This is a genomic window from Pseudomonas sp. 01L34, assembly GCF_056400265.1.
Genome location: NZ_JBFTSX010000009.1, coordinates 1 through 115,343 on the forward strand (window position 1 = coordinate 1; position 115,343 = coordinate 115,343).

General features: G+C 60.2%; 95 protein-coding genes, 2 tRNA genes, 8 pseudogenes and 1 riboswitch (1 of these 106 running past the window's edge). Of the genes and pseudogenes, 45 read left to right on the forward strand and 60 right to left on the reverse strand.

What is annotated here, in order from left to right; translation table 11 throughout:
• Positions 1-1,907, forward strand: a pseudogene (locus tag AC1DQM_RS25245) (calcium-binding protein); the annotation flags it as partial.
• A gap of 109 nt (positions 1,908-2,016) precedes the next feature.
• Here AC1DQM_RS25245 and AC1DQM_RS25250 read toward each other — a convergent pair.
• From AC1DQM_RS25250 to AC1DQM_RS25270, 5 genes are all read right to left on the reverse strand, one after another.
• Positions 2,017-4,755 carry a winged helix-turn-helix domain-containing protein gene (locus tag AC1DQM_RS25250; RefSeq protein ID WP_477747015.1) on the reverse strand — a complete coding sequence of 913 codons (2,739 nt, stop codon included), beginning with the start codon at positions 4,753-4,755 and terminating at the stop codon, positions 2,017-2,019.
• A 230-nt stretch (positions 4,756-4,985) separates the two neighbouring features.
• The gene (locus AC1DQM_RS25255; RefSeq protein WP_018929604.1) at positions 4,986-6,350 is read right to left on the reverse strand and encodes a DUF1329 domain-containing protein; all 1,365 of its coding nucleotides are present in this window, start codon (positions 6,348-6,350) and stop codon (positions 4,986-4,988) included.
• Positions 6,351-6,378: 28 nt separating this feature from the next.
• Entirely contained in the window at positions 6,379-8,268 is a 1,890-nt protein-coding gene (locus tag AC1DQM_RS25260) for a DUF1302 domain-containing protein (RefSeq protein WP_064616192.1), read from the reverse strand.
• A gap of 333 nt (positions 8,269-8,601) precedes the next feature.
• Positions 8,602-10,284, reverse strand: coding sequence for a fatty acid--CoA ligase (locus AC1DQM_RS25265; protein WP_018929602.1), 1,683 nt, complete (start codon positions 10,282-10,284; stop codon positions 8,602-8,604).
• A gap of 147 nt (positions 10,285-10,431) precedes the next feature.
• A complete protein-coding gene (locus AC1DQM_RS25270; RefSeq protein ID WP_477745545.1) occupies positions 10,432-11,616 on the reverse strand; it encodes an MFS transporter in 1,185 nt (394 codons plus the stop codon).
• 84 nt (positions 11,617-11,700) lie between these two features.
• On the opposite strand from AC1DQM_RS25270, the gene AC1DQM_RS25275 reads away from it, so the two are divergent.
• A complete protein-coding gene (locus AC1DQM_RS25275) occupies positions 11,701-12,471 on the forward strand; it encodes an AraC family transcriptional regulator (protein ID WP_111454523.1) in 771 nt (256 codons plus the stop codon).
• Between the two features lie 13 nt (positions 12,472-12,484).
• Here AC1DQM_RS25275 and AC1DQM_RS25280 read toward each other — a convergent pair whose 3' ends face one another.
• Positions 12,485-13,114: a LysE family translocator gene (locus AC1DQM_RS25280; protein WP_019582369.1), complete on the reverse strand. Its 630-nt coding sequence runs from the start codon at positions 13,112-13,114 to the stop codon at positions 12,485-12,487.
• 91 nt (positions 13,115-13,205) lie between these two features.
• Between AC1DQM_RS25280 and AC1DQM_RS25285 the strand changes: the two genes are divergently transcribed.
• The 3 genes from AC1DQM_RS25285 (at position 13,206) to AC1DQM_RS25295 (ending at position 16,055) form a co-directional block, all read left to right on the forward strand.
• On the forward strand, positions 13,206-14,171 hold the full coding sequence (locus AC1DQM_RS25285) for a 2-hydroxyacid dehydrogenase (protein ID WP_477747016.1): 966 nt from the start codon (positions 13,206-13,208) through the stop codon (positions 14,169-14,171).
• Positions 14,172-14,204: 33 nt separating this feature from the next.
• Entirely contained in the window at positions 14,205-15,203 is a 999-nt protein-coding gene (locus tag AC1DQM_RS25290) for a class I SAM-dependent methyltransferase (protein WP_111454522.1), read from the forward strand.
• A gap of 51 nt (positions 15,204-15,254) precedes the next feature.
• A riboswitch (yybP-ykoY riboswitch) is annotated at positions 15,255-15,379 on the forward strand.
• Between the two features lie 91 nt (positions 15,380-15,470).
• The gene (locus tag AC1DQM_RS25295) at positions 15,471-16,055 is read left to right on the forward strand and encodes a TMEM165/GDT1 family protein (protein ID WP_026286682.1); all 585 of its coding nucleotides are present in this window, start codon (positions 15,471-15,473) and stop codon (positions 16,053-16,055) included.
• An 80-nt stretch (positions 16,056-16,135) separates the two neighbouring features.
• Here the strand turns inward: AC1DQM_RS25295 and AC1DQM_RS25300 are convergent, their stop codons facing one another.
• A complete protein-coding gene (locus AC1DQM_RS25300) occupies positions 16,136-16,954 on the reverse strand; it encodes a M48 family metallopeptidase (protein ID WP_018929596.1) in 819 nt (272 codons plus the stop codon).
• Positions 16,955-18,317: 1,363 nt separating this feature from the next.
• On the opposite strand from AC1DQM_RS25300, the pseudogene AC1DQM_RS25305 reads away from it, so the two are divergent.
• Positions 18,318-18,515 (forward strand): annotated as a pseudogene (locus AC1DQM_RS25305) (HAMP domain-containing protein); the annotation flags it as partial.
• A 111-nt stretch (positions 18,516-18,626) separates the two neighbouring features.
• A complete protein-coding gene (locus AC1DQM_RS25310; RefSeq protein ID WP_370693218.1) occupies positions 18,627-19,370 on the forward strand; it encodes a methyl-accepting chemotaxis protein in 744 nt (247 codons plus the stop codon).
• A gap of 66 nt (positions 19,371-19,436) precedes the next feature.
• Here AC1DQM_RS25310 and AC1DQM_RS25315 read toward each other — a convergent pair whose 3' ends face one another.
• From AC1DQM_RS25315 to AC1DQM_RS25325, 3 genes are read right to left on the reverse strand one after another with little or no spacing between them, the layout of a single operon-like run.
• A complete protein-coding gene (locus tag AC1DQM_RS25315; RefSeq protein WP_007939796.1) occupies positions 19,437-20,060 on the reverse strand; it encodes an SOS response-associated peptidase in 624 nt (207 codons plus the stop codon).
• 35 nt (positions 20,061-20,095) lie between these two features.
• The gene (locus AC1DQM_RS25320; protein WP_007939795.1) at positions 20,096-20,356 is read right to left on the reverse strand and encodes a putative signal transducing protein; all 261 of its coding nucleotides are present in this window, start codon (positions 20,354-20,356) and stop codon (positions 20,096-20,098) included.
• 12 nt (positions 20,357-20,368) lie between these two features.
• A complete protein-coding gene (locus tag AC1DQM_RS25325; RefSeq protein WP_018929594.1) occupies positions 20,369-20,551 on the reverse strand; it encodes a CPXCG motif-containing cysteine-rich protein in 183 nt (60 codons plus the stop codon).
• Between the two features lie 138 nt (positions 20,552-20,689).
• Here AC1DQM_RS25325 and AC1DQM_RS25330 point away from each other — a divergent pair, with 138 nt between their 5' ends.
• Positions 20,690-21,856, forward strand: a complete 1,167-nt coding sequence (locus AC1DQM_RS25330) for a 1-acyl-sn-glycerol-3-phosphate acyltransferase (RefSeq protein ID WP_477747017.1) — start codon at positions 20,690-20,692, stop codon at positions 21,854-21,856.
• 94 nt (positions 21,857-21,950) lie between these two features.
• Here AC1DQM_RS25330 and AC1DQM_RS25335 read toward each other — a convergent pair whose 3' ends face one another.
• Positions 21,951-22,229 (reverse strand): hypothetical protein, encoded by a 279-nt coding sequence (locus AC1DQM_RS25335; RefSeq protein ID WP_007939791.1) that lies wholly within the window; start codon positions 22,227-22,229, stop codon positions 21,951-21,953.
• 194 nt (positions 22,230-22,423) lie between these two features.
• On the opposite strand from AC1DQM_RS25335, the gene AC1DQM_RS25340 reads away from it, so the two are divergent.
• A complete protein-coding gene (locus AC1DQM_RS25340; protein ID WP_018929592.1) occupies positions 22,424-22,630 on the forward strand; it encodes a hypothetical protein in 207 nt (68 codons plus the stop codon).
• Between the two features lie 79 nt (positions 22,631-22,709).
• On the opposite strand, the gene AC1DQM_RS25345 is transcribed toward AC1DQM_RS25340, so the two are convergent.
• Positions 22,710-23,294, reverse strand: coding sequence for a YajG family lipoprotein (locus AC1DQM_RS25345; protein WP_018929591.1), 585 nt, complete (start codon positions 23,292-23,294; stop codon positions 22,710-22,712).
• 186 nt (positions 23,295-23,480) lie between these two features.
• Here AC1DQM_RS25345 and AC1DQM_RS25350 point away from each other — a divergent pair, with 186 nt between their 5' ends.
• Complete coding sequence (locus tag AC1DQM_RS25350) at positions 23,481-23,714, forward strand: hypothetical protein (RefSeq protein ID WP_064616185.1); 234 nt, start codon at positions 23,481-23,483, stop codon at positions 23,712-23,714.
• A gap of 741 nt (positions 23,715-24,455) precedes the next feature.
• Positions 24,456-25,964, forward strand: coding sequence for a malate dehydrogenase (quinone) (gene mqo / locus AC1DQM_RS25355; protein WP_018929589.1), 1,509 nt, complete (start codon positions 24,456-24,458; stop codon positions 25,962-25,964).
• A 218-nt stretch (positions 25,965-26,182) separates the two neighbouring features.
• Here mqo and AC1DQM_RS25360 read toward each other — a convergent pair whose 3' ends face one another.
• Together AC1DQM_RS25360 and AC1DQM_RS25365 are read right to left on the reverse strand one after the other, a co-directional pair.
• Positions 26,183-26,470, reverse strand: a complete 288-nt coding sequence (locus tag AC1DQM_RS25360) for a PA4642 family protein (protein WP_018929588.1) — start codon at positions 26,468-26,470, stop codon at positions 26,183-26,185.
• 63 nt (positions 26,471-26,533) lie between these two features.
• Positions 26,534-27,019, reverse strand: coding sequence for a hypothetical protein (locus tag AC1DQM_RS25365; protein ID WP_019651163.1), 486 nt, complete (start codon positions 27,017-27,019; stop codon positions 26,534-26,536).
• A gap of 151 nt (positions 27,020-27,170) precedes the next feature.
• Here AC1DQM_RS25365 and dauA point away from each other — a divergent pair, with 151 nt between their 5' ends.
• Entirely contained in the window at positions 27,171-28,892 is a 1,722-nt protein-coding gene (gene dauA, locus AC1DQM_RS25370) for a C4-dicarboxylic acid transporter DauA (protein ID WP_018929586.1), read from the forward strand.
• A 101-nt stretch (positions 28,893-28,993) separates the two neighbouring features.
• Here dauA and AC1DQM_RS25375 read toward each other — a convergent pair whose 3' ends face one another.
• On the reverse strand, positions 28,994-29,551 hold the full coding sequence (locus AC1DQM_RS25375; RefSeq protein ID WP_007939779.1) for a hypoxanthine-guanine phosphoribosyltransferase: 558 nt from the start codon (positions 29,549-29,551) through the stop codon (positions 28,994-28,996).
• Between the two features lie 176 nt (positions 29,552-29,727).
• Here AC1DQM_RS25375 and upp point away from each other — a divergent pair, with 176 nt between their 5' ends.
• Entirely contained in the window at positions 29,728-30,366 is a 639-nt protein-coding gene (gene upp, locus AC1DQM_RS25380) for a uracil phosphoribosyltransferase (RefSeq protein ID WP_007939777.1), read from the forward strand.
• 2 nt (positions 30,367-30,368) lie between these two features.
• The gene (locus AC1DQM_RS25385) at positions 30,369-31,643 is read left to right on the forward strand and encodes a uracil-xanthine permease family protein (protein ID WP_018929585.1); all 1,275 of its coding nucleotides are present in this window, start codon (positions 30,369-30,371) and stop codon (positions 31,641-31,643) included.
• Positions 31,644-31,820: 177 nt separating this feature from the next.
• On the opposite strand, the gene hemH is transcribed toward AC1DQM_RS25385, so the two are convergent.
• The gene (gene hemH / locus AC1DQM_RS25390) at positions 31,821-32,843 is read right to left on the reverse strand and encodes a ferrochelatase (protein ID WP_477747018.1); all 1,023 of its coding nucleotides are present in this window, start codon (positions 32,841-32,843) and stop codon (positions 31,821-31,823) included.
• Between the two features lie 13 nt (positions 32,844-32,856).
• Complete coding sequence (locus tag AC1DQM_RS25395; protein WP_477747019.1) at positions 32,857-33,759, reverse strand: TIGR01777 family oxidoreductase; 903 nt, start codon at positions 33,757-33,759, stop codon at positions 32,857-32,859.
• A gap of 196 nt (positions 33,760-33,955) precedes the next feature.
• Here AC1DQM_RS25395 and AC1DQM_RS25400 point away from each other — a divergent pair, with 196 nt between their 5' ends.
• From AC1DQM_RS25400 to AC1DQM_RS25425, 6 genes are all read left to right on the forward strand, one after another.
• Positions 33,956-34,942: an NAD(P)/FAD-dependent oxidoreductase gene (locus AC1DQM_RS25400; protein ID WP_018929582.1), complete on the forward strand. Its 987-nt coding sequence runs from the start codon at positions 33,956-33,958 to the stop codon at positions 34,940-34,942.
• A 154-nt stretch (positions 34,943-35,096) separates the two neighbouring features.
• Positions 35,097-36,059: a YbgA family protein gene (locus AC1DQM_RS25405; RefSeq protein WP_018929581.1), complete on the forward strand. Its 963-nt coding sequence runs from the start codon at positions 35,097-35,099 to the stop codon at positions 36,057-36,059.
• Positions 36,059-37,000 carry a MerR family transcriptional regulator gene (locus tag AC1DQM_RS25410; RefSeq protein ID WP_258613129.1) on the forward strand — a complete coding sequence of 314 codons (942 nt, stop codon included), beginning with the start codon at positions 36,059-36,061 and terminating at the stop codon, positions 36,998-37,000. The genes AC1DQM_RS25405 and AC1DQM_RS25410 overlap by 1 nt, the downstream gene beginning before the upstream one ends.
• Before the next feature lie 34 nt (positions 37,001-37,034).
• Positions 37,035-38,483 carry a deoxyribodipyrimidine photo-lyase gene (gene phrB, locus AC1DQM_RS25415; protein WP_477747020.1) on the forward strand — a complete coding sequence of 483 codons (1,449 nt, stop codon included), beginning with the start codon at positions 37,035-37,037 and terminating at the stop codon, positions 38,481-38,483.
• 67 nt (positions 38,484-38,550) lie between these two features.
• Positions 38,551-39,324, forward strand: coding sequence for an SDR family NAD(P)-dependent oxidoreductase (locus tag AC1DQM_RS25420; RefSeq protein WP_477747021.1), 774 nt, complete (start codon positions 38,551-38,553; stop codon positions 39,322-39,324).
• Between the two features lie 60 nt (positions 39,325-39,384).
• Positions 39,385-39,690, forward strand: coding sequence for a YkgJ family cysteine cluster protein (locus tag AC1DQM_RS25425; RefSeq protein WP_018929577.1), 306 nt, complete (start codon positions 39,385-39,387; stop codon positions 39,688-39,690).
• Between the two features lie 70 nt (positions 39,691-39,760).
• Here the strand turns inward: AC1DQM_RS25425 and AC1DQM_RS25430 are convergent, their stop codons facing one another.
• The 6 genes from AC1DQM_RS25430 to hemA form a co-directional block, all read right to left on the reverse strand.
• On the reverse strand, positions 39,761-40,279 hold the full coding sequence (locus AC1DQM_RS25430; RefSeq protein ID WP_018929576.1) for an acyloxyacyl hydrolase: 519 nt from the start codon (positions 40,277-40,279) through the stop codon (positions 39,761-39,763).
• 116 nt (positions 40,280-40,395) lie between these two features.
• Positions 40,396-41,187 carry a glutamate racemase gene (gene murI, locus AC1DQM_RS25435; protein WP_018929575.1) on the reverse strand — a complete coding sequence of 264 codons (792 nt, stop codon included), beginning with the start codon at positions 41,185-41,187 and terminating at the stop codon, positions 40,396-40,398.
• Positions 41,180-41,935, reverse strand: a complete 756-nt coding sequence (locus tag AC1DQM_RS25440) for a molybdopterin-synthase adenylyltransferase MoeB (RefSeq protein ID WP_477747022.1) — start codon at positions 41,933-41,935, stop codon at positions 41,180-41,182. The genes murI and AC1DQM_RS25440 overlap by 8 nt, the downstream gene beginning before the upstream one ends.
• Positions 41,929-42,759: a peptide chain release factor N(5)-glutamine methyltransferase gene (prmC, locus tag AC1DQM_RS25445; protein WP_018929573.1), complete on the reverse strand. Its 831-nt coding sequence runs from the start codon at positions 42,757-42,759 to the stop codon at positions 41,929-41,931. The genes AC1DQM_RS25440 and prmC overlap by 7 nt, the downstream gene beginning before the upstream one ends.
• The gene (prfA, locus tag AC1DQM_RS25450) at positions 42,760-43,842 is read right to left on the reverse strand and encodes a peptide chain release factor 1 (protein WP_007939759.1); all 1,083 of its coding nucleotides are present in this window, start codon (positions 43,840-43,842) and stop codon (positions 42,760-42,762) included.
• A complete protein-coding gene (gene hemA / locus AC1DQM_RS25455) occupies positions 43,839-45,128 on the reverse strand; it encodes a glutamyl-tRNA reductase (RefSeq protein ID WP_007939757.1) in 1,290 nt (429 codons plus the stop codon). Before hemA ends, prfA begins: the two co-directional genes overlap by 4 nt.
• Before the next feature lie 234 nt (positions 45,129-45,362).
• Here hemA and AC1DQM_RS25460 point away from each other — a divergent pair, with 234 nt between their 5' ends.
• The 8 genes from AC1DQM_RS25460 (at position 45,363) to ychF (ending at position 52,282) form a co-directional block, all read left to right on the forward strand.
• Positions 45,363-47,087 carry a tetratricopeptide repeat protein gene (locus tag AC1DQM_RS25460; protein ID WP_086946020.1) on the forward strand — a complete coding sequence of 575 codons (1,725 nt, stop codon included), beginning with the start codon at positions 45,363-45,365 and terminating at the stop codon, positions 47,085-47,087.
• A 4-nt stretch (positions 47,088-47,091) separates the two neighbouring features.
• On the forward strand, positions 47,092-47,709 hold the full coding sequence (gene lolB / locus AC1DQM_RS25465) for a lipoprotein insertase outer membrane protein LolB (protein ID WP_064616181.1): 618 nt from the start codon (positions 47,092-47,094) through the stop codon (positions 47,707-47,709).
• A 2-nt stretch (positions 47,710-47,711) separates the two neighbouring features.
• Positions 47,712-48,563: a 4-(cytidine 5'-diphospho)-2-C-methyl-D-erythritol kinase gene (gene ispE, locus AC1DQM_RS25470; protein WP_064616180.1), complete on the forward strand. Its 852-nt coding sequence runs from the start codon at positions 47,712-47,714 to the stop codon at positions 48,561-48,563.
• A gap of 37 nt (positions 48,564-48,600) precedes the next feature.
• A tRNA-Gln gene (locus AC1DQM_RS25475) sits at positions 48,601-48,675 on the forward strand.
• Between the two features lie 46 nt (positions 48,676-48,721).
• Positions 48,722-49,663 carry a ribose-phosphate pyrophosphokinase gene (locus AC1DQM_RS25480; protein WP_003171603.1) on the forward strand — a complete coding sequence of 314 codons (942 nt, stop codon included), beginning with the start codon at positions 48,722-48,724 and terminating at the stop codon, positions 49,661-49,663.
• Positions 49,664-49,805: 142 nt separating this feature from the next.
• Positions 49,806-50,405, forward strand: coding sequence for a 50S ribosomal protein L25/general stress protein Ctc (locus AC1DQM_RS25485; protein ID WP_018929567.1), 600 nt, complete (start codon positions 49,806-49,808; stop codon positions 50,403-50,405).
• A gap of 169 nt (positions 50,406-50,574) precedes the next feature.
• Complete coding sequence (gene pth / locus AC1DQM_RS25490) at positions 50,575-51,159, forward strand: aminoacyl-tRNA hydrolase (protein WP_008074178.1); 585 nt, start codon at positions 50,575-50,577, stop codon at positions 51,157-51,159.
• Between the two features lie 22 nt (positions 51,160-51,181).
• On the forward strand, positions 51,182-52,282 hold the full coding sequence (gene ychF, locus AC1DQM_RS25495; RefSeq protein WP_018929566.1) for a redox-regulated ATPase YchF: 1,101 nt from the start codon (positions 51,182-51,184) through the stop codon (positions 52,280-52,282).
• 73 nt (positions 52,283-52,355) lie between these two features.
• Here ychF and AC1DQM_RS25500 read toward each other — a convergent pair.
• The 16 genes and pseudogenes from AC1DQM_RS25500 to AC1DQM_RS25575 form a co-directional block, all read right to left on the reverse strand.
• Positions 52,356-52,943 (reverse strand): annotated as a pseudogene (locus AC1DQM_RS25500) (hypothetical protein).
• A 3-nt stretch (positions 52,944-52,946) separates the two neighbouring features.
• Positions 52,947-53,390 (reverse strand): DUF3592 domain-containing protein, encoded by a 444-nt coding sequence (locus AC1DQM_RS25505; protein ID WP_477747023.1) that lies wholly within the window; start codon positions 53,388-53,390, stop codon positions 52,947-52,949.
• Positions 53,391-53,711: 321 nt separating this feature from the next.
• On the reverse strand, positions 53,712-54,335 hold the full coding sequence (locus tag AC1DQM_RS25510) for a glutathione S-transferase family protein (RefSeq protein WP_138866792.1): 624 nt from the start codon (positions 54,333-54,335) through the stop codon (positions 53,712-53,714).
• Positions 54,336-54,486: 151 nt separating this feature from the next.
• Positions 54,487-54,795: pseudogene (locus AC1DQM_RS25515) on the reverse strand (LysE family translocator); the annotation flags it as partial.
• Between the two features lie 258 nt (positions 54,796-55,053).
• Positions 55,054-55,941 carry a helix-turn-helix domain-containing protein gene (locus AC1DQM_RS25520; protein WP_204125527.1) on the reverse strand — a complete coding sequence of 296 codons (888 nt, stop codon included), beginning with the start codon at positions 55,939-55,941 and terminating at the stop codon, positions 55,054-55,056.
• Between the two features lie 48 nt (positions 55,942-55,989).
• Positions 55,990-56,277: a putative quinol monooxygenase gene (locus AC1DQM_RS25525; RefSeq protein ID WP_204125528.1), complete on the reverse strand. Its 288-nt coding sequence runs from the start codon at positions 56,275-56,277 to the stop codon at positions 55,990-55,992.
• A 119-nt stretch (positions 56,278-56,396) separates the two neighbouring features.
• Positions 56,397-59,873 (reverse strand): cellulose synthase complex outer membrane protein BcsC, encoded by a 3,477-nt coding sequence (gene bcsC / locus AC1DQM_RS25530; RefSeq protein WP_477747024.1) that lies wholly within the window; start codon positions 59,871-59,873, stop codon positions 56,397-56,399.
• Positions 59,861-60,976: a cellulose synthase complex periplasmic endoglucanase BcsZ gene (gene bcsZ / locus AC1DQM_RS25535; protein WP_204125530.1), complete on the reverse strand. Its 1,116-nt coding sequence runs from the start codon at positions 60,974-60,976 to the stop codon at positions 59,861-59,863. Before bcsZ ends, bcsC begins: the two co-directional genes overlap by 13 nt.
• 4 nt (positions 60,977-60,980) lie before the next feature.
• Positions 60,981-63,263, reverse strand: coding sequence for a cellulose biosynthesis cyclic di-GMP-binding regulatory protein BcsB (bcsB, locus tag AC1DQM_RS25540; protein ID WP_477747025.1), 2,283 nt, complete (start codon positions 63,261-63,263; stop codon positions 60,981-60,983).
• Positions 63,260-65,854 (reverse strand): UDP-forming cellulose synthase catalytic subunit, encoded by a 2,595-nt coding sequence (gene bcsA, locus AC1DQM_RS25545; RefSeq protein WP_477744025.1) that lies wholly within the window; start codon positions 65,852-65,854, stop codon positions 63,260-63,262. The genes bcsB and bcsA overlap by 4 nt, the downstream gene beginning before the upstream one ends.
• Complete coding sequence (bcsQ, locus tag AC1DQM_RS25550; protein ID WP_204125533.1) at positions 65,851-66,573, reverse strand: cellulose biosynthesis protein BcsQ; 723 nt, start codon at positions 66,571-66,573, stop codon at positions 65,851-65,853. Before bcsQ ends, bcsA begins: the two co-directional genes overlap by 4 nt.
• Entirely contained in the window at positions 66,570-66,812 is a 243-nt protein-coding gene (gene bcsR / locus AC1DQM_RS25555) for a cellulose biosynthesis protein BcsR (protein ID WP_204125534.1), read from the reverse strand. Before bcsR ends, bcsQ begins: the two co-directional genes overlap by 4 nt.
• On the reverse strand, positions 66,782-68,410 hold the full coding sequence (gene bcsG / locus AC1DQM_RS25560; RefSeq protein WP_477744026.1) for a cellulose biosynthesis protein BcsG: 1,629 nt from the start codon (positions 68,408-68,410) through the stop codon (positions 66,782-66,784). Before bcsG ends, bcsR begins: the two co-directional genes overlap by 31 nt.
• On the reverse strand, positions 68,397-68,588 hold the full coding sequence (bcsF, locus tag AC1DQM_RS25565) for a cellulose biosynthesis protein BcsF (RefSeq protein WP_204125536.1): 192 nt from the start codon (positions 68,586-68,588) through the stop codon (positions 68,397-68,399). The genes bcsG and bcsF overlap by 14 nt, the downstream gene beginning before the upstream one ends.
• Positions 68,585-70,126 (reverse strand): cellulose biosynthesis protein BcsE, encoded by a 1,542-nt coding sequence (bcsE, locus tag AC1DQM_RS25570; RefSeq protein ID WP_204125537.1) that lies wholly within the window; start codon positions 70,124-70,126, stop codon positions 68,585-68,587. Before bcsE ends, bcsF begins: the two co-directional genes overlap by 4 nt.
• 441 nt (positions 70,127-70,567) lie before the next feature.
• Positions 70,568-70,888, reverse strand: a pseudogene (locus AC1DQM_RS25575) (methyl-accepting chemotaxis protein); the annotation flags it as partial.
• Here AC1DQM_RS25575 and AC1DQM_RS25580 point away from each other — a divergent pair.
• Positions 70,882-71,067 (forward strand): annotated as a pseudogene (locus tag AC1DQM_RS25580) (DUF933 domain-containing protein); the annotation flags it as partial. The pseudogenes AC1DQM_RS25575 and AC1DQM_RS25580 sit on opposite strands and share 7 nt — an antisense overlap.
• 336 nt (positions 71,068-71,403) lie before the next feature.
• The gene (locus AC1DQM_RS25585) at positions 71,404-72,804 is read left to right on the forward strand and encodes an aminotransferase-like domain-containing protein (RefSeq protein ID WP_018929559.1); all 1,401 of its coding nucleotides are present in this window, start codon (positions 71,404-71,406) and stop codon (positions 72,802-72,804) included.
• A 6-nt stretch (positions 72,805-72,810) separates the two neighbouring features.
• Here the strand turns inward: AC1DQM_RS25585 and panB are convergent, their stop codons facing one another.
• The 9 genes from panB to AC1DQM_RS25630 all read right to left on the reverse strand — a co-directional run bounded on the left by panB (position 72,811) and on the right by AC1DQM_RS25630 (position 82,667).
• Positions 72,811-73,626, reverse strand: coding sequence for a 3-methyl-2-oxobutanoate hydroxymethyltransferase (panB, locus tag AC1DQM_RS25590; RefSeq protein WP_018929558.1), 816 nt, complete (start codon positions 73,624-73,626; stop codon positions 72,811-72,813).
• A gap of 49 nt (positions 73,627-73,675) precedes the next feature.
• The gene (locus tag AC1DQM_RS25595) at positions 73,676-74,929 is read right to left on the reverse strand and encodes an ATP-grasp domain-containing protein (protein WP_018929557.1); all 1,254 of its coding nucleotides are present in this window, start codon (positions 74,927-74,929) and stop codon (positions 73,676-73,678) included.
• Positions 74,910-76,166 carry a methylaspartate mutase gene (locus tag AC1DQM_RS25600; RefSeq protein WP_082920821.1) on the reverse strand — a complete coding sequence of 419 codons (1,257 nt, stop codon included), beginning with the start codon at positions 76,164-76,166 and terminating at the stop codon, positions 74,910-74,912. The genes AC1DQM_RS25595 and AC1DQM_RS25600 overlap by 20 nt, the downstream gene beginning before the upstream one ends.
• A 3-nt stretch (positions 76,167-76,169) precedes the next feature.
• The gene (locus AC1DQM_RS25605; RefSeq protein ID WP_477747026.1) at positions 76,170-77,666 is read right to left on the reverse strand and encodes a hypothetical protein; all 1,497 of its coding nucleotides are present in this window, start codon (positions 77,664-77,666) and stop codon (positions 76,170-76,172) included.
• Positions 77,663-78,901 carry an ATP-grasp domain-containing protein gene (locus AC1DQM_RS25610; RefSeq protein ID WP_064616174.1) on the reverse strand — a complete coding sequence of 413 codons (1,239 nt, stop codon included), beginning with the start codon at positions 78,899-78,901 and terminating at the stop codon, positions 77,663-77,665. Before AC1DQM_RS25610 ends, AC1DQM_RS25605 begins: the two co-directional genes overlap by 4 nt.
• Positions 78,902-78,934: 33 nt before the next feature.
• The gene (locus tag AC1DQM_RS25615) at positions 78,935-79,390 is read right to left on the reverse strand and encodes a cobalamin B12-binding domain-containing protein (RefSeq protein ID WP_477747027.1); all 456 of its coding nucleotides are present in this window, start codon (positions 79,388-79,390) and stop codon (positions 78,935-78,937) included.
• Positions 79,387-80,610, reverse strand: a complete 1,224-nt coding sequence (locus tag AC1DQM_RS25620) for an MFS transporter (protein ID WP_064616173.1) — start codon at positions 80,608-80,610, stop codon at positions 79,387-79,389. Before AC1DQM_RS25620 ends, AC1DQM_RS25615 begins: the two co-directional genes overlap by 4 nt.
• On the reverse strand, positions 80,603-81,673 hold the full coding sequence (locus AC1DQM_RS25625; protein ID WP_018929551.1) for an LLM class flavin-dependent oxidoreductase: 1,071 nt from the start codon (positions 81,671-81,673) through the stop codon (positions 80,603-80,605). The genes AC1DQM_RS25620 and AC1DQM_RS25625 overlap by 8 nt, the downstream gene beginning before the upstream one ends.
• A 64-nt stretch (positions 81,674-81,737) precedes the next feature.
• Positions 81,738-82,667, reverse strand: a complete 930-nt coding sequence (locus AC1DQM_RS25630) for an asparagine synthetase A (RefSeq protein ID WP_018929550.1) — start codon at positions 82,665-82,667, stop codon at positions 81,738-81,740.
• A 246-nt stretch (positions 82,668-82,913) separates the two neighbouring features.
• On the opposite strand from AC1DQM_RS25630, the gene AC1DQM_RS25635 reads away from it, so the two are divergent.
• The 3 genes from AC1DQM_RS25635 (at position 82,914) to AC1DQM_RS25645 (ending at position 87,220) form a co-directional block, all read left to right on the forward strand.
• On the forward strand, positions 82,914-84,227 hold the full coding sequence (locus tag AC1DQM_RS25635) for an MFS transporter (RefSeq protein WP_477747028.1): 1,314 nt from the start codon (positions 82,914-82,916) through the stop codon (positions 84,225-84,227).
• 64 nt (positions 84,228-84,291) lie between these two features.
• Positions 84,292-85,734, forward strand: a complete 1,443-nt coding sequence (locus AC1DQM_RS25640; RefSeq protein ID WP_086946014.1) for an amidase — start codon at positions 84,292-84,294, stop codon at positions 85,732-85,734.
• 148 nt (positions 85,735-85,882) lie between these two features.
• Positions 85,883-87,220: an OprD family outer membrane porin gene (locus tag AC1DQM_RS25645; protein ID WP_477747064.1), complete on the forward strand. Its 1,338-nt coding sequence runs from the start codon at positions 85,883-85,885 to the stop codon at positions 87,218-87,220.
• Between the two features lie 98 nt (positions 87,221-87,318).
• On the opposite strand, the gene AC1DQM_RS25650 is transcribed toward AC1DQM_RS25645, so the two are convergent.
• On the reverse strand, positions 87,319-88,536 hold the full coding sequence (locus AC1DQM_RS25650; protein WP_018929546.1) for an MFS transporter: 1,218 nt from the start codon (positions 88,534-88,536) through the stop codon (positions 87,319-87,321).
• 319 nt (positions 88,537-88,855) lie between these two features.
• Here AC1DQM_RS25650 and AC1DQM_RS25655 point away from each other — a divergent pair, with 319 nt between their 5' ends.
• The 3 genes from AC1DQM_RS25655 to ggt all read left to right on the forward strand — a co-directional run bounded on the left by AC1DQM_RS25655 (position 88,856) and on the right by ggt (position 93,089).
• Positions 88,856-90,913 (forward strand): methyl-accepting chemotaxis protein, encoded by a 2,058-nt coding sequence (locus tag AC1DQM_RS25655; RefSeq protein WP_477747029.1) that lies wholly within the window; start codon positions 88,856-88,858, stop codon positions 90,911-90,913.
• Positions 90,914-91,029: 116 nt separating this feature from the next.
• Positions 91,030-91,106: transfer RNA gene (locus AC1DQM_RS25660), tRNA-Met, on the forward strand.
• Between the two features lie 138 nt (positions 91,107-91,244).
• Positions 91,245-93,089: a gamma-glutamyltransferase gene (gene ggt, locus AC1DQM_RS25665; protein ID WP_477747030.1), complete on the forward strand. Its 1,845-nt coding sequence runs from the start codon at positions 91,245-91,247 to the stop codon at positions 93,087-93,089.
• Positions 93,090-93,164: 75 nt separating this feature from the next.
• Here ggt and AC1DQM_RS25670 read toward each other — a convergent pair whose 3' ends face one another.
• The 3 genes and pseudogenes from AC1DQM_RS25670 to AC1DQM_RS25680 form a co-directional block, all read right to left on the reverse strand.
• Positions 93,165-93,725, reverse strand: a complete 561-nt coding sequence (locus AC1DQM_RS25670; protein WP_371917775.1) for a methyl-accepting chemotaxis protein — start codon at positions 93,723-93,725, stop codon at positions 93,165-93,167.
• Positions 93,705-94,481, reverse strand: a pseudogene (locus AC1DQM_RS25675) (PAS domain-containing protein); the annotation flags it as partial. The gene AC1DQM_RS25670 and the pseudogene AC1DQM_RS25675, both read right to left, overlap by 21 nt.
• A gap of 118 nt (positions 94,482-94,599) precedes the next feature.
• A pseudogene (locus tag AC1DQM_RS25680) lies at positions 94,600-95,336 on the reverse strand (MFS transporter).
• A 196-nt stretch (positions 95,337-95,532) separates the two neighbouring features.
• On the opposite strand from AC1DQM_RS25680, the gene AC1DQM_RS25685 reads away from it, so the two are divergent.
• The 4 genes from AC1DQM_RS25685 (at position 95,533) to AC1DQM_RS25700 (ending at position 100,797) form a co-directional block, all read left to right on the forward strand.
• Positions 95,533-96,951, forward strand: a complete 1,419-nt coding sequence (locus AC1DQM_RS25685; RefSeq protein WP_477747031.1) for a short-chain fatty acid transporter — start codon at positions 95,533-95,535, stop codon at positions 96,949-96,951.
• Between the two features lie 153 nt (positions 96,952-97,104).
• Positions 97,105-98,802 carry an acid phosphatase gene (locus tag AC1DQM_RS25690; protein WP_477747032.1) on the forward strand — a complete coding sequence of 566 codons (1,698 nt, stop codon included), beginning with the start codon at positions 97,105-97,107 and terminating at the stop codon, positions 98,800-98,802.
• Positions 98,803-98,918: 116 nt separating this feature from the next.
• On the forward strand, positions 98,919-100,091 hold the full coding sequence (locus AC1DQM_RS25695; protein ID WP_018929540.1) for a hypothetical protein: 1,173 nt from the start codon (positions 98,919-98,921) through the stop codon (positions 100,089-100,091).
• A 181-nt stretch (positions 100,092-100,272) separates the two neighbouring features.
• Entirely contained in the window at positions 100,273-100,797 is a 525-nt protein-coding gene (locus AC1DQM_RS25700; protein WP_477747033.1) for an SET domain-containing protein-lysine N-methyltransferase, read from the forward strand.
• A gap of 7 nt (positions 100,798-100,804) precedes the next feature.
• Here AC1DQM_RS25700 and can read toward each other — a convergent pair whose 3' ends face one another.
• On the reverse strand, positions 100,805-101,449 hold the full coding sequence (can, locus tag AC1DQM_RS25705; protein ID WP_007939732.1) for a carbonate dehydratase: 645 nt from the start codon (positions 101,447-101,449) through the stop codon (positions 100,805-100,807).
• Positions 101,450-101,632: 183 nt separating this feature from the next.
• Between can and AC1DQM_RS25710 the strand changes: the two genes are divergently transcribed.
• Positions 101,633-102,037 (forward strand): serine kinase/phosphatase, encoded by a 405-nt coding sequence (locus AC1DQM_RS25710; RefSeq protein WP_477747034.1) that lies wholly within the window; start codon positions 101,633-101,635, stop codon positions 102,035-102,037.
• Positions 102,038-102,099: 62 nt separating this feature from the next.
• Here AC1DQM_RS25710 and rimI read toward each other — a convergent pair whose 3' ends face one another.
• Together rimI and AC1DQM_RS25720 are read right to left on the reverse strand one after the other, a co-directional pair.
• Positions 102,100-102,552, reverse strand: a complete 453-nt coding sequence (gene rimI, locus AC1DQM_RS25715; protein WP_018929537.1) for a ribosomal protein S18-alanine N-acetyltransferase — start codon at positions 102,550-102,552, stop codon at positions 102,100-102,102.
• Positions 102,545-103,291, reverse strand: a complete 747-nt coding sequence (locus AC1DQM_RS25720) for an energy transducer TonB (protein WP_138866832.1) — start codon at positions 103,289-103,291, stop codon at positions 102,545-102,547. The genes rimI and AC1DQM_RS25720 overlap by 8 nt, the downstream gene beginning before the upstream one ends.
• A gap of 220 nt (positions 103,292-103,511) precedes the next feature.
• On the opposite strand from AC1DQM_RS25720, the gene mksB reads away from it, so the two are divergent.
• The 3 genes from mksB to mksF are packed head-to-tail and all read left to right on the forward strand — an operon-like array spanning position 103,512 to position 108,317.
• Positions 103,512-104,789 carry an Mks condensin complex protein MksB gene (gene mksB, locus AC1DQM_RS25725; RefSeq protein WP_026286675.1) on the forward strand — a complete coding sequence of 426 codons (1,278 nt, stop codon included), beginning with the start codon at positions 103,512-103,514 and terminating at the stop codon, positions 104,787-104,789.
• Positions 104,779-105,480: an Mks condensin complex protein MksE gene (gene mksE / locus AC1DQM_RS25730; RefSeq protein WP_018929534.1), complete on the forward strand. Its 702-nt coding sequence runs from the start codon at positions 104,779-104,781 to the stop codon at positions 105,478-105,480. The genes mksB and mksE overlap by 11 nt, the downstream gene beginning before the upstream one ends.
• Positions 105,477-108,317, forward strand: a complete 2,841-nt coding sequence (gene mksF / locus AC1DQM_RS25735; protein ID WP_477747035.1) for an Mks condensin complex protein MksF — start codon at positions 105,477-105,479, stop codon at positions 108,315-108,317. The genes mksE and mksF overlap by 4 nt, the downstream gene beginning before the upstream one ends.
• A gap of 137 nt (positions 108,318-108,454) precedes the next feature.
• On the opposite strand, the gene garD is transcribed toward mksF, so the two are convergent.
• The 4 genes from garD to kdgD all read right to left on the reverse strand — a co-directional run bounded on the left by garD (position 108,455) and on the right by kdgD (position 113,904).
• On the reverse strand, positions 108,455-110,008 hold the full coding sequence (gene garD / locus AC1DQM_RS25740) for a galactarate dehydratase (RefSeq protein WP_105340062.1): 1,554 nt from the start codon (positions 110,006-110,008) through the stop codon (positions 108,455-108,457).
• Between the two features lie 11 nt (positions 110,009-110,019).
• Positions 110,020-111,387 carry an MFS transporter gene (locus tag AC1DQM_RS25745; protein ID WP_018929531.1) on the reverse strand — a complete coding sequence of 456 codons (1,368 nt, stop codon included), beginning with the start codon at positions 111,385-111,387 and terminating at the stop codon, positions 110,020-110,022.
• A 100-nt stretch (positions 111,388-111,487) separates the two neighbouring features.
• Entirely contained in the window at positions 111,488-112,933 is a 1,446-nt protein-coding gene (locus AC1DQM_RS25750; RefSeq protein WP_477747036.1) for an aldehyde dehydrogenase family protein, read from the reverse strand.
• Between the two features lie 59 nt (positions 112,934-112,992).
• On the reverse strand, positions 112,993-113,904 hold the full coding sequence (gene kdgD / locus AC1DQM_RS25755) for a 5-dehydro-4-deoxyglucarate dehydratase (RefSeq protein ID WP_007939720.1): 912 nt from the start codon (positions 113,902-113,904) through the stop codon (positions 112,993-112,995).
• A 368-nt stretch (positions 113,905-114,272) separates the two neighbouring features.
• Here kdgD and AC1DQM_RS25760 point away from each other — a divergent pair, with 368 nt between their 5' ends.
• On the forward strand, positions 114,273-114,647 hold the full coding sequence (locus AC1DQM_RS25760; RefSeq protein WP_477747037.1) for a hypothetical protein: 375 nt from the start codon (positions 114,273-114,275) through the stop codon (positions 114,645-114,647).
• 70 nt (positions 114,648-114,717) lie between these two features.
• Here AC1DQM_RS25760 and AC1DQM_RS25765 read toward each other — a convergent pair whose 3' ends face one another.
• Positions 114,718-115,343: the 3' portion of a FadR/GntR family transcriptional regulator gene (locus AC1DQM_RS25765; RefSeq protein WP_018929528.1), read on the reverse strand. It continues 121 nt past the right edge of the window; 626 of the gene's 747 nt are visible here — the last part of the coding sequence; the start codon falls outside the window, past its right edge — the gene reads right to left on this strand; its stop codon occupies positions 114,718-114,720.

A 115,343-nucleotide genomic window follows, 5' to 3' on the forward strand; every position in this document is an offset into this window, starting at 1 on the left:
CCGGCGCCGACACCCTCAGCGGCGGCAGYGGCGACGACACCTACGTCATCGACAACGCCACCGACAMGGTCACTGAGCTCGCCGACGAAGGCCRCGACCTGATCCGCACGRCGGTGAGCTACACCCTCTCGGCCAACGTCGAAGACGGCGTGCTGCTCGGCACCRCCGCGTTGAACCTCACCGGCAACGAACTCGATAACAGCCTCACCGGCAACGCCGCCGCCAACTTCCTCGACGGCAAGGCCGGGGCTGATACCCTGGACGGCGGGGCTGGCAACGACACCTACGTGGTCGACAACCTCGGCGACACGGTAATCGAGCGCGGCACCTCGCTGAGCGAAATCGACACGGTGCTGTCGTCGATCAGCTACACCCTGGGCAGCAACCTCGAGAACCTGACACTCACCGGCAGCGACCAACTCGACGCCACCGGCAACGCCCTGAACAACGTGCTGATCGGCAACAGCGGCAACAACGTGCTGGACGGTGGCCTCGGCGCCGACGTGATGATTGGCGGCTTCGGCAACGACACCTACGTCGTCGACAACCTCAAGGACGTGGTCACCGAAACCAGTACCCTGGCGAGCGAAATCGACACCGTACGCGCCTCGGTGAGCTGGACCCTGGGTGCCAACCTGGAAAACCTTACCCTCACCGGCAGCGACAACCTCACCGGCGTCGGCAATGCCCTGAACAACGTGCTGACCGGCAACAGCGGCAACAACGTGCTCAACGGTGGCGCGGGCCTGGACACCATGAGCGGCGGTGCCGGCAACGACACCTATGTCCTCGACCAGGCCGGCGAACTGGCGCTGCTGCAGGAAACCGCCGACCAGGGCCGCGACCTGTTGAACATCAGCTACACCTCGACCCTGGCCAGCAGCACCGTCGACCTCAGTCAAAGCAACCTGCTGAACGTCGAAGATGTCACCGTCACCGGCCTCGGTGCCTTCACCGTGATCGGCAACGACCTGAACAACACCCTGCTCGGCAATGCCGCCGCCAACTTCCTCGACGGCAAGGCTGGGGCTGATACCCTGGACGGCGGGGCTGGCAACGACACCTACGTGGTCGACAACCTCGGCGACACGGTGATCGAACGCGGCACCTCGCTGGTCGAAATCGACACAGTCATGTCGTCGATCAGCTACACCCTGGGTAGCAACCTCGAGAACCTGACACTCACCGGCAGCGACAACCTCGACGCCACCGGCAACTCCTTGGGCAACCGTCTGACCGGTAACAGCGGCAATAACGTTCTGGATGGCGGAACCGGCGCCGACCTGATGATCGGCGGCACTGGCAACGACACTTATATCGTCGACAACCTCCAGGACGCGGTCACCGAGACCAGTACCCTGGCGAGCGAAATCGACACCGTACGTTCCTCGGTGAGCTGGACCCTGAGTGCCAACCTGGAAAACCTCACCCTCACCGGCAGCGACAACCTCACCGGTGTCGGCAACGCCCTGAATAACGTGCTGACCGGCAACAGTGGCAACAATGTGCTCAATGGTGGAGCAGGCAACGACCTGCTTGATGGTGGTATGGGCAATGACCTGCTGATAGGAGGTCTGGGCACAGACATCCTGACGGGCGGCTCTGGTGCCGACCGGTTTGTTTTCAATTTACTCAGTGAGCTGGGCAAAGGGGCAAACAGTGACGTCATCACCGACTTCAGCAGCCTACAGGGCGACAAGATCGACCTGTCAAAACTCGATGCCAATATGCTCACCACTGCGTTCAACGCCTTTACATTCATTGACTCGAATGCGTTCACAGGAGCAGGACAACTGCGTTTCGAGGATCATGTGTTGTACGGCAACGTCAACGGCAGGCTGGATGCAGATTTCGCAATCCAACTGGTAGGCGTCGATACCTTCAGTGCCAAGGACTTGGTAGTTTGACCAAGGTTTGAACAATACGCCCTGACCAATGTCGGGGTGTTTTGTTTTGTATCACCAAGACTGAACCCAAGCGCCAAGACTTGAACGCGAAAAATGTCGGGGGCCCCGTTCACCCCAACACCCCTAACTCTTTCGCCCGAGCCACGGCCTGCGTGCGCCGCTCAACACCTAATTTGCTGTTGATATGACTGGCATGGGTCTTGACCGTATGCAGCGAAATGAACAACTGATCACTGATTTCCTGATTCGAACATCCCTGCGCGATCAGCCGCAAAACCGCCAGTTCACGCGTACTGAGTTGTTCAGCAACAGGCGATGACTCAACCACTGGACGGGAGGCCATGGCCGGAAGCTTTTCCAGCAGATGCTGCGAAACCGGCGTCGGCGCACAGGGTTGAAGTTGCCCACGCAGCCAGTCCGGATGCTCGGCCAGTAATCGGTCAAACGGTTGCAGGACACCTCCGGCGGCCGCTTCCAAAGCCTGGGCCAGCGCCTTGCGGGCCTCGGGTTCGCGTCCGCCCGCCAACAACAGCGTAACGTTCTGATTCAGCGCCATCACGCTGAGCATCTGCCGACCGCTACGCTGACCGTGTTCATGCAGCGCATTCAGGCGCCCTTCGGCGAGCATGGGCTGGCCCTTCATCATGTCCAGCACCGCCTGTTGCAACTCAATGTGCAGCGGTAGTTGTGGATGGAATTCCGGGGGGGCAGCCGGGTGCTCGCCGTTATAGGTCTGGCCCAGTCGCGCAAGCCAGGCTTCGGCCAGATCGGTGCGACCCTGAGCCAGCCAGAGTTCACATTTGACCAGGGTAATCATCGCCAGATAGTAAATCGGCGGGACGTCCCAGATGTGCATCAGGCGCTCGGCCTCGGCAAGTTCGGCGAAGGCCTTCGCGAATTCGCCGCTGTTGCCCTCCAGCCGGGCAATCACGCAGTGGCCGATCAATACGCTGATATCGCGACAGGCCCGGGCTTCGCCCAACCCCGCTTGCAAACGTGCCCGTGCGGCCTGGGGTTGCAAGCGCAGCGCCAGCAAAAAACCCTCGTACAAGGTCAGGCGTGCGCGCACCGCATAAAGCCGTTGTGGGGATAAACCTTGCAGGCGTTGCAGCCCCTGACGGACTTCATCCAGCGAACGCAGGATCTCCCCTCGCGCCTGCAATACCCGGGCGCGGTCGTAATGAGCCAAGGCCTCGAACAACGGATTGCCAACGCGCTGTGCCAACTCCAGCGAATCACGATTCAACCCCCGGGCACGCCACAAGTCGCCATCGGCAATCGCCAGATTGGACAAGGTCGACAGGCACATCAGTCGCTGTCCATACCGTTTGGCCGGCAGGCTTTCCAGTGCTTCGGCGCAATAGAGCATGGTCAGCTCGCGATTGCCTCGCCCCCGGGCAATGATCCCGCTCAGGGCCAGCCATTGCGCCAGCATGGATTTTTGCGCAGTAGCCGACGGCGCCGGCAGGAAGCGGCTCAGGTGACTGGCCAGCTCTTCGGCGGCGTCCAGTTGACAGGCCAGCCCCAATGCCCAGCTGTAGAGCACGATCAGCCGTGGCGTGCTGATTAACAGGCTATCGGGCAAGTCCATTTTCCAGCGCAGCAACATGCCGACGTTCTGCTCGGCCAGCAGTTGCTCTTCAGAAAGGTTTTGCACCAGATTCGCCGCGACATCCAGATGCCCGGCGCGCAACGCCTGCTCCACCGCCTCATCGAGTAGCCCTTGGGCGTTGAACCAGCGGCAGGCGCGCAGGTGCAAGCTGGCCGTCGGCACCATCGCCTGGGCGGTGGGCCGGCTGCGCAACAGATCGGAAAAAAGGTGGTGATAGCGATACCAGTGACCGTGTTCGTCCAACGGCACCAGGAACACCTGATGCGCCAGCAGGAAACGCAGGATTTCGGCGCTGTCATGGGCTTCGCGCACAGCGTCGCACAGCTCACTGCAAAAGCGCTCCTGGGGCGCGGTGTCGTACAGGAATGACTGCACCTCGGCGGGCAGGCAATCGATGACTTCTTCGAGCAGGTAATCGCGAATCAGTCCTTCCCCGCCGTACAGCGATTGGGGCAATGCACCCTCGCTGCCCGCCTCGGAGGCCGCCAATAGCCAAAAGCGCAGCCCTGCCACCCAGCCTTCGCTACGCTGGATCAAATTCTCCAGCGCCTCGCCACGCAATGAAATGCTGTGTCGATCCAGCAGGCTCAGGGCTTCATCATGGGTCAACCGAAGATCCTGCTCATGCAACTCGAGCAGTTGCCGCGACAGCCGCAGGCGTGCCAGATGCCAGTCCGGACGCTGCCGACTGGTGACCATGACCAACAGGCCATCGGGTAAATGATTGAGGAAAAACTGCAGACAACGATCGAGCACCGGCCCCTGGGCCAGATGATAGTCATCAAGTACCAACAGCAGCGGCGTGTTGGGTGAGAGGTGCACGGCCAGTTCATCGAGCAAACCGTCCAGCCATTCTTCAAAGGCGAACGGTTGATGACGTTGGCGCATTTTCAGCAGCCCCAACGCCTGGCTGCCCAGTTGTGGAAAGTAGTCCTGAAGACCTTCGAGCAGGCGCTCAAGAAAACGGCCGGGATCACTGTCCCGCAGACTCAAGCCCAGCCACAGGCTTTGCCAGTGATCCGGCAACCCCTGACAAAACTCCACCGCCAATGAACTCTTGCCGAACCCTGCCGGCGCGCTGACCAGCAACAGCCTGCCACCGAGACCTGCACTCAGGCGCTCGCACAGACGCGGCCGCAGCACATGGCCGGCGGGCAGCGGAGGCCGGAAAAAACGCCCGTCCAGTGCCGCGACGGCAACGCTTGCAGGGCCCGGAAGTGGGGACAGATCAGTCATGGCCGGCTCTTGTTTGAAATACTGATGGCGGCGTTACAGATGTCCGCAGCCTAGCGGTAAACGAAGAGCTATTGAAGGTTATTGCTACAAATGGCTACAAAAAGACTACGAGCAAAAATGTCGGTAAACCGGACAGCCACACCGGACAACGATCTTTATGAACTGCCAAAAAAAACGCCCCGAACCAGTCGGGGCGTTTTTTCGAGGATGCGGCCTCGGGTTACAACGTTTTAGCGAACGCCTTCCTGACGCAACGCGGCCGGAGTGAAGTCGGCGGTGCTGGCGGTGAAGCCGAAGTTATAGGCCGACTTCTCTTCGTTCTTCATGCCCAGTGCCAGGTAGCGGCCCGATTGCAGGTCGTACAAGGTTTCGAGGGCGTACCACGGCACTTGCTTGTCGTAGTAGTTCTCGGAGTGAGCCTCGGCGACGCGCCACAGTTGCCCGCGACCGTCGTAGTGGTCGACCACTGCCGCCTGCCAGGTGTCTTCGTCAATGTAGAAGTCACGTTTGGCGTAGATGTGACGCTGACCTTCCTTAAGCGTCGCGACCACATGCCAGACCCGGCGCAGTTCATAGCGAGCCAGGTCCTGGTTGATGTGACCAGCCTTGATGATGTCGGCGTACTTCAGCTGTGGCGAATCGAGCTTGTAGCTGTCGGAGGCGATGTACATCTCTTTCTTGCCTTCGAGCTTCCAGTCATAGCGATCCGGCGCACCGTTGTACATGTCCAGGTTGTCGGAGGTACGCAGGCCATCGGCAGCGGTACCCGGCCCGTCATAAGACACTTGTGGCGCACGACGCACTCGGCGCTGCCCGGCGTTGTAGACCCACGCCGAACGCGGCTCTTTCACCTGATCGAGGGTTTCGTGCACCAGCAGCACGCCACCGGCCAGACGAGCCGGCGCGGTCACTTTCTGCTTGAAGTAGAACAGAATGTTGCCCGGGTTCTTCGGGTCGTAATCCTTCATCCTGTCGCGGAACACGAACTGGTCCTCGAAGTACACCAGGCTGAACGAGCCGTTCGCCTGCGGCGTGGCCTGGGTTATCAGACGGGTCACACTGCCGCCGCGATAACGGGTGATATGGTTCCAGATGACTTCAACGCCACTTTTCGGAATCGGAAACGGGATCGCGGTTTCGAAGTTCTCCAGACCATTACCACCGGACACCAGGTTAGTGTTGGTAGCGTTCTTCTTGATGGAGGCAAACACCTCATCCGGCACAGTGGCGCCACGATGGGACGGGTAGACCGGCATCTTGAAGGTTTCCGGGTAGCGCTTGAACATCGCGTACTGGCCCGGCGCGAGTTTGTCCTTGTACTGGTCGACGTTCTGCGCGGTGATGGTGAACAGCGGTTTTTCACTCGCGAACGGATCAGACAGAAAACCCTTGCTGTCCACGCTACCGGCGTTTTTTGGCATCGGTTTCCAGGCCGGGATCGAGCCGTCGGCGTTGCCTGCCATCTCGGCCCCCATCGGGGTCAGGCTCTTGCCCAGCTTGTCCGCTTCGGCCGCAGGGACCGCCGCCATGACAGCGGTCGCCAGCAGCGAAAGCCCCAGAACACCAACATGGAACAGACTCTTTGTTATTTTCATAAATGTGTTCGTCCTGAAAATGCAGTGCTTAGAAGTTCACGCCGAAGCTGAGCGCAACGAAGTCGCGGTCATCTACGGTGGTGTACTTGCCGTCAAAGAAGTTGGTGTACGCCAGGCTCGCGGTGTAGGTGTTCTGGTATTCGGCATCGAGCCCCAGGCTTACCGCTTTACGACCTTCCTCGAAGTTGCCGCCAGGGCCTGGCGAGTAACCGCTCACGTCGTGGGACCAGGCCACGTTCGGCTTGAGGTTCACACCGGCGAATACGTCGGGGTATTCCCAAATGGCCCGGGCGCGATAACCCCACGAAGTAGCCGTAGTGAAGCCGTCGTTGTTGCAATTGCGGCTGCGGTTGTTGGTAGCGGCACCCGCGCCGGCACCATTGATGGTGCTGGTGTTGAGGATCGCCGAGCAGGTATCGAGGCCACCGGTGGACGGCAGTTCGCCAGGCCCGTAGACCGGGTCACGGCCATAACGGACGTCAGAGGTACTTTCCAGGCCTCCGACGTGGGTCACGCCCACTTCGCCCACCAGGGTCAGGCGGCTGGCGCCCATGACCTGATCGAAGAAGTGCGTCAGGGTGGTCTGGAACTGGGTGATTTCCTTGCGGCGATAGCCGTGCAAGTCCTGACCCGGCACACCGTTAAGCAGCGAAGCATTGGTCAGGGTGCCGCCCAATGGACGCACGCCGGCGAACAGAATGTCGGTGGAGTTGAGCTGCACCGGCGCGTTCGGACGATAGCTGAGCTCACCGCTCCACGCCGTGCCGGTAGGCAAGGTGGTGGAGAAACTCAAGCCGTAGAGGCGGATGTCTTCCGGGTACTCGACGAAGTAGTTCGAGTTACCCGCGACCACCAACGGCGCCAGAGCCCGAAGCGCCCCCGGCAAGGCCGCTGCCTGCGCATAGGCCGATGCTGGAGCCCCCGTAGCGCTGAAGATCGGCGCACGGCTGTGGTAGTTCATGAAGTAAGCACCGAACTCGGTGTCCAGCGGCTCGAACATGTATTTGAGGGACGCGCCCCACTGGCCACTGTCCCGTGCATCGCGATCAGGGCCACGACGCACCAGTACACCTTCGTCGTTAACGTCGACGCCCAGCCTGGCCAATGTGGGCAAGGCGGCGCCCGGAATGGTCGAACGCTTGTTCAGCACGCGCAGGTTGTTGTCGCAACCGTCGGCAATGATGTCGGGCTGGGAGAAAAAGGTGCCGCAGTTATCGACGACGGTCTGGTCCCATTCCAGTTGATAAAAGGCTTCGGCCGACAGAGTGTCGGTGAGGCTCTGGGACACGTAGAACATGTTGACCGGGATCAGACCTTCCTTGACCTCGGCGCCGGGACGACGAAACGCGGAGACGTCGATCGGGTTGATCGAGTTGATGCCGCCGCCGATGAAAGTACTTTCACCCCAGCTCACAACCTGCTTGCCCAGACGCACGGAACCCGGCTGATCGGCAATGGAGTAGTTGTGGTAGACGAAGGCGTCGAGGAGCTCGCCGCCGGAGGATTTGGCGCCTTCCTTGCGGTTGCTGTCGCTGATGTCCTTGAATTCGCGGCTTTCATCCTTGAGCTCGAAGTCGTACCAGTATTTGCCTCGGACGAAGACACCGGTGTCGCCGTATTTCAATTCAAGGTCATGAATACCCTTGAAGATCTTCGAGAAGGTTTCGCCACTCTTGAAGTTGGCGTGACCGTCATCGGACGTCTGGGACAGGCCATGGCCCCCGTTATTGACGCCGATCAGGTTTTTGTTGGGACTCTGAGTAGACCAACTGGCTCCGATCGACAGGGATGAGTCGAATTGACCTTCGATTTCACCAACGTTGAAACTGACGCCGAATGCGGGCCCGGCGAGCGAAGAGGCAAGACTGACCGCCAGGGGCAGTTTCGCCCGGCGCCAGAACTGGTTTACTGATGTCATCGACGCTACTCCATGTGCATTATTGTTATGGCTTAGTACTTTTAAAAACGCTGTGGGTAACCGGAAGCCAAGCGGTCCGAAGTCACTCCAAAGTTGCATCGCCCCGTTTATTGCGTGAGCTCCGTTCTTAAAAATCCTTGAGCGGACTATAGCCAGCAGGTAGTAGTGCTTGATCCCTCTAAAGTGTGATTTGCGCTGCCGGCCACCCTGGAACAGTCCTTTCGCCAGTCCGACACATGTCGGCACGGCAAGGATGGCTGAAAAATCGGATTTCACAAGCCAAGCGCTTGCTTGGTGGCTCTGGCGTGCCCTTTCGGGCACGCCAGATGACGCTTAAAGCGTCGAGAGGAAGGTGCTGTTGTTGGCCTGCCATTCGGTGATGTCGACGCGGATACGCTTCTTGTCGAGCTTGCCGACGCTGGTCTTGGGAATTTCAGTAACAACGGCGATCTGACTCGGGATAGCCCACTTGCTCAGGTGCCCCTGTTCAACGTACGGCTTGAGGTGCTCCTTGAGTTCCCTGGCCCCGATCTGATGCCCTTCGCGAACCACCAACAGCGCAAATGGGCGCTCGCCCCACTGCGGATCGGCGATGCCCACTACTGCTACCTCACGTACCGCAGGGTGGCGACTGATCAGGTCTTCCAGGTCCAGGGAAGAGATCCACTCGCCACCGGTCTTGATCACATCCTTGATCCGGTCACGGATGTCGATCACGCCCATGCTGTCCAGGGTTGCCACGTCGCCGGTGTGCAGCCAGCCCCCGGCCCAGAGCTCGGCGCCTTTTTGCGGCTCGTTGAAGTAACCCTCGGTGAGCCACGGCGCACGCAGCACCAGTTCGCCCTGGGTTTCACCATCGGCAGGCAGGAAGTTGCCCTCGGTGTCGACGATTGCCGCCTCGACCAACGGCCCCGGCACACCAGCCTTGATCCGGTAGGTGGTGCGTTCGTCTTCGGTGCCGGCCATCAGCTCATCGTTGAGGTGGGCGCATGATACCAATGGCCCGGTCTCCGACATGCCATAGGCGGCGGTCAATTGGATGCCCTTGGCCTTGGCGGCGTCGTACAGCGCATGGTTGAGCGCACTGCCGCCGATGACGATTTTCCAGCCACCGAAATCGACGTTTTGCGCCGCCTTGGCATTGAGGACCATTTGCAGAATGGTCGGCACGCAGTGGGAAAAGCTCACCTTCTCCTTGCGCCACAGCTCCACCAGATACTCGGGGTCGTAACGGCCCGGATAAACCTGCTTGAGCCCGAGCATGGTCGCCACATACGGCAAGCCCCAGGCATGCACATGGAACATCGGGGTGATCGGCATGTACACGTCGTTGGTGCCCAACAGCCGCACGCTGTCGATGGCGCCCATGATGGTCGCCACGCCCATGGTATGCAGCACCAGTTGCCGATGGGTGAAATACACGCCTTTGGGGTTACCGGTGGTGCCGGTGGTGTAGAACGTGGTGGCCACCGAGTTTTCGTCGAAGTCCTGGAAGTCGTACTGCGGGCTCGCCGCGGCCAGCAGTTGCTCGTACTCGCCGACAAGGTTCGGCAACTCGGCAGTTTTTTCCGGCAAGTCGGTCAGCAGCAGGGTTTTCTCCACCGTGGTCAGGTGCCCGGCAATCGCCTTGTACAAACCGACGAACTCGCTGTTGACCAGCACAAAGCGGTCCTCGGCGTGGTTCATGGTGTAAAGAATCTGTTCTGGCGACAGCCGCACGTTAATGGTGTGGATCACCGCGCCGATCATCGGGATGGCGAACATGCACTCCAGGTAGCGATGGCTGTCCCAGTCCATTACCGCCACGGTATCCCCGGCCTTCACGCCGGCCTCTGTCAGCACATTGGCCAGCCGCGCAACCCGCTCGATCAGGGTCGGATAGCTGTAGCGCAACTGATCGCGGTAGATGATTTCGCGAGTTTTTTCGTAACGGGCGCCGGACATCAGCAGCCGTTTAATCAACAGCGGATACTGGTAAGCGCCCTCGGCTGGAGGAATAACGCGAGTCTGCAACATAAGAGTCCCTTTTTGACTGCACAGTCTTGGCTGCTAAAGCTAAGCACTCTAGAGGCCTTGAACGCCAGCCAAATCAGCCAAAGGTATGATTTGCAGAACCGTACAAATGCTAGCTTTACGCCAGCACTTGCGAGAATTCGTCAGCCGTTACGCCATTTTTCCTACGGCAGCCTCGGCCGGTGTCCGGGGGAAAACCATTGCAGCCACGAAGGTCAACGCCGCAATACTCGCCAATATCAGGTAAAGACCTACAAAACCTTGGCGCGGTTCGACGAACGAAATCAGCGGAATCGCGGTAGCACTGGCACCGAACGATAAACAGTAACGCAGCGCGAAGACTCGGGATTGCCATTGCGGCGCGACAAAGTTGGCGACCATCGCATCATTCACCGTGACCTGGCCAAACACCACGAACATGAACGCCGCACCCAGCACGATCACGGCCCAGCCGTCGACATAGGCCAACCCGAACAACAGTGGCGCCTGGCACAGCGTCAACACTATGAACGGCCATTTCAGACTGAAACGATGCAAGACCCGGCCGATGCTCAACTGCGCCACGGCGCCGAAGGCATACGCCAGGCTGACCACGACGCCAAGGATTTGCGGTGAAGTAAACAAATCGTGCAGGCGTTCCTGAAACAATTTCGGATAGGTCATGGTCGTTGCGTTGAACACCACACCGCCGGTCGCGGTGGCCAAGGCCAGTACGCCGAACACCATGACCATGGAAATCCGCTGACCGGCCGCATCTTTGAGCGGTGTGTGCGCACGCTTGGGGATCGGTTCTTCGCGCACCTGAAACGCGAAACCGATGCCCAGCCCAATCGCCACCATGCCAGGCAAAACGAATGCCGAACGCCAGCCGAGTTGCGCCACCAGCAACCCGGTGATCAGCGCCGAAAACGCCACGCCAAGGTTGCCCCACATGCCGTTGATACCGATTTCGCGGCCCCGGTTGTACGCGTAAGCCACCAGCATCGCGGTGCCCACCGGGTGATAGATCGCGGCGAAAATACCGATCAGCGTCAGGCCGAGTACCAGCATCGGTGTGCTGCTGCTCACGCCGGTAAAGATCGCTGAAGCGCCAATGCCGAAAAAAAACACCAGCATCATTTTCCGTCGGCTCCAGCGATCCCCCAGCCAGCCGGCCGGCAGCGAACAGGCGCCAAAGGCAATAAAGCCGCCGAGAGACAGGCCGATCATCGCGGCGTAGTCCAGTGCGAAGGCCTGGGTCATGCCGAGAACGGCGGCGGGAAAAATCAGCATGAACATGTGATCGATCACATGAGCTGCGTTGATATAGCGAAGGACATTTCTGGACTGGTTCATCGCGGCACGCTTACGTTGTAGTGAGCGGCTTATGCTAAGTTGGCGAAAAAGAGTAATCCTGACAACAAAGTCATTGGATCTGACATGTTAATCAGCCATTTCCTGCACGGGCCGGTCAGCGCCTATCCGCGAGATTACGTGGACGGTGCTCACCAGGAACTGCATCAACACCGCGAAGCTCAGTTGCTGTACGCCGTTTGCGGCACCATGCGAGTGGTCACTGCGCAAGGTGCCTGGGTCATTCCACCAACCCGAGCCGTATGGATTCCACCATTGGTGGCGCATGAAATTTTCATGTCGGGCGAGGTGCGCATGCGTTCGCTGTTCATTGCCCCCGAACTGTCGCCGCCAACGCTGCAACAGTGCTGTGTGCTGGCCGTCACACCGCTGCTGCGCGAGCTGATCCTGCGCGCGGTGCAAGGTCCGCGACACGCGGAAAACTCATTGATTCAGAAGCTGATGCTGGAAGAGATCGCCAGCCTGGAAAACCTTCCGCTACACATTCCAATGCCCGAGGACCGACGCCTGCAGGGCATCTGCATGGCGCTGCTGCGCGCACCGAATCACTCCAACACCCTGGAAGACTGGGCACAACAGGTCGGCGCCAGCTCTCGAACCTTGGCGCGGCTGTTCCAGCAGCAACTGAAGATGAATTTCAATGCCTGGCGCCAGCAACTGCGCCTGATGGAAGCCCTGCCGCGTCTGCTCGCCGGGGAAAGCGTGCAGAGCGTGGCGCGCGACCTGGGCTACGGCAGTGCTCGGGCGTTCAGCGCAATGTTTCGCCGTTTGCTCGGGGAAAACCCTCGGGAATACCTGAACGCGCTGAACAAATTGAGCGAACTCAATCCCCCGTAGACACTCAGCGCGATCAATGCATCTCGGTGAACGCGAGTTTCACGCCGATGGCGATCAGCACCGCGCCCATGGTCCGGTCGAACCAGTGGCCCATGCGGGCGAAACCGGCGCGCACGCGTTGTTGACTGAACAACATCGCCACCAGGCAAAACCAGAGCGCCGTTGCCGCTGCCAGATAGATCCCGTAACCGGCCTGTACCGCCAGCGGCGTGTGCGGGTTGATCACCACGGTGAACAGCGACAGGAAAAACAGCGTGGCTTTCGGGTTCAAGCCATTGGTCACGAACCCCGCAGTGAAGGCGCCCCGCGCGGTGCGCTCACCCGCTTCCTGGTGCAGATCGTCAGCCGCAGGTTTGGCCGGTTGCGCGCGCAGGGCCTTGTAGCCGATGTACAGCAGGTACGCGGCAGCGGCCCATTTCAAGGCGTTGAACAGCACGATCGACTGAGACACGATCAACCCGATCCCCAGCAGCGAATAACCGACGTGCAGGAAAATCGCCGAACCGACGCCCAGCGCCGTCCAGGTCCCGGCGCGGCGACCGTGAGTCACGCTCTCTCGCACCACCACGGCGAAATCCGGGCCGGGGCTTGCAACAGCCAGCAGGTGAATCAGCGCAACGGTCAAGAATTCTGTCCAGTACATGGGGGCTCCCTTTGGCCAAGCGTAACTGCTTGTTTCATCTGGTAGGCTCGGCAGATTACGCCTTCAGTTCAACGCACAAAAGGTACAGTTGATGACGAACTCTCGCCACGCCGTTTTCCTCGACCATCCGTCCCTGGACCTCGGCGATCTCGACCTCAGCCCACTACGCGAGTGCTTCAGCGACTTGCAGCTGTTCGCCCAGACCACGCCTGCGCAGGTGATCGAACGCCTCAAAGGCGCCACTGTCGCCATCACCAATAAAATCCTGATTGATGCGGCGGCCATGGCGGCCAGCCCCGAGTTGAAGTTGATCCTGATCACCGCCACCGGCACCAACAATGTCGACCTTGCTGCAGCCCGCGCCCACGGCATCACTGTTTGCAATTGCCAGGGTTACGGCACGCCGTCGGTGGCTCAGCACACGATCATGTTGTTACTGAACCTGGCGACGCGCCTGGGCGACTATCAAAAAGCCGTCGCCGAAGGTCGCTGGCAACAGGCGAAACAGTTCTGCCTGCTGGATTACCCGATCGTCGAACTCGAAGGCAAAACCCTCGGTTTGCTCGGCCACGGTGAACTGGGCGGTGCCGTCGCGCGGCTGGCCGAAGCGTTCGGCATGCGCGTCTTGTTGGGGCAGATTCCGGGCCGCCCTACCCGCCCGGACCGCTTGCCGCTGGACGAGCTGCTGCCGCAAATCGACGCCCTGACCCTGCATTGCCCGCTCAACGAACACACCCGACACTTCATCGGTGCCCGTGAACTGGCCTCGATGAAGCCCGGTGCTTTCGTGGTCAACACCGCGCGCGGCGGCTTGATCGACGAACACGCATTGGCCGACGCCCTGCGCAACGGCCACTTGGGCGGCGCGGCCACCGACGTGTTGAGTGTCGAACCACCGACTGCGGGCAATCCGCTGCTGGCCCAGGACATTCCACGGCTGATCGTCACCCCGCACAATGCCTGGGGCAGTCGCGAGGCGCGGCAACGGATCGTTGGCCAGTTGACGGAAAACGCTCAGGCTTATTTCAGCGGTAAAGCGCTGCGGGTCGTCAGTTGATAAACTGCGGCACTTTTTTTCAAGGAGCAGAGTATGGATCCGCGCAGTGAAGTACTGCTTCGTCAGGCCGAGTTGTTCCAGGGTTCGGTGCTGCTGGCCGGTTTGCCCGCCGACGACTTGCTGGGTCGCCTGCCCGAGACCCACGGCTGGTGCTGGCACGCCGGCGATCAAGCAGCACTGGACGCCCGTTTCGCCGGGCGCAGCCATTTTGGCGTGAATGCGCCCGAGCGCGAATTCGACAGCGCCGTGGTGTTTCTGCCCAAGTCCAAGGACCTGACCGACTATATCCTCAACGCCCTAGCCTCTCGTCTGGCCGGTCGTGAGTTGTATCTGGTCGGCGAAAAACGCAGCGGCATCGAGGGCGCGGCCAAGCAGTTGAACCCCTTCGGCAAACCACGCAAGCTCGACAGCGCACGGCATTGCCAGCTCTGGCAGGTCACCGTGGCCAATGCGCCAGAAGCCAAATCGCTGGAAAGCCTGGCCCAGACCTATGAACTGCCATTGGCCGAAGGGCCGTTGAAAGTCATCAGCCTGCCGGGCGTGTTCAGCCACGGTCGACTGGATCGCGGCAGCGCCCTGCTGCTGGAACATCTGGACAAACTGCCCAGCGGCCACCTGCTGGACTTCGGTTGCGGTGCAGGCGTGCTGGGGGCCGCGGTCAAGCGGCGTTATCCGCACAACCAGGTCACCTTGCTCGATGTCGACGCATTTGCCGCCGCCAGCAGTCGCCTGACCCTGGCCGCCAACGGTCTGGAAGCGGAAGTGCTGACCGGTGACGGCATCGACGCAGCGCCCATGGGCTTGAGCGCGATTCTGAGTAATCCACCGTTCCATGTCGGCGTACACACCGACTACTTCGCCACAGAGAACTTGCTGCGAAAAGCAGCTAAACATCTGAAAAATGGCGGCGAACTGCGGTTGGTTGCCAACAGTTTCCTGAAGTATCAGCCGCTGATCGAAGAGCACTTGGGCGCGTGTGCGATCAAGGCTGAAGGACAGGGTTTTAGAATCTACCGGGCCAAGCGTGGCTGAAAACGCTTTTGCAAAAGAGGGCTTGCCCAATCGGATTTGCCTAGGCAGAATCCGCTCCGTCCTAGGGGAGTAGTCTCCCACGAGCGCCATGCTCGTCCGGCATACGTCAACATACTTGGTCCTCAGACCATGGCGTATGCGACCCACGCGTCCGCATCAGACGGATCGCAGGGTTTGACAAGACCTATGACACGAACACCTTACCCGGGGCGGGAAGGCTGTACGTGTCATAGCCGTGTCGACCCGCCCCTTAGGAAAACCCTGATGATGCTGGACTCTCTACTCGTTCCCACCGCAATCGTTGCCTTGGCCGAAATCGGCGACAAGACGCAACTGCTCGCGCTCATTCTCGCTGCCCGCTTTCGCAAACCCTGGCCGATCATTGCCGGCATCGTCGCCGCGACCCTGGCCAACCACGCGGCGGCCGGTGCGGTAGGCGCCTGGTTCGGCAGTTTCTTCTCGAATGCGACGCTTCACTGGATCCTCGCCGCCAGCTTCGCCGCCACGGCGCTGTGGACACTGGTGCCGGATAAAATGGACGAAGACGAAGCCAGCACCGCCCGCAAGTTCGGACCGTTCCTGACCACGCTGATTGCGTTCTTCCTCGCGGAGATGGGCGACAAGACTCAGGTCGCGACCGTGATGCTCGCCGCGCAATACCCGGATCTGTGGCTGGTGATCCTCGGCACCACCGCCGGGATGTTGATTGCCAACGTGCCGGTGGTACTGGCGGGCAACTTTGCGGCGGAAAAACTGCCTCTGACTTTGATCCGTCGCCTGGCGGCGTCGGCGTTCTTCATCCTGGCGATTGTCGCGGTGTACAAGGCGATGCAGAGCAGTGGCTGGGTTTGACCCTGGATCTGGTGAGTAACAGATTGTGGCGAGGGGGCGTTCCGACAAGCCCCCTCGCCACAAGCCTCAGCACTTGATGATCAGGATTTCCTGGCTTTCTCGTACAACGGCATGACTTTCGGAATCGCCGCCTGCAACGACGCAATCCGACTGGCCGACGCCGGGTGAGTGCTCAAGAACTCTGGCGGCGCGCCTTCCGAGGCTTTGCTCATTTTGTTCCACAGGGTGATCGCAGAGTTCGGGTTGTAACCAGCGCGGGCGGCCAGTTCGAGGCCGATCAAGTCGGCTTCGTTTTCGTTCTCGCGACTGTTGGGCAAGGTCATGCCGTATTTGGCCACGGTGTCCGCCAGGGCCAGGCTGTCCTGCCCCAGACCGAGCAACGCACCGGCGCCCTGCTTGGCCATTTCGAGACCATAAGCCCTGGACATCGCTTCACGACTGTGCTCGCGCAAGGCGTGAGCGATTTCATGGCCAATGATGGCGGCGATTTCGTCGTCAGTGAGTTGCAGGGTGTCGATCAGCCCGCTGTAGAAAATGATCTTGCCGCCAGGCCCGCAGGAGGCATTCAGCTCGTCGCTCTTGATCAGGTTCACTTCCCATTGCCACTGGGCCGAATCCGGACGAAACACCGGTGCCTGGGCAATCAGGCGATTGGAGATGGCCTGGACGCGCTTCGCATTGTTACTGGATTTATCCAGCACGCCTTTGGTGCTCGCCTCCCCGATGGTCTGTTGATAAGACTGGGCGTACATCTGGTTGACCTCGGAGGTCGACAACATACTGAACATGTATTGCGTGCGCTCAACGCCCACGGCGCCACCGCTGGTGGTGTTGACCGACTGACAACCGGCAAGCAGCAGACTTGCACTCAGTGCACACAAAACCAATGTCTTACTCATCAAGAAGCTCCCTGGAAACATGCCGCGTATCCTAGGTGGGGATTTGTATCGGCGCCAGATACAACGGACGTGTAGCACGTACATTTCAGACAAAGCCCCGATTACCGTAGGAAAAAATTCACACAACAGCGCCCACCGCGGCTGATCACGGCCAGCAATGATTCATTTACGACATCCAGCACTCTAAAACAGCCAATTCGTTACACCTGGCTCATGCCCCACCGCCCCAGTGCCGATACAGCTCTGCAGACGTCCTCTTGCGTGCGGAGCACCCATGAAATTCAAGTCGATCCAGTTTTCCGTTGCCGCCCTGGCCGGCGCCATTGTGCTCAGCGTTGTCGCAGCCCTGGTGCTGTACGCGCTGTTTTCCGGCGCCCGGACCCAAGACATGGTCCAGCAACGGACTCAGGCGCAGTTTGAGCAAGTCATCGAACAGCGCCTGACGTCGCTGGCACAAACCCAGGTCAGCCAGATCCAGCGCGAACTCGAAGCACCGCTGCTGATTGCCGGCGGTCTGGTGCGGGTCAACGCATTGATCGGCACACCGGGCGCCGACGGCCAGCCGCAACTGAGCCTTAGCCGCGAGCAACTGATCAGCCTGATCAAGGAAAACGTCGCCCGGAACCCGAAAATTCTCGGCACCTACATTGGGTGGGAAAAAAACGCCCTCGACCACAACGATGCGGCCTACGTCGACACCAAAGTAGTCGGCATCGACGCCAGTAACGGGCGCTTCCTGCCGTGGTGGTTCCGTAACGAAGACGGCAGCCTGGGCCTGGACAAACTGGTCGACGTCGACGACCAGAAAACCTTGTCCACCGGTGTGCGCGCCAGCGAGTACTACCTGTGCTCCAAGGAAACCAAAAAATCCTGCGTGATCGATCCGGCGCCCTACAAGGTTGGCGACAAGATCGTCATGCTCGCCTCCTTCATTGAACCGATCATGCTCAACGGCGCGTTCCAGGGCATCGTCGGCGCCGACCTGTCGGTGAACTTCATCCAGGAAATGCTCCTGGGGGCGAATCAGAAACTGTACAGCGGCGCCGGAGAAATGGCCTTGATCGGCGGTAACGGCCGGATCGTCGCTTACACCAAAGACCCGAGCAAATTCGGCGAAAAGGTCAGCGACATCCTCGACAGCAAGCAGATTGCCAATATGGCCAATCTCAAGCGTGGCGAAGTGACTTACACCGTCGACAAGGCCCAAGGCCGGATCGAGTTGTACCTGCCCTTCGGCATCGGCCAGACCGACGCCCGCTGGACCTTGATGCTGCAACTGCCGCTGAACGCAGTGATGGCCGACCTGCAAAAACTTCAGAGTGACCTGGACGCACAGCGCAAGTCCGACACCTTTGGCATGGCCATGGTCGGCCTGCTGATCGCCGGCATTGGTTTGTTGGTGATCTGGCTGGTGGGCCACGGCATTGCCCGGCCACTGAAGCAGATGGTGACCATGCTCGATGACATCGCCCAGGGCGAAGGCGACCTGACCCGCCGCCTGACCAGCGACCGCAGCGACGAACTGGGCTCGATCGCGAAGGGCTTCAACACCTTCCTGGCCAAGTTGCAGGCGATGATCACTCAAGTGGTGACTTCGGTGCAGAGCGTCAGCGACTCGTCGGAACACACCGCGGACATCGCCATTCGCACCAACATCGGTGTGCACAAACAAATGGCCGAGATCGATCAGGTCGCCACCGCCGTACACGAAATGACCGCCACCGCCCAGGACGTGGCGCGCAACGCCACCCAGGCCGCGCAAGCTGCCAGTCATGCAGATCAGGCGGCGGCACAAGGCATGCAAATCGTCCGGGATACGTCGAATTCGATTGGTGTTTTGGCCATCGAAATCGGCAAAGCCGTCGGCGTGGTGCAGACCCTGGCCAAGGACAGCGAAAACATCAACGCGATCCTGACGGCCATTCGCGGCATCGCCGAACAGACCAACCTGCTCGCCTTGAACGCGGCCATCGAAGCCGCGCGGGCCGGTGAACAGGGTCGGGGTTTTGCGGTGGTGGCCGATGAAGTACGCAACCTGGCGCAGAAAACCCAGAAGGCCACGGAAGAAATCCAGACCATGATCCAGCAACTGCAACAAGGCACCCGCGATGTGGTGCGGGTCATGGAAGACAGTCAGAACCGCACCGACGAAAGCGTGCAGCACGCGGCGAAAGCGGCCGAAGCGCTGGAAACCATTACCCAAGCGGTGTCGGTGATCAACGACATGAACACCCAGATCGCCAGCGCCGCCGAGGAACAGAGCGCGGTGGCCGACGACATCAACCGCAACGTGATCAACATCGGGCAAGTAGCCAATGAAGTGGCTGGTGGCGCGGATGAATCGAGCGCAGCGAGTGCGGATTTGACCAAGTTGGCGGAACAGCAGCGCCGGTTGATCAATCAGTTCAAGGTGTAGGGTTCAATGACGCGGAGCGTCCATGGCTGCATTCCCACGCGGAGCGTGGGAACGATCATTACGCGCTCAGCCCGGGGTCAAACACTCCGGCCCATTGAGCTTCGGATCATTCACCATGTTCGCCAGCACCCGCTCGCGTAGCGCCGCGGGTTCGCTGGCCAGCAGCGCCTGCAAGGCATGTAGCGGGGTTTCAGGATTGAGCCAGGCTTCCTGCCCCGCCGCATCGAGAATCAACGGCCGACGCTGACTCGAAGCAGGTTGGGTGATCACCGCCGTACTCAGCCATACCTGCTCCTGCACTGGATACGCTTCCCAGATCGCCGCGAAGTAAAGCGTCGAGCCCTCCCCCGGCGTCAGCCAGTATGGACGTTTGCGCGTAGTACCGCGCCACTCGTAAAAACCATTGGCCGGCAGCAGACAACGGCGCAGGCGCAAAGCTTCGCGAAACATCGGCTGTTCGGCAACGGTTTCGGCACGGGCATGGGCCGGCGTGCGGGACAGGTCGGTCAGCCACGGTGGCGTCAGGCCCCAGCGGGCGCGGGCCAACTCACGCTGCCCGTCTGCACCGGCACGCAGCATCAACACCGAATCGTTGGGAGAAATATTCCACTGGGCCTGCTGATCGGCGGGAAATCCGGGCAGGGCTGCGAAGGCGGGGTTCCAGCGAAACAGGGCATAACGTCCACACATGGGGCAATACGACTCTTGATCAAACGAACGTCAGCCTAACAGACCAGCGTGCCGGGAAAGCTGTCCGGTTCATCGCCGGACAGCGGCAGCGCGGCATTGTACGCGGCGATCAGCTCCCGCGCGTATTGCGCCTGGTCGTTATCGACCGATACACCCAGCAGACCGAATATCGGCAATTCCCCGGTACCACCGATCAAATCCCGGCCCACCAGATGCGCCTCGATGCCTTCACTGGCCAGCATGCTTAGCAGCAATTCGCCTTCCATCAGGTTTTCCGGCTCGTAGATACGCTGCATGGGTGAACCCCTTCATTCGTTTTCGCTGTAGACGTCGAGGTGCCACTCCTCGCCGTGAACCTGCAAGACAAAGGTAATGGGACGACAACACACCGGACAATCCTCGATATAGGTCTGATCACCGCCAGACAAATCCAGAACAGCCTCGACTTCTTCACCGCAATACGGACATTCATACTGCGCAGTTTCCAGCATCGCGGTCTCCCAGGTGACTTGTGCGTATAATCGCCGGTCTATTTGCAGGGCTATTTTTGTCTGACTACCTTTCAGACCGTGCCCCGTTGGTTTTCGATCAATACCTTTACTTACCCTAGCCGTTTCTAACAAGAGAGCATGATGGGCGAATTCGATGCCATCCGACCTTACGACGACAGCGAAGTCCCAGCGGTGCTGGCACGGCTGCTCGGCGACAAGGCGTTTCTAGATATCCTCACCCACTTCCGCTTCCCGCGCTTTGCCGGTGCCTTCGGCTGGATGCTCAAACCTCTTATAGCGCATCGGCTGCGCCGTGAGTTCGCCGGCGTCACGTCGGTGGCCACGTTGCAGGACAAAGTCGAGTTTTACGTCGACCACACCATCGAGCGCGCCACGGACGGGGTGACCTACACCGGCGTGGAGCAATTCAAATCCGGCAGCGCCTACCTGTTCATCGCCAACCACCGCGACATCGTGATGGACCCTGCCTTCGTCAACTACGCCGTGTACCACGCCGGCCTGCCGACCCCACGCATCGCCATTGGCGATAACCTGCTGCAGAAGCCTTTTGTCAGCGACCTGATGCGCCTGAACAAGAGCTTCATCGTGCACCGTTCAATCACCGGTCGTCGCGAGAAAATGGCGGCGTATCAATTGTTGTCGGCCTACATCAACCATTCGATCCGCAACGATTGCGCCTCGATCTGGATCGCTCAGGCTGAAGGCCGGGCCAAGGACGGCGACGACCGCACCGAGTCGGCGATCCTCAAGATGTTCCACATGAGCCGCAAGGACGAGCCGTTCGGCGAAGTCATCCGTTCGCTGAACCTCACCCCGGTGTCGATCAGCTACGAGTACGACCCCTGCGACCAGGCCAAGGCCCGCGAGCTGTACATCCGCGCCACCACCGGCACCTACACCAAGGCGCCGGGCGAGGATGACGCGAGCATCGCCAAGGGCATCACCGGTTACAAAGGCCGGGTCCACGTGAACTTCGCCGCGCCGATCACCGAACTGTTCGAAGACACCAAGCAATTGGCGATCGAAATGGACAAGCAGATTCTGGGCGGTTACCGGTTATTCCCGGTGCATTACCTGGCGTATGCGCAGTGGAAAGACGCCGACCCGCAATTGCAGGTGCCGAAAGCGGCCGAGCTGTTTGCGGCAGATGAACTGGCCAAGGCTCAGGAAGAATGGCAGCGTCGACTGGAAGCTTGCCCCGAGGAACATCGTCCGTTCCTGGTGCTGCAATATGCGATGCCGGTGCGTAATCAGTATCGGGTCAAGGCCGGGCTACCGTTGTAGGGTAATGGCTGGATACGACAACGGCGCCTTCGGGCGCCGTTTTTGTTTGTCTTGGTGCAGTAGGTCAGTCAGACACTGTAACTGTGTCAGAACTTCAGACGCGAGTACTGACCCACGACACCAGCAACGCCATCCCAAGGCAGGCAAAACCGAAGCGGTAGAAAAACCGGTTCATGCGCAAGGTCGCCCAATCGAGGGTTGGCTCTTCGCTGGGCCTGCTCTGGCGCTGGGCTTCGATACTGGCCATCGCGCGCTGTTCACGACGACGGGTGGCGTGCAGCAACCAGCCGCCCGGGCAGGCGAACAGCAAGGCCAGCAGGTTGATCAGTTTGGCGGGATGAGCGGTAAAGAGCGAAATCAATTGCAGCGACATCACAAACCTCAGGCAAACCGGTGTAACAGACGCCGGGACCGACGACCACGGCGCGGATTCTACCGAAAGCGCTCCGGCCTGCCCCCCCTTTCCGACAAATAACGAAACCATTTAGCCGATTATTGTCCTGTGTCACGGCGCCGTCATCTGAATCCGCCAGTCTGTCGCCCTTCGAAACCGACACGGACCGCGTCATGCTCCACGCCGAAAACCAGGATCGTCTTTACCTCATTGCCCAAAGCGACGAACAACAAACCTTAGTCGGCAGCCTCGCCTTCAATGTACAGGACCGGCATTGGCTGGTGTATTGCGCGTTGGGCGGGCATCAACATGCGGATTTGCCGGAGACGGATTTGCTGACCGGGGTGAGTGTTCTGGACTTCTATTCGCAAGCGGCTTGATTTCCCTTGCTGGAACGGCAGGCACAAAAAAACCCGGCGCCATCACTGGCGCCGGGTTCTTTAAACAAGCTACAAACCGTTACTCGCCAAGCACCTGACCAATCGTCGGGTCCTTGAACAAGCGGGTCAACGCATCACTCAGCACATCACTGACCAGCTTGGTATTGGTTTCCTGATTCGGCGCCATGCCAAAACGCTGATCCAGCGACGCGCCGTAGCGACCGCTGTAACGACGGTTGGCATTCTGCACATCGGAACGGAACGTCGCGCCAATTGTAGCTTCAGTCACATACAAACCTTCTTTGGGCGACTGATACTTCAGCTCGGCCAGGGTCACCGTCAATTGCGGCGCATTCAGCGCATTGGCCGTTGGCGTGAAGCCCAGCAACCGCACGGCCGCCTCAGCTTGAGCCTGCAGCTTCGGCAGAATCTGCGCGCCCTGCACCGTGATCGCACTGGTCTCCGGGTACAAACCGCCACGGGTCCCCAGGGTTGGCGATGGACGACCGTCCACCACACGCACCACCACCGGCTGACCATGGCCGACCGGCGCCAGCTGAGCCGTCAGCTTGGGTTCCGGGCTCAGTTGTTGCGGGCTGTGGGCGCAGCCGACGAGGGTCAAACTGGTCACAGTGATCAAACCGAACAACAGGCGTTGCAACATGCTCTTCTCTCCAGAATCAGGCAACTAACGATGCCCGCAGTATAGCGGTGCGCCACTGCGGCGAACTAGCTTCGCGCAACGATTACTGAAATCTCTGACAAACCCGGCGCAGCGCGGTTCCTGTCACACCTTTGTCACCGCCCGCTGGCAACCTTTATGGCAGTCACCCCCAAAAGGTACGTTGCCATGCGTTTTCTTGTCTCCCTGTTCGCGCCACGCCCGCTGCACCGCAGTTTCGCCCTGCTCGATCACAATGGCCACTGCCAGGCCTTCAAGCAGTGCAGCCTCCAGCCCATGGGCGATGGTTGGGTCGAAATCGAAGAAATTCGCCTCAACTGGCTGCACCAGCCTCTGCCCGCCAGTGCCCGTGTCAGCCAGCACCAGCCACGTGCACGCGCGCAGCAACTGCTGACCACCTGACCCGACGCCTAATAAAAGTCATTAAACACGACCATTTCCCTGCGTTTCTTAGATACAATCTCCCCCCGATTATAAGGACGTCTCCTGATCGGGCCTCGCAGCATCGTTCAATGCCTCGGTATTGACACCCCGCACCGCCCACAGAGAGCCGCCCACACAGATCGAGTGAAGCTGGCGCGCTTGCTGTTTCTCAAGCAAAACCCCCACTTTTCGCGAATCTGCAGAGCTGTCATTACGCTCGGTCACTGAGCTGTTTGCCCGTTTTTGCTGCCCATGCACCCCATGGCGGCAATCCATCCGGGCACGGTGCCAGGCTGGGACAGCCCTTTTTTGAGGTTCACGTCTTCAAAAGAGCGTGAAAAAAACGGGTTTTCACAACTTCACAAGAGTGTGGCGAGCAAATGAATAGTTTTGCGTCTGAAAATGCACCATTAGCGTCTACAACAGCCCAACGACACAGGACCGAGTACTCCTCGAACACCGGAGCCTGAAGCCTGTCCGCTACGGATTTGGTTGCACAAACGGATGTCTCGACCATAAGTCGAATTGCCAGCCGCGTGCCGAAATGAGTTCATGTGACTCTTGAAGCCAGGCCGCATGCATCCGTCGAAGTTGCGAAAAATTGCGAAGATTCGGACATGGCGATCCTGGCCATGGGTACCTGGGGCATCACTGACACGCCCCGGAACGCCTGGCAGCTATGCCGACAATTTGGTGCTGCAGATTTTGGAGACGCGTTAAATGGCGCATAACGAAGCAGTCGACGTAGTACTGGTTGGGGCCGGCATCATGAGTGCCACCCTCGCTGTACTGCTTAAAGAGCTCGACCCCGCGATCAAGCTGGAAGTCGTCGAGCTGATGGATTCCGGTGCCGCGGAGAGTTCCAATCCGTGGAACAACGCCGGTACCGGTCACGCCGGGCTGTGTGAGCTGAACTACACGCCGCAGGCCGCTGACGGCACCGTCGACATCAAGAAAGCCGTGCACATCAACACCCAGTTCGAGGTGTCGAAGCAGTTCTGGTCCTACCTGACCAAGAAAGGCACCTTCGGTTCGTGCAAATCGTTCATCAGCCCGGTGCCGCACCTGAGCTTCGTGCAGGGTGAGAATGGCGTGTCCTTCCTCAAGGAACGCTTCAAGACCCTGAGCAAGCACCATGCCTTCTCGGACATGGAATACACCGAAGACAAAGCCAAGATGGCCGAGTGGATGCCGCTGATGATGCCGGGCCGTCCGGCTGACGAAGTCCTCGCCGCCACCCGCGTGATGAACGGCACCGACGTCAACTTCGGCGCCCTGACCAACCAACTGCTCAAGCACCTGACCAGCGCGCCCGATGCCCAGGTCAAGTACTGCAAGCGCGTCACCGGCCTGAAGCGTAACAACGGCGGCTGGACCGTCAGCATCAAGGACGTCAACAGCGGCAATACCCGCGAAGTCGACGCCAAATTCGTCTTCCTTGGCGCTGGCGGCGCGGCACTGCCGCTGCTGCAAGCGTCGGGCATCGAAGAAAGCAAAGGCTTCGGCGGCTTCCCGATCAGCGGCCAGTGGCTGCGTTGCGACAACCCGGAAGTGGTCAAGCACCATCAGGCCAAGGTCTACAGCCAGGCCGCGGTCGGTTCGCCACCAATGTCCGTGCCGCACCTGGACACCCGTGTGGTCGATGGCAAAAAGTCCCTGCTGTTCGGACCTTATGCCGGCTTCACCACCAAGTTCCTCAAGCACGGTTCGTTCATGGACCTGCCGATGTCGGTTCGCGCCGGCAACATCGGTCCAATGCTGGCCGTGGCCAAAAACAACATGGACCTGACCAAGTATCTGGTCAGCGAAGTGATGCAGTCGATGGAGCAGCGCCTGGAATCCCTGCGTCGCTTCTACCCTGAAGCGAAAGCCGAAGACTGGCGCCTGGAAGTGGCCGGCCAACGGGTGCAGATTATCAAGAAAGACCCGAAGAAAGGCGGCGTTCTGCAGTTCGGTACCGAACTGGTCGCGGCCAAGGACGGTTCCCTTGCCGCTCTGCTCGGCGCCTCGCCAGGCGCCTCGGTGACCGTGTCGATCATGCTGGAATTGATCGAGAAATGCTTCCCGAACAAGGCCAAGGGCGAGTGGGCTGCCAAACTGGCGGAAATCTTCCCGGCTCGGGAGAAAGTCCTGGAAACCGACGCTGCGCTGTATCGCAAGATCAATGCGCAGAACAACGTCGCACTGGAACTGGTTGAAGCAAGCAGCGAAACCCAAAGCTACGCTTGATTCAGCCGCATAAAAAACGCCCCGTCCTCATTGAGGGCGGGGCGTTTTTTTGTGTGCGGTGAAACAATCTTGTGGCGAGGGTGCTTGCTCCCGCTTGACCGGGCTGGCGCACCAGTGCGCAGCGCTCACAAAATTTCCGCCATTCGCAGCATTTTGGGGCCGCTTCGCAGCCCAACGGGAGCAAGCTCCCTCGCCACAAAATTCCAGTGTGCCTGACGTTAACCGCGAGCCTTGTCGATCAACTCGATGTACTCGGCCGCGTTACGTTGATCCTGAATCAGGGCCACGAAGTCATTGCCGTGCTCATCCTTGCCGTCCAGATCGTAGCCGGCTTCGACAAAGAACGTCAGAAAACGCTCGAAGTCATCGATGCGCAGACCGCGGTAGGCCTTGATCAGTTTGTGCAGCGACGGTGAAGTGGCGTCGACCGGCTCGAAATCGAGGAACAGTTTGATCTGCGCATCGCCGATCTCGTCACCAATCACTTGCTTCTTATCTTTACGCATTGCCGACTCCAGCTCGCAGACATTTCACAGGGCGGGCAGTTTACCCCTGCCTTGATGCCGGGCTCAACGCGGACGAACGCTGCCGGTGTGCAGATCGGCCCAGATATGGCCGTTGGCGTAACTCAGAAACTGGCAATACACCGTGTCGTTGCGCAGCAAGTCGATCACCACCCGGTACTGGGCCAACGGGTAATAGAGCGTTAGCGTTTTGCTTTTGTTGTCGTAGATCGGCTTTTTCAGGCTTTTGCTTTCGCCATCGAAGTTGACCAGCACCTGGCTGATGGTCGCACCCTTGTTCAAGGGTTTGCCCTTGAGGCGGATCAGCAAGGGTGAGGTGACCGGGATCGGTTGTTGGTTGGACTGACGCTGGCTGCCGAGGACCACCGAATACTCGGTGACCTGCAACAGTTGTTGCTGCTCGGGTTCCGCTTCACGCAGAGTCAAGTCGTCCGGGGGCAAAAACTGCACATGCATCGGTGCCGGAGCGGCGGCCAGGGGTAGGCTGAAGACCAACATCAGGGCGGCGCAGCTGCGGATCAAAAGACTCATGACAGGCTCCTGGGACGAGGCCGAGCACTCTAGCATGATGATCAATCGGGCGAATAACCGATCCAGATCAATACTCTCGAAGACAAGGCTGGGCATACTGAAAGAGCCTTCAGCCCTATTTTGACGGCGTGCCGTCTACTGTGGAGTTCCTATGCCATTCTCCATCCCCCCGTTATTCGCCGCCTGGCGTCAAACTCTGCGTGCAGGTTATAGCCTCAGACGCTTGCGTGGCGACATCAGTGCCGGGGTGACGGTAGGGATTATCGCCATTCCCCTGGCCATGGCCCTGGCGATTGCGGTGGGAGTAGCGCCCCAACAAGGTTTATATACGGTGCTGATCGCGGCCCCGCTGATCGCCCTGACGGGAGGCTCGCGCTTCAATGTCAGCGGGCCGACAGCCGCGTTCGTGGTAATACTGCTGCCGATCACCCAACAATATGGCCTGGGTGGCCTGCTGCTTTGCACCATGCTTGCCGGGGCCATCCTGATTGCCTTGGGGCTGATTCGGGCCGGGCGGCTGATTCAGTACATTCCTTATCCGGTGACCCTGGGCTTTACCGCCGGGATCGGCATAGTCATCGCCACACTCCAACTAAAGGATTTGCTGGGCCTGAGTACCACCGGGCATGCCGAACATTACATCGAGCAATTAGGTGCGCTGCTCCAGGCATTGCCCAGCGCCCGCCTGGGGGACGGAATCATCGGTGTCATGTGCCTGGCGGTTCTGATCGTCTGGCCGCGGTTTGTGCCAAGGGTTCCGGGGCATCTGGTGGCGCTGGCCGTCGGCGCAATGTTGGGGCTGGCGCTGGAAAGCGGCGGGTTACCGATTGCGACGCTGGGCGAGCGCTTCAGCTATATCGTCGATGGTGTCAGCCACCCCGGCATTCCGCCGTTTCTGCCGAGCTTCGACTGGCCGTGGAATCTGCCAGGGCCCAATGGTCAGCCGCTGCATCTGTCTTACGACCTGATCCGCCAATTAATGGCACCAGCGTTCGCCATTGCCATGCTCGGCGCCATCGAATCGTTGTTGTGTGCGGTGGTGGCCGATGGCATGACGGGCAGCAAACATGACCCCAACGCCGAACTCCTGGGTCAAGGCATTGGTAACCTGGTCGCACCGTTGTTCGGCGGCATTACCGCCACCGCGGCGATCGCCCGCAGCGCCACCAACGTGCGCAGCGGGGCGTTTTCGCCATTGGCGGCAATTATCCACAGCGCGGTGGTGCTGCTGGCGATACTCGTCCTCGCCCCGCTGTTCAGCTACTTGCCGATGGCCGCGCTGGCGGCGCTGCTCGTGATGGTGGCGTGGAACATGAGCGAGGCCCGGCATGTCGTGCACACCCTGCGCATTGCACCACGCAGCGATGTATTGGTCTTGCTGACCTGCCTGAGCCTGACAGTGCTGTTCGACATGGTACTGGCCGTTGCCGTTGGGCTATTGCTGGCCGCCGGGTTGTTCGTCAAGCGCATGAGCGACCTCACGGACACCGCCGAACTGCCTCGAGAGTTCCATCAAGCCTTACAGGATTTGCCGGAGCATGTTCGTTGCTATGCGATACGCGGACCGTTGTTTTTCGGTGCGGCGGAAAAGGCCCTGGGCGTGCTGCGCAAATTCAGCCCGGAGGTCAAAGTGGTGATTGTCGAGATGAGTGCCGTGTCCATGCTGGACATGACGGCGTTGGCAGCCTTCGACAATATCCTCAGGGATTATCGCACCGACGGCATCGGCCTGATTCTGGTCGGGACGGCTGCGCGCGTGCGCCTGAAACTCAGGCGCGCGGGCATCCATCGGGAACAGCGTCAATTGGCTTACGTGAACAACCTGGAACAGGCTCGACGCAAAAGCGAACGCTGGCTCGTCGGGCAGGACTGAGCGCGCGGTTCAAGCGAACTGCGCACGCATTCGGATGGGAGATCTGCCTTCAAGCATCAACGTGTCTGGCGGCTAAAACCACCCCCAGACAGTCAACCTGCTTACAGGCCTTTAACGGCAAAAATTCCGTTCGCGTTACGCCAGTAGCCTTTGTAGTCCATGCCATAACCGAAGATGTAACGGTCAATGCACGGCAGGCCGACGAAATCGGCTTTCAGGTCCGGGCGAGCCTTGCGGTCGTGGTCCTTGTCGATCAGCACGGCGGTGTGCACTTTGCGGGCGCCGGCGTGTTTGCAGAAGTCGATGATCGCGCCCAGGGTGTGACCTTCATCGAGGATGTCGTCGATGATCAGCACGTCACGGTCGATGAACGAAACTTCCGGCTTGGCTTTCCAGAACAGCTCGCCGCCGCTGGTTTCGTTGCGATAGCGGGTAGCGTGCAGGTAGGACGCTTCCAGCGGGAATTGCAGATGGGTGAGCAGCTTGCCGGCGAAAATCAGGCCGCCGTTCATCACACAGAACACCACCGGATTGCTTTCAGCCAGTTGTTCGTTGATATGTGCACCGACGCGGGCGATGGCCGCCTCGACTTCAGCTTCGGTGTACAGGCAGTCAGCCTCTCGCATGATTTGACGGATATGCTCGAGATCAGCGGACATGGCGCTCTCCAAGGGGTTTGAAGGGGAGGGACGGATTCGGAAAAGCGGGCAAAGGTACGCATCCCGCACGGCCAGATCAAGCGTTTGTGGACTAACGTACTGTATGTCTATAGGACAACACCCTCGGATAGATTAATCTAGGCCGGTTTTTTTGCCCGCCGCCGGAGCCTTCCCCCATGCCCATCCGTGAGATCCGCCATCCGCTGATCCGTCATAAACTTGGCCTTATGCGCCGCGCCGACATCAGCACGAAGAATTTCCGTGAGCTCGCTCAAGAAGTCGGCGCCCTGCTGACCTATGAAGCCACCAAAGACCTGCCGCTGGAAAGCTACGACATCGAAGGCTGGTGCGGCACGGTGTCGGTGGAGAAAATCGCCGGCAAGAAAATTACCGTGGTGCCGATCCTGCGTGCCGGTATCGGCATGCTCGAAGGCGTGCTGAGCCTGATCCCGGGCGCCAAAGTCAGCGCCGTGGGCGTGGCCCGTAACGAGGAAACCCTCGAAGCCCACACCTACCTGGAAAAACTGGTACCGGAAATCGACGAACGCCTGGCGATGATCATCGACCCGATGCTGGCCACTGGCGGCTCGATGGTCGCCACCATCGATTTGCTGAAGAAGGCCGGCTGCAAGGACATCCGCGCGATGGTCCTGGTGGCCGCTCCCGAAGGTATCGCCGCTGTGGAGAAGGCTCACCCGGACGTGACCATCTACACCGCTTCCATTGACCAGAAACTGAACGAACACGGTTACATCATCCCAGGCTTGGGCGATGCCGGTGACAAGATCTTCGGCACCAAGCAGAAGGACGCGTGACCATGCAGCAAGAGTTCAACGATCCGCTCTGGCGCACGGTATTGTCCGGCGCGCAGATGCTGTTCGTGGCCTTCGGCGCCCTGGTGTTGATGCCGCTGATTACCGGCCTCGACCCGAACGTGGCGCTGTTCACCGCAGGTTTAGGGACGATCCTGTTCCAGATCGTCACCGGGCGTCAGGTGCCGGTATTCCTGGCGTCGAGCTTCGCCTTCATCACCCCGATCATTCTCGCCAAGGGTCAGTTCGGCCTGGCGGCGACCATGGGCGGTGTGATGGCGGCCGGGTTCGTCTACACCTTCCTCGGCCTTGCGGTGAAGATCAAAGGCACCGGGTTTATCGACCGTTTGCTGCCTCCGGTGGTGATTGGCCCGGTGATCATCTCCATCGGCCTGGCCATGGCGCCGATTGCCGCCAACATGGCGATGGGCAAGGCGGGCGACGGTACTGAGCTGATTCATTACCAGACGGCGATGATGATTTCGATGCCCGCGCTGTTGACCACCCTGATCGTCGCGGTGTTCGGCAGAGGTATTTTCCGCCTGGTGCCGATTATCTCCGGTGTGCTGGTGGGTTTTGCCATGGCGTTTTATTTCGGCGTGGTCGATACCGCGAAGATTGCCGTGGCACCGTGGTTCGCGATTCCACATTTCACCGCGCCGGAATTCAACTGGCAGGCGATTCTGTTCATCGTTCCTGTGGCCCTGGCCCCGGCCATCGAGCACATCGGTGGCGTGATTGCCGTGGGTAGCGTGACCGGTCGCGACTACCTGAAAAAGCCCGGCCTGCACCGCACCCTGCTCGGTGACGGCATCGCCACCACCGCGGCCGGTCTGTTCGGCGGCCCACCCAATACCACTTACGCCGAAGTGACTGGCGCGGTGATGCTGACCAAGAACTACAACCCGAAAATCATGACCTGGGCGGCGATCTTCGCAATCAGCCTGGCGTTCATCGGCAAATTCGGCGCGCTGCTGCAAAGCATCCCGGTGCCAGTGATGGGCGGGATTCTCTGCCTGTTGTTCGGTTCGATTGCCGCGGTGGGCATGAACACCATGATCCGCCACAAGATCGACCTGGGCGAAGCACGCAACCTGGTAATTGTCTCGGTGACGCTGGTGTTCGGGATTGGCGGCATGCTGGTCGGCACCGGTACCGGCCAGAACGATTTCGGCCTCAAAGGCATCGCGCTGTGCGCGGTGGTGGCGATTGCACTGAACCTGTTGCTGCCGGGCAATGACAGCTGGAAGCACAAGAAGGCGGATGAGCCGCTGTTGTAAGCAGGCGACTCAATCCCCTGTGGCGAGGGAGCTTGCTCCCGCTTGACCGGGCTGGCGCACCAGTGCGCAGCACTCACAAAATCTTCATTGACTGCAAAGATTTTGGGGCCGCTTCGCGACCCGGCGGGAGCAGGCTCCCTCGCCACAACCAGCCAGCCGTCACTTCAATGTACGTTCCTATAAAGCCAATGGCGCCCTTTCGCACATGGCACTCAACGCCTTGACCCACAGCGGCTCATCGTTGAGGCAAGGCACCAGCACCAACTCCTCCCCTCCCGCCTCGCGGAATTGCTCCTTCCCACGATCACCGATTTCCTCCAGCGTCTCGATGCAATCGGCAACGAACGCCGGGCACATCACCAGGACTTTCTTCACGCCGCTTTTGGCCAACTCGTCGAGGCGAGCTTCAGTGTAGGGTTCTATCCACTTGGCCCGGCCCAGACGCGACTGAAACGATACGGACCACTTGCCGTCCGGTATGCCCACACGTTTGGCAAACTCTGCGGCCGTGCGCAGGCACTGACCGCGGTAACAGGTCGCGACCACTTCCGGTGGCGCACCGGCGCAGCAATCGCCGCCACCCTCGAAGCTGTGCCCCGGATTAAGCTTTTTCAGGTGACGTTCCGGCAAACCGTGGAAGCTCAGCAGCAGATGATCGAAATCCTGTTGCAGATAAGGCCTGACACTCGCCACCAACGCATCGAGGTATTCCGGCTGATCGTAAAACGGCTGCAGAACCGAGAACTGCATGTCGAGCTTTTTATCGCGCACCACGCGCTTGGCTTCTTCGATCACCGTGGTCACAGTGCTGTCGGCGAATTGCGGATAGAGCGGTGCCAGGGTCACTTTCTTATGCCCCTGGGCAGCCAGCCGCAGCAGCGCGGACTCAATGGACGGCTCGCCGTACCGCATCGCCAGCTCAACAGGCCCGTGAGTCCACTGCCGGGTCATGGCCTGTTGCAGGCGACGGCTGAGCACCACCAGCGGCGAGCCCTCCTCCCACCAGATCGACGCGTAAGCGTGAGCCGATTGTTCCGGGCGCTTGATCAGAATCAGCGACACCAGCAAACGCCGCACCGGCCAAGGCAGGTCGATCACATACGGGTCCATCAGAAATTGATTGAGGTAACTGCGCACATCCGCCACCGAGGTGGAGGCAGGTGAACCCAGGTTGACCAGAAGCAATGCGTGATCGGTCATGCAACGTCCTATTTCAGAGGCGGCCGGACAGATCGTCCAATGCCGCGCGCAAATCAGTGAACCGGAAAGTGAAACCCGCTTCCAGCAAGCGAGCCGGCATCGCCTTCTGCCCCCCCAGCAACAACAATGACAACTCGCCCAGTCCGACCTTCAAGACGAGAGTCGGCATCGGCATGAACGCGGGACGATGCAACACGTCACCCAACGTTTTAGCGAATTCGCGATTGCGCACCGGCTTGGGCGCGCAGGCATTATAGGGACCGCTGGCCCCATTGCGATGCAGAAGAAAATCAATCAGGGCGATTTGATCTTCGATATGAATCCACGACATCCACTGCCGACCGCTGCCGATCGGCCCACCCAGCCCCAGTTTGAACGGCAACAACAGCCGCGACAAAAAGCCGCCCTCGGCGGACAACACCAACCCGGTGCGGATGAGAATCACGCGGATGCCCAAGGCGTCGGCACGTTGCGCGGTTTCTTCCCAGGCGATGCACAACTGGCTGGCGAAATCATCGATGACCGGTGGCGATTGCTCGGTCAACTCCCGCTCGCCGCCGTCGCCGTACCAACCGATCGCTGAGCCGGAGATCAGCACCTGTGGTTTCTGCTCACGACTTTCGAGCCAGGCCAACAGGGTTTCGGTCAGGGTGATCCGGCTGCTCCACAACAGCGCTTTGCGTTTGTGGGTCCAGAGCCGATCGGCGATCGGCGCCCCCGCAAGGTTGATGATTGCATCCACCGGTTCTGGCCCAAAATCTTCAAGCCGTGCGATTCCCCGTACCTGAGTGCCGCAGATTTTGGCGACTTTTGCGGGCGTGCGACTCCAGACCGTGAGGTGATGTCCCTGACTCAACCAGTGTCGGCAGAGCTGACGTCCTATCAAACCAGTACCGCCGGTCAGCAATATGTGCATGACATCTTCCTCGCGTGGCGTTTTACCCAGATCACTAGTCTATTTTTATATGCAGGGATCTTTGGTATCGGGCAGGTTCTGTGTTTAACAATAGGCCAAGCTCTCAGAACGAGAACGCTAAAAGTTATACCAAAAAACAATATTGTACAGGTTTGAACCACGGCGTAGTCTGTACAGAAAGGCAAACGAGGCCCCTATGACTGTACCTATCGCAATCATTGGCACCGGCATCGCCGGACTCTCAGCAGCCCAGGCCCTTACGGAGGCCGGGCATGTCGTTCATCTGTTCGATAAAAGCCGCGGCAGTGGCGGACGCATGTCAAGCAAGCGCAGCGATGCGGGTGCTCTGGACATGGGCGCGCAATATTTCACTGCCCGCGACCGTCGCTTCGTTACCGAAGTCCAGCGCTGGCAAGCCAACGGTTGGGTCGCCGTGTGGACACCGCAGCTCTATACCTACCACGGCGGCCAACTCAGCCCCTCGCCGGACGAACAGACACGCTGGGTCGGCACGCCGCGCATGAGCGCCATCACCCGTGCCCTGCTCGGTGACCTGGAAGTGCAGTTCAGCTGCCGGATCACCGAGGTCTATCGCGGTGAAGAGCACTGGCATCTGCAAGACGCCGAAGGCTTCACCCACGGGCCGTTCAGTCATGTGGTGATTGCCACGCCAGCCCCTCAGGCGACCGCGCTGCTGCCCTCCGCGCCGAAACTCGCCGGGGCCGCCGCCGGGGTAAAAATGGAGCCGACCTGGGCGGTCGCCCTGGCTTTCGACACACCATTGGATACCCCGATCGAAGGCTGCTTCGTGCAGGACAGCCCCCTCGACTGGCTGGCGCGCAACCGTAGCAAACCGGGACGCGACAACACCCTCGACACGTGGGTGCTGCACGCCACCAGCGCCTGGAGCCGGCAACATATCGATCTGTCCAAGGAAGCGGTGATCGAGCAATTGCATGGTGCCTTTGCCGAACTGCTGCACGACGCCATGCCTGCACCGACTTTCAGCCTCGCTCACCGCTGGCTTTACGCCCGTCCGGCCAGCAGCCATGAGTGGGGTGCCCTGGCTGATGCTGATCTGGGCTTGTATGTATGCGGTGACTGGTGCCTGTCCGGCCGTGTCGAAGGCGCCTGGCTCAGTGGCCAGGAAGCGGCCCGCCGTCTGCACGAACACCTGCAGTGAACCGCCTCGATTCGAGCACATTGCTGCTGTCGACACGGACAGCAGCCCTGAAAAAACCTATACAAAAAAATTGACTTGTACACCTTTGAATCTATGCTGAACGAATGTTGTACAGATTTAACAATCCGTACAGGTCTGGATTCGAGGTGCCCCGATGCCTGCACAATCAACGACCCCACCCAAAATCGCCATCAGCGCCTGCCTGATGGGGGCCGAGGTGCGCTACAACGGCGGGCACAAGACGTCACGGCTGTGCAGCCACATCCTTTCCGATTATTTCGATTTCGTCCCGGTGTGCCCGGAAGTTGCCATCGGCCTGGGTATCCCTCGCGAACCGATCCGCCTGGTCGGCAACCCTGAACATCCGCAGGCGGTCGGCACGGTCAACCCTGAAAACAACGTCACCCGGCCGCTGGCCGAATATGCTCGGAAAATGGCTTTGGAGCTGGGCGACATCTGCGGCTATATCTTTATGCAGAAATCCCCTTCGTGCGGTCTGGAGCGGGTCAAGGTCTACCACGCCAACGGCGCGCCGGTGGACGGCGGTAGCCGTGGCATTTACGCCCGGACCTTCTGCGCGCTGCATCCCGATTTGCCGGTGGAGGAAGAAGGCCGGCTCAACGATCCGGTGCTGCGGGAAAACTTCCTTACCCGCGTATTCGCCTACAGCGCCTGGCAGCAGTTGCTGCAAACCGGCCTGACCCGGCGCGGCCTCACGGATTTTCACTCGCGCTACAAATACCTGTTAATGGCCCACAACCCGGTGCAATACAAAACCCTGGGAAACCTGCTCGGCAACATGGGCCGGACCGCCCCTGAAGTCATCGGCCCGCGCTATTTCAGCGAGCTGATGGCGGCCTTGAAAAAATGCGCCACGCGCCGCACCCACACCAACGTCCTGCAACACCTCAGCGGCTATCTCAAACAGGCCATCAGCACTGAAGACAAACAGGAAGTGCAGCATGTGATCAGCCAGTATCGTCACGGCATCGTGCCGCTGGTGGTACCGCTGACGTTGCTCAAACACTACTTTCGCCAGCACCCGGATCCATACATTGCGCAACAGGTTTACCTGCAACCGCACCCGGAAAACCTCAGCCTGCGAAACGCAATCTAATGAAAACCCCACCGGACACCAGCGCCAGCGAAGACCTCGGCACCGACTTCAAAAAGGCCCTGGACGCAGGCTGGCTGCCCATCCGTGAAGTGGCCCGGCAGACCGGGGTCAACGCCGTCACCTTGCGCGCCTGGGAACGGCGCTATGGGCTGATCGTGCCTCAGCGCACTCCCAAGGGGCATCGGCTGTTCTGTGCCGAACACGTTCAACGCATCCTGACGATCCTCACCTGGCTCAATCGCGGCGTGGCGGTCGGTCAGGTCAAGCAACTGCTCGACACGCCTCAGGTACTTGCCGAGCCCGTCGGAAACGATTGGCTGGTGTTGCGCCAGACACTGCTACAAGCCGTTACCCAACTGGCCGAACGCACCCTCGATGACACCGTAAACCAGGCGATGGCGCTGTATCCGCCACGCACCTTGTGTGAACACCTGTTGATGCCGTGGCTGGCGGAACTGGAACAACGCTGGCAAGGCCAGTTCGGCGCGCAGATGGAGCGGGTGTTTGTCTATTCCTGGTTGCGCAGCAAATTCGGCGCGAGGATTTACCACAACAACCGCCAGTTACGTACTGCGCCGCTGTTGCTGATCAATCAATCGGACCTGCCTCTGGAACCTCATCTATGGCTCACCGCCTGGCTGATCAGCAGCACCGATTGCCCGGTGGAAGTTTTCGACTGGCCACTCCCGGCCGGCGAACTGACGCTGGCGGTCGATCACCTGCAAGCCCGCGGCGTCCTGCTGTATTCCAGCAAAGCCATGAATCTTGCAAAATTGTCGAAACTTTTGAATGGCGTCAGTTGCCCAAAAATGATCGCCGGACCAACGGTGTGCATCCACCACGCCGATTTGTCCGCAAAAAACACCGCCATTGCTGATTTGATCCTGGCCGATAACCCGTTATCGGCCCATCTGGACCTGATACAGCGCGGGCTCATTTAATGGCGCTTTTTTGATGAATCGTACGGATACGACCATGCAATTGATCTGGCTGCGCAGCGACCTGCGTCTACACGACAACACCGCCCTCTCGGCCGCCGCAGCCCGTGGCCCGTGTGTGGCGGTGTATTTGCCGAGCCCGCAGCAGTGGCTTGCGCACGACGACGCGCCGTGCAAAGTGGACTTCTGGTTGCGCAACCTCGCCGAATTACGACGCGCGCTGGACGCCCTGAACATCCCGCTACTGATTCGCCAGGCGTCCCGCTGGGATGAAGCGCCCAAGGTTCTGCTCGAACTGTGCCAGCAGCTGAAGATCGACGCGGTGCACGTCAACGAGGAATACGGCATTCATGAGACCCGCCGTGATGCGGCGGTGGCCCAAGCGCTGAAAGCCCGGGGCATCGACTTTTACAGCCACCTCGATCAGCTGCTGTTCAAGCCAGGCACCGTGCTCACCAGAACCGGAACCTACTTCCAGGTCTTCAGCCAGTTTCGCAAGGTCTGCTACGAACGCCTGCACGCTTCATTGCCCGGATTGGTCGCTGCACCCGCCCTTCAGGATCCATTGGATATCAGCAGCGACGAACCGCCCTCCCGTGTCGAGGGTTTCGATTCTCCCAACGACAGCTTGCGTGCCCTCTGGCCAGCCGGTGAAACCGAAGCCCGACGCCGCCTCGACACCTTTGTCGACGCCCAGATCGACTATTACCACAGCGAACGCGACTTCCCGGCAAAGCCCGGCACCAGCCAGCTCTCGGCCTATCTCACCGCCGGGGTGATTTCCCCTCGTCAGTGCCTGCACGCCGCGTTGCGAAGCAATCAGGGCGAGTTCGAAAGCGGCAAGGTCGGCGCCATCACCTGGATCAACGAGCTGCTGTGGCGCGAGTTCTACAAACACATATTGGTGGGCTACCCCCGTGTATCCCGGCACCGCGCCTTCCGGCCGGAAACCGAAGCCCTGGTCTGGCGTGACGCCCCGCAAGAACTCAAGGCCTGGCAGCAAGGCCGCACTGGCCTGCCGATCATCGATGCCGCCATGCGCCAATTGCTGGAAACCGGCTGGATGCACAACCGTCTGCGCATGGTGGTGGCGATGTTCCTGACCAAGAACCTGTTGATCGACTGGCGTGAGGGCGAGCGCTTCTTCATGCGGCACCTGATTGATGGCGACCTGGCGGCGAACAATGGTGGCTGGCAGTGGAGTTCGTCCACCGGCACCGATTCGGCGCCCTACTTCCGGATTTTCAACCCGCTGAGCCAGTCGGAAAAATTCGATGCACAAGGGGTGTTCATCAAGCATTGGTTGCCGGAGCTCAACGAAATGAACAATAAAGACCTGCACAATCTGGCCAATCTCGGCGGATTGTTCGGCGTGAGGGGCTATCCGTCACCTATCGTCAATCTGAGCACTTCCCGTGAACGGGCCCTGGCCGCGTTCAAGAACCTGCCATCACGACAGGGTTTATCGCCACCGTCATTAAATTGATGCTGCAGCGTTGCGTCATGAACACGGAATTGAGCCAGGGAAATATTGGGTAAATAAGGGGATTGGGATGAGTCGTACACCTCCAAGGCGATACTGGTTGACCGGCGCCAGCAACGGTATTGGTGCTGTGCTGGCTGAAGAAATACTGAAAACCGGGGCTCATCTGGCGGCCAGCTCCCGCTCGGTGGCATCACTGATATCCCTGTCTGAGCGCTATCCCGGTCAAGTGCTGGTGGTCGCGGGCGATTTGACCAACAGCCAAAGGGTGCGCGAAATCGGTGAGCAGATTGCGCAGGAATGGGGCTCTCTGGACACCATGATCCTTAACGCAGGCACCTGCGAATACGTCGACGCCAATCAGCTCGATTCGTCAATCATCGAGCACATCATGCGTACCAACTTGCTTGCCAGCAGTTATTGCATCGCAGCCGCCCGGCCTTTGCTGCAGGCGGGCACTGCGCCGCATCTGGTGGGCATTGCCAGTTCGGTGACCTGGTTACCCCTGCCGTGGGCCGAATCCTATGGCGATTCAAAGGCCGGGTTGCGTCATCTATTCGAATCATTGCGCATCGACATGACGCCGGAAAACATCGAAATGACCGTGGTCAGCCCAGGGCTTATCGATACGCCTCTGAACGACGGCGCCCCGATACATCTCGACTGGTCGGCAGGCCAAGCCGCGCGATACCTCCTCGACATGATCAAGAATCGTCCACTGGAATGCTCCTTGCCGGAGCTGCTCATGCCTGTTCTTTGGCCCCTGCCGCAACAACCCGACCGGGTGGGACTGGCAATCGACGAACAAGCGCGAAACAAGCCGCCGATCGAGGATCTGCCGTGAAGCCTGAGCGTCTGTCAGGCCTTTTACACAGCATGGGCCCACTGCCTTACACTGCGCGCCATGAAAACCATTCCCCACACGCAAGTCGCCGAGCCTGCGGTCACCTGCTCGACCTGCGCAGCCTGCTGCTGCCAGCTTGAAGTGATGCTGATCACTGACACCGGCGTGCCCGAACGTTTTATCGATACCGATGATTGGGGTGGTGAAGTCATGCTGCGACTGGATGACGGCTGGTGCGCCGCACTGGATCGCAACAGCATGATGTGCACCATCTATGAAAAGCGTCCGCTGATCTGCCGGGAGTTCGAAATGGGCGCACCGGAATGCATCACCGAACGCCAGGGGATTGCGACGGCGTATCGGTGAGATCGCAGTCACCCGATGCCATGTGAGAGCCCCCGCCACAGGTAGCTCCCACATCTAAAACACTGCAGGCTTACAACGGCATCGTGTAATGCAATGCGTAGCTTTCTACACCGTCGTTCGGGTTACTGATCCCGGCATTGGAGTAGTGGGTGGCGCGAATCCCGACTTCATGTCCGCCGGCAAAGCGCAGACCAAACCCGAAACGGTCTTCGAACTGAAAGGCACTGCCGAGCTTGTTATCTTCGTATTCGGTGTTGGCAAACACCGCGATACCGATACCCGCTTCGACGTAGGGCTTGATGGTCTGACCGGCAAACTCGTACACCAGTACCGGCGAGAACGACAAACTGTGATTGCTCGCCGTTTTGTCGCCTTCCCAGTAGGTGTAAGCGCCGCTCCAGTAGCCGGTCAAGCGGCCAACATCACTCTGCAACCAGCTCTTGTCCCAATCGAACTGCATGCCCAGTCGGTAGGTCATGGTCGAATCGCTGGTCTGGCCGACCCCGAACTCCACCCCTGCCGCCTGCGCGGTAAAACTGTGCCCCATCAATGCGGTCGCAATCGCGGCCAAACAGAATAGTCGCTTCATTAGAAACATCCTTTTCCGAACAATTTAGTATGATTTTTATGCTGCAAAACAAACAAAGCTATAGAAGTCACCGTTTAATCAGAAGCTCACCCCAATTATTCGTTTGCTACGCGTCTCTACTTTTCGAAGCTTCGCACAACCCCAGACATATTCCACAGGATCGGCAAGATATTTCTGAAATGTTCTGGGTCCGCACTCGACCAGAACTGTGCGGGGCGAGCCGGCCCCTCGGCCAGCAATTCACGCTCGGCCAGCAGACGCTGGAGCTGCCGCGCCACAGCGGCACCCGTATCGATCAAGCTGATGCTTTGCGGGAGCATCTGCCTTAGCAGTGGCTTTAAAAAGGGATAATGGGTACAGCCCAGAATGATCGTATCTGCACCTGCGGCCAGCAGCGGCTCGACATACCCTTGCAGCAACTGACGCAATGTCTCGCTGTGCAGATCGCCATTTTCAATCAGCTCCACCAGCCCGGGGCACGGCTGAGTAATCACCCGTACATCGGTGGCGAAACGATCGAGCAAGGCAGCAAACTTGGCACTCTGCAAAGTACCGGTGGTGGCGAGCACGCCGACCACACCGCTGCGCGTCGCCGCAGCGGCCGGTTTGACCGCAGGCTCCATGCCGACGATAGGCCACTCGGGGTAATCGCGCCGCAAGTCCGCAACGCCGGCCACCGTCGCGGTGTTGCAAGCCAGCACCAGCGCCTTGGCGCCTTGCTGCTGAAAGAACTGCGCCATGACACTGCAACGCTGGCGGATGAATGCCGGGGTTTTCTCGCCGTAGGGAATATTCCCGCAATCGCCGAAGTACAACAGAGACTCGTTGGGCAGCAACTGCTGGATCTCGGCCAGCACGGAGAGTCCACCGACGCCAGAATCGAACACAGCAATCGGCGCTTCACGCATGGCGCGACCCGCAGACGCTGCAGCCCGGATCACGCTTGACCCGCAATTCACGGAAGCGTGAGCCCAAGGCATCGATCAATAACAGGCGCCCCACCAGCGGCTCGCCGAACCCCACCAGCAGTTTCAGCGCTTCCAGTGCCTGGAGGCTGCCGACCAACCCGACCAAAGGACCGACGACGCCCGCCTCGCTGCAGGTCAACTCGGCCTCGCTGCCGTGCCCGTATAAACAGTGGTAGCACGGGCTCTCTGGACGACGCGGGTCGAACACCGACAATTGCCCTTCCAGACGAATCGCCGCACCGCTGACCAGCGGCTTGCGCGCGGCCACACACGCAGCGTTGACCGCCTCGCGGGTGGAAAAATTGTCGGAACAGTCCAGCACCAGATCCACCGCGGCAACAGCGGCGGCCAGCGAATCCTCGTCCAATGCAGTGCGATGGGCGATCAGCTGAATCTCTGGATTGATCGCGGTCAGGCGACGGATCGCCGAATCGACCTTGCTCAGGCCGACGCTGTCGGTGTCATGAACGATCTGGCGTTGCAGATTGGTCAGGTCGACCGTGTCGAAGTCTGCCAGATGCAACTCACCGACACCGGCCGCGGCCAGGTACAGCGCAACCGGCGAACCTAGGCCACCGAGACCGATAATCAGCACACGGCTTTCCTTGAGCCGTAACTGGCCGGCGATGTCGACGTGTTGCAGCAGAATCTGCCGGCTGTATCGCAGCAACTCCTGATCATTCAGCACGGCAAGCGCCCCAGACTGATGCGTTGGTGACCGCCCAGATCGGTGCGGCTATGGACTTCTTCAAAGCCGCGGGTCAGCAGCAAATCGCACACTGCGCAAGCTTGATCGTAACCGTGTTCGAGCATCAACCAGCCACCCGCTTCAAGATAATCCGGTGCCTGGGCGACGATCAGACGCAAATCGTCGAGCCCATCGACACCCGCCACCAAGGCACTGGCCGGCTCAAAGCGTACGTCGCCCTCTACCAGATGCGGATCGGTCGAAGCTATGTAGGGCGGATTGCTGATGATCAGTTGAAAACGCTGGCCTTCCAGGGCACTGAACCAATGACTGCTCAACACCGTGGCATTGCTCAGGTTCAAGCGCTGACGATTGCGCTCGGCCAGGGCCACGGCTTCCAGCACGCGATCCACGGCGGTGACCTTCCAGGCCGGACGCTCGCTGGCCAGCGCCAAGGCGATGGCACCACTGCCGGTGCCCAGATCGAGCACCTTGGCTGGGGTGGCCGGCAACAGTTCCAACGCCGCTTCCACCAGCAATTCAGTGTCGGGACGCGGAATCAGCGTGTGGGGCGCGACTTCCAGGTCGAGCTTCCAGAAGCCTTGCTGACCCAGAATATAGGCCACTGGCTCACCGCTGCGGCGGCGCTGCAAATACTCGGCAAACTTCAGTGCCGCTTCGCTCGGGACGATACGCTCAGGCCAGGTGTGCAGAAAGCTGCGGGACTTGCCCAAGGCCGCCGCCAACAGCAATTCGGCATCCAGACGCGCGGTGGGCGAATCAGGCAAATCGGCGGCGCGCAGCAAGCTGGCAATGATCGTCATTTACTCACCTATCGCTGCCAATTGATCGGCCTGGTACTCGGCCAGCAACGGTTCGATCACCGCATCCACGCCGCCCGCAAGAATTTCGTCGAGCGAATACAGCGTCAGGTTGACCCGATGGTCGGTGACCCGGCCCTGGGCGAAGTTGTAGGTACGGATCCGCTCGGAGCGGTCACCGGAACCGACCAGCAATTTACGCTCGCTGGCGATGGCATTGGCCGCGGCACTGGTCTGCTGGTCGTTGAGCTTGGCCGACAGCCAGGACATCGCCCGGGCGCGGTTCTTGTGCTGGGAACGTTCTTCCTGGCACTCGACGACAATACCGGACGGCAAGTGCGTGATACGAATCGCCGAGTCGGTCTTGTTGACGTGCTGACCACCGGCACCGGAGGAGCGATAGGTGTCGACCCGCAGATCCGCCGGGTTGATCTCAATGGCTTCCTGCTCATCCGGCTCGGGCAATACCGCCACGGTGCAGGCCGAGGTGTGGATGCGACCTTGGGATTCAGTGGCCGGAACCCGCTGCACACGGTGCGCACCGGATTCGAACTTCAGTTTGCCGTAGACGTTCTCGCCTTCGACACGGGCGATAACTTCTTTATAGCCACCGTGTTCGCCTTCGTTCTCCGAGAGAATCTCTACCCGCCAGCCACGCCGCTCGGCGTAACGCGAATACATGCGGAACAGGTCGCCGGAGAAAATCGCCGCTTCGTCACCGCCGGTGCCCGCGCGGATTTCCAGGAACACGTTACGACCGTCGTTCGGATCCTTGGGCAGCAGCATGCGTTGCAGGCTGGCTTCGAGCTCGATCAATCGTTCCTTGGCTTCGCGGACTTCTTCCACGGCCATTTCACGCATGTCCGGGTCGCTGTCCTTGAGCAGTGCCTGTGCGCCTTCGAGGTCGCCCTGCACTTTAAGCAGCTGTTTATAGGTGTCGACGATCGGCTCGACCTCCGCGTATTCCTTGGAATAGGTGCGGAATTTGTTCTGATCGGAAATGACTTCGCCATCGCCAAGCAGGGCGGTCAATTCCTCGAAACGGTCCTGGAGGATGTCCAGCTTATTGAGCAGTGACGCTTTCATTGCGGTTTCTTATCCGAAAAGCTATCCGATGAGCCCTCACCGAGGGCAAAGAGTTCCTGGGCCATGGCCAGCGCATCGAGGCGGCCTTCGGCAGAGAGCTTTTTCAATTGCACGCTAGGGGCATGCAAGAGTTTGTTGGTCAGCCCACGGGCCAGTTGCACCAGCACGTCCTCGGCACTGCTGCCGTTGGCGAGCATACGCTGGGCCTTCTGCAATTCTTCGTCGCGCAGGCGCTCGCTTTGTTGACGATAAGCCTTGAGCACATCCACCGCCGCCAGTTCGCGCAGGCGAACCATGAAATCTTCGGCACCGACCGACACCATCTCTTCGGCCGCCTGAGCGGCGCCCTGACGGCTCTTGAGGTTTTCGGCGACCACTTCGTGGAGATCGTCGACGCTATACAGATAAACGTCATCCAACTCGCCGACTTCCGGCTCGATATCCCGAGGGACTGCGATATCCACCATGAAAATCGGCTTGTGCTTACGCAATTTCAAGGCGCTTTCCACCGCGCCTTTACCGAGAATAGGCAACTGGCTGGCGGTGGAACTGATGACGATGTCGCTGCGCACCAGTTCTGTCGGGATGTCCGAGAGCAACACCGCATGGGCGCCAAACTGCTCGGCCAGGGTGCTTGCGCGCTCCAGGGTGCGGTTGGCGACCACGATTCGCTTCACGCCCAGCTCATGCAGATGGCGGGCGACCAGGGTGATGGTCTCGCCGGCGCCGATCAACAAGGCCTGGCTGCGTTGCAAATCACTGAAAATCTGTTTCGCCAGGCTGACCGCGGCAAACGCCACGGACACCGGGTTTTCACCGATGGCGGTGTCGGTTCGCACCTGTTTGGCCGCATTGAACGTGGCCTGGAACAAACGCCCGAGTAGCGGACCAATGGTGCCCGCCTCGCGAGCCACGGCGTAGGCCGATTTCATCTGGCCGAGAATCTGTGGTTCACCCAACACCAGCGAATCGAGCCCGGAGGCGACCCGCATCATGTGGCGAACTGCCGCATCATCTTCATGCACATAAGCGCTCGCACGCAGCTCATCGAGGCTCAAATGATGATAATCGGCCAGCCAGCGCAGCACGATGTCAGCCGAAAGGTGATCCTGTTCTATATACAGTTCACTGCGATTGCAGGTGGAGAGGATCGCAGCTTCGCGGCTGTCGGTGAGTCGGCAGAGCTGCTGCAAGGCCTCAACCAGCTGCTCAGGGGTAAAGGCCACGCGCTCGCGGACGTCTACTGAAGCAGTCTTGTGGTTAATACCGAGTGCAAGGAAGGCCATTCAAGGTCGCTGATGGTGACGTGAAGCCGACAATTGTCCTACTTCGACAGAGCCAGAACAACCACTCGATATCTATCGTCCCGGTTGACGCTGCCGAAGCTGCGATCCGTTCTCGTTTACACCGGCACCGGGCCTGCCGGGATTGCGTATGCGGGTAAATTGGCCGGGCGGTTATGTTTGGCCGAAGGCTTGTGTCATGATGATCCGACCGCAGGTTAGTCGTCCTCTTCCTATATGAATAGATCTTCCGCGTTGCTCCTCGCTTTTGTCTTCCTCAGCGGCTGCCAGGCCTTGGCACCCGTTTCGTCGGACGGTACGCCGCCGGTCGAAGACAGCACTCCGGCGCCTGAAAAGCCCAAGGTTTACAGCTCGTTCAGCGAAGAAACTGTCTTCAGCCTGTTGAGCGCCGAACTGGCTGGCCAGCGCAATCGTTACGACATTGCCCTGGACAACTACGTGACCCAGGCTATCAATACCCAGGATCCGGGCATCTCCGAGCGGGCATTTCGCATTGCCGAATACCTGGGCGCCGATCAAGCGGCCCTCGACACTTCGCTGATCTGGGCAAAAAACGCCCCGAACGATCTCGAGGCGCAACGGGCGGCGGCCGTGCAACTCGCCCGTGCCGGGCGTTACGACGACTCCATGGCTTATATGGAAAAAGTCCTGCAAGGCAAAGGCGACACTCATTTCGACTTCCTCGCCCTGTCTGCGGCCGATACCGACCAGGAAACCCGCAACGGCCTGATGAAAGGTTTTGACCGTTTGTTGCAGCGCCACCCGCACAACAACCAGCTGATTTTCGGCAAGGCCTTGCTGTTGCAACAGGATGGCGACGCCAAAGGCGCGCTGACCCTGCTCGAAGACAACCCGCCGGAAGAAGGCGAAATAGCGCCGATTCTGTTGCGCGCGCGCCTGCTGCAAGGGCTCAACCGTGGCGGTGAAGCCTTGCCGTTACTGCAAAAAAGCATCAAGAAATACCCGGACGACAAACGCCTGCGCCTGACCTACGCGCGCACGCTGGTCGAACAGGACCGCATGGACGACGCCAAGGTCGAGTTCTCGAGCCTGGTGCAGCAATACCCGGAAGACGACGAACTGCGTTATTCGTTGGCTCTGGTCTGCCTGGAAGCCAAGGCCTGGAACGAGGCAAAAGGTTATCTGGAAGACTTGATCGCCAGGGAAAGCCACGTCGACTCGGCGCATCTGAACCTTGGGCGTATCGCGGAAGAGCGTAACGACCCCCAGGGCGCGCTGATCGAGTACGCCCAGGTCAGGCCGGGCAACGATTACCTGCCAGCGCAATTGCGTCAGGCCGATATTCTGATGAACAACGGCAGGACCGCCGAAGCCCAAAGCCGTCTGGCGGCCCAACGCGACGAGCAACCCGATTACGCGATCCAGTTGTACCTGATCGAAGTCGAAACCTTGTCGGCCAACAAACAGGGCGACAAGGCCTGGAACGTCTTGCAGCAAGCCCTGCAGAAATTCCCGGATGATTTGAATCTGCTGTATACCCGAGCCATGCAGGCGGAAAAACGTAATGACCTGGCGCAGATGGAAAAAGACCTGCGACTGATCATCAAACGCGACCCGGACAATGCGATGGCGTTGAATGCCCTCGGCTACACCCTGTCCGACCGCACCACGCGTTACGCCGAAGCCAAGGCCCTGATCGAACAGGCGCACCAGTTGAACCCGGAAGACCCGGCCGTTCTCGACAGCCTCGGCTGGGTGAATTTCCGCCTGGGCAACCTCGATGAGGCCGAGCGCTATTTGCGCCAGGCACTGGAGCGCTTCCCTGATCAGGAAGTTGCCGCTCATCTGGGCGAAGTCCTGTGGGCCAATGGCAAACAACGCGAAGCCAAACAAGTCTGGAGCAAGTTCCTCAAGGAGCAGCCCGACAGCCCTACCCTGCGCAGTACCATCAAGCGCCTGACCGGATCAGAGACTCTTTAAGATTATGTTTTTGCGCCACATTATCGTTTTCAGCTTCATCGCCCTGCTCGCCGGTTGCGCGGGCTTCAGCGCCCGTGAATCGGTCGGGGGACACGGTAACCCGGCCCAATGGCGCGAGCACAAACAACAACTGAGCAGCCTCGACGGCTGGCAGATCAACGGCAAGATCGGTATCCGCGCGCCAAAAGATTCGGGCAGCGGCACCCTGTTCTGGCTGCAACGCCAGGATTACTACGATATCCGCCTCTCCGGCCCGCTGGGTCGCGGCGCGGCCCGCTTGACCGGGCGCCCCGGCAAAGTCTCGCTGGAAGTGGCCAATCAGGGCCGTTATGACGCGTCGACTCCGGAAGCCCTGGTCGAAGAGCAACTGGGCTGGAAATTACCGGTGTCCCATCTGGCGTGGTGGGTTCGCGGTCTCCCGGCCCCGGACAGCAAAAGTCATCTGACCCTGGACGTCGACAGCCGCCTGGCCAATCTCGAACAGGATGGCTGGCAGGTCGAGTACCTCAGTTATGCCGAGCAAAACGGCTATTGGCTGCCCGAGCGGATCAAACTGCACGGCACCGACCTTGATGTCACACTAGTGATCAAGGACTGGCAACCGCGCAAACTGGGGCAGTGAAGATGACTGCCCCACGCCTGACTCTGCCCTCGCCCGCCAAACTCAACTTGATGCTGCATATCCTCGGCCGCCGTGAAGACGGTTACCACGAGTTGCAGACGATTTTTCAGTTTCTCGATTACGGCGATGAAATCACCTTCGCCGTTCGCGACGATGGCGTGATTCGGTTGCACACCGAATTCGCCGACGTCCCTCACGACAGTAACCTGATTGTCAAAGCCGCGAAAAAACTCCAGGAGCAATCCGGTTGTTCGCTGGGCATCGACATCTGGATCGAAAAAATCCTGCCCATGGGCGGTGGAATCGGTGGCGGCAGTTCGAATGCGGCGACCACGTTGCTGGGCCTCAATCATCTTTGGCAACTGGGCTGGGATGACGACAGGCTGGCCGCGCTGGGTCTGACACTTGGCGCCGACGTCCCGGTTTTCGTGCGTGGCCACGCGGCTTTCGCCGAGGGCGTGGGGGAGAAACTCACGCCTGTAGAACCCGAGGAACCGTGGTATCTGGTGCTTGTGCCGCAAGTATCTGTAAGTACAGCAGAAATTTTTTCAGATCCGCTGTTGACACGTAACACTCCTCCCATTAAAGTGCGCCCCGTTCCCAAGGGAAACAGTCGAAATGACTGCTTACCGGTGGTAGCAAGACGTTATCCAGAGGTACGTAACGCCTTGAATTTGCTAGGTAAATTTACCGAAGCAAAACTCACCGGAACTGGAAGTTGTGTGTTTGGGGGCTTCCCAAGCAAAGCTGAAGCTGATAAAGTCTCGGCCCTTCTTACAGAGACCCTTACAGGGTTTGTAGCAAAAGGAAGCAACGTTTCGATGTTGCATCGCAAGCTGCAAAGTCTGCTCTAAAAGGAATCGGGTACTGGGTACTCGTAGCAACAGATACAGGGGCGTCGCCAAGCGGTAAGGCAGCAGGTTTTGATCCTGCCATGCGTTGGTTCGAATCCAGCCGCCCCTGCCATTTTCCTATACTCATCCAGGTTACCCTCAGCCTTCAGGTACTGCGCGTGTCCAAGATGATGGTCTTTACGGGGAACGCTAACCCCGATCTGGCTCGGCGTGTCGTACGTCAGCTGCATATCCCTCTCGGTGACATCTCTGTCGGTAAGTTTTCCGACGGCGAAATTACAGCCGAGATCAATGAAAACGTCCGCGGTAAGGATGTCTTCATTATTCAGCCGACTTGCGCTCCGACCAACGATAACCTGATGGAACTGGTAGTGATGGCTGATGCCTTCCGCCGCTCCTCGGCTACTCGTATCACTGCTGTTATTCCTTACTTTGGTTATGCCCGTCAGGATCGCCGTCCGCGTTCCGCACGTGTGGCTATCAGCGCGAAAGTCGTTGCTGACATGCTTACCGTAGTCGGCATCGACCGTGTTCTCACGGTTGATCTGCATGCTGACCAAATCCAGGGTTTCTTCGATATTCCGGTAGATAACATCTACGGCTCCCCGGTACTGGTGGATGACATTGAAGATCAGCGCTTCGAAAACCTGATGATCGTGTCCCCGGACATTGGCGGCGTCGTGCGTGCACGGGCTGTTGCCAAATCCCTGGGCGTGGATCTCGGGATCATCGACAAACGCCGTGAGAAAGCCAATCACTCTGAAGTGATGCATATCATCGGTGATGTCGAAGGGCGTACCTGTATTCTGGTCGATGACATGGTCGATACCGCCGGCACTCTGTGTCACGCGGCCAAGGCCTTGAAAGAGCATGGCGCTGCCAAGGTTTTCGCCTACTGCACGCACCCTGTGCTGTCGGGTCGGGCGATCGAAAACATTGAAAATTCCGTGCTGGACGAGCTGGTGGTGACGAACACCATCCCGCTGTCCGCTGCAGCACAAGCCTGTGCGCGTATCCGCCAACTGGATATCGCACCGGTAGTTGCCGAGGCGGTCCGCCGCATCAGCAATGAAGAATCGATCAGCGCGATGTTCCGTTAAGGGCCCTGCCCTTTTCATTACATCCTGTTGACGAAAAGCGCCCCGCCCCGGCATTCATGTCGGGGCGGGGCTTTTTTGCCCATATCGCCTTTAGCGCTGGTCGCAAACGCTGGGGCGAATGTGGTTATTTTGGAGATACAACATGAACGATTTTACTCTGAATGCTGAAGTGCGTTCCGACCTGGGGAAAGGTGCGAGCCGCCGCCTGCGTCGTCTCGCAAGCCTGGTTCCAGCTGTAGTTTACGGTGGCGAAAAAGCCCCTGAATCCATCAGCATGCTGGCTAAAGAAGTTGCCAAACTGCTCGAAAACGAAGCGGCTTACAGCCACATCATCGAGCTGAACGTTGGCGGCACCAAGCAAAACGTAATCATCAAGGCTCTGCAGCGTCACCCGGCCAAAGGCCACGTGATGCACGCTGACTTCGTACGCGTAGTTGCTGGCCAAAAGCTGACCGCTATCGTTCCAGTGCACTTCATCAACGAAGCTGCTCCGGTGAAGAAAGGCGGCGAGATTTCGCACGTTGTTGCTGAAATCGAAGTGTCCTGCCTGCCGAAAGACCTGCCTGAATTCATCGAAGTTGACCTGGCTAACGCCGAAGTCGGCTCGATCATTCACCTGTCCGACATCAGCGCTCCTAAAGGCGTTGAATTTGTTGCTCTGGCTCACGGTAACGACCTGGCTGTTGCCAACGTTCACGCTCCACGTGTTGCTCCAGAAGCTGCAGAAGGCGCTGCAGAGTAATTTCACTCTGTACGCCGGAGTGACCGGAAACATCGCGGACTAGAGCGTAGCGAGAAAGCGGGCGAGAACGCGGAGTTTACATAATGGTAAATGAGCACTTGTCGTCCACTTTCGCCGCACTCCCTGATGGCGGCGATGTTATCCACCACTTCAAGGAAGGGCCCCTATCGTGACTGCCATCAAACTGATCGTTGGCCTGGGAAATCCAGGCGCTGAATACGAACAGACCCGGCATAACGCAGGGGCCCTTTTTGTTGAGCGCATCGCGCAGGCACAGGGTGTCAACCTTGTGGCCGATCGCAAATATTTCGGCCTGACCGGGCGCTATTCGCACCAGGGTCAGGATGTTCGTCTACTGATTCCCACCACCTACATGAACCGCAGCGGCCAGGCCGTAGCGGCACTTGCCGGCTTCTTTCGCATAAAGCCGGAAGAAATTCTGGTGGCGCATGACGAACTCGACCTGCCTCCGGGCGTTGCCAAGCTCAAACAGGGCGGCGGCCATGGCGGTCATAACGGGTTGCGCGACATCATTGCGCAACTGGGCAATCAGAATACCTTTCACCGCCTGCGGCTTGGCATTGGCCACCCGGGCGTTGCCAGTATGGTTTCAAACTTCGTCCTGGGTCGTGCGCCACGCGCCGAACAGGAAAAACTCGATGCCAGCATCGACTTTGCCCTCGGCGTGCTGCCGGATATCCTCGCCGGGGAATGGAACCGCGCGATGAAAAACCTGCACAGCCAGAAGGCCTGACTCTTACCCGAGGGGAAACACCATGGGATTCAATTGCGGCATCGTCGGCCTGCCTAACGTCGGCAAGTCCACCCTGTTCAACGCCCTGACCAAGTCCGGGATCGCGGCCGAGAACTTCCCCTTCTGCACCATCGAGCCCAACAGCGGTATCGTGCCGATGCCGGATCCGCGCCTGGAAGCCTTGGCGGCCATCGTCAAGCCCAAGCGTATCCTGCCGACCACCATGGAATTCGTCGACATCGCAGGCCTGGTGGCCGGCGCCTCGAAAGGTGAAGGCCTGGGCAACAAGTTCCTCGCCAACATCCGCGAGACCGATGCCATTGCCCACGTGGTCCGCTGCTTCGAAGACGAGAACGTGATTCACGTCTCCAACAGCGTCGACCCGAAACGCGACATCGAAATCATCGACCTGGAACTGATCTTCGCCGACCTCGACAGCTGCGAGAAGCAGCTGCAGAAAGTCGCTCGTAACGCCAAGGGCGGTGACAAGGACGCAGTGGTCCAGAAAGGCCTGCTGGAGCAGCTGATCGCTCACTTCACCCTGGGCAAGCCTGCGCGCAGCCTGATGAAAAACATGAGCACCGATGAGAAGCAGGTGATTCGCGGTTTCCACCTGCTGACCACCAAGCCGGTCATGTACATCGCCAACGTCGCTGAAGACGGTTTCGAGAACAACCCGCTGCTGGACGTGGTCAAGGCCATCGCCGAAGAAGAAGGCGCCGTGGTGGTTCCTGTCTGCAACAAAATCGAAGCCGAAATCGCCGAACTGGAAGATGGCGAAGAGAAAGACATGTTCCTCGAAGCCCTGGGCCTCGAAGAGCCTGGCCTGAACCGCGTAATCCGCGCCGGCTACGAAATGCTGCACCTGCAGACCTACTTCACCGCCGGTGTCGAAGAAGTCCGCGCCTGGACCGTCCGCGTCGGTGCTACCGCACCGCAAGCCGCCGGCGTGATCCACACCGACTTCGAAAAAGGCTTCATCCGCGCCGAAGTCATCGCCTACGACGACTTCATCCAGTACAAGGGCGAAGCCGGCACCAAAGAAGCCGGTAAATGGCGTCTGGAAGGCAAGGACTACATCGTTAAAGACGGCGACGTGATGCACTTCCGTTTCAACGTGTAGCGTTGTTGGCATCGAAGAAGCCGCGTTGATTCGCGGCTTTTTTTTGGGCGTTATATCGACCTGCTATGCGCGACTAGAACAGATAGCCCATGTAGATTGCGGCGCCTCCACCGGCCTGCACACCGGCGTTCATGCCGGCCATGACCACCGCCCTCTTGGCCGACTGCAGCAACTGCCGGTTGACCGTGGAGGAGGCAATGAGCGAGGTCGCCGGGTTGGAGCTCAGAACCGCCGCCAACGCCAGCAGCTTGGGATCAAGCCCGAACAACAGGGCGGTGGCCGAACCGCCGACCACCAACCCCGCCCCCACTTCGGTATACAGGCAGGGCCCGGTGATGTCGTCACTGGTCAGGTCACGACTGACCAGGGCGTCGCTGACAAACACCTTGCCAGTGCTGGGAAAAGCCTCCGCCGCACCGGCTGCCCCTACGCTCTTACCCTTGAGCTGGATATTGATCTTGCCGAAACGCGGCAGGCGCGCGCCAAATCCGACCCCCAACCCGACGCCGCCGTAGCGGTAGCTGACGTTCTCGCCCTAGGGCGAACGCAGGATGATCGAACCGCCACTGCCCGCCACCAGGGCTACGGTCAGACCGCCACCGCTGGCGGTCCGATACTGCCAGCAACTCTCATTGAGCGGGATCGGGATGTTGTAGTTCATCGTTCAAAGTCCTTTATGTGAATGAACTGCGCCGCGACCGCACTGGCGGATAACCCTTAACAGGCCGGCAAGGGTGAACAGCAGACCAATACAACCCAGTACGCCGGGAGTGGCCCACAGTGCAGCAGGGGTATCGACCACGGCGCTACTGGCCGGCTGCTCGGGCAGGTAATACACCCGCACCGGCTGATCCTGCCGATAGCCAAAAATAAAGCCGCCCTGGGGGTATGAAATCTTTTCACCACTGCTGGTGGTGAAGGCGATCTCGGGATGCGAACCACCGGCATTCAAGTGGCTGACGATGCCATCGGCGGTCTGTGCGTGGGCGAGGAATTCGCGTCGTTCAAGCGTGAGATTGACGGCAATGCCCAACAAGCCGATACCAATCAGGGCAAAGAGCAGCCCCTGAAGCATCTTCCCGAGGCGTGACGGGGTGAGGTTAGCCATGGCTTGTCTCGGTATTCGTCCATGAAAGAAGGCGGTCAGGTTAACAAGAAACCACCTATTTGAATGCCTTGGGGAAGCGCGGTTCACCGCTCCTGAAGAACCTCGATTTAGGTTGACTGACTTCCTCAGGGCGTGAAGCTGCCGGTCGCGATGGTTCTGAATCAGGTTCGCAAGTCACCCGCCCTGATGAATTCGATGAACGCTTTCAAGGCTGGTGGCACATAGTGCCGACTGGAGTAATAAAGAAAGAAAATTCGGCCGTTTCTGCCGTCGAGCATGTGAACAAATGTCCCTGGCGCCGCCTGACACCATGCTGAACTATTACGGAGTCCCGTTTCTTCCATGCAGGAGGTAGCCAGGTCGACGACTCAACCGTTCGTAATAGGCACTTACAGCAGGAAAGTCTGGGTGATCGAGCGGTGTTTCAAACCACCGGTTAACCGACAGGCCTATCGGTATGTCTGCGAGAGAAAACCCGTCTTCACTGACGTAGGCTCCTGTTGATTCGAGTTGTCGATTCAGGATCTCCATGTGCCTTGACCACAGGCTGCAAGCGGCTGCCAAGGCTCTGCTGTCCTGATGGTCAGGCGAATGCCTGACCAACGACATGAAGGCATACGTCCACGATTTGTTGAGGTCCGACGCTTGCCAGTCTATCCATTGGTCCACCCGCGCTCTTGCTCTCGGTTGGACCGGGTAAAAATGACCTCCGTTATAGCGAGACGCCAAATACCGAATGATCGAGTTTGACTCCCAGAGCACGAAGTCGTCGTCCAGGATCACCGGCACCGTTGCGTTGGGGTTCAGCGAAATGAATTTGGGCGTGCGCGTCGACTTGAAGCCTGACCCCCAATCCTCTCGCTCAAAGGGGATTTCGATCTCGGCGCATGCCCAAAGTACCTTTCGTACATTGATCGACGATGCCTTACCCAGTATGCGCAACATTTCATGTCCTTATCGTTCAGGGTGGTTGGTCAGGGGCTTTCGATAACCCGCTCGGATCTTTATCTAGTGCGCCTGGCGCGATGCACAGGGGCCGCTCTCAAATCCGGGTGACGCAGGTTTACCGCGCCGCACCAACCGCAAACAGCCCGGTTCAGCGCCGCCCTTCTACGGCCATGCGCACGGCCAGCTCGCGAGGACCGTCCCCGTCCCCATCAGCCAGCGTTGCACGATCTGCCACACGGGCCTGCTACGATGGCGCCAGCCATGACGGCAATCAGCGCGTTGACGCTCACGCTAATGACGATCTGTGTAAAACCAAGCACGATGGATTGCGCCAGCATACTGCCGTGGTCGGCGTGTTGGACTTGACCGCTTGCCAGGCAAGGTAGAGCAGATAGCGCGCGCAGCCGAGTCGCAGCGCGTCATACGCATAGGGAACCGCCAAGACCAAGGCTGCGATAGTAGGGTGGTCAAAGGGGGAACGTTAGATACAGATTGACTGACAAAACGTCATACAGCGGTCGCAGCACTGGGTATCCGCTCCCTGGGAATACGTTCGACTTCAACGTGAGCAATGGCTTGCCCCAATAGCGCATCCAAACACTCTGACGCAGTCAGCCGCGTGCATTATGGATGAGGGCTTTCGGTCAGGAACCGACTGTTGTGACAGGCCAAACAACACCCTATCGCGGCAGCGGGGGGCTTGGGCCTTGTCGCGCTATAGTTCTGCTGCGAAGGTCTTGGCTTTCTTCGGCGTGACACCGTACCGTTGCTTGTAGACCTTGATGAAGTGGGAGGTATTTTCATATCCCACCTCCGCAGCCGCGTCGGTGACGGAATAATTTTTAGCCGTCAACAGCTGATGCGCGATGTCGACTTTTTTTTCGATGATCCAGCGGTTCGGGGTGGTGTTGTAGCTGCGCCTGAAGTCGCGGATAAAGGTCGAAACGCTGCGCCCCGTCAGCAGGGCATAGTCTTCGATCTTCAACTTGTGCGAATAGTACTGCTCCATAAAGTCGGTGATGAGACGACGCTTACGGTTGCCGCCGCAGGACAGCTCGCGCAGGAAACGCAAGGACTTGTCCTGAATGGCGATCAGGTGCAGCAGTTCGAGCAGTTTCAACTCCAGCAGCGCGTCGGAGCCCTCCGCGCCCTTGTAGACATAGTCCAGCGAATCGATATAGCGCTGAATCTGTTCGTTGGCGTGCAGGGTATAAGTGCCGTGCACGTTTTTCTGCAGGCCGTCCGTGTGCGACTGGCCTGTACCGGCCGCACGAGACAGGTATTTGGCGATCAGCTTGTCGTCGAGAAATAGCAACACCGCCTCGAAGATATCACTGCCAGTGACGTAGTCCGATACCGTGTAAACGCCCTTGGAGAGGAAAATCAAATGATTCTCGTCGACAACATGGGACATGGCGTCATAGTCGCGAATAATCTGCTTGCCCTGCTTGATGTAGACGATCAACGGCGTGGCGATATAGATCGCCTTGTTTTCCAGGTTCGTTTCAAGCGTTTTATGGAGGATGGACGAGCTACCGTCAGCAAGAATAGGCTTTACATTGCGCATTGAGTAAAGCGCTGCCGGTACTACTTCGAGTGTCATTGCTATGGCTTCTCAATAAATTAGCCGCCCCATTTGGACGTTACAGCATCACATTTCGCTGAAGTAACCGCTGACCGGCTCACTGCTCAGATGCTCGACGATGACGCTCCACTGACCGCTCGAGATCATCTGCTCGACGTGGGCACCGTGCATTTCACGCGAGTCCCAAGCCTCCACCAGCGTGAACGCGAGTGGATCTTCCACGTGGTTGAGAATCTTGACCGTTTGGCAACCGTCCACCTTCGGCAGATTGATCTTCACGTCGCTCATGATGTTCTTGAAGGATTGCAGCTTTTCTTCTTTCACATTGAAGCTGATGACCAGATTGACGGACATACTACTTCTCCATTTTGATTTAACGAAAGCAACGACTATAGAGAGAGTTGAAAAATCAAAATGATTGAAAATAGTTAAAAATGCGCGTTTCCAGTCACTCTTGCGTTTTTCTTGCCGCTCTAGCGCCTATCCGCATACGGCAAGATTGGCTCCACCGGCAGCGGCAGGTTGCCTAGCCAGGGGTCGAAGGTGTAGCGCAAGTACAGCAAGGCGCGGCTTGGGGCGTAGCCTTCGCTGTGTTGCCAGGTGATGCCGGTCCCCAGCACCAGGTTCTCGGAAAGACGCCGTTCTAACAGGCCCTGGATGCGGAAGTTGACGCCGTTGCTGCTACTCCCACTCTTGGTCAAGGATGGGCTGTCCACCATGGTCCGGTTCGACTGCGCCAGAATATCTTGCAGGTCGGCCTCACCATTGTCTTTGGGGTAAAGGTCCGTGCCGTCGATTTTTGCGAACGACCAGCCCACCGCGCTTTCGAGCAGGACCGACCAGTCAGCGTTGCGCCAGGCATAGTTCACCGGCACGCTGACCGAATAGTATTGCTGCGGACTGTAGTAACCGCCCTGGCCCAGGGTCGATTCGCTGAGGTCCTTGTCGTACCCCATGTACATCAGCGTCAGACCGGTGCGCAGGCGCTCGTCGGCGCGTTCCACCAGGCGATAATAGTAGCCGCCCATGGCCATGCGCCGCTGGTTGCTTTCAGTGTTCTCACCCAGCAGCCAATGGTTGCTCAGGCTCGCCCATACACCGTCATTGCCGCCTGTGTCATGGCTCAGGCCGAGGGTGAAACCGTTGGCCGTGACACCGCCCCAGTGGGTACCGGTGACCGGATCGACCGCACCGGCGTAGGACACCAGCGAATTGGTCAACGGTCGCCGCGATGCCGTCAGGCGATAACCCACGTCATTCCAGTCACCGCTGTAGGTTCCCCCGCCCACCCAGTTCGACACCGTGAACTCCTGCGGCGTATGACCAAGGTCAAAAGCCCAACGGTCATCATGCCAGCCCACGCCCAGCAGCGTGCCGCGCACGCTTTGTGAACCGCCGGCACATCCCCCCTGCACCACCGCGCACAAGCCGAACTGGTCGGTACTGGAGAAACGGCTGACATCCAGGTTGATCTCTTCGGCCTGGACGAAACCCTGCCCCTGCGCCACGGGTGCGTCGATGCGCAGGACGGTGGTCTGGGTGGTCAGGTCCGAGATGCCCGATGCGCTGTTGTCGGTGCGCCAGGCAATGTCGTGGTAGAGGTTCACCGTCGGGTTCTGCTGCTGATACAGCTCGTCGACGTCGCTGCGGATGCTGCGCTGCAGCCAGTCATCGCTGTCCCTGGCACGACTCGCCCGGGTCATGGCGCGGTTGTCACGCGGTTCGACCTGTTGCGGTTCGATCATCCCGGCTGCGCCCATGCTGCGCGCGTAATGATCCAGCGCGAGTTGCGGTGCCTGCCAAGACAACAGGCGCGCCGCGTCCCGATGCACCAGCGGATCACTTTGCGGGGTCTTGAGCAACTCCTCGAACAGCGCGTTGGCACGTGCCTTGTCACCCAGCCTCGCCCAGGCACTGGCCAGGCGGCGCTGGAACGATGCCTGGGCCGGTACTGGCATGGTCACTGCCATCAGGCTGGCCTTGGCCGCGTTCGGACGACCGCGTTCGATCAGCACTTCGCCCAGGCCCAGTTGCGCTTCGGCATTTTTCGGCTCGCTGGCCAGCAGCTTGCGGTAGCGACTCTCGGCCCGTACCAGATCGCCACGCTGCCGGGCCCAGTCAGCCAGGGTCAGGTAGTCGTCAGGGGTCGGCGCTTCCATCAGCAGCAATTCTGCCTCGGCCTCACGTCCTTCATCATGCAGTGTCCGAGCCTTGGTGAGCAGTTGGCGACGCTGCAGGCTGGCCCACAGCGCGTTCATGTTGTCGTTCCAGACGGCGCGGGGGATCTGTCGCAGGCTGTCCATGGCTTCGCCGTCACGCCCACCATTGGCCAGGAACAGGCCGTGGGCATAGCGCGCCTCGGTGTCCTGGCCCTGGCGTTGCAGCAGCAGGTTGAAGTTTTGATGGGCCTCGGCCTCAATGCCCAGTTCCCGCTGGGCATTGGCCAGGCGGTACACCAGCCAGGGATTGTCCGGGTCCAGTACTCGGGCCTCGTTCAAGATCGTCGCCACCAGGGGCCAATCGCCGCGTCGAGCGGCGCCATCGGCCTGGGTATTGAGGCGCTCCAGCGTCAGGCCCCGGCGCACGCTCTGGAACCCCTCGCGTTCCTTGGGCGCCAGGCTGTCGAGGTAGCGCTCGGCCTTCTCCGGTGATTGCGATTGGAACAGGCGGACCATGGCACGCACCACACTCGCGTTGTTCGGATCAAGCTTGCGCGCTTGCACCAACAAGGCTTCGGCGGTGATGTCATCGGATTCGCCCCGGGCAACATAGGACAGGCCGATCAGCGGCGCAGGATCCTTCGGCTGGGTTTTGCGCGCCTGCTGATAGAATTTTTTCGCGACGGGGTAGTCCTTGCGCTCCAGCGCTTCATCGGCCTTTTGCAACAACATCCACTGGTAGTTAATGGTCTTGAGGTCCTGCCACTTGGTCATCCAGTCGGTGTCCTGCTCGATGGCCGAGGCACGGACAAACGCGTTGTATGCCGCTTCGTGCCGGTTCTGGCGCATCAGCGAAATCCCCAGGGAACCAAGCAGGTTGGAGTCTTGCGGATAACGCTTGAGCGCCCGGCGCAACTGAGCTTCGGCACCGACGTTGTCGCCGGCCTCGATCAATGCCTTGCCTTTGACACCCGCTTGCCAGGCCGGATCAGCCAGGTATTGCTCCTGTTCTTGCAACTGCCGGGTCGCGTCGGCGCGAAAGCTGGTGTAGGGGTAGAACGCCAGGAACGTCCGCCAAGCCTGCGCGGTTTCGGGCCCTATCGGCTGTTTAAGCAAATAATTGTATTCGCGTTCAGCGGCGTTGTTGCTGGTGCCAGGATCGCGGGCCAATTGATGCAAGACGTCCAGCGCCTCAGCGTCGCGTTTCTCGGCAAACAGCAGGCCAGCCAGGGTCTGGCGCAACGAGGCATTGCCGGGGTACTGCTGATCCAACTCGCGCAGTTGCTCGATCACGCGCGGGCGCTGCCCCTTGATGCCGCTGCGCACGCTCAGGTATTCCAGGGTGATGGCAAAGTCCGGCATGTCATCGCCGAACAATTGCCGATAGGCCTGGGCGGCGTCTTCAGAACGGCCGGCGATGACCAGCAAATGCGCTTCTTGCAAAGCCTTCTGGCCCTCGGCACTGTGCATTTTCAGCAAGCTCTCGGCTTGACGCAACAGCGCCGTGCCAGGCACCTGCTGGCGCAGTTGGGCAACCAGGCGCTCGGCTTGCGAGCGATTCTGTTGCAGCAGCGCCTGGCGGACCTCGATGACTTTCACCTGTGGATCGTCCGGAGCGATCAGTTCCAGGCGTGCCAGCGAGTCACGCACCAGGTCTTCGCGATGCAGCGCCTCTCCCACGCGGATCTGCTCCAACAGCCATTGCTGCTGGTCGGGCGGACTGAAAGGCTGAGCCAGGGCGACGCCGTAAATGCTGCTCAACAACAGCCCAAAACCGTTTACTTTGCGCATGCAGCCGTCCAATCTGGCACGAGGCGTCCATCCTTATCGAAGCGATAACGTTGTTGGTCCCAGCCTTGGCCGAACAGCGCCAACGACTGGTTGTAGTAGTCATCTGCCAACGCTGGCTGTTGTTGCAAGCGTTGGCGCTGGGCCGCAAGGGCAGCCGCACTGTCCGGACTGGCGGCCAGCATGGGCAGCAATGCGGCGCTGAAGCCGACCGGGCCAGTGCCCTTGTCGAGGCCGGTGGCGCTGTCGACGACTTCCGGCACATAGCCCCGGCGCGCGGTCAGATTGACCATGGGCCTGAAATGTTCGATCAGTGCGAAGCGACCCGGTGCGTCCTTGGCCAGCATGCCCGTCCAGAGGTAGACGCGGATGGCGTCATAGCTGCCGACACTGCCCTTCTGGCTGTCGACGACCCACCCCTGCCCGGCTTCCCAGCGTTGCCAGTCGGACGCCAGGCCCTTGGGCGAGCTTTCGATCAACAGGCGCCGGGCGTTGCTGGCCAACTCCTGCCAGACCGATGCCTCCTGGCCGAAGCGCGCCAGCAATTGCGGCGGCAGATAGCTGGCATTCAGGCGCCATTGCCCGGCGCTGTCGAACCCGACATCGCCGGGCAACAACATCACGCCCAGGCCTGGCAGCTTGCGCAAGCTTTGCGCGGCGCTGCGCCAGAGCAGGTTGCGGCCCAAGACCTGGTAAGCCGGTCGATGCCACAGGCGCCCGGCTTCGAGCAGGCTATAGGCGATGAACAAGTCGGCATCGGTGGCGTTGTTGCCATCGAGGACCTGCCAGCGCCCTTCTTTGTCGCGCCCCCACAACCATGCCGGAAGTTGCCGGTCAAAGTTCCCGCCCGCCAGGTTGTCCTGGGTCCAGCGCAGTATCTTGGCGAAGCTTTCAGGGTCGTTGCCCACCAGGGCAAAAAACAGCCCGTAGCTCTGTCCTTCAGACGTGGAGATCAACGCCTCCGAGGAGCGGTCGATGACCCGTCCGTCCGGGCTGAGCATGGCCTGACGATAATTCTCCCAGGCCGGCCAGGCGCATTGGGCAGCCCCGGCAAAGCCGGGCATGGCAAAGATTGCGGTCAGCACCCGCGCGACGACAGCTTTCACCCGGTCACTCCTGGCCAGCCAGACGACGACGGGCAGCCCAACGCAGGGCGCGCCACAGCAGGAAGGCCGTCAGCAGAACGCTGGTGAAGGCCAGGCCCGCCAACAGGACCGGGTGCTCGGACAACTGGTACCAAAGCAGCAGCCACCACGGAAGGCGACCGACGAAGTACTGCTGGCCCACCCAACTGCTGCCAACGCCGCTGCTGCGGATCAGCGTCACGGAGCCGGCCACGGCGTCCATTTTGCCGCTGTCGCCCAAGGTGTCGCGCAGCAGTTGGTAATCGGCCTCATCGCTGGCCAGTAGGGCCACAATGCTGCGCTGTTCATGATGGGGCGATTGCAGGCCGACGATGGCAGCGATCGGTGCCTGGGCGCTGACTTCGACGCGGTTGGTCCCCTGGTCGCGCTCATCGCTGAGCTGGCCGGCCCGGGGTGACTTGCCATTGTGCTCACTGGCAGGTTTCAACAGCCAGTCACGAGTCTGGTCCAGCACCAGGTTGGCATCGGCCCCATTGCCCACTCCCGGCGCCATGGCGCCGAATACGAGCAGGTCGACATCCGCCTTCGCGTCGTCCCAATTGTCCGAGAGGCGCAGGCCGAACGCCGGCAGCCCAGTGCGCGCGGAGATGGCGGCGATGGTCTCGAACAAGGTGCTCAGTTGTACAGGAAGGCTGCGAGCCGGGACCATCACCAGGGTTTCCGACAGGTCGGCCATGCGGCTGTACGGAAAACCGCTGCGGGCAAAGACGCGCAGGTCGGGCATGGCGATGTAGTGATGGTAGCCGGTCAGGTCGATCGTCGATTCTTCATCGATCACCGCCTGGTTGTTCACCGGCAGCGACGTCTGGCAACGATCGCGCTGGGCGCTGCCGAAGGTGCTGGCGAAGTTGAAGTCGAAACGCAAGGTGTTGCGATCGCCAATCTTCAACCCAGGCACCAGCAGCTTTTCGTTGAGGTCAGCCGATTCGCTGGACAACACCGCCAGGCGCAACTCCTCCAGACGGCTGCCGGCCTTGCCTTGCAGTGCCAGGCTGGTGATGAACTGGTTGTTCAGGCTGACGGCCAGGCGCGATTCGTCGTTGACCGACGGTGGCGTGTAACGGAACCGGGTTTGCAGTGCAATTCCCTGGCTGCGCCAGACGAACAGGTCGGGCGGCAGATTCACGTCCACGGTGATCGGCCGTGGCTGCAGGCCATTCGCCTGAAGCTGCTCGGGGTATTTGATCAGCTCGGCGAAGCGCACCGCACGGTCCGTACGCACCCAATTCGGCGCGTCATAAGGCACCCGGGGCTTGAGCTGCCGGACCTGGTTGACGGTTACACGCGAACCACGGAACAGGTCCCCGCCCAAGGCCAGGGCACGGGCGGCCACAGCCAGGTCATCGTCGTTGCGGCCCAATACCAGCAATACCTTGCTGTAAGGGTCCTGGGGGTTGTCGATCATTTGCACCACAGGCGCATCCACGGCCGGGTACGTGTCCATGTCGGCCAGGAAGGACGGGCGGTGATCGTTGGTCGCGAAGACAATGGCCGACGGGGCGCGATTCTGCCCGTCGGCGGGCGGCAACTGGTCGAACAGCACAGGGAACTGTGCACCACGCCAACCGGCCTGGCTGCCGAAGTAGGATGCCAGGATACCGGCAGCACGTTGCTCGCCCAGCGTCGGCGCGTCGGCGAAGACCAGGTTGACAACCGGCTTGCCCTGGCCCCGGATGTCGAAGAAAGGCATCGGGAAATAGGCCAGGTCGTTCTTGAGCGTCAGAGGCTGCTCCTGCACCTGGATCTGACTGCTACGCCCAACGTTCAACCATAACGTGCTGTTGGCCGGATCTTCGCAGGTATCGGTGTAATGGCCGACGAACTCCAGGCGCACGCGGTTGAAATCGGAAACCAGGCGCGGATCCAACGCCACCGACTGGGTGACCTTCCTGCCCAACTGGTCTTTCTCGATCGGTACAACGCTCATCAGCACGTCGTTGAGATACACACGCAAGTGCGAGGTCTGGGGCAACAGCGAAGGCGACGGTGTGTATTCCAGCTGCAATTTTGCATCGCTGGCGATGCGGTCGCGGCGCAGGCTGAATTCGATCTGGTCACTGTTACGGATACCCAGCAACAGGTTGTCGGCAGGACGCCCCAGCTGTTCAAAGCTATAGGCGGTGCTCCAGCCCGGTAGGCTGCTGACCGCAGCTGGCATGTCAGGTGTTGGCTCGGTGACTGCCTGGGCGCAATCCATGGTCAGGAGCGCCAGACTGGCAACAAGGTGTTTGCTGAAGAAGCCGCTCATAGTGCGCTCACTGATCGGGAATCGGAAAAAGGGGAAGCCGCTGGCATACGCGGCAGGAAACTGAACACCCCGCGCAACAGGCGCAGCGGCGGGCGGGCGATGCGACGGACCCAGGCAGGCAGGTATTCGTAAAGGCGGTAATAGCCGATGCCGCCAAGCTTGAGGATGTCGACGAAGCTGTGCAGCGGACGATCCGGGGCAAAGTTCTCGCCCCAGTTGAGCCAGGCGTCGGCACGGGCGAAGGTGCACTGCACAAAATCGATCTTCTGCTGCGTACTGAGGGCGGTGAAACTGATACCGACGAAATTCTTGTGGCTGCGGCTGATGTGGCCCGGGAACAGGAACTCGCGATCGCCGCGCTGCATCATCAGCGAGATACGCCCGCCCAACGGCAGCGACAACGAAGCGTCGAGCTGGATGCCCACGCCACCGTCCGAATAGTCCTGCAATGTGCCGGGGTAAGAATGACCACTCTCCAGGCGCACCGCAGCGGGCAACTTGGCGTGCACTCGGTGGGTCTGGCGAACCTGGCGCACTTCAGCGGCCACCGCCACGGCGGCTCCGATGATCAGCAGGTTGTAGATGACCCAGAGAATGCTCACCCACACGGTGGCGATCTCGTTGTCGGGTCCGCAGACCAGACGCCAGGCGGCAAAGCCCAGGCCCGCAACGTTCAACAACGCCAGCAGCAAGTACGGCTGGGCGATTTTCCAGTCGAACTGGTTGCGTTCCATCAGGCCGCCCTTGGCGGTCACGTTGAACTTGCCCTTGCTGGGGTTCAACAGTGCCACCGTGGTGGGGCGTGCGATGTACCAGGCCAGCACGGTCTCGTACACCTCGCCCCAGAACGTCTGGCGATAGGCGCCCTGCATTCGCGAGTTGGTCAGGCTGGCGTGGATCATGTGCGGCAGCACGTACAGCAGGATCATCAGCGCCGGCGCGTAGATGATGTAGGCATGCAGGAACAGAAAAGCCAGCGGCGCCGTGAGGAACACCAAGCGCGGCAGACCGGCCAGGAAATGCATCATCGCGTTGGCGTAGCAGATGCGCTGGAAGAAGGTCAGGCCCTTTCCGAGCAAGGGGTTATCGGTGCGGAAGATCTGCGCCATGCCTCGGGCCCAGCGAATGCGCTGGCCGACATGCGCCGACAGGCTCTCGGTGGCCAGGCCCGCCGCCTGAGGGATCTTGATATAGGCCGAGTTCCAGCCGTTGCGGTGCAAGCGCAGCGCTGTGTGGGCGTCCTCGGTCACGGTCTCGACGGCAAAGCCGCCGATCTCGATCACCGCCGCGCGGCGCAGCACCGCGCACGAGCCACAAAAGAACGCGGCGTTCCACATGTCATTGCCGTCCTGGACCATCCCGTAGAACAGCTCGCCTTCGTTGGGGCGCTCGCGGAACACATTGAGGTTGCGCTCGAAGGGGTCTGGCGACAGGAAGTGATGCGGGGTCTGCACCAGCGCCAGTTTCGGATCACGCAAGAAACCGCCAGTGGTCATTTGCAGGAATGAGCGCACGGGCACATGGTCGCAGTCGAAAATGGCGATCAGCTCGCTGTCGAGCAACGTCAGCGCGTGGTTGAGGTTACCGGCCTTGGCGTGACGATTGTCGTTGCGGGTGATGTAGCCGACACCGACTTGCGCGGCGAACTGGCGGAAACTCTCGCGCTTGCCGTCGTCGAGAATGTAGATGTTCAGTTTGTCGGCCGGCCAGTCGATGCCCATGGCCGCATACACCGTGCCCCGCACGATGGACAGATCTTCGTTGTAGGTCGGGATCAACAAGTCGACGCTGGGCCACAGCCGCGTGTCGCGTGGCAGCGGCGCCGGCTTGCGGCCCAAAGGCCAGCAGGTCTGGATGTAACCGAGGATCAACACCACCCACGAATAGGTTTCGGCCACCAGCAGGATCAATCCGCACGCCAGGTCCAGCGGCTGGTTCCAATTCAGGGTGGAGGTGTAGCGCCACCACAGGTAACGGCACGAGACGATGACCGACAAGACCACCATCAGCAATGTCGTAAAACGCCCCGGCACCCGTCGCACAAGCATGGCCAGGCCCCACAACAACAGGACTAAGACCAATTGGGCGAGGTAGCCGAAAGGCTCGGTGATGCACAACAACATCAACATGAAGGCGACGGCCCCAAGGGCCACGTTGATCAGCCGCTGGTTGCGACGGTCCAGCCCCTTCCACCAATGGCTGCCCTGGCGAATCTGCTGGTTGGTCCAGGCGCGCCGGGGTGCGCTTTCCAGCGCCTCCCCCATCCACGCCCCCAGGCGCAGATATCGCCTCCCGAGGGCCTTGAGCCAATCGGGGGACGCCAGTCTCCTGGCCCGCCGCGGTACCGGGCGAACCAGCAGCAGCCAGAGACTTTGCACGGCATAACGCAGCGGGTCGCCCAGCCTCGGTGACCGATGGGCCAGTTGCGGATACCAGCGCTTTGGCTGATCGAGCACATAGCGCCAGCTCGGCGACTCCAGACGAAAGAACATCCACGCCAAGGCGTTCAATGTCGCCAGCAGCAGCGCAACCGGCAAGCCACTGTCATAGCGCCGATACAAGCGGGCAAACGGGAAAATGCGGGCAATCATACGGCCTCCAGGCGTCGAGCCAGGCACCAGGTGGCCAGGCTCAACACGTCCTGGGCCGCCAGGCTGGCCTGGGCATAAGCCCCCACCGGCTTCTTGAAGGCCAGGGCTTCGTGCATGGCTTCATCCCGATGCACGTTGAGTGGCAACAGCCGGTCGCCATATTGTTTGCGCCAGATCAGTTGCAGGTCGCGCTGCAATTGACTGACCGGGTCGAAGCGGTTGATCAGCAGATACTCGCTAGGGTCTTCTTCCTGCTGCAACAGCACATGGCAGGCGGCATCCGCCTCGACAACCTGCAGGCGCAACGCACAAGGCCCGACACGGGAATGACCGGGCAGGCGCAGCGGTACATCGAACAGAATCCAGTCAAAGCGCTCGGCGAGACTGGCCTGTCGGTGAAGCCACAGCTCCGGCGTCTTGCGCAGGTTTTGCTCGACCTGCTCCTGCTCGGCCAGTTTCAGGCGGCCATAAGGCAGCACGTCCAATCCCGGCTGCACGGTCCAGGCCTGGGTGTACCAATCCTCCCCGTCGATCATGGCGCGCGCCCAGCCGCTGCGCTCGCTGACCCGGACATTGAAATGCAGGCGAAGCAGGTTCTGCGGACACATGTCGACCAGCAGTACGCGCTCGCCAAGACGATGCAATGCATGGGCAATGGCCGCCACCAACGCGCTGGTGCCAACGCCCCCGCGCAGACCTCGCAGGCTCAGAGCTGTCACGACAGCGCCTCCTGCTCAGACTTTCGTGTCGGTACCAGGACCGCCGTTCGCAGGCGCTCCACCTCTCCCAGCAGTGGCCAGCGATGCAGGGCCTTCTGCAATTCGATCTGCGCCGAAATGTCCACGTAGTCCAGTTCGGGCAGCTCGATCTCCAGTTTCAAACGGGCGATGTCGTCGGCACGATCCGCACGCGACTGCGCCCTGGCTTTCACTTGAAGCGCTGTGGGTAGGGCAGCCATCCACCTTTCTCCTTGATTCGTACGTAAGGTTTTCCGGCGTAGTCGACGACCACGGTGCCAGCGTTCTCGGAAACTGCCGCCGTCTGCGGCAGGTTGCTCAGCAGGGCCGGCCAGTCGGGACCCTGGCCATCGCCCTGGGGCTGGGCGGTGTAGAGACGGCTGATAATTTCCGACAGGGCCAGGAAACTGCTCGGCTCGGCGATGTGCAGTGGAGCGGAATTGGCGTTGCGCCCCATGCCCACCAACTTGATACCGACCGGCACGTGGGTGATGGACCGGCTTGGGATCTCGCGCATGCCGGAGATCTGCATGCGATCGCCATGCAGCGCCGCACCATGCTCCGGTACGATCACCACGACCACCCGCCGGCCAGTCGACTCCAGTTGCTTGATGAAGCCACTGAGGTCATCGATCAGCCCCTGGGCACGCGGTTTGTAATCGGCGCTCTTGGTGCCGCCATCGGGGGTCAGCGCACGGTTGCCGTCATGCAGCGTGGTGGTGTTGTAGAACAGTGCCACGCGCTCGTTCGTCCCGGCTTCACGGTGCTTCCACCAAGTGTCCAGGACCTGCGAATCGCGCAGGATCGGCGAACCGTCGAAGCCCACCAATGCACGGGGCAGTTTGCTGGTATTCACAGCAGGCCCCGGCAACGAGCCCTGGGCACGGACTTCGTCAAGAAAACCTTCGAACTGGCCGGTGTGGTTGAGCATCACTTCGCTGGCAAAGCCCAGCTTGCTCAGGTCGGCCATCAACATGCACTGCGGTGGCGCAGTGCCGTAGAGCTGCATGTGGGGGACCTGCCCGCAGCTAGCGCGCAACAAACGGATGGCAGCCGGGCCACTGTAGGCGGTGGCCGAGTTGAAGCTGTCGAAAATCACGTCCATTTGCTGAAAGAGTGCGTTATCGCGCAGGCCCACGGCTTCCAGATCATCCCAGGCCATGGAGCAGATATTGATCAGCAACAGGTCGAACGGCTGCGCGGCAGAGGTCGACGGCATGAACTCCACCTGACGCCCGGCTTCGGTGCTGTAGAACTTCTGCAGGTACGCCTCAAGCGTCGCGCTGTCCGGCTCGGCGGAGCTCGCTGCCGCCACGGGGGCGTCGCTGGTCGACGTTGCGGCCGGTTCGCTGCGCGCATGCAGGGCCAGCACATTGGCGCTGGCCAGCCAGGCCAGCCCTAGCACACTCAGGGTAGTCAGGCGCAGCCAGTGACGGGCAAAGGCATAGATCACCACCAGTACGGCCAGCAGTGCACACAGGTTCCAGTCGATGAAACGGCCAGCCAACTCGACCACGTAGGCACCGCTGAAATTCAGCACCCCTGGCTGGTCGAGCAGGCGGCTGAAGGGGGGCAGCCAGGTGTCCTGGTAAAACAGCGCAACGCCCACCGGGATTGCAATGAACGTGCGCAGGTAACGCAGATAACGGTACGGCAACGGCAGCAGCAAGGCAGCCGCGAACACCAGGTTGGGCCATACCTGCAGGTTCAGGTAGCCCGCCCACAGCAGTGCAAACTTGAGGATGAAGTACAGGTTCCACGCCCCCAGGCCCGGCCAGACGGGCACTGGCGTTGGATAAGCGACTTCAGACCGATTCATGGGGCTCACTCCGGGCTGGGGCGCGGCGCCGCACCCCACCGGATTTCAGGTAACGCGGGGGCAAGAAGCCCTGCACAACATCGAGAAGATGGCGCCCCACCCTGGCCAGCACCAGGATCAGCGCCAGGGTCAACAGGCTGCTAAGGCCGATTACCTGAAGCAGTTCGGAATAACTCATGGACAATGCCCCGCAATGGCAAGCGTGATGCGTTCAGGAGAATAAGCGCCACACTCGGCGACGTCGGCAGCGCCAGCGGCCCCGCGTTCTTCTACCGGAGGGAGCCTGGAAGGCAGCGACGCCTGCGCAAGGAAAGCCTCGCGCGGCAAGGCGTCGACGCCGGAGAGAATCTGGATGTCGCTGAACAGATCGCGCCAGGCCAGCCGGCAGATATTCTCCAATGCCGGCTCCAGCCCATCCGCGCGACAGGCAAACAGGAACAGATAAAAAGCCCCATCGACCACGCAGGCGACATCACCGAAACGACGCAGGTCGATCTGATTGAGGTACTGCTCGATCTCCAGGCCACCGCGCGGTGTCAGCCTGAGCATCTGGTGGCTGATTTCACCGGAGGCACCGCCATAGACGCGTTCCACCGTGCTGATGAATTCGCGCGGCAACAACAGACCGCGCTCGGCAGGTGGACGCAGGCGTTTGAACAGCGACTGGAGGTCGGTGGTACGACTGTGACGCCAGGTCTGGCCCTGGGCGCTGTCGATAATGCTGAAGAAGTACGCCAGCGTAGTGCCATAAGGCACCGTCATGTTGGCCCCACAGGACACCAGCAGACGCTCGTCCCGGTAACGCAGGCAGGGCTCCATTTCACGTACGATGATTTTCAGCGCGCTACCGCAGCGCTTGCGCAAGGCATGGATCTGACGGGCCAATTCCTCGACCTGCAAGTTGCTGTCGATGGCGACGATGATGCTGGCGGCGCGGGCGCGGCTCGCTTGTTGGAGCAAGTCCTCGCGGTTCTCGAACAGCCTCCACTGATCCGACAACGGCGGTGCGCCTTCGAGCACGGCACGCTGGGTCAGGTAGATGCGCTGATCGTCGGTGTGGGTGAGTTGCGCGCCGCTCTGCTCATTGGCCGACAGCGCAAAACCGTCCACGCGCAACTCCAGCTCGAACGCCTGCCCACTGCACACGCCCAGCTCGCTGTGCCAATAGTGCAGTTGGTAATGAATACCGCCGTCACGGCGATAGAGCTGGGCAAGCCCTGAAATGGTCTCGTTGAGCCGCAACAGACGCTCATGCAATTGAGGCGCCTGGCCGTGACCGATCATCAGCAAAGTGCATTGGCGTCGCCCCAACCATTGCCCCAGGGCCTGGCAACAGTGCCGCAGCCCTGGCGCGACTTCGCTCTGCCAGGCGCTGGTGGGCAGCATCAGCACAATGGCACTGCCGGCCACCGGCGCTGCACGGGTCAGCTCGCCGACCAGCGACTTGAGGGCCCGGCCGACGTCGGCTTCGTTGATGTCGAACAGCTTCAGCTCGCCGGGGCCGGCATAGGCCGCCATCTTCTGGGCGACGTCCCGACTTGAATGCCCGCAACACACCAGCATCGCTCGCGCATCGGCCGGCATCGCTGCCAGGCACTGGGCTGCCAGCGTCGCCGCATCGCGCGCCTGATCCACAGCCACCCAATAAAAACCGCCCTCGCGCAACAATATCTGCTCATCACGCAGATCGCGGATGGCTAAGGTGACCTGACTCAAATGCAACTCCCTTTCCCTTTGAACCGGATACAACACGAGCGTGATCGGCCCCTCGACGCCTGCTCGCGAGGGACTTTTTCTAATGACGTACACAAGCGCCCCGAGCCAGGCTCAGGGGGAGACTGTTAAGTCAGCGAAATTGGCTGGGCCGAACCCTGAAACTCGGGGCTGGAAGCTTTAAATGCGGGATAGTGCCGTTGGAAGAAAATGAGAAATCACTTTTCCGCCGTTCATCACCGATCATTCACCGATCACCCTTCCGGACGCTCCTGCGCCCGGAAATGGCGCGCAATTATCATGACGCCGGGCGAGAAGTGTCAATAACCCGTTAACGGTAGGCAAAAACCATTTCAGATGAACGGTAATCGCCATTTTATTGGCACCCCGCACTTGAGGAACGAGGCCGGACCCGCAGCCTCGTTGCCCGACGGGGCTTTGTGGCTAGGCCCTCTTGACCTTGAAACGCCCCAACACCCGCTGCATCAGCGATACCCGCTCCGAAAGGTCGCGGGCCGCCAGCGCACATTCCTGCGAGCTGGAATGGTTCTTCTGGGTGACTTCATCGATCTGCTCAAGCCCGACGCTGGCCTGTTGCAAACCTGACGCCTGCTCGCTGGAAGCCTGGTAGATCAGCGACACCAGGCTGGACACCGCGCTGGTGCCATTGACAATGTTCTTGAGCGACTCGGCTGTCCGGCCTGCGATGATCATGCCGCGCTGGGTCTTGTTCGAGGAGTCGGCGATCAGGGCGGCAGCAAGCTGCTGGCGTGATCCACACCGACTTAGAGAAAGGCTTCATCCGCGCCGAAGTCATCGCCTACAACGACTTCATCCAGTTCAAGGGTGAAGCCGGTGCCAAGGAAGCTGGTAAATGGCGTCTGGAAGGCAAGGAATACATCGTCAAGGATGGCGACGTGATGCACTTCCGCTTCAATGTGTAAAGAGGAACCGTGGTTTTCCACGGACCTCGATAGACACAAAATCCCCGTAATCACTCGCTGATACGGGGATTTTGCATATTGGCCCCCCCCCTCCTCCATCCGTAGCCTGTCCGGTAACGCGGGAACGCTGCCCAGTTATGCAAGAATAGTTTTATTGGCAATCACTACAGGGATGAAGAGCATGCCATTTCCTTTCGAGTGTCTCCTGGTTTTGCTTGATGGCATTGCCATCAGGTCCCAGATCATCGCCGGAGAACACCTGGAAAAACATACCTCAGGCTTGCCGCTTCAGGTCGCCAGCGTTTTCGTGCAGTGGGCACACAGGAATTTCAACAAGTGAGCCTGGTTACAACCAAAGACGCCTCTTTCGCCTATCAGGCGGTGTACCGCTATCTGGTCGAGCTGATCGAAACCGCCAATTCGGAACGTGAACAGAAATTGCCGTCCTTGCGGCAACTGGCCCGGCGCCTGAATGTGTCGGTGTCGACGACCAAGTACGCCTATTCGCTTCTCGAAGACGAGGGACGGATCTATGCCAAACCCAAGTTCGGTTATTTCACCAAGGCGATGCCGGCCCCCTTATTGAACGAGGGCTCGCCCAATCTGCTGGACAGCGTATTCTCCAACGCGCGCCAGCCGGGGATGCTGGCCCTTAGCAGCGACGCGCCGGCGATGTTGTTGTCGCTGGAAAACCCGTTGTTGATGATGGAGCGCGAACTGGCCCGGCAATACCCGCGCTCCCATGCGCCACTCTATCAGCCGTTCGGCGAGCCCGAGTTACGCGGCGCCCTGGCCGACCGCTACACCCGTTCCACTCACAGCTACTGGCAGGCCGAGCACGTGTTTATCGGCTCGGACCTGCGCAGTGTGCTGGAATTGTCCCTCAGCGCCTTGAATCTGGGGGGCACTGTGGCGCTGGTGGAGTCGCCTTGCTCATGGGCGATCCTGCGTCAGCTGCAGGCAGCAAAGATTCGCGTGATCGAAGTCCCGCTCGGCGAGGATGGACGCTTCGATCTGTCCACGCTCAGTGAGTTGCTCAGGCGTGAGCCCATTCGGCTGGCGGTGCTGTCGTCGACCGTGAATATTCCCCAAGGCAAGCTGATGCCGGCGCAGGATAAACAGCAAATCTGTCGCTGGCTGGCGGAGCGGGATGTCTGGCTGTTCGAAAACGACAGCTATGGCGAGTTCTATTTCTCTCCCAAACCCGCGCGCTATCGCGATTTTGCCGATCCGGAAAAGCTGCTGGTGTTCTCAACCTTCGACAAGATCATCGGCTCGGAAGCGCCCTATGGTTATGTACTGTGTCGCCGACACGGGCCTCAGTTGCATCGGCTATTTCTGGAACGGGCATTTCGTCTGTCGCCGATCCGTCAGAAAGCGATCGCCAAACTCTTCAGCTCCAAACGCATCGACCAGCATCTAATGGTGCTGCGGGCCATGCTGCTGGACCGGATGAAACGGATGGAGGCCTTGCTGGAGGCGCACGGCGATGGCCAGTTACGGGTTGTCGCCCCGCAAGGCGGAGCGACCTTCTGGCTCGAGGCCAGACACTCGGTGGACATGCGGCGGGTGTTCGAGCGCTTGCTGGCCCAGCGCATCGTTATCGCCCCCGGGGAAATATTCAGCCAGCAGGGGGCCTGGCGGCATCACGTGCGCCTGAGCTACACCCTCGACTGGAGCAAGGATATTCCCCTGGCCCTGAAGAAACTGGCCCAGGCTATCAGCGAAGAACCATAGCTATGCCTAGAGCCCATAGCAATGCCGCGATTCAGGGAAGCGGCCATCGCGCACCTCTTCGGCAAAACGCTCACAAGCGCCGCGAATCACCGCGCCGACATCAGCGTACTGCTTGACGAAGCGCGGCACCTGTTCACCGCCCAGACCCAGCACGTCCTCGGTCACCAGCACCTGGCCGTCACAGGCCGGTGAGGCGCCAATGCCGATGGTGGGCATTTTCGAATCCAGGGTAATTTGCCGGGCCACGCCTTCGGCCACCCCCTCGAGCAGCAGACTGAAGGCGCCGGCTTCGAGGTTGGCCCGAGCGTCCTCGGCAATCATCGCACCGGCTTCGGCGGTCAGGCCCTGGGCCTTGAACCCTCCCATGACATTGACGAACTGCGGCATCAGCCCGACGTGGGCCATGACCGGAATACCGCGTGCCACCAGAAACTCGACGGTACCCGCCAGGGCCTTGTTGGCTTCCAGCTTGACGGCATCGCAACCGGTGCGCGCCAGGACCTGCGCGCAATTGCGAAAGGCCTGTTCGTTAGATTCCTGATAGCTGCCGAAAGGCATGTCGGCGATGACGCAAGACAGGCGCGTGCTGTCGACCACGGCCCGGGTGTGTCCGATGATTTCTTCGAGCTGCATACTCAGCGTCGAGGCCCGACCATAGCCGACCATAGCAGTAGAGTCACCGACCAGAATGAAATCGACGATTGGGTCTATCAACCTGGCAATAGAGCTGGAGTACGCCGTAAGGGATACGATTTTCTGTTGGCCCTTCATCGCGACCAGTTGCGGAACCGTCAATCGTTTAGTACGGGTATGAGCGCTCATAAGTGTCTTCCTGTGATGATTGAAAACCCCGGGGATGGGGCGTCTGTCACTACAACCAGTCTTTCTCCCATTCACGCCAGGTTTCATGGTCCTGGCGGATTCTGTCGGCGCTCGGGTGCACAAGGAATACGGCACCCGGCGAGCTGTTGAGGTCGATGGTCGGCGTTTTTGGGCGACCTTCGGTAAAACGAAAGCGCGCGTTGTAAAAGCTCGGCAGAGCCTCCAGGCGCTTGCGTACATCGAGTTGGGCGAAGACGCCGCTATGGCGGGCGATCAGGTTTAGTCCGCGGGCGTGCTGCTGCAAGCGATAGCGCTTGGGAAACGATGCCAGTCGGGCCGGCTCCAGATAGCTGGTGCAGGTCAGCGCGACCTGGTCGTTGCCAGTCGCCGCTTGCAGCGCCGGTGGGTTGGCCAGCCCGGAAAGACGGGCACCGGTTTCCAGCAGGCGCGGGCCGCGAGTCGTGAGGATCACTTCGGTATGGGCCGGACCGTGGGTGATGGCCAAGGCATCGAGCACGCCTTCGACGTAATCGATCAGCCCATCAAGCTCCGGCGCATCGGCGGGCAACAGGTCTTCACGGTCATAGATCTTGCGACCGTCGGCGCTCAACGTCTTGGTGCATTTCCAGACATCAGTGATCCAGTGCTCGCCCTGATGACTGACACTGTTGATAACGTACTCGTCGCCCTCCAGGTATTCCTGCAACAACAGCGCCCGGTTGCTGCGCATCATCAGGTTAGTAGCGCCGAGAATGCAGTCGATGGCCGCATGCAGTTGAGCGGCATCGTGACAGATGAACACATTATCGGAGCCCGCACTGTCCAGTGGCTTGACCACCACCGTCGATTCGCCACGAGCCTGGAACCAGGCCAGAGCCTCTGCGCTGGAGGCGGTACGCAGTTGCGCAGCCACCGGCAATCCGGCAGCAGCGACCTGTTCGGCCATCAGTGATTTGTCACGACGGGCGGCAGAGTATTCGGGATCATTACCGGGCAGGCCGAGACGGGCGGCCAGCAAATCCGCCAATTCGACACCAAATTCGCTGCCGGTCAACACCGCCGCTGGCGCCTGGGCCGCGAGCTTTTCCAGCAACGGTTCAAGGCCTTCCTCATGTACGCCGTAGTGCACGCGGAACAGTGTCTGCGGGCAACTCGCGGCAAAGGCCGGTGGCATGTCGTTGCGTGAACGCACATGCAGCAGTGGGCGATGCTCCGCCAAAGCCTGGGCCAGCAGAGCGCCGGTGGAATAGGCGTCGACCAGAATCAGCGGCGCCAAAGTGGAGTCAGTGCAAGGGTTGGTCATAACGGTTCACCGTGTAATGCAACATCTGGAACAATTCGGACGAGGTAATACCCGGTCCGATCGAAGAAAGACCGCAGCTCTGGGGCAGCGGCAGGCCACCGACATTGCCCCAACGCAAGGCACCGTGGTCGTCAATGCGGGTCGTGGCGCGGCCAGGGTTGTCGGGGTGCAGGCAGTAGGGAATGTCGAGCCGCCCACGGGCGAAAGCCTGGAGTAACGCGACGCCAATATCGGTGTGCAGGTCCAGCGTGCTTTCCACCAGTTGCCGTGCCTCGAACAACACTTCCTGGCGATAGCCTTCACTGACCGGGTCGATCTCCAGTGCGTCGCCCGCGGCGGCTTCGGCCGCCATTGCCAGGGCTTCGAGGTTGTCCGCGACCGATGGAATCTGCCGGGATTCGGCAACGGTCTTGACGATCAATCGCTCGCAGCCGGCAGCCTGGGTCAGGCGCGCACTGTCATAGATCAGGCGGCGAGCACCATGACCGGTGGAGGGAAAGACCCCCATGTAGGAATACACCACGACATGCCAATGGACGCCGTCCAGATAGTCGGCAGCCAGTTCGCGCAGGGCCTGCAAAGCTCCGAAATCCTGGGCCATGGACGTGCCTTGGGCGTAGCTTAACGAGACGCTGCGAATGCCCTGCTGGCGAAAGAACAAAGCCTCGAGCAAGGTCATCGCGATCAGCATTGACGGCGGGCACAGCTGACCCAGCAAACAACCGCCGAAGCTCTCGATATGACCATGGGCAGTGGCATCGGCCAGCAACTGACAACTTTGCGCCCAAGCCTCGACTGCCCGCGCCAGCGGCAAACGGCTGTAAGGCATGCAGTAGGACACCGGGCCGCCTTCGGTGGCGTCGAGTCCGAGGGCCGCCAACCGCTTGAAAACATGCTGCGGTTGGGCGGTGCCATGGCGGACCTGGATCGGGAACGACGGGCCGTAGAGCCCATCGAGCATGCCACGCACCGCTTCCAGCGGATGGCTGATGATCGGGAAACCGTTCAGTGGGCTGTCGCTGTTCAGGCACTGCAGCGCGCTCTGGTAATCACCGACCCGGGTGTAGCTGTCCAGGGTGATGGTTCCGATGGTGGCGCAAGGCAACCCGGCCACTGCAGCCAACCCGGCGCGCATCGGCGCCAGTCCGCCGAAGCCCATGCGTGGTTGCACCACCAGTTCGCGCCGTTCCCGGGCCTGCTCGATGAAGCGCTGGAAATGACCTCCTGTCATGTCCATCACTTAGCGCCCCGACACCAGTTCAACCACGTTTTCACCCGTGGCCGGGTCGAAACGGGTTATCCGGCCCTTATGCGGATCACCGGCGCGAACCCGGGCAATCAGGCTGCTGTCGCTATCGAAATCGATCTGTTGATGGGCGTACAGACTACGTAGCGCCGGCAACGGCAAGCCGCTGACCTGGTTCAGCCACAGGCTCAGAGCGCTGTCCTGGCGACTACCGGCCAGGACGCCGTGAAGGTCCTCCAGATCTGCCAGGCGCTCAGGGTGACAGGTCGTGATGAAGCTCGACAGCTCGCGGCCACGCTCGACGAAGGGCGCGAACTGCAGACAAGTCAGTTGTATCTCGTCGAGCCCGAACGCCTCGTTGGCGAAACGGTTCGCCAGCGCCCGACGAGCGTCCTTGCCTTCGGCCCCGGCGTAGGCCGACAGTGCCAGGTCGATCAGGCGCTGGGGCATTTCCTTTTTGCGCATCAAGCCCTGGGCCAGCTCCAGGTATTCGCTGATACCGTCATGGTAGTGACGACCCTGTACGTACTGCGCCTTGAGCCCGCGAAAGTGCGCCATCAGCATGGGGTTGGCGCAGTCTGATTCAGTGAAACTGAACGCCAGTTCTTCGAAGCGGAAATCGAGAAACTCGGTAATCAACTCCCAGTGGTCTTCCACCCGGTAGCTCACCAGGTCGTAGATGCTGATGAAGTCCGGGTCGGCGCTTTCGCTGCCGCTGGCCACCCGACGTTCAGCCCGCTGTTCGTCGAAGCCCTCACCGAACAGTTCGACGAAATACACCTGGGCCACCCCATCAAGGGCCTGGAGCAGGCCGCGAAATCCCTGGCGCCGACACTCGTCGACGTTCAGCCCCAAACGTTGGGCCAGGCGCATGATCCAAGTGAAGTAATGCTTCTGTTCCTTGCGCGAATCACCCGTGACCACCGCGTCGACACCGCCTTGCCACCAGGCCGCACGCCCGTAGAAGTCGGCGACCGCCAGGTTGCAACTGTTACAGAACGTCGGGCGGCCGTCGCCAGCGGTACGATGGCCGTTCATCAGCACATCGAAGCGGTTCATCGCGCGCACCTGCTCGGGGAATGGCAAGTGACGTTCGAACGGGCGAATCTGCTGGTGATCGACCACCAGCATCTCGACCCGAGGATCGTCATACAGGTGCAGGGCCCGATAGACCCGGTCGATGTTCGCCATGACCGCATCCGGGACCCCGGCGTGACGCATATTGGCAATGCGCAAGAAGAAGGTGCGGCCATGCAGTACGTTCAGGTGCAGTTGCACGGCGCGGATCAGCGATACGGTGTAGGAACTGTCCTTGCCGCCGCCATAGGCCACCATCAGCTTGTAGTCCGCGAGCCCGTCAACACCGCCAGCGGCATCGACCAACCGTTCCCCCAGGGTGGCGACGGCACGTCGGTCCACCGCACTGAGGTAGCGATTCAACTCGCCGAGCAAGGGGGCGTCGGCCATTTCAGAGGTAATGGCAATGTTCATATCGGTTCGGCCTGGAAGTGAAAGTTCTTGATCGCGTGCTGGATGTCGCTCTCGATATCCATTTCGCTCGCGTCGGTGAAAATGAAGCGACCGCTGTGCAGGGCGTCGTAGCTGCCGCCGGCTTCAAGGATCTGTCCGGGCCGGGGCAGCAGTTCTCGCCAGAGCGAGTTCAGGTGCGGGCGCAGCGTTTGCGCCTCGATTACCCGGCATGGCAGTTGTGCCGGTTTGGGGACGACCAGCCAGCCACCGCTGGGATCCGCCTGGATCGTCGGCAAGGGCACGCGCTCACCGGCCAGGCCTTTGAGCCAATGCTCATAGAGGTTCACGCCGAAGACTTTGTTGATCAGATGTGGCACTTCGGCGCCGCCCACCCGGGCTCCCACTTCAAGGAACACTAGCGAGCCATCCGCCTCGACGAATATCTCCAGGTGAAAGGCGCTGTTGCGCAGGTCCAATGCCCGCAGGCAGGACTCGCTGAAGACTTCGATCCGGGTGCGCAACTCCGAAGACTGGAGGATCACTGAACCCAGCGGTTTGGCGTTGGCGAAATCCAGGCAGCTGTTGATATAGCGCGACACCACCTGGAAAGGCACCCCGGCGCTGTCATCGGTGAAACCGTCGATGTGATAAGTCTGGCCCTGGATGAAGGCCTCGACTTCATAGCGCCCCAGGTCCACTTCGCTGAGTATCACGCGCAGGGCCTGGGCGTCCTCGACCTTGGCAACGCCGATGCTGGCGGCGCCATCCACCGGTTTGACGATCACTGGATAGCCGACAACATCGGCGAACTCCAGCGCCTGTTTCACGTCATTGCAGCGAATGAACGGTGGCACCGCCAGGCCGTGTTCCTGGAGGACTTCTTTCATTCGTGCCTTGTCGCGGTAAACCGCCACCTGCTCCAGGCCGTGACCAGGAATGTTCAGGGTCTGTCGTACCCACGCCGCGATCTCCAGAGTGAACTCCGACAGCGCGATCAATTGGTCCACGGGGCCAACGCGATCGATGATTTCCTGAACGCCTGCCAACAACTGAGGGTACTGATTGACGTCATCGACCTGTACCAGATGGGCGATGTGCTCCCGGGGGGCCAGTACGCCCTCGGCGCCAAGGCCGTCGACCACATAGCTGATCCGATGTCGCTGATGATCGAAGAACTCTTCGTAGCGGGTCAGTTCATTGTCCCAGCGACTTGGGTCCTGGAAACGCGGCCAGCGATTGACGATAACGATATGCATCGATTCGATCCTGTGAAAAAAAGAGGGCTGGACTCAGGTCCAGCACGGTGCCGTGCCGGTACCCAGGACAAGCGCAGGTTTCGAGCGCTCAAGGGTGTTCAGGTAGTTTTCGAAGTTCTCGATGGCGTCGGGGCCGATGAACACCTCATTGAAACCGGCGGCCAGCAGCTCCTGGCGAACCGCCCGCGTGTGGTCTTCCGAGGTGGTCAACTTGCCACCGATGACACAATGCAGATCCGGGTGCTGTTGACGCACCTGACGAATCAGCTCCAGCCCCTGGAAATGTCCATGGCCGTTGACGCTGCTGACCACCAACAATTGCGTGCGCCGCAGCTCAAGGGTGGCGAGAACCACCTCCGCCGGGGTGCAACTGCCGAGGTTCTTGACGTTGAAACCGTGCTCCGCCAACCACAGCTGCAGATAAACCAGATTCCACATGTGCGAATCCGATTCGACGGTTGCAATCAGGCAGTCTTGCGATCCTTTCATTGCGTTGCCTCCATGGCTGAGGGGGGAAAGTCCAGAGCGGTGCGAAAGCGCCGGGTGGTCAGGTTGAACAGCAAGGCGCCGGGGATGGCGAGCAGCAGCGCGAGGGCCAGGATCAATGTCTGGACTCCGTACTCATGGCCGATACTGGCGGTCAGCAGGCCGCCCAATGGGTAGGACAGCAGGTTGACCAGGTAGAACGGGCCCATCACCTTGCCCAAGTGGTCGGCGGCAATCGCCTTGATACGCTGAGTCCGATTGAACACGTTGAACAAGGCACAGCCGGCCATCGCCAGGAGAAAACTGATGGCATAGAGCGCTACACCGCTGGCCGCGCCCATACAGATCAGGCCCAGGCAGAGCAAGGCAAAACCCCATGTACCGAGGCGGTAGATCGACATCCGCGCCAGCAGCCGCGGCACCAGAATGAAATTGAGCAAGCCCAGTGCACCGGCCCCGGCGTTCATCAGGCCGAACACCCCGTCGGCGGCACCGAACACGCCACTGATGACAAAGGCATTGGCACTCAGAACGCAGGCAAAGGCCAGGTTGATGGTGAAATTGAGCAGCGCCAGGGATAAGACCGGCGGATTGTTCAATAACAGACTCCAGCCCAGGACCAGGTCCTTGCGGATGCTCTTCGGCGGGCTGGCCGACTGGGTATTGGGCAGGCCTTTCCAACACACACCCGCCGCGGCGAATGCCAGCGCCGCCAGCCCCAGAAGCAGGCGCTTGTCGGCGTACATCGCCAGCAGTGCCGCCAGCGCCGGGCCCAGCGCCATGGCCAGCAGCTCCATGTTCTGCACCAGGGACTGGCAGTGGGCCAGGCGTTCGGGGCCAGCGATCAGCGGTACGCTCTTTTCCACCGCCATACGCACCGGCGCCATCAGCAGCGAGAGCACGATGCCGTTGCCGATCAAGGCCCAGACCGTAAGCATTGGCGCATACCAGCAGACCCCGGCAGTCAACCCCAGGCTCACCGCTCGCGCGGTATTGGCGTGGCGAAACAGCAGACGCCCGCCGAAGCGGTCCGCCAGCAGTCCGGCAAACGGATAGGCCAGCAGTGCCGGTAGCCACTCCAGAGCGAACGCCACTCCGGAGTAACGGACATTGCCGGTGAGCTGGAAGATCATCAACGGTACTGCGAACAGCACCGTTTGTTCCGCCAACAGCGCGAACAGCAGGCCGGCACCGAAACGCCGCAGCCGGGCTGTGTCATGCATGCTGGCTTTCCAGTTCGGCCTCGAGCTTGCGCAGGCGTGGCAACACATGGCGACAGAAACCGCGCATTTCGTCACGAGTCGGCCAGCCGGAAAAGATGAACTCGCTGACCCCTACTTTCTTGTATTCCAGCAGATATTCGGCCACTTCCTGATAGCTGCCGACCACGCACAGCGCCGGGCCGCCACGGTAGGCCACGGCACCGGACCAGAGCATTGGCGAGAGCCAGTCATGTTCAGCCTTGTCGGCCAGACGGAACGAAGTCTTGACGGCTTCGGAGTCGCAACGCCCGACGAACTGACGAACCCATTCGCGATGCTGCTCATCCGGGTTTTCCATCATGCTTTCAACGGCCGACAGGGCTTGCGCACGGGTTTCCCGAGCCAGCACATGCATGCGAATCCCCACCGAACAACCCGCCTCGAGCACTGCCCGGCTGGCCTCGGCGATACCCTGCGGCGTGTCGCCGTAGCGTAACCAGCAATCGCTGTGTTTCACGGCGATCTGCTGGGCGATTTCCGAAGCGCCACTCAAATAGATGTGTGGACGTTCGTTGTCCTTGAAAGGCAGTCCCAATTGCGCTTGCTCGATACGGTAATGAGCGCCGTGATGGGTCAGGGGCGTTTCGCCTTTCCAGAAACGATGCAAAATCTCGAGGAATTCGCTGGTGCGTTCATAACGTCCATCGTGGGCCACGAAGTCGCCATAAAAGGCTTGTTCATCGGGGGAAATACCGGCGACCAGGTTCAATGCAATACGCTTGTCGGACATCCACGACACGGTATTGACGATCTGCGTGAACAACGTCGGCGGCAGCAGGCCGGGGCGATACGCCAGGATGAATTTGACTCGGCTGGTCTCTCGGACCAGGGCGCCGATCATTGGCAGCGGGTCAGGCATGTGGTAGCTGATACCCATCAGCAACGAGTCGATCCCCAACTCATCGGCTTCCTGAGCGAAGTCGACAATACCGGCAAAGTCCAGGGCACCAGTGTTGTATTTCTCGGAAGCCTTTTGTTGACCGCTGTCGAGCGGTGAGCACCAGTGGATACGCAACGCGGGCATGGTTTTTCTCCAGAGCAGCGCCTGCCGCCGCCTGAAAGCGGGGCAGCGCAAAAGTGACGGTGGGTCAGAACAGGAAGCTGGTACCGACGGTGCGGTCGAACAGCGCAACATCGCGGATGCGACGTTTGCCGCAGATAAACTTCAGCAGTCGCTCGATCCCCAGCCCGCCGCCGGCGCTCGGATGAAGCAGGCCGCGCTTGGCGACTTGGAGGTAATTGGCGAAGGGCGCAAGGTCCATCGACAACTCTTCCATGCGGTAGATGATCTGTTCGTACTCGAACTCTCGTTCGGCACCCGACAGGGCTTCGCCATAGCTGTCGGGATAGATCAGGTCGTAGTTGTTGTACTGGCCGCGCTTGCCGGGTGTTTCGCGATCATAGAATTCCCGGCGGTAGTTGGTGACGAAGAACGGCGTGTGGGCCTTGGCCGACATGATCTTCTCGAAGTCGTCGCCATACTCGGCGCGCAACTCGTCCGAGCTGTATATCGGAAAGTGCGTCTCGTAGTGCGGCAGCTGGCGATTGAGGTGGGCCAGCTGGGCCGAGCAGTGTTGCCTGACCTCGGCGAAGGTGTGCTTGATCAAGCCTTCGATCAGCGCCATGACCTGGTGCATGTTGCCGCCACGTATTTCGAAGTCGAACTGGGAGAATTCCAGCAAGTGGTTCTCCGAATCCTTGATCTCGGCTTTTTCCAGACGAATGTTCGGCGCCACGATAAAGATCTTGTCATGACCTCTGGCGGTCAATGCCAGCTGTTTATGGAAGATCATGCTGGCGGTCAGTTTCAGGCGCCGCGTTTCGTACTGGAGTTCAGCGGGGTAGACCGCATGGTTCAAGGGGTCAGTGATGGGCGACATGAGAATGGGCATCAGCTGCTTGAAGTCGCGCTCCAGCAAATATTGTTGCAATGCCTGCAACACGCGACCGCGGATAATCGCGATCGCTTCAACGTCCGGGTGATTAAAATCGTCGAAATTACGCTGAATTTCTTCCATGTAGCGCTCAATATCCAGGGTTAGAAAGTGCCCGATTATTGGTTAAACACGCAAAAACTCAATGTACAGATTTGCCCTAAAAAGCAACCCAGATGCATTGTCTGGTTGTCCCGCCCGGTAATTGGATGGACCATTACCGGCTATGTACCTGATGGCTTCATTCGAACGACACTGCCTGTTCAAGGGCGTGGTTTCGAATGCTGTTTCAGTCGCGAGTTTTCATGAGTTCCTGTTTAGAGTCCCTTTATGACGGCCCACATTGATCCACAACCCGGTCGCTTTTCCCGGTCTGACTACAAGACCCTGGGCCTGGCGGCGCTGGGTGGTGCGCTGGAAATCTACGACTTCATCATCTTTGTGTTCTTCGCCCTGACCCTCAGCCAGTTGTTCTTTCCGCCAGAGATGCCTGAGTGGCTGCGCTTGCTGCAGAGTTTCGGAATTTTCGTCACCGGCTATCTGGCACGTCCGCTGGGCGGCATCCTGATGGCGCATTTCGCAGACCGGGTGGGGCGCAAGCGGGTGTTCAGCCTGAGCATCCTGATGATGGCTTTGCCCTGCCTGTTGATCGGAATCATGCCGACCTACGAACAGATCGGTTACTGGGCGCCCTTGACGCTGCTTCTGTTGCGGGTGCTGCAAGGCGCCGCTGTGGGCGGCGAAGTGCCTAGCGCCTGGGTGTTCGTGGCCGAGCATGCCCCGGTCAGGCATCGTGGCTATGCCCTGGGTGTGCTGCAGGCCGGATTAACATTTGGCTATCTGCTGGGGGCACTGACCGCAACCCTCCTGGCGCGGCTCTATAGCCCCGCCGAGATACTCGACTTCGCCTGGCGCCTCCCCTTCCTGCTGGGTGGTGTATTCGGGGTGATCGGGGTCTGGCTGCGGCGCTGGCTGAGTGAAACCCCGGTGTTCATGGCCTTGCAGGCGCGACGTGAGTTGGATGCGGAGTTGCCATTACGGACAGTATTGCGCGATCACAGCAAATCCATCCTGCCGGCGATGCTTTTGACCTGTGTGTTGACATCAGCGGTGGTGGTGCTGGTGGTGATCACCCCGACTGTCATGCAGAAAAGCTTCGGCATGAGCGCCAGCCATACGTTCGCGCTGAGCAGCCTGGGCATTGTGTTCCTGAATATCGGCTGTGTACTGGCTGGATTACTGGTGGACCGGATCGGCGCCTGGCGCACGGTGCTGGTTTATAGCCTGCTGCTGCCGGTGGGGACCGCGGTGCTTTACGCCAGCCTGATCAGTGGTGGCTACTGGATCAGCGTGGCCTATGCGCTGGCCGGCCTGACCTGCGGCGTAGTGGGTGCGGTGCCCTCGGTAATGGTGGGGTTGTTTCCGACCCGGATCCGGGTGTCCGGTATCTCCTTTACCTACAATATTGCCTACGCACTCTGGGCCAGTACCACACCGCTTCTGCTGATCGGACTGATGCCGTGGAGCCCCTGGGTCTGCGTAGGCTATTGCGTGGTCATGGGGGCCGTCGGGGCACTCATGGCGTTGTTCTTCGGCTTTCGCTCCTCGTCGGTGGCTGACGTTTCGGTGGTTCCAGGCGCCTGAGCCTGACCTTTTCGCGCCGCCGGTCGCGGCGCTTGCCCCTGAATACCAAAGGACGGCAATTGGCATGAGCTGCGTCAACGATTTGCATGATCTATCGGCGGTGCAACTGTTGGTGTTGTTCGCCAGCAAGGAACTGTCACCGCTGGAATACTACGACCATTTGCTGGCCCACATCGAGCGCTGGGAACCCCATCTTAATGCCTTGTACGCCTTTGACCCGCAACGGGTCCGGGAACAGGCGGCTGCCGCCAGCGAGCGCTGGAGCCGGGGCCAACCCCGTGGTCTGCTCGATGGTTTACCCGTGACACTCAAGGAGTTGATAGCGACGCAAGGCGACTGCATTCCCCTGGGCTGCGCCGCGACCGAGCTGATCCCGGCCACAGCCGACGCACCACCGGCGGCGCGGATGCGTGAGGCCGGAGCGATAGTCCTGGGCAAGACAACGGTTCCGGACTACGGGATGTTGTCGTCGGGGCTGTCGAGTTTCCACGGCGTGACACGCAATCCCTGGAACCTGGCGAACAATCCCGGAGGCTCCAGTGCCGGCGCGGCGGCGGCAGCAGCGGCCGGCTATGGGCCGCTGCATGTCGGCACCGACATCGGCGGGTCGGTCCGTTTGCCCGCAGCCTGGTGCGCCCTGGTGGGGTTCAAGCCGACACTCGGGCGCATCCCCATCGACCCCTATTACACCGGCCGTTGTGCCGGCCCCATGACCCGCAGCATGGATGACTGTGCGCTGATGATGCGCTACCTGTCCCGCCCCGATGCGCGGGATGCCACCAGCCTGCTACCGGAACAAGGCGATTGGGCCCTGGGACAGTTGTCGGTCCAAGGGCTGAAAATCGGTCTGATGCTCGATCCCGGCTGTGGCATTCAACCAGACGAACAGGTGTGCTCGGCGGTTCGGGAAGCGGCTCGCCTATTCGAAAGCAGGGGCGCCCAGGTACGTCAGATCAAGCCACTGATGGACCGCGCCGTGCTCCAGGGCCTGGATCAATTCTGGCAGGCGCGACAGTGGAGTCAGTTGCAGGCCCTGAGCCCCGAGCGGTTCGATCAGGTCTTGCCCTACATTCGCGACTGGGCGGCAGCGGCCGAGAACCTGAGCGCCGTGCAGGCGGTTGAGGGGTTCAACCAGACGTTCGAAATCCGGCGCCGGGCAGCCGAGGTCTTTCATAATGTCGACCTGGTGTTGTCGCCGACCAACCAGGTCAGTGCCTTTGCGGCTGAATGGGCCTCGCCCACCAATGACCCGCGCCTGCCGTTCGAGCACATCGTCTTCACTGTGCCGTGGAACATGGGCGAGCAGCCAGCCCTGTCAATCAACTGCGGCTTTACCGACCAAGGCATGCCGATCGGCCTGCAGATGATCGCTCCGCGCTTCGCAGACCAGTGGTTGCTTCGGCTCGGCAAGACCTATGAAAACTGGCGCGGCACGATTCGCCACTGGCCCAGCCCGCCGTCTCGCCTGTGGGAGCGTGGCTTGCCCGCGAAGAATGATAACGCGTAGTTGCTGAAAAACCGCGGTGCATTCTTCGCGGGCAAGCCTCGCTCCCACAGGATTTTTGTCGCTCAAATTTCTTCACTGACAGCATTAGCGACGTGCGCCTGATTTGTTCCTCTAGAGACTTATCGAAATGGATTTTCGTGTACTTCTGATGGCCAGCATTGCCGTCGGCAGCCCTTTGATTGTAACGGCGGATGAAACGCCGAGCACTCAAGCCCAGGCCCCGGGTTTTGTCGACGGCAGCCATTTGGGGCTGAACTTGCGCCATTACTATGCCAACCAACACACCCGACGTTCTACCTACCTGGGGATCAAGAAAGAAGATGGCCTGGAGCGGACCCGCATCCGTGAAACCTGGGTGCAAACCGCGATGCTCAACTACAGCTCCGGATATACCCAAGGGGCGGTCGGCTTCGGGCTAGACGCTTCATTGTTCAGCGCCATCAACCTGGAGCGCGGACATGGGCGTGTCGCCAATGGTGGCGATCGGGTGCTGGTGGACAGCGATGGCGATGCGCTACCGACCTGGAGTCGTTTGGGTGTCGGTGATCTGCGGCTGCGTTTTTCCAGCACAGAAATCAAGGCCGGTCGCTTGCTCACCGACAACCCGATTCTGCGTTACAAGGACAATCGCGCCCTGCCCTCGAGCTTTCAGGGCGTAGGCCTGTTCAGCAACGAACTCGATTGGCTGTCATTGCAGGCCGGCAGCTTCGAACGGGCGATTCCACGTACCGGTACCGGCAGCGAAAAACTCACCACCACCTTCGGTAACCGGGCGTATTCGGGGTCGCGTATTTCCTACCTCGGAGGAATGGCCAAAACCCCTTACGGTCTGGACGTCAGCCTCTACACCTCACGCTTCGAGGACATGTGGCAGCAGACCTATCTGGGATTGACCCAGTTGATCGGGGATCGGCGCGAGATTGCGCTCAAGACTGCACTGAATTACTACCACACCGAGGATCAGGGCGAGCAGCGCCTGGGCTACATCGACAATGACGCCTTCAGCCTGGCGTTCACCGCATCGCACCGGGCCCACAGCCTGACTCTGGCCTGGCAGCAGGTGTTTGGCGACGAGTATTTCGATTACGTCTGGGAGTCCACGGGCAATTACATGGCCAACTCGTTGTACTCGGACTACAACGGCCCGAACGAGAAGTCCTGGCAACTGCGCTACGACCTGGATCTGGCGTCTTTAGGGGTACCGGGCCTGACGACCAGTCTGTGGCACGCAAAAGGCTGGGACATCGACGGCACCCATTACAGCGGCGACCGTAACGGGCGCAATACCGGTTACAACGTGCGGGGTCTGGACAATGCCAAACACGATGAAAACGGTTTAATGGTGGCGTACGTGGTGCAATCCGGAGCACTGAAAAACGCGGTGTTTCGCACCATTGTCTACAACCATCGGGCCACGGGCGGGCAGATCGACGGTAGCTACGACGAGGTCCGCCTGGTGGCGAATCTGCCGATGTGGATTTTTTGAGGCGGGCTTTTTGGGCCGAACAGAATCATCGGCCCCACTTGCGAAACACTGTGGAAGCTTAGCGAGCTCGCCGGTCCCCACAGTGGAGGGATGTTGGTTCAGACTTTTTTGGTTCTTGGCAGAAAGATCGCCAACACCCCAAACAGCGGCAAGAACGAACACAGGAAGTACACATACTCGATGCCGCGAATATCCGCCAGATGCCCGAGTAGCGCCGCACCAATTCCGCCAAAACCAAACATCAGGCCGAAGAACACTCCGGCAATCATCCCGACATTTCCCGGCACCAGTTCTTGCGCATACACCACGATGGCCGAGAACGCCGAGGCCAGAATGAAACCGATCACCACACTCAACACACTGGTCCAGAACAGGTCCACATGGGGCAGCAGTAGCGTGAACGGCGCCACACCGAGGATCGAGAACCAGATCACTGCCTTGCGCCCGATCCTGTCGCCGATCGGCCCGCCGAAGAAGGTCCCTGCCGCTACCGCGCCGAGAAACAAGAACAGATGCAGCTGCGAGCTGGCCACCGACAGGTCGAACTTCTCGATCAGGTAGAACGTGAAGTAACTGGTGAGACTGGCCATGTAGAAATACTTGGAGAACACCAGCAACCCCAGTACCACCAACGCACTGATCACCCGGCCCTTTGATAAGCCGTGCGTCGCTGCCTGACCTTGTTTGAGTTTGAACAGGTTCAAGTGATTGGCGTACCAGCGGCTGATCCGGTACAGCACGAACAACGCAAACAGTGCGAACACGCCGAACCAGGCCACATTGCCCTGACCATAGGGAATGATGATCGCTGCCGCCAACAACGGCCCGAAGGCCGAGCCCGCATTACCGCCGACCTGAAACGTCGATTGCGCCAGGCCGAAGCGCCCGCCCGAGGCCAGTCGCGCGACGCGAGAAGCTTCCGGGTGAAAAGTCGACGAGCCGATACCGATCAACCCTGCCGCCAGCAGAATCATCGGAAAGTTGCCGACTACCGACATCATCAAAATGCCGATCAATGTGCAGACAGTGCCGGCCGGCAACAGCCAGGGCTTGGGATGGCGATCCGTGTGGTAACCCACCCACGGCTGCAACAACGAGGCCGTCAATTGAAAGGTCAGGGTAATCAGGCCGACTTGGGTGAAGGTCAGGCCATAGTTGGCCTTGAGCATCGGATAGATCGAGGGCAGCACCGCCTGAATCAGGTCGTTGATCAAGTGCGCCAGCGCCACCGCGCCGATGATGCGCATGACCAGCGGACTGCTTTGTGAAGGAGCGGGCGTCGATGTCGCGGCGGACTGAGCGTTGCTGATGGCCATGAGAGTTTCCGTACTGCGGATGGGTGCGCACAGGCAGGTCGGTCAATGTGCCATTTTTCGGTGCAGTCGCGCCATCCCCTTAGCTTGCTAACGACCTCAAAAAGGTGATAGCGCAAAGCCATGGTCTGAATCTTGCCTTGCTTATCTGCTTCAACGCGGCCCCTTACAAAGGGGACCGAGAATGGGAAGTTTCGCTACAGAGTCGGCCTACAGAGCGGACCAAGGTGAACTTTCGAGGCCTTTTAGAAGGACATCAGTCGCGGTCGCCATGGCCTCGACGCACGCCAATGGTGCGTGGTGTCCAGAGGAGTCATGGGGCATGCAGGCTTTTTTATCACCGGGGATCGGGCTGCTGGGGCGCTTCGGCTTCGCGCGCAAATTTCAGCTGCTGTTTCTGCTGTTTATCCTGCCGCTGGCAGGCAGCTTGTGGATGATCGGCCAGGACTATCGTGACAAGTTGAGCCTGATCGCCGGCGAACGCGCCGGGGTCCGGCAATTGATTGCCCTGGATGCGCTCGACAACTTGCTCGCCGCCCAGCGTGACCGCGCCGCGCGCTGGCGCGCCACCGAAACCAACCGCCAGCCGACGCCAGCAACCATCGCTGCGATGGCGGCGTTCGACACGGTTCAGCCGGCTGTGGCCCAGGCAATCACAGACTTGGGTAATGCCCTGAACACCGAAGGCGCCGAGGGCGAGACCCTCACCCGCTATCAAGCCCTGCAAAGCGCCCTCACCGGCCTGGATTCGAAAAGCCTGAGCAGCGTTGGATGGTGGCCGGACGGCTATGATCGCTTCACCAATGCCTTGAGCGCCCTGCAAGCGTTGCGCGAACAAATTGCCATGGACAATCGCCTGACCCTCGCGCCATGGCTGGAAACTTATCTGCTGACGCAGATCTCCACTCAACACGCACCGGACCTGATCGAACGGGTCGGTCGCCTCGCCGCGGTTGGTCAAGCTTCGGTGGTGTCCGGGCAGTTCACTCTGCAAAGCCGCCTGCAATTGCGCGACTTGCGCAGCCGCATCGGCGATGCTCGGGAACAGCTGGTGAAAACTGGTAGCCTGCTGGAAGCCCGCTTGCCCAGCGCCCTGCAAACCTGGGCCGGGCAGTACCATGACAGCCTCAAGCAGCTGGATGCCGGTTTGAAAGTGCTGGACGACGGCGTCTTCGGTGGCAGCATCAACCTAAAGCCCGAAGACTTCGAACGCAGTCTCGACGCCCTCCTCGGTAACCTTGCCTCGCTACGCCAGCAATCGTTGGTTTCTCTGGATCAACGGCTGGATTATTACCACGGTTCGGCCATCCGCCAGTTCATTCTGGTGGCGACAATTTTTGGCTGCCTGCTGCTGGCCGCGCTGTACCTGTTCATCTGTCTACAGGCCTCGATCCGTCGCAGCGCCAGCGGCATCACACTGCTGGCCGAAGCACTGCGCGACGGCAACCTGAGCCTGCAAGTGCCGGTACAGGGCCGCGACGAACTGGCGGCGATCAGCACCTCGCTTAACGTCGCGGTGGTACAACTGCGCAACAGTTTGCTGGGGGTCGATCACGAAACCCTGCAGTTAAGCAACGCGGTGCGCACCCTCAACGATCACTCCAGCGGTGCCCTTGGCGAAGTCGAAGCCCAGCAGTTGCAGATCAGCCAGATCGCCGCAGCGGCCACGCAATTGGCCGCGACCTCCCAAGGGGTCGCCCAGAGTTGCGAACAGGCGTCTGGCAGCGCTCAGCACACCCAGCGCATCGCCGCCGATAGCAGCCGTGACAGCCAACGCACGACAGCGAGTATTCAGCAGCTCAATCAGCGGTTGAACGACACCGCGGCAGCACTGGGTCGGGTCAGCGAGCAAGGGCAGCAGATTCAATTGGTGGTCGACACCATTCGCGGCGTGGCCGAGCAAACCAACCTGCTGGCCCTCAACGCCGCCATCGAGGCCGCACGGGCTGGCGAGCAAGGTCGCGGCTTTGCGGTGGTGGCCGATGAAGTGCGCAGCCTGTCGCAACGCACCCAGTCCTCCACCGCGCAGATCGCCGGCACCGTCGACAGCCTGCGCAGCACCGTGAACGAAGCGGTAAGCCTGATGGAAGCCGCCTGCGGCCAGGCGCAATCGGATGCGCAAGCCGTCACCGGTCTCGGCGAACGCCTGGGGGAAATCGCCAGCGCGGTGCAAAGCGTCACAGACACCCTGGCGCAAATCGCCACCGCCGTCGAAGAGCAAGCGAGTACCGCCGATGAAGTCAGCGGCAACATCCAGCAAGTCGATCAGGCGGCGGTACGCTTGCTCGAAGGCGCGCGGGCGGTGAACCTCGCCGCGGACACCTTGAGCCAGGGTAGCAAGGCCTTGAGTGCGAATACCGGGAGATTTCAGCTCGGTTGATGCCCTCCCCTGACCCGTTTTTTCGGGTCAGCGGGATAAGCGGTTGAAAGTGTGGAGAAATATTTTAGATTTACGCTTGACGCATCGTCGTTCCAGGTGAATAATGCGCGCCACTTGGCTACATAGCTCAGTTGGTTAGAGCATAGCATTCATAATGCTGGGGTCCGGGGTTCAAGTCCCTGTGTAGCCACCAAGTACTAAAAACGGCTTACCGAAAGGTAGGCCGTTTTTTTATGCCTCGAGAAAAGTGGCGGGCGCCCCCTGATTTGCGTAGCACTCCTTCGACCGATAAAGTCCCTGGACCTTTTATCCCATGGACGGAGTGCCTCGCGTGTTCTCAGCCTTCCACTTGAACCGCTATCGCCTGTCAGCCTTTTCGCTGATCGCCACCGCTTTAACCCTCGCCGCGTGTAACGCCCCGCCCTCTTCGCCTTCGGTCTCGACCTTGCCGGCCGCGCCGGAAATCACCTCCGGTTATCGCACCGACCTGCAGACGCAGCACGCCTCCAGACACATGGCCGCGGCCGCCAACCCGTTGGCGGCCGAAGCCGGACGGGAGATGCTACGCGAGGGTGGCTCGGCGATTGATGCGGCCATTGCCATGCAAGCGGTGTTGACGCTGGTCGAGCCGCAATCGTCGGGTATCGGCGGTGGTGCGTTGATTGTGCTGTGGGATGGCAAGGCCGTACGCACCTACGACGGTCGCGAAACCGCACCGGCTGGCGCCACCGAGAAACTGTTCCTGCAAGCCGACGGCAAACCGATGCCTTTCACTCAGGCGCAGATCGGCGGGCGCTCGGTGGGTACGCCGGGTGTGTTGCGGGCGTTGGAGCTGGCCCATCAAAAGCACGGTCGGCTGCCGTGGGCGAGGCTGTTCGAGCCCGCCATCAAACTCGCCGAGCAAGGTTTCGCCATCTCGCCACGACTGCATCAGTTGATCGCGGCCGACGCGTTTATCCAGCGCTCACCGGACATGGCCGCCTACTTTCTGACTGCCGATGGCCATCCGAAAGCCGTCGGTACACAGCTGAAAAACCCGGCACTCGCCGCGGTGTTCAAGCGCATCGCCAAGGAAGGTCCCGACGCGCTGTACACAGGGCCGATCGCAAAAGAAATCGTCGCCAAGGTTCAGGGCCATACCAACCCCGGCAGCCTGTCGCTGAACGATCTCCAGGGCTACAAGGCCAAGGAACGCGCGCCGCTGTGCACCGACTACAAACGCTGGAAAGTGTGCGGCATGCCGCCGCCGTCATCGGGCGGAATCGCCGTGGCGCAAATCCTCGGCACCTTGCAGGCCCTGGAAACCCGCGACCCACGCTTTGCCCTGGCACCACTCAAACCGGTCAAGACCAGTAAACCGGCGGGCATAGAGCCAGCCCCTGAAGCCGTACACCTGATCGCCGAAGCCGAGCGTCTGGCTTATGCCGATCGTGCGCAGTACGTTGCCGACACCGACTTCGTACCCGTGCCGGTCAAAGGGCTGGTCGACCCGACTTATCTGGCGACCCGCGCAACCTTGATTGGCGACCGCAGCATGGGCCAGGCCAAACCCGGCACCCCGCCGGGCATTCAGGTCGCCTACGCGCCGGACCGCTCGCCGCTGCGCATCTCCACCTCGCAGGTGGTGGCAGTCGATGACGAGGGCGATGCCGTGTCCATGACCACCACCGTGGAAGCGGCATTCGGCTCACACTTGATGGTCCAGGGTTTTCTGCTCAACAACCAGATGACCGACTTTTCGTTCATCCCCGAAGAGCAAGGGCAAAAAGTCGCCAACCGCGTCGAACCCGGCAAACGCCCGCGCTCGTCCATGGCACCAACGCTGATCTTCGACCGCCAGAGCGGCGAGTTCCTGGCCACCGTCGGCTCCCCTGGCGGCTCGCAGATCATCGAGTACGTAGCCAAATCCACCATTGGCCTGCTCGACTGGAACCTCGACCCACAGGCCGCCATTAACCTGCCCAATTTCGGCAGCCGCAACGGCCCGACCGAACTGGAACAGGGTCAGTTCAGCCCGGCACTGATTCAGGCACTGAAGGACAAAGGGCACAGCGTGGGCGAGATCGACATGACTAGCGGGACTCAGGCGATTGTTCGAGTCAAGGATGCGCAGGGGAAAGCCGCGTTGGCCGGCGGGGCCGATCCACGGCGTGAGGGGGAAGCGTTGGGGGATTGAGTCTTACGCAGGAATGAGGAAAGGCTTACCGGGAGGTAGGCCTTTTTGAGGACTACCCGCGCCGGATAGATAGCATCAAGTCGATAATTGGTTGGCAAACTGCCCGACTGCGTTCACCACTTTCTGCGCACCGTCCTGGATCTCGACGATCACCGTGCCCGCCTCCGCCGCCAGCGCCAGGCCTTGTTCAGCCTGGAGCTTGCCGTCAGTCATGAGCGCCACGGCGTTGCGCGCCATGTCCTGGTTCTGACGCACGACGCCGACAATTTCATCGGTCGCCTGACTGGTGCGCGAGGCTAATTGCCGGACTTCGTCCGCCACCACGGCAAACCCACGTCCCTGTTCACCGGCACGAGCCGCTTCGATGGCCGCGTTGAGCGCCAGCAGGTTGGTCTGCTCGGCGATGCCGCTGATGGTTTTGACGATGGTGCCGATCACCAGCGATTGCTCGTTCAGTGCTTCGATACCTTCGCCAGCGGTTTGCATGTGTTTGGCCAGGTCACGCATCACGTCTACAGCTTGGGTCACCACGGCAGTTCCGCGCTGTGCACTCTGGTCGGTTTGCTGAGAAGTGCTGTAGGCAATGTTGGCCGCCTCCGCGACAGCCTGCTCCTGATGCACCTGATCGGTAACCACCGTGGCGAACTTCACCACTTTGTAGAGCTTGTTGTTGGCGTCGAGCACCGGGTTGTAGGAAGCCTCCAGCCAGACCACGCGACCGTGGCTGTCGATGCGTTTGAAACGATCAGCGACGAACTCGCCAGCGTTCAGACGGCGCCAGAAGTTCTGATACTCAGCGCTGTTGTATTCCTCTGGCTCACAGAAGATGCGGTGATGTTTACCCTGGATCTGCGCCAGGCTGTAACCCATGCCACTGAGGAAACGCTCGTTGGCCATCAGCACGTTGCCATTGAGGTCGAACTCGATCACTGCCGTCGAACGCACCAGCGCGCCAATCAGGTTTTCATGCTCACGGGACGCCTCGATGGTACGGGTCAGGTCGCTGGAGTAAATCGAGAAGTTCTTGATACGGCCGTCCGAGGAGCGCACCGGCTGCATGATCGAACGCAACCAGGCTTCGGCACCGTTGCCGCGTAGCAAACGGACCGCGCCGGCAAAGTGCTCGCCACGGGTCAGCGCGGCCTTGAAGCGGTTATGGAATTCATCCGATTTCACATGGACCGGAACAAGGTCTTCGATGTGCCGGCCGATCAGATCATTGCTTTTGTAGAGCATCTCACTGACGAAGTTTTGGTTGACCGATTGAATTCGCCCATCGGAGTCAAGAGTCAGGACCAGCATCTCGCTTTCCAGACTCTCCTTGACTTGCAGAAGGCTGGAGAGTTCTTCGCGAAGAGCCGAAAGCTCCTGCTTCAAGCGTTTATTGAACATGGGAAGCACCGATGGACAGAGATAAAAAGCGGCTTACAGCCTAGCCATCGGCTTTGCAGGTATTTTCTGAAGAGTGTTGCAGGGTTGTCCTACAAAAATAGTCGCGGCACAAACAGCCTCATGCAGCGCCAGCCACCGAACAGCCCCCGACTCGCGGCATTCGCGCACCGAAATACACCGCGCTGCTGATGCCCACAGCCCCCATCACCGCGCAGAAGATCACACAAATCCACGGACTCCATGGCATCAGACCGATCAACAGCAGCGGTGTGACACTCGCCCAGGCGGCGTAGGCAATGTTGTAGGTGAAGGAAATCCACCGTGCGCAGCGGCAGTTCGACAGCGGCCTCGCGCTGGGCCTGCATCGCCATGAACACCGGGGTTTCGCTGAGCCAGCGGCGCAGCCAGACACCGATCACGCCAAACACACCGCCCAGCAGAAACGGGTAACGCCAGGCGTAATCGAGGATTTGCGCCGAGGTGAACGCCTGAGCCAGAAAAGTCGCCGTCAAGGCGCCGATCAGGTAACCGAAGGTCAGCCCCGCCTGCAGGAAACCGAGGGCATATGCTCAGGCTGAACACCTTCTTGCGTCCCAACCGGTCAGCGAAATGCGCCATCAGGATCCCGCCCAACGGACGCGCGAGGTAGCCCGTGACGAAGATCCCGAAGCTTTGCAGCAGACGCAGCCACTCGGGCATTTCCGGCGGGAAGAACAGCTGGCTGAGGGTCAGCGCGAAGAATACGAAAATAATGAAGTCGTAGATTTCCAGCGCACCGCCCAAGGCTGCAAGCCCCAGGGTCTTGTAGTCCGAGCGAGTGAAGGGCGCCGGGCGCGCATTGATGTTGGCAGTCATGTAAAAGAACTCTGGCAGGCAAAAAACCAAGGCGCCCACGGTCTACGCAAATGCGCTTGTGGACAACCCGTTAGACCATAGTCCCAAACGCCCCAAACAGCGTCCCTGCAACGGGCCGATTGATTTACTGTTGGCACCGACCGGATGGGCCATTGCGCCCTGAACCCCACAATAAACATAAAAACGAGGTACTCCCGTGGCCGCTGATATCGAAGATAGCCGCTATGCGCGCTTTGCCCTGCATTGTTCAAACTTTGCCGAACGCTGGTTTCCCGACTCCTGGGTATTCGCCGCGCTGGCAGTGATCATCGTCGCCGTGGCGACCATGGCCATGGGCGCCAAACCCATCGACGCCGCCATGGCCTTCGGTGACGGTTTCTGGAGCCTGATTCCGTTCACCATGCAGATGGCATTCGTGGTGATCGGCGGTTACGTGGTCGCCAGTTCGCCACCGGCGGTGAAACTGATCGATCGCCTGGCACGGGTCCCGAAAAACGGCCGTTCCGCCGTGGCCTGGGTGGCGCTGATTTCCATGGTCGCGTCGTTGCTGAACTGGGGGCTGTCACTGGTATTCGGCGGACTGCTGGTACGTGCCCTCGCCCGCCGTACCGATCTGAAAATGGATTACCGAGCCGCCGGTGCCGCCGCCTATCTTGGTCTGGGCGCGGTCTGGGCCTTGGGTCTGTCGTCGTCCGCGGCACAATTGCAAGCCAACCCCGCCAGTTTGCCGCCATCGATTCTGTCGATCACGGGCGTCATTCCCTTCACTCAAACGATCTTTCTCTGGCAGTCGGGTGTGCTGTTGCTGGCACTGACCGTGGTCTCACTAATCGTTGCCTACGCCACCGCGCCCGGCCCCGCGACAGCCCGTGACGCCAAAGCCTGCGGTATCGATCCGGGTTTCAGTCTGCCGGCGCCAGCACCGCGTACCCGCCCTGGTGAATGGCTGGAATACAGCCCGCTGCTGACGATTCTGCTGGCGTTGCTGGCGGCCGGATGGCTGTTCCATGAGTTTGCGACCAAACCGGCGATCAGCGCGATTTCCGGACTGAACACCTACAACTTCCTGTTCCTGATGCTCGGCGCGCTGCTGCACTGGCGCCCGCGCAGCTTCCTCGATGCGGTGGCCCGTGCGGTGCCGACCACCACCGGCGTGCTGATCCAGTTCCCGCTGTACGGCTCGATCGCCGCCCTGATGACGGTGGTCAAGGGCACCGACGGACAATCATTGGCCCACCACATCTCGACCTTTTTCGTACAAATTGCATCCCACGACACCTACGCCCTGTTGATGGGCGTGTACTCGGCTATCCTCGGTTTCTTCATCCCGTCCGGTGGTGGCAAATGGATCATTGAAGCGCCGTATGTCATGCAAGTGGCCAACGACCTGAACTATCACCTGGGCTGGGCCGTGCAGATCTACAACGCCGCCGAAGCCCTGCCGAACCTGATCAACCCGTTCTACATGCTGCCGCTACTGGGCGTGCTTGGGTTGAAGGCCCGGGATCTGATCGGGTTTTCGTTCGTGCAACTGCTGGTGCACACGCCACTGGTGCTGTTTCTGCTGTGGGCGCTAGGGACGACGCTTACGTATATGGCGCCGGTGATGCCTTGACGCCGACCTTCAATCCACCACCAATCCAGTGTGGAAGCGGGCTGCTTCCACACTGGCGACTTATTGTTTTCACAAACGTAACCCCTCTGTCACACCTCGCTGCTAGCGTCCCGCCGAAACATATTGAAACAACTTAGCAAGACGGAACTCGCCATGAACGATGAAGAAAACCGCAACGACGCCTCTTCCCCGCAAACAGATACGCCCACCGACACCAGTCGCCGCCGCTTCCTGGGTGGCGTGGCGGTACTCGGTGTCGGCGCGACCCTCAGCGCTTGTGGCAGTCATGGCGATGAGTCGGATAAACCGCTCGAACGCCTGCTTTCACCTGTCGAATTGGACAAAGCCCTACGCGACCAGGTGAAAACCGTAGTGGTGATCTACGCCGAGAACCGTAGTTTCAATAACCTGTTCGGCGACTTCCCTGGCGTCGAGAAACCGCTCTCGGGCCTCAAGCCCGTCGAATATCAGCAGCGCGATCGCGATGGCAGCCTGTTGCAGACCCTGCCGCCAGTCTGGGGCGGCGTGCTGCAGATCGGCCCGCAAACCCTCGATGGCGTGACTTACCCCAGCGCAACCCAGTTCCAGGAACACCTGCCTAACGCGCCCTTTGCCCTCAAAGGTCCGAACGCAGAAGACTTGCCGTTCGGCCTGGTGACGCGCGACCTGTGGCATGCGTTCTATCAGAACCAGATGCAGATCAACGGTGGCAAAAATGACGGCTTTGTCGCCTGGGGCGACTCCGGTGGCCTGCCCATGGGGCATTACGCCCAGAGTCGATATTCCCTGCGGTTGTGGGACGTTGCCCAAGAATTTGTGCTCTGCGATAACTTTTTCCAGGGGGCTTTCGGCGGCTCGTTTCTCAACCATCAATACCTGATCAGCGCCACCGCGCCGTTCTATCCGGACGCCGTCAACTCGGTGGCCAAGACACAAATCGCCACGCTGCAAAGCGATGATCCGGCCGATCCACGCCTCAAGCCCCTGGAACAATCCCCAGCCAGCGCCATGACCGGCCCACCCCAATTCGGCCCCAGCGCGCTGACGCCGGACGGCTATGGGGTCAACACGCTCGCTCCGCCGTACTGGCCGACCTGGATTCGCGACCCGGAGCGTCCTGCGTACGCCAAACCAGACCTGCCGAACGTCATGGTCCCCCAGACCCACGAGCACATAGGCGACAAGCTCTCGAAGAAAAACATCGACTGGGCCTGGTATGCCGGAGGTTGGCAGGCGACGCTGGATCAGTACAAGGACTCTGGCGGTATTCCGAAAATCCCGAACTTCCAGTACCACCACCAACCGTTCAACTACTTCAAGCAGCAGGGGCCGGAAAACCCGCTGGAGCGCGGTAAACGTCTACGGGATGCGGGGTTGGGCGATGAATCGAATACCAACAAGTTCTTTGCCGATGCCGAGGCGGGCAAGCTGCCGGCGGTGAGTTTCTATAAACCCCAGGGCAACCTGAACATGCACGCCGGTTACGCCGATGTAGCGTCCGGCGACCGGCACATCGTCCGCGCCCTGAAAGTGCTGCGGGAAAGCCCGCAGTGGAAAAACATGGTGGTCGTGGTTACGGTCGATGAGAACGGCGGTTGGTGGGATCACGTCGCACCGCCCAAGGGCGACCGCTGGGGGCCGGGCTCGCGGGTACCGACGCTGGTGGTTTCGCCGTTTGCGCGCAAGGGCATGGTGGATCACACGGTCTATGACACTGGCTCGACTCTGCGGTTGATCACCCGGGTGTTTCAGCTTGAAAAGCTCGATGGCCTCAGGCAGCGGGACGATGCAATGATTGCCCGTGGCCAGAAACCCATGGGCGATTTGAGCAATACACTGCACTTTGCCTGATGAAAAAGGGGCTCTGACTGGCGCTCTTTTCACTTGTGTACTAGACCGTTCGACACAACTAGTTCCAGTATGTACCCGCCCCACCTCCGAGGGCTCACGCTGAAAAGGATCTGAGCATGTTCAAACTCGCAGGATTCACCCTCGCCGCACTCACCCTGAGCGCCGCCGCTCACGCCGATGTCGATCTGAATCTGGGCAGTACCGAACGCGTTACCCGGCTGTTCGCCTACCCCAACAACTGTAATGTCATCTGCTTCCGCAACTGGACACTGGAGCAGACCGTCGAGCATTACCTGACCCAAAGCGTACAGCGCGATGGCTACAAGACCGCAAAAGTGCTGGTCAAAACCGAAAACAAGCAGCTCCACGCCCATATCAGCGGTGTGCCCAAAGGCTATGACAAGCCACTGACCGCACTGCTCAATGCTGGGGATTTGGCCTACAACGGTGCCAACAAGCTGAGTGCCGATGGCAAATGGACCTATAACTGGTACCTGTTCCTGCCGCTGGGCATGGCGCTGGAAAACCGCAAAAGCGTCGAACTGCTGCACTTCCCGCCGGATTATTCCCTGACCCAGGCCCAGGACTATCTGGAGTCCAAGACCACCGACCGCTGGGCCGCGCTGCTGACCGCCAACAACATTCCCGCCGACCAGACGCCGGCCTATCAGACCATCATCGACATCGCGCCGATTGCCGCGCCGTCCACCGCCGGCAAGGATCTGGAAGGCGTCTACAACTACTTCACGGACTACCAGACCACCATGGTCAAGGAAGTCAGCCAGAATGCCAAAGGTGCAGCATTGCCAATGGTCGCCTTTGGTTCACCGGTGCGTAACTGGATCAAGCAACAATACGGGCAGACCGTAGAAATATTGGGCCTGGCAACCATCAGCCCGAGCAAGGGGGTGACGGTACCCGTACTGGGTTCCAACCACCCGAGCTACATCTGGTACGCCGCCGACCCCGAAGCCTATAGCGGCGACGATGCGCAGGCCAAGGCCGACGCCGCGGGGCTGAAAGTCATGGGGCAGGATTTGAGTGCCGCGTGCTGGCAGGCCGGAATGGGCAGCAAACCGGGCACTGACCCTACCGCTCAGCTGAAAAGCTGCACTCAGACCTGGCAAGTGACCCAGAAAGAAAAAACCTGCGAACTGTTCTACACCTCGATTCGCAACCTGACGCCTGAGCAAGCGGTGGCCAAATGCTCGACAGCGCCGGTCAAATCCGAGCTGAAACAGCTGCAGACCCCGGCCCTTATGACCTCCGCATCTGCCCCACACTTGTAAAACGAAGGAAGTCTTTCCCGCGTGAGCCATGGCTGACGCGGGAAAGAGCTTTTCTCGACTGTCATATCTGACAGTAGACCGGTTATCTCATTTGCGAGAGGCTTGTGTCGTATCCACGTGCTACAGAGCTGACAGGATGTCAGCAGACGGAGGTCGTAGCACCCAACTGACAAGGATTGTTATGAGACGCCATGCCGAACAAGGACTACCACCGCCGTCATCAAATGGCATCTATCCGTTTGTAGAGTTGCCCCTTCGCCTTGGATTCCCCTCCAAAGACGACTTTGAAATCATCCATAACGCTCAGGGCTCGGCAATGGCGGTCGCGGCACTGCGCGAGTTTCCCCGCATCAGCCGAATCTGCCGTGTTTCCGGACATCTATTGCCCTATCGCTGCCGACACACCCGGCAGTTGGCGCCGGGAATCCATGTCTACGATCCGTGCTTCAGTGGTCTGCTGAGTCACTCCTGCGACCCCAACGTCTTTCTCGATATGAGCGAGCTGTGGTTATGGGCGCTCAAAGACATCAAAAAGGGTGACCGACTGACGATGGATTTCGCCGCGACAGAAGACAAGCTGCTGCGGCAGTTCGCCTGCCGCTGCGGTTGTCCTTGCTGCCGTGGCTGGATCATCGGCTACGACGAGTCACCGAATGCCAATGGAGAACAGTTCTTTCAACACTGGCGTCGGCGAAGTCTCATCTGAATGGCTTTTACAGTGCCTCGACCGGGCGCAAACGGTACTGCGGCGGCAACTGCTCGAAACCGCTGATGGTGGCGTTCAGGCTCTTCCAGCGACCGTCCTTGATGCCATAGATGCAGCCGTGGATCGACAGGCTCTGCCCGCGGTGCCAGGCATTTTGCACAATGCTGGTGTGACCGACGTTGGCCACCTGCTGGATCACATTGAGCTCACAGAGGCGGTCGACCCGCTCTTCTTCGGTGGGCAACTTGGCCAGTTCGTCGCGTTTTTCATAGTAGAGATCACGAATCGAGCGCAACCAGCCGTCGATCAGGCCCAACTGACGATCCTGCATCGAGGCGCGTACACCGCCGCAGCCGTAGTGGCCGGTCACCAGGATGTGTTTGACCTTGAGTACATCCACCGCATACTGAATCACCGACAGGCAGTTGAGGTCGGTGTGCAGCACCACGTTGGCCACGTTGCGGTGCACGAACAGATCACCCGGCAGCATGCCGACGATTTCGTTGGCTGGCACGCGTGCGTCTGAACAGCCGATCCACAGGTATTCCGGGGTTTGCTGACGGGCTAGCTTGGCAAAAAAATCAGGATCTTCGCGGGTGATCGCATCAGCCCAGCGCTCGTTGTTATCAATCAGATCTTGTAAGTCGTTCATGCAATGAAGCCTCGAGAATGATGCACTGCTTTGACAGACAACCGCCCGTCGGGGTCACGCACGAGATGCAGATCCCCCTGATGTCCTGATGTATGTAGCGGCTAGCCGGCGCTCCCTGCCCGCGGGAATTCTCGGCAGTCCAGTGGGTCAATTGTAGTAGGGCCTACAGTATGAGGAATAGCCATGACTGATTCACGACGTCCGTTCGATAAGGAGCCACCCGAGCCCATCGACGACGATGAAGACCGCATGGGCTCGGTGCATGAGCTGGATTTCGACGAGGAAGAACCCGGCACCAGAATCAGCGACCTGACACCTGAACACGAGCATACACAGCAGATGCCCGACGCACGCGTCCGTAAACCCCGCATGACTGGGGGCTCGACCAATGACAATGACGCCACCGACGATGACTTGACCCCGGAAACCCTGATCCGTGAAGACGGCGCACGGGATGCCCACGAAGCGGGTGAAGGTGACCAGGCGGATTGGGATCTGAGCATTGTCGACGGGGACGATATCGGTGGGGGCGATGGGCTGGATGAAGCGGAACTGGCACAGCAGGATCCATTGGACGGCAAGCCTTGATCGTTGACGTCCGTGAAGACGCCTTCGCGGGCAAGCCTTGCCCGCGAAGCCTTTAGTAACGATCAATCAACCAAGGTGCAGGCCATCACCACGGCATCTTCTCGCCCGCCAACCGCCGGGTAGTAATCCCGCCGACGTCCGATCTCGTTAAACCCATACCGCTCATACAACCGAAACGCCGCCCGGTTGCTGTCGCGCACTTCCAGGAAGCATTCCCGCGCCTCAGCCTTGTAGGCAATCGACATCAAATGCTCCAGCAGCGTCAAGCCCAGGCCGCGGCCCTGATTTTCCGGTTTGACGGTGATGTTCAGCAGATGCGCCTCATCAAGGATGATCTGCACTACGCCATGACCGACCTGCTGCTGCCCTTCGAACATCAGCCAGATCTGGTACTTGCCCAGGCCATCGAGAAAAATCCCGCGGGTCCAGGGATGGCTGTAGGCTGCGTATTCGATTTTCAGTACAGCGTCCAGGTCCGCCTCGGTCATCGGGCGGAACGATACAGCGTCACTCATTCGATTCTTTCCAACGCGCCATCAGCCGACGCATGGCTTGCCAGACATCAGCCTTACGCTGTGGCTCTTCCATTAATAACTCCAGGCCCGGCAAGGCCCAGACCGACCCCAGGCCTTCGACCTGAAGTTCACGGTTGAAGGATTCGGCGCTGGCCTCACCGGCAAAACGCACCGCCGGCAGGCCGATCAGCCACAGGCAGACGCACGGTGCGTCTTCCAGGCGGGCCGACAGAAAACCTTGTACGAAATCCCGAGCCGCTTCCGGCCCTTGGTCCATGGTGCCGCGAGCCAGCAGCGGCCAGCGCACCGGCTCGCCGACGATCTGCGGGCTGTCCGGCAGACCGGCGGCGCGCAGCATGTCTTTGAGCAACAGATAAGCGGGATCGCGGGTCTGGAAAGTTTCGCCTGTGGGTAACTCCACCAGCAACAGGCAGCGACCGGCTCGCAGCAATTGCAGAGCGAAACGCGGCGGCGGCACTGGCGCAGCCTTGGCGACGAGCGGTACCTCTTCGCTCTCTTGCGTCGCTTTGCTTGCTGGTTTTCCAGCCGATGGCGTCGGCCGTGGCACCTCGATTTTCACCCGCTCGGCCGGTTTGGCCGCGGGTTCCACGGGCGTTTGCGCTACCGGAGCAGGCGTCACCGGGGCGACGACCAACGGTTCAGGCGTCTCCAGCAGCTCGGGCCGCGATGGCGCAGCAAAGGGCAATTCGGTGCGCGGCAGCCAGTTGACCACCTGCATGGCGGTCAAATAAGCGCGGCGACGGGACTCGATAAGCAAAGGTCGGCCACTTGTGGATAACTAAAGTGCGGTGATTCTACCGCCCTTCGCTCAAGATCGCCCACGCTTGATCGATAGACTTCACCGATAGAAGAAGCGACAGCCCATCCCCAGAGTGAATCGACACGGCTGCGATGAAGTACAATCGCGGCTTTTAATTGCCAACCAGCCGGCCATTCCGATGATCGAACCCAAGCGCGTCTTGCGCGCCCTCGCTGAACACTGGGCACTTCTGGAGCCACTGTGCGAGCACTTCGACCAAGGCACCCTGAGCCTCAACGAACTGCGTTCACAGTTGGCCGCCCAGCAACTGGACAGCACACCGCAGGACATCACCAGCCTGCTGGACGTGTGGATTCGCCTCGACATTCTGGTTCCCGTGGCGAAAAGCCCGAACCGTTTCGAGCTCAACGCGCAGATCCATGACTTCCTCGCTTACCTGCGCCGTGAGCACCGTCTGGGCCTGTGCCTGGAAATCGAAGCCTATCTGCGCCACCTCGAACGCCTGGCCGGTTACATCCAGGACGCCTTCGACATTCGCGACGGCAACGATCTGGCGCGCCAGTTGCGCCTGCTCGACATGCGCGTGCGGGACGTGCTGAAGAAACTCGCCAACGACGAACAGGCCTTGGTGGCCGTCGCCGAACGGGCCAAGACCAGCGACCGGCAGATTCCGCTGCGTCAGCGTTATGCTGAAGTGCTGGCGACCTGGGACGAATACGTCGAACCGATGATTCAGCTGGTGAATGCCGACGGCGCCTTCGAACAAGGCGTGCGCAAGGTTGAGAACGTGTTGTTGCGCATGCTCACCGAACAGCAGCGCCTCGGCCATCTGGTCGACGACGACATGCTGCTGCGCACCCACGCGCGCATCCTCGAAATGCAGACCAGCGCCCAGTTGACCCTGCGTCACGCCCGCGAGCTGCTGCTGCCGCTGCGCGAAGAAGCCCGCCGGCACAACGCCGTGACCCGTGGCGCAGCCCTGGCGTTGTCGGCCATTCGTCGTAAAGGCATCGATGCGGTGCCACAAGCCGCGATGCCGCTGTTCACCCGCCCGCAAAGCACCTTCCTCGGCAGTGCCAGTCAAGTCGAAGCCTACGTGTACGCCCTGGCCCGTTTCGAGCCGAAACCGGCGCGTTTCCCCAAGGCCCACAAGACCCAGAAAGGCGAAGCCCCGCGCGCGCCACGCACGGTTCGGGAAATGCTCGAACGTTGTGAGGATGCCCTGCCGATGCCGGACCTGATGAGCTGGCTGCTGGAGCAGGAGCCGGACGGCGCCACCGACGAATTGCTCTATTGGTTCTCGCGCCTGTCGCGGGAAAAACGCTTCAAGCGCGAGCGTCTGGAACGCCGCGATTACCATACTCACGAGCATCAGGTCAGCCTGCGCTCCTTCGCCCTGCTCTCGGCCCGCGACACCGCCGCCGAGGATTCTGCGAGCACCCCACATGCATCTTGATCTAAACGAACTGTCCCAGCTGGCGCCGATCTTTCGCGAGCTGTTCAAGGGCTACCACGTCAGCCGCCGCGACCCGGAGCTGTACGCCCAACTGTCGAACTTCCAGGACCAGTACCGCACCCTGTTCAAGGCGTTGGGTTTTGAACTGGTGTGCGACACCCGTGGTTTCTACTACTTCGTGCCGGACCTGGCTGCGGCGGCGGTAAACAAAACGGCGCAACGTCTGGCGCTGTTCACCTTCATCCTCGTCGAACACCTGGCCGACCAGGGCCGCGACCCGATCGCCGTGCTCGACGGTGGCAGCCTCGGTCGCGATGAATTGCCATCGCTGCTGGAAAAGTACCGCGACCTGTTTATCCAGGCCGAAGTGCAGACCGTCGAAGAACTCGAAGAAAAAATCATGCGCCGCATGACCCAGCTCGGATTCGCCGGCGAAGAAAACGGTGTCTACCGTTTCCTGCCGCCGATGCACCGCTTCCTCGATGTCTGCCTATCGGTCCAGCAAGACCGCGACCTGGCCGCCAGCCTGCACAGCGTGCTGCCGTTGCCGGCGCCGGTGCTGATCGACGAAGACAGCGACGAAAAGCTGCTGCAGACCGACGACCCGCTCGATCTCACCGAGTTTGAAGAAGAGAGCGAAGAAGACGCCCTGGCCCGCGCCATTGCCGAAGAACAGGAGACCGACGCATGAGCAAGGAACGCTACGGCATTCGCCGCTTTGCCCTTTTGAACACCGCCGGTTACAGCCTCGGCCTGTTCCCGCTGGAAGAGCCGCTGTCGGTCTACGGCGCGAACAACCTTGGTAAGTCCGCCTCGATCAACGCCTTGCAGTTCCCGATTCTGGCGCGCATGTCGGACATGAGTTTCGGCAAGTACAGCCTGGAACAATCGCGGCGTTTCTACTTCGCCTCGGACACCAGTTACATCCTCGTCGAAGTCTCCCTGCCCCACGGCCCGCACGTGATTGGCGTGGTCGGTCGCGGCCCGGGTGGTGGTTTCGGTCACCAGTTCTTTGCCTACGCCGGCAAACTCGACCTGGCTCATTATCAGAAAGACGACACCTGCCTGCGGCAGAAAGAGCTGTTCACCAATCTTGAGCGCGAAGGCCTGAAAGCCTACGAACTCAAGCCGGATGAACTGCGTCGTTTGCTGGTGGGTGGCCACACCTCGATTCCGCTCGACCTGACGCTGATCCCGCTGCGCTCCACCAGTGAGCAGAGCCTGAAGACCTTCCGCGCCCTGTTCATCAACCTGCTGCACATGCGTGAAATCACCGCGGCCAAGCTCAAGCAGCTGTTCCTCGATGCCTTCGAACACAGCCTGCGTTCCGGCAGTGTCGATTACATCGCCGCGTGCGAAGAAGCGTTCCGCGATGTCCGCCGCATGGAGCAGGACTACAACTCGCTGGTCGCGGCCGGTCCCTTGGTCGAAGCCTTGGCCAACGGCGTGAAACAGCGGGATATCCTGCGCGGCAAACTGCATCGCCTGTCGCCGCTGCTCGATTCCCTGCTCGGCACCTGGTCGGACTACGCCAGTGCGCGCAAGGAAGAACTGACGATTCAGGCCGAGCACTACCGCAACGAGCAGGACGCCCTGCAAAACGATCAACGCGGTGGCACTCAAGAGCTGATGCGCCTGGAGCGGGAAATCACCGGCATCCAGCGCTGGCTCGGCGAATTGTCGGTGCTCAAGCATCGCTTCGCCCTGGTCGATGACGTCAAAGTCCTCGAACAGCAATTGCTCGCCGCCAAGGACGCGCACGATGAACTGGCCGGTGCGCTGGCCCAGTCGCGGCAGTTTTCGGCCGAAGACCTGGAAGAGCGTCTGCGGGATCTGGAAAAACGCCTGAAATCGGTGAAGCAACAACTCGATCACGCTGACAACAACAGCTATGCCCGTCTGCGCGAAGAGTTCTCGCAGCAGGACGTCGAGCGCCTGATGCGACTGTTCAACAGCGCGCTGTTCAGCCTGCCGTTGGGTGAACACGGCATCGCGCTGGATGAAGACGGTGAGTGGGTCAAGTCCATGGAGCTGATCCTCGATGGCTTCAAAGGCGAGCGCTTCGAAGTGCCGGGCCTGTCCATCGACCTGTCGCACATCGAGCCGCCGGCCCTGCAAGCCTTGGCCGACCGTGCGGCACTGCGCGATCAGAAAGAGCGTCTGGACAAAGAACTCAAGCAACTGAAAACCCAGCAAGCCGTAGCAGCCGACCGTGCGGCCAGCAAGACCCAGACCGAAGCGCTGTACCAGCAAGTGCTAGATGCGCAGAAAGCCCTGGAAGACTTCCGCCGCGCGCAAACCCTGAGCGCCGAAGAAGGCGACAAGCTTGAGCAATTGGCGCAGATGGAAGCCGCCCAGGACGAGTTGAAACGCTCCAGCGATGCCTTCACCGAACGCGTCCAGCAACTGTCGGCCAAGCTGCAACTGGTTGGCCGGCAGATCGGTGACATGGAAGCCAAGCAACGCACCCTCGACGACGCCCTGCGCCGCCGTCAGCTGTTGCCGGCCGACCTGCCGTTCGGCACGCCGTTCATGGACCCGGTCGACGACTCCATGGACAACCTGCTGCCATTGCTCAATGACTATCAGGACAGCTGGCAGGGCCTGCTGCGGGCCGACGGGCAGATCGACGCGCTCTACGCGCAGGTTCGCCTCAAGGGCGTGGCCAAGTTCGACAGCGAAGACGACATGGAACGTCGCCTGCAACTGCTGATCAACGCGTACGCACACCGCACCGATGAAGCCCTGACCCTCGGCAAGGCGCGTCGTGCGGCGGTTACCGACATCGCCCGGACCCTGCGCAACATCCGCAGCGACTACGACAGCCTCGAACATCAACTGGCGCTGTTCAACCGCGAGATCAACAAACGTCAGGTCTCCAACCTGCAGAGCTTCCGTATCGTGCTCGCGCCGAACAAGGAAGCGCTCAAGCACATTGACCAGATCATCCACAGCGCCGGTCAGTACGAAGAAGGCGAAACCCTCTCCGTCTTCGACTTGAGCCAAAGCGCCGAGCAGGACAACAAGAACGAAGAAGCCAAGGAATACCTGGCACGGCTGGTGGCGGCCAACCACAACCAGCTCGGTCTCAAGGATCTGTTCGAACTGGCGTTCGAGATCACCAAGGTCAATGGCCAACCGGTGATCCACACCGACATCGACGGCGCGGCGTCCAACGGCACCACCATGACCATCAAGGCGCTGACCAACATGTACTTGTTGCTGCACTTGATGGACCGCGACCAGGCCGGTCGCGTGCGCCTGCCGTACTACCTCGACGAGGCAGCGGACATCGACGAGAAGAACCAGGCAGCGCTGTTGGAAACCAGCCTGCAACTGGGCTTCGTGCCGATCCTGGCGAGTGTGAAGCCGCAAGTCTGCGCCAGCGTCACCATCGACCTGGAAGGCGGCAGCGGCCCGAACGGTATCTACATCGACGAGGCGGACTGGAAGTTCATCCGTCGTCACGATGAAGTGAAAGCAACCGTTAACATCCAGGCAGACGAACCGGAGCTGGATGCGGTCTGACGCCTGAATCGAAGCCAATGAAAAGGCCGCGATCCAATATGGATCGCGGCCTTTTTATTTATGGGTACATTCTTGAAACCTTCAGTCAGTTCCAAGGCCCCTTCGCGGACAAGCCCGCAATGAACGATAACGCTGTCTTACGTGATCGGCGCCGGGTTGAACAAGGTGATGTCGTTATGCAGCTTGTGCTGCTCCGCCCACGTCTGTTTCTTGCCGCTGGCCACGTCCAGGTAGTAGTGGAACAACTCCCAGCCGAGGTCTTCGATCGACGCCCGCCCGGTGGCAATCCGCCCGGCATCGATGTCGATCAGGTCCGGCCAGCGCTGCGCCAGTTCTGTGCGAGTCGAGACCTTCACCACTGGCGCCATCGCCAACCCATAAGGCGTACCACGCCCGGTGGTGAACACATGCAGGTTCATCCCCGCCGCCAACTGCAACGTCCCGCAGACAAAATCACTGGCCGGGGTCGCACAGAAAATCAGCCCTTTGCGCTTGAACCGTTCCCCAGGGCCAAGCACCCCGTTGATCGCGCTGCTGCCGGACTTGACGATCGAGCCCAAGGACTTCTCGACAATGTTCGACAACCCGCCCTTCTTGTTCCCCGGCGTGGTGTTGGCGCTGCGATCCGCTTCGCCCTTGGCCAGGTAACGGTCGTACCAGTCCATTTCCCGCACCAGCTCCTGAGCGACTTCTTTGGTTTGCGCCCGGGACGTCAGCAGGTAAATCGCATCGCGCACTTCGGTGACTTCGGAAAACATCACCGTCGCACCAGCCCGCAGCAACAGGTCCGAGGCATAGCCCAGGGCCGGATTGGCGGTGATCCCGGAGAACGCATCGCTGCCGCCGCACTGCATGCCGAGGATCAGCTCGGACGCAGGCACGGTTTCCCGGCGGCGTTGATCGAGCTTCTTCAAACGGGTTTCGGCCAGCGCCATGATCTGCTCGATCATCTCGGTAAAACCGTGACTGGAATCCTGCAAGCGATACAACCACGGCTCGCTCAAATCTACCGAGCTATCGTTCTCATGCATCACCTGCCCGGCCTGCAATTTCTCGCAGCCCAGGCTGATTACCAGCGCCTCGCCCCCCAGGTTCGGGTTGCGCGCCAGATTGCGCACGGTGCGGATCGGGATGTACGCGTCGGTGGCGGTGATCGCCACGCCACAGCCGTAACTGTGGGTCAGCGCCACCACGTCATCGACGTTCGGGTACTTGGGCAGCAACTCGTCCTTGATGCGTTTTACCGCGTGATCCAGCACGCCGGTGACGCACTGCACGGTGGTGGTGATGCCGAGAATGTTGCGCGTGCCGACGGTGCCGTCGGCGTTGCGATAGCCCTCGAAGGTGAAGCCTTCCAGCGGTGCCTGCGCGGCCGGCACTTCGGTGGATAGCGGCAAGCTGTCCAGCGGTGGCGCGGTGGGCATGCGCAGTTGATCTTCCTTGACCCAACTGCCACGAGGAATCGGCTGCAACGCGTAGCCGATCGTCTGGCCGTATCGAATCACCTGGCCGCCCTCGGGAATGTCCTCGAGGGTGACCTTGTGGCTCTGCGGCACGAAATCCACGGTGACCAGGCCATCGGGGAATTCGGTGCCGGCCGGTACGCCCTGATCGTTGACCACGATCACCACATTGTCCCGCTCGTGCAGGCGGATGTAGCGCGGCGAGTCGGAATGTTCAATCAACTGCATGACGCCGCTCCTCAGGAATGCGCTTCAGATAACTTGTTGTTCGTTTCAGGACCGCTGACTGGCGGCTCTTTGAGTACCACACGTTTGATCGGGCCAACGATCACCAGGTAGCTGAATACCGCGACCAGCGCGTTGCAACCGACGAACACCAGCGCCCATTTGAAGGAGCCGGTGGAGCTGATGATGTAACCGATGACAATCGGCGTGGTGATCGACGCAATGTTGCCGAACATGTTGAACAGGCCACCACTCAAACCGGCGATCTGTTTCGGCGAGGTATCGGACACTACCGCCCAGCCCAACGCGCCCACGCCTTTGCCGAAGAAGGCCAGGGCCATGAAGCCGACCACCATCCATTCAATATCGACATAGTTGCAAGCCACGATGCTGCTGGAAACCAGCAGACCGGCGATGATCGGCGCCTTGCGGGCGAAGGTCAGCGAGTGGCCCTTGCGCAGCAGATAGTCAGAAATCACCCCGCCGAGCACGCCACCGATAAACCCGCAGATTGCCGGCAACGAGGCAATGAAACCGGCCTTGAGGATGGTCATGCCGCGCTCCTGCACCAGGTACACCGGGAACCAGGTCAGGAAGAAGTAAGTGATGCCATTGATGCAGTACTGGCCCAGGTACACGCCGAGCATCATGCGGTTGGTCAGCAACTGGCGGATGTAGTCCCACTTCGGACCGTCGACCTTTTTGCCTTTACCTTTGTCCTGGTCCATGTCGACCATGCCGCCGTTGTCGGCGATGTGCTTGAACTCGGCGTCGTTGATCATCGGGTGCTGGCGCGGACTGTGGATAACTTTCAGCCAGATCCCCGAGAAGATGATGCCGATCACGCCCATGACGATGAACACGTGCTGCCAGCCGAAGCTGTAGACGATCCAGCCCATCAGCGGCGCAAACAGTACGGTGGCGAAGTATTGCGCCGAGTTGAAGATCGCCGAGGCGGTGCCGCGTTCTGCGGTCGGGAACCACGCCGCTACGATGCGTGCGTTGCCGGGGAAGGATGGCGCTTCGGCCAGGCCCACCAGAAAGCGCAGCATGAACAGCGCGACGACGGCGGTGGAAAGCCCGAACTCACCGACATAGCCTTGCAGTACGGTGAACAGCGACCAGGTAAAGATGCTCAGGGCATAGACTTTTTTCGAACCGAACCGGTCCAGCAACCAGCCACCGGGAATTTGCCCGGCCACGTAGGCCCAACCGAATGCGGAGAAGATATAACCGAGAGTGACCGCGTCGATGCCGAGGTCTTTTTGCAGGCTGGAGCCGGCGATCGCGATGGTCGCCCGGTCGGCGTAGTTGATCGTGGTCACCAGAAACAGCATGAGCAAAATCAAATAGCGGACGTGAGTCGGCTTGGTCGATTGCATTGTAGATGTACTCCCACTGATTATTTTTATGCGGGTAATAACGATTTATTTGTAGGCGCCGGCTTTTATGGGAGCCGGCGCCTACAGGTATTGCGGTGTATCAGGAACCGATGTAGGCAGTTTTTACGACCGTGTAGAACTCTTGCGCATAGCGACCTTGCTCACGTGAACCATAGGATGAACCTTTACGCCCACCGAACGGAACGTGGTAATCCACACCGGCGGTCGGCAGGTTGACCATCACCATCCCGGCCTGGGAATGGCGCTTGAAGTGGTTGGCGTACTTCAGCGACGTAGTGGCGATACCCGCCGACAGGCCGAACTCGGTGTCGTTGGCCATTTCCAGTGCAGCGTCGTAATCCGCTACGCGAACGATGTTGGCCACCGGGCCGAAGATCTCTTCGCGGCTGATGCGCATCGCAGCTTCGCTGTCGGCAAACAGCGTCGGGGCGAGGAAGTAACCCTCGGTGTCGCACGTCACCAGACCACCGCCGCTGACCAGACGCGCACCTTCGGAATGGCCGATGTCGATGTACTTCAGGTCCTGCTCCAACTGCGCTTGCGAGACCACAGGGCCGATGTCGGTGCCGGACTTCAACGCATGACCGACCTTGATCGACTTCATGCGCTCAGCCATGGCTTCGACGAATTTGTCGTGAATCCCGGCGGTGACGATGAGACGGCTCGACGCGGTGCAACGCTGGCCGGTGGAGTAGAACGCGCTCTGCACCGACAGTTCGACCGCTTGCTTGAGGTCGGCATCGTCGAGAATGATCTGCGGGTTCTTGCCGCCCATCTCCAGCTGCACCTTGGCCTGGCGCGACACGCAATTGACCGCGATCTGCCGGCCCACGCCGACCGAACCGGTGAAGCTGATGCCATCGACTTTCGGGCTGTTGACCAGCGCCTCGCCGACTACTCGCCCGCTGCCCATCACCAGGTTGAACACGCCGGCCGGGAAACCGGCGCGGGAGATGATTTCCGCCAGAGCCCAGGCACAGCCCGGCACCAGATCGGCAGGTTTCAGCACCACGCAGTTGCCGTAAGCCAAAGCCGGAGCGATTTTCCACGCCGGGATCGCGATCGGAAAGTTCCATGGCGTGATCAGGCCGACCACGCCCAGCGCTTCGCGAGTGACTTCGACATTGACGCCCGGACGCACCGACGGCACGTAGTCACCGGACAGACGCAGGCATTCACCGGCGAAGAACTTGAAGATGTTGCCGGCGCGGGTCACTTCGCCGATGGCTTCGGGCAGGGTCTTGCCCTCTTCCCGGGCCAGCAACGTGCCGAGCTCTTCGCGACGGGCGAGGATCTCGCTGCCGACTTTATCCAGCGCATCGTGCCGAGCCTGAATACCGGAAGTGGACCACGCCGGGAACGCGGCGCGGGCGGCGTCGATGGCGGCGTGGACCTGCGCCAGATCAGCCTTGGCATAGTCGCCGAGGGTATCGCTCAGCTCGGACGGGTTGATGTTGGCGCAGTAATCACTGCCCGTCACCCATTCACCGTTGATGTAGTTATCAAAACGCTTTGCATCTGCCACAACAAATCTCCTCACGCAAAAAGCCGCTGATCGCTCAGCGGCCCTGGTTTTATCGAGTGTTACTGCGCGCCCTGCTTGTCGATCAGCGCGGCGAGCATTTCGTACTCTTCGCCCGTCAGATCGGTCAGCGGTGCACGCACCGGGCCTGCGTCATAGCCGGCAATTTTTGCCCCGGCCTTGACGATGCTCACCGCGTAACCGGCCTTGCGGTTGCGGATATCCAGGTACGGCAGGAAGAAGTCATCAATGATCTTGCCGACGGTGGCGTGATCTTCGCGAGCAATGGCGTGGTAGAAATCCATCGCGGTTTTCGGGATGAAGTTGAACACCGCCGAAGAGTAAACCGGTACGCCCAAAGCCTTGTAGGCCGCGGCGTAGACTTCAGCGGTCGGCAAGCCGCCCAGGTAGCTGAAGCGATCGCCGAGGCGGCGACGGATCGACACCATCAGCTCGATATCGCCCAGGCCATCCTTGTAGCCGATCAGGTTCGGGCAGCGCTCGGCCAGTCGTTCCAGCAGCGGCGCGGTCAGGCGGCAGACGTTGCGGTTGTAGACCACCACACCGATTTTTACCGATTTGCACACGGCTTCAACGTGGGCGGCAACGCCGTCCTGGCTGGCTTCGGTCAGGTAGTGCGGCAACAGCAACAGGCCTTTGGCGCCCAGGCGCTCGGCTTCCTGAGCGTACTCGATAGCCTGGCGGGTCGAACCACCGACACCGGCGAGGATTGGCACGCTGCTGGCGCAGGTGTCGACCGCAGTCTTGATAATTTCCGAATATTCGCTGGCCGCCAGAGAGAAGAACTCACCGGTACCGCCTGCGGCGAACAACGCCGAGGCGCCGTATGGGGCCAGCCACTCGAGACGCTTGATGTAGCCCGCGCGATGGAAATCGCCCTGGGCATTGAAGTCGGTGACCGGGAACGACAGCAAGCCGGAAGAGAGGATGGACTTCAGTTCTTGTGGATTCATTATTCGAACACCCTGGGTAGCAACGTTGTGTGAGAAAACCGTTCAGCTTTCGCCGTAGTTGTAGGTCATCGTACAACTTAAAATACAACCGTCAACTGCATTTCATCGCTGGGTGGGTATTTTTGTCAGACAACATTGTTGTTTAAAGGGGTGAAAGGGGCGCCTTTCAAGCTCAGAAGAGAGATACGTTGTCGGAAGAGCACCCTCGGGAATTTTTCACTCAACGCCCCAGGATCATTGCCTGCGCGCAGTGTTGAACCTTGAAATGCCTGGTCATGATCGGGTTCGGCAGATCACCTATGCGCCCGGTAAAGTGCGACGACTGCCGCGAAGGATCGCGGCAGATCTTTCAAGGAGAGCGATTCAACATGACTTTTGCTATTGCACACCTTCCGCAGTTCCCGGAGCACTCAGCCGATCGGGCAACCATCCAGCTATCGACCCTAAGTGAAGACTTGATCGTCCGCGTGCCGGACCCGAACGATATTCCGCCGAACTGGGATGTCTACCCGATCCTCGGCACAAATACGGAAGAGCCTGACTGGGAGGGCCTCGCAGAGCCTACCGGCGTCTGGGACGACGCCTGCGACGACATGGTAAAACTGACGGGAATTGAACTGCGAATCCCCAAAACAGAACTGGAAAAGTACCTGAACACAGAAGTGCAATTGCGCTACAAATTCGCGGATGAGTCGAGTCTGGAGCCGTGTTCTGAGCCCCTGATACTGTTTATCGAAGCCTGACCCTCATCGTGCCTGATCGTTTACCGGTCAGGCGCTTTTTTGAGTAGAACGATTTCCTGCCACGCACCGTTCAACCTTGCGCCTGCGCCTCTTCATGGGCCTGGCGCAGCCGCTCACGGCTATTCGTCAAATGCAAACGCATAGCTGCCCGCGCTGCATCGGAATCCTGCCGGGCAATCGCATCGTAAATCTCTTCGTGTTCACGGCTCAGGCGACTCATGTAATGCTGCTGGTCGTCATGGGCCAGGCGCGCGGAGTTGAGGCGTGTGCGCGGAATGATGCTGGTGCCCAGGTGGGTCATGATGTCGGTGAAGTAGCGATTACCGGTGGCCAGGGCGATTTGCAAGTGGAACTGGAAGTCCGACGCCACGGCATCGCCGGCGTGGGCGGCACTTTCGTTGAGGGCGTCCAGCGCCTCACGCATCGCTGCTAACTGCTCCGGGCTGCGACGTTGCGCGGCAAGGCCGGCGGACTCCACTTCCAGGCTGATGCGCAGTTCCAGAATCGCCAATACGTCGCGCAAGGTCACCACGGTCGCCGGGTCGATGCGAAAACCGCTCGGGCTCGGGGTGTCGAGCACGAAGGTGCCGATGCCGTGACGGGTTTCCACTTGCCCTGCGGCCTGCAAACGGGAGATCGCTTCACGCACCACGGTGCGGCTGACGCCATGGGCATTCATGATCGCCGACTCGGTGG

Bases quoted from the DNA above. Each gene is read 5' to 3' on its own strand.
- bcsA (WP_477744025.1), bottom strand. From the start codon at position 65,854: ATGATTGCCCGCATTTTCCCGTTTGCCCGCTTGTATCGGCGCTATGAC.
- AC1DQM_RS25265 (WP_018929602.1), bottom strand. From the start codon at position 10,284: ATGTTGCAGACTCGCGTTATTCCTCCAGCCGAGGGCGCTTACCAGTAT.
- AC1DQM_RS25385 (WP_018929585.1), top strand. From the start codon at position 30,369: ATGCAGCAAGAGTTCAACGATCCGCTCTGGCGCACGGTATTGTCCGGC.
- panB (WP_018929558.1), bottom strand. From the start codon at position 73,626: ATGAGCGCTCATACCCGTACTAAACGATTGACGGTTCCGCAACTGGTC.
- AC1DQM_RS25345 (WP_018929591.1), bottom strand. From the start codon at position 23,294: ATGTTGCAACGCCTGTTGTTCGGTTTGATCACTGTGACCAGTTTGACC.
- AC1DQM_RS25310 (WP_370693218.1), top strand. From the start codon at position 18,627: ATGGCCGAGATCGATCAGGTCGCCACCGCCGTACACGAAATGACCGCC.
- AC1DQM_RS25255 (WP_018929604.1), bottom strand. From the start codon at position 6,350: ATGAAAATAACAAAGAGTCTGTTCCATGTTGGTGTTCTGGGGCTTTCG.
- mksB (WP_026286675.1), top strand. From the start codon at position 103,512: ATGATCGAACCCAAGCGCGTCTTGCGCGCCCTCGCTGAACACTGGGCA.
- AC1DQM_RS25650 (WP_018929546.1), bottom strand. From the start codon at position 88,536: ATGGCCATCAGCAACGCTCAGTCCGCCGCGACATCGACGCCCGCTCCT.
- prmC (WP_018929573.1), bottom strand. From the start codon at position 42,759: ATGACGATCATTGCCAGCTTGCTGCGCGCCGCCGATTTGCCTGATTCG.
- AC1DQM_RS25690 (WP_477747032.1), top strand. From the start codon at position 97,105: ATGAACGATGAAGAAAACCGCAACGACGCCTCTTCCCCGCAAACAGAT.
- AC1DQM_RS25640 (WP_086946014.1), top strand. From the start codon at position 84,292: ATGAGCTGCGTCAACGATTTGCATGATCTATCGGCGGTGCAACTGTTG.
- AC1DQM_RS25610 (WP_064616174.1), bottom strand. From the start codon at position 78,901: ATGCATATCGTTATCGTCAATCGCTGGCCGCGTTTCCAGGACCCAAGT.
- AC1DQM_RS25410 (WP_258613129.1), top strand. From the start codon at position 36,059: ATGAAAACCCCACCGGACACCAGCGCCAGCGAAGACCTCGGCACCGAC.
- AC1DQM_RS25285 (WP_477747016.1), top strand. From the start codon at position 13,206: ATGACGAACTCTCGCCACGCCGTTTTCCTCGACCATCCGTCCCTGGAC.
- AC1DQM_RS25525 (WP_204125528.1), bottom strand. From the start codon at position 56,277: ATGTCCGTCAATCTGGTCATCAGCTTCAATGTGAAAGAAGAAAAGCTG.
- AC1DQM_RS25320 (WP_007939795.1), bottom strand. From the start codon at position 20,356: ATGCAGCGTATCTACGAGCCGGAAAACCTGATGGAAGGCGAATTGCTG.
- upp (WP_007939777.1), top strand. From the start codon at position 29,728: ATGCCCATCCGTGAGATCCGCCATCCGCTGATCCGTCATAAACTTGGC.
- garD (WP_105340062.1), bottom strand. From the start codon at position 110,008: ATGCAGTTGATTGAACATTCCGACTCGCCGCGCTACATCCGCCTGCAC.
- bcsG (WP_477744026.1), bottom strand. From the start codon at position 68,410: ATGAATCGGTCTGAAGTCGCTTATCCAACGCCAGTGCCCGTCTGGCCG.
- AC1DQM_RS25395 (WP_477747019.1), bottom strand. From the start codon at position 33,759: ATGCACATATTGCTGACCGGCGGTACTGGTTTGATAGGACGTCAGCTC.
- AC1DQM_RS25325 (WP_018929594.1), bottom strand. From the start codon at position 20,551: ATGCTGGAAACTGCGCAGTATGAATGTCCGTATTGCGGTGAAGAAGTC.
- AC1DQM_RS25710 (WP_477747034.1), top strand. From the start codon at position 101,633: ATGACTGATTCACGACGTCCGTTCGATAAGGAGCCACCCGAGCCCATC.
- AC1DQM_RS25425 (WP_018929577.1), top strand. From the start codon at position 39,385: ATGAAAACCATTCCCCACACGCAAGTCGCCGAGCCTGCGGTCACCTGC.
- AC1DQM_RS25260 (WP_064616192.1), bottom strand. From the start codon at position 8,268: ATGACATCAGTAAACCAGTTCTGGCGCCGGGCGAAACTGCCCCTGGCG.
- bcsB (WP_477747025.1), bottom strand. From the start codon at position 63,263: ATGAGCGGCTTCTTCAGCAAACACCTTGTTGCCAGTCTGGCGCTCCTG.
- AC1DQM_RS25520 (WP_204125527.1), bottom strand. From the start codon at position 55,941: ATGACACTCGAAGTAGTACCGGCAGCGCTTTACTCAATGCGCAATGTA.
- AC1DQM_RS25510 (WP_138866792.1), bottom strand. From the start codon at position 54,335: ATGTTGCGCATACTGGGTAAGGCATCGTCGATCAATGTACGAAAGGTA.
- AC1DQM_RS25400 (WP_018929582.1), top strand. From the start codon at position 33,956: ATGACTGTACCTATCGCAATCATTGGCACCGGCATCGCCGGACTCTCA.
- AC1DQM_RS25505 (WP_477747023.1), bottom strand. From the start codon at position 53,390: ATGGCTAACCTCACCCCGTCACGCCTCGGGAAGATGCTTCAGGGGCTG.
- AC1DQM_RS25315 (WP_007939796.1), bottom strand. From the start codon at position 20,060: ATGTGTGGACGTTATGCCCTGTTTCGCTGGAACCCCGCCTTCGCAGCC.
- AC1DQM_RS25485 (WP_018929567.1), top strand. From the start codon at position 49,806: ATGAACGATTTTACTCTGAATGCTGAAGTGCGTTCCGACCTGGGGAAA.
- AC1DQM_RS25600 (WP_082920821.1), bottom strand. From the start codon at position 76,166: ATGGACATGACAGGAGGTCATTTCCAGCGCTTCATCGAGCAGGCCCGG.
- AC1DQM_RS25620 (WP_064616173.1), bottom strand. From the start codon at position 80,610: ATGCATGACACAGCCCGGCTGCGGCGTTTCGGTGCCGGCCTGCTGTTC.
- bcsF (WP_204125536.1), bottom strand. From the start codon at position 68,588: ATGAGTTATTCCGAACTGCTTCAGGTAATCGGCCTTAGCAGCCTGTTG.
- AC1DQM_RS25615 (WP_477747027.1), bottom strand. From the start codon at position 79,390: ATGAAAGGATCGCAAGACTGCCTGATTGCAACCGTCGAATCGGATTCG.
- prfA (WP_007939759.1), bottom strand. From the start codon at position 43,842: ATGAAAGCGTCACTGCTCAATAAGCTGGACATCCTCCAGGACCGTTTC.
- AC1DQM_RS25605 (WP_477747026.1), bottom strand. From the start codon at position 77,666: ATGAACATTGCCATTACCTCTGAAATGGCCGACGCCCCCTTGCTCGGC.
- AC1DQM_RS25365 (WP_019651163.1), bottom strand. From the start codon at position 27,019: ATGAGTCTTTTGATCCGCAGCTGCGCCGCCCTGATGTTGGTCTTCAGC.
- AC1DQM_RS25595 (WP_018929557.1), bottom strand. From the start codon at position 74,929: ATGACCAACCCTTGCACTGACTCCACTTTGGCGCCGCTGATTCTGGTC.
- AC1DQM_RS25695 (WP_018929540.1), top strand. From the start codon at position 98,919: ATGTTCAAACTCGCAGGATTCACCCTCGCCGCACTCACCCTGAGCGCC.
- hemH (WP_477747018.1), bottom strand. From the start codon at position 32,843: ATGACCGATCACGCATTGCTTCTGGTCAACCTGGGTTCACCTGCCTCC.
- hemA (WP_007939757.1), bottom strand. From the start codon at position 45,128: ATGGCCTTCCTTGCACTCGGTATTAACCACAAGACTGCTTCAGTAGAC.
- mqo (WP_018929589.1), top strand. From the start codon at position 24,456: ATGGCGCATAACGAAGCAGTCGACGTAGTACTGGTTGGGGCCGGCATC.
- AC1DQM_RS25645 (WP_477747064.1), top strand. From the start codon at position 85,883: ATGGCCAGCATTGCCGTCGGCAGCCCTTTGATTGTAACGGCGGATGAA.
- AC1DQM_RS25720 (WP_138866832.1), bottom strand. From the start codon at position 103,291: ATGCAGGTGGTCAACTGGCTGCCGCGCACCGAATTGCCCTTTGCTGCG.
- murI (WP_018929575.1), bottom strand. From the start codon at position 41,187: ATGCGTGAAGCGCCGATTGCTGTGTTCGATTCTGGCGTCGGTGGACTC.
- ispE (WP_064616180.1), top strand. From the start codon at position 47,712: ATGACTGCCCCACGCCTGACTCTGCCCTCGCCCGCCAAACTCAACTTG.
- AC1DQM_RS25655 (WP_477747029.1), top strand. From the start codon at position 88,856: ATGCAGGCTTTTTTATCACCGGGGATCGGGCTGCTGGGGCGCTTCGGC.
- bcsC (WP_477747024.1), bottom strand. From the start codon at position 59,873: ATGCGCAAAGTAAACGGTTTTGGGCTGTTGTTGAGCAGCATTTACGGC.
- AC1DQM_RS25250 (WP_477747015.1), bottom strand. From the start codon at position 4,755: ATGACTGATCTGTCCCCACTTCCGGGCCCTGCAAGCGTTGCCGTCGCG.
- AC1DQM_RS25625 (WP_018929551.1), bottom strand. From the start codon at position 81,673: ATGCCCGCGTTGCGTATCCACTGGTGCTCACCGCTCGACAGCGGTCAA.
- AC1DQM_RS25275 (WP_111454523.1), top strand. From the start codon at position 11,701: ATGTTAATCAGCCATTTCCTGCACGGGCCGGTCAGCGCCTATCCGCGA.
- ychF (WP_018929566.1), top strand. From the start codon at position 51,182: ATGGGATTCAATTGCGGCATCGTCGGCCTGCCTAACGTCGGCAAGTCC.
- AC1DQM_RS25270 (WP_477745545.1), bottom strand. From the start codon at position 11,616: ATGAACCAGTCCAGAAATGTCCTTCGCTATATCAACGCAGCTCATGTG.
- AC1DQM_RS25630 (WP_018929550.1), bottom strand. From the start codon at position 82,667: ATGGAAGAAATTCAGCGTAATTTCGACGATTTTAATCACCCGGACGTT.
- AC1DQM_RS25760 (WP_477747037.1), top strand. From the start codon at position 114,273: ATGACTTTTGCTATTGCACACCTTCCGCAGTTCCCGGAGCACTCAGCC.
- phrB (WP_477747020.1), top strand. From the start codon at position 37,035: ATGCAATTGATCTGGCTGCGCAGCGACCTGCGTCTACACGACAACACC.
- AC1DQM_RS25335 (WP_007939791.1), bottom strand. From the start codon at position 22,229: ATGTCGCTGCAATTGATTTCGCTCTTTACCGCTCATCCCGCCAAACTG.
- AC1DQM_RS25460 (WP_086946020.1), top strand. From the start codon at position 45,363: ATGAATAGATCTTCCGCGTTGCTCCTCGCTTTTGTCTTCCTCAGCGGC.
- AC1DQM_RS25405 (WP_018929581.1), top strand. From the start codon at position 35,097: ATGCCTGCACAATCAACGACCCCACCCAAAATCGCCATCAGCGCCTGC.
- AC1DQM_RS25360 (WP_018929588.1), bottom strand. From the start codon at position 26,470: ATGCGTAAAGATAAGAAGCAAGTGATTGGTGACGAGATCGGCGATGCG.
- AC1DQM_RS25330 (WP_477747017.1), top strand. From the start codon at position 20,690: ATGATGGGCGAATTCGATGCCATCCGACCTTACGACGACAGCGAAGTC.
- lolB (WP_064616181.1), top strand. From the start codon at position 47,092: ATGTTTTTGCGCCACATTATCGTTTTCAGCTTCATCGCCCTGCTCGCC.
- AC1DQM_RS25430 (WP_018929576.1), bottom strand. From the start codon at position 40,279: ATGAAGCGACTATTCTGTTTGGCCGCGATTGCGACCGCATTGATGGGG.
- rimI (WP_018929537.1), bottom strand. From the start codon at position 102,552: ATGAGTGACGCTGTATCGTTCCGCCCGATGACCGAGGCGGACCTGGAC.
- mksE (WP_018929534.1), top strand. From the start codon at position 104,779: ATGCATCTTGATCTAAACGAACTGTCCCAGCTGGCGCCGATCTTTCGC.
- AC1DQM_RS25700 (WP_477747033.1), top strand. From the start codon at position 100,273: ATGAGACGCCATGCCGAACAAGGACTACCACCGCCGTCATCAAATGGC.
- AC1DQM_RS25280 (WP_019582369.1), bottom strand. From the start codon at position 13,114: ATGTACTGGACAGAATTCTTGACCGTTGCGCTGATTCACCTGCTGGCT.
- AC1DQM_RS25635 (WP_477747028.1), top strand. From the start codon at position 82,914: ATGACGGCCCACATTGATCCACAACCCGGTCGCTTTTCCCGGTCTGAC.
- mksF (WP_477747035.1), top strand. From the start codon at position 105,477: ATGAGCAAGGAACGCTACGGCATTCGCCGCTTTGCCCTTTTGAACACC.
- dauA (WP_018929586.1), top strand. From the start codon at position 27,171: ATGCCATTCTCCATCCCCCCGTTATTCGCCGCCTGGCGTCAAACTCTG.
- AC1DQM_RS25295 (WP_026286682.1), top strand. From the start codon at position 15,471: ATGCTGGACTCTCTACTCGTTCCCACCGCAATCGTTGCCTTGGCCGAA.
- AC1DQM_RS25300 (WP_018929596.1), bottom strand. From the start codon at position 16,954: ATGAGTAAGACATTGGTTTTGTGTGCACTGAGTGCAAGTCTGCTGCTT.
- kdgD (WP_007939720.1), bottom strand. From the start codon at position 113,904: ATGAATCCACAAGAACTGAAGTCCATCCTCTCTTCCGGCTTGCTGTCG.
- AC1DQM_RS25340 (WP_018929592.1), top strand. From the start codon at position 22,424: ATGCTCCACGCCGAAAACCAGGATCGTCTTTACCTCATTGCCCAAAGC.
- AC1DQM_RS25290 (WP_111454522.1), top strand. From the start codon at position 14,205: ATGGATCCGCGCAGTGAAGTACTGCTTCGTCAGGCCGAGTTGTTCCAG.
- bcsR (WP_204125534.1), bottom strand. From the start codon at position 66,812: ATGGCTGCCCTACCCACAGCGCTTCAAGTGAAAGCCAGGGCGCAGTCG.
- AC1DQM_RS25350 (WP_064616185.1), top strand. From the start codon at position 23,481: ATGCGTTTTCTTGTCTCCCTGTTCGCGCCACGCCCGCTGCACCGCAGT.
- can (WP_007939732.1), bottom strand. From the start codon at position 101,449: ATGAACGACTTACAAGATCTGATTGATAACAACGAGCGCTGGGCTGAT.
- AC1DQM_RS25745 (WP_018929531.1), bottom strand. From the start codon at position 111,387: ATGCAATCGACCAAGCCGACTCACGTCCGCTATTTGATTTTGCTCATG.
- AC1DQM_RS25375 (WP_007939779.1), bottom strand. From the start codon at position 29,551: ATGTCCGCTGATCTCGAGCATATCCGTCAAATCATGCGAGAGGCTGAC.
- AC1DQM_RS25420 (WP_477747021.1), top strand. From the start codon at position 38,551: ATGAGTCGTACACCTCCAAGGCGATACTGGTTGACCGGCGCCAGCAAC.